This is a genomic window from Rhodoferax sp. (genome assembly GCF_028714215.1).
Classification (GTDB): Bacteria; Pseudomonadota; Gammaproteobacteria; order Burkholderiales; family Burkholderiaceae_C; genus Rhodoferax.
On the sequence record NZ_JAQTMS010000004.1, the window covers coordinates 1 to 112525 of the forward strand.

The 112525-nt window shown below is 63.4% G+C and carries 108 protein-coding genes, 2 tRNA genes and 1 riboswitch (1 of these 111 cut by a window edge); of the genes, 65 read left to right on the forward strand and 45 right to left on the reverse strand.

Annotated features, from left to right (window positions below; all coding sequences use genetic code 11):
- Together atpD and PHS32_RS02725 are read left to right on the forward strand one after the other, a co-directional pair.
- Positions 1 to 907 (forward strand): F0F1 ATP synthase subunit beta (gene atpD / locus PHS32_RS02720; RefSeq protein ID WP_301077260.1); only part of this gene is annotated, 907 nt, incomplete at its 5' end.
- 64 nt (positions 908 to 971) lie between these two features.
- Positions 972 to 1388, forward strand: a complete 417-nt coding sequence (locus PHS32_RS02725) for a F0F1 ATP synthase subunit epsilon (RefSeq protein ID WP_301077261.1) — start codon at positions 972 to 974, stop codon at positions 1386 to 1388.
- Between the two features lie 33 nt (positions 1389 to 1421).
- On the opposite strand, the gene PHS32_RS02730 is transcribed toward PHS32_RS02725, so the two are convergent.
- From PHS32_RS02730 to PHS32_RS02740, 3 genes are all read right to left on the reverse strand, one after another.
- Positions 1422 to 1943 carry a TPM domain-containing protein gene (locus PHS32_RS02730; RefSeq protein WP_301077262.1) on the reverse strand — a complete coding sequence of 174 codons (522 nt, stop codon included), beginning with the start codon at positions 1941 to 1943 and terminating at the stop codon, positions 1422 to 1424.
- Complete coding sequence (locus tag PHS32_RS02735; protein WP_301077420.1) at positions 1943 to 2815, reverse strand: TPM domain-containing protein; 873 nt, start codon at positions 2813 to 2815, stop codon at positions 1943 to 1945. Before PHS32_RS02735 ends, PHS32_RS02730 begins: the two co-directional genes overlap by 1 nt.
- Positions 2816 to 2889: 74 nt before the next feature.
- Positions 2890 to 3477, reverse strand: coding sequence for a LemA family protein (locus PHS32_RS02740; RefSeq protein WP_301077263.1), 588 nt, complete (start codon positions 3475 to 3477; stop codon positions 2890 to 2892).
- 218 nt (positions 3478 to 3695) lie between these two features.
- Between PHS32_RS02740 and PHS32_RS02745 the strand changes: the two genes are divergently transcribed.
- Positions 3696 to 4247 (forward strand): DUF2946 family protein, encoded by a 552-nt coding sequence (locus PHS32_RS02745; RefSeq protein WP_301077264.1) that lies wholly within the window; start codon positions 3696 to 3698, stop codon positions 4245 to 4247.
- 69 nt (positions 4248 to 4316) lie between these two features.
- Here the strand turns inward: PHS32_RS02745 and PHS32_RS02750 are convergent, their stop codons facing one another.
- The gene (locus PHS32_RS02750; protein ID WP_301077265.1) at positions 4317 to 4871 is read right to left on the reverse strand and encodes a c-type cytochrome; all 555 of its coding nucleotides are present in this window, start codon (positions 4869 to 4871) and stop codon (positions 4317 to 4319) included.
- Positions 4872 to 4956: 85 nt separating this feature from the next.
- On the opposite strand from PHS32_RS02750, the gene PHS32_RS02755 reads away from it, so the two are divergent.
- A tRNA-Arg gene (locus PHS32_RS02755) sits at positions 4957 to 5032 on the forward strand.
- A 274-nt stretch (positions 5033 to 5306) separates the two neighbouring features.
- Positions 5307 to 5729: a CBS domain-containing protein gene (locus tag PHS32_RS02760; RefSeq protein WP_301077266.1), complete on the forward strand. Its 423-nt coding sequence runs from the start codon at positions 5307 to 5309 to the stop codon at positions 5727 to 5729.
- Here the strand turns inward: PHS32_RS02760 and queA are convergent.
- Entirely contained in the window at positions 5726 to 6850 is a 1125-nt protein-coding gene (gene queA / locus PHS32_RS02765) for a tRNA preQ1(34) S-adenosylmethionine ribosyltransferase-isomerase QueA (RefSeq protein WP_301077267.1), read from the reverse strand. The two genes, PHS32_RS02760 and queA, sit on opposite strands and share 4 nt — an antisense overlap.
- Before the next feature lie 165 nt (positions 6851 to 7015).
- On the opposite strand from queA, the gene recG reads away from it, so the two are divergent.
- From recG to ubiA, 4 genes are read left to right on the forward strand one after another with little or no spacing between them, the layout of a single operon-like run.
- The gene (gene recG / locus PHS32_RS02770) at positions 7016 to 9130 is read left to right on the forward strand and encodes an ATP-dependent DNA helicase RecG (protein WP_301077268.1); all 2115 of its coding nucleotides are present in this window, start codon (positions 7016 to 7018) and stop codon (positions 9128 to 9130) included.
- Between the two features lie 35 nt (positions 9131 to 9165).
- Positions 9166 to 9468: a DUF2007 domain-containing protein gene (locus PHS32_RS02775; protein WP_301077269.1), complete on the forward strand. Its 303-nt coding sequence runs from the start codon at positions 9166 to 9168 to the stop codon at positions 9466 to 9468.
- A 31-nt stretch (positions 9469 to 9499) separates the two neighbouring features.
- A complete protein-coding gene (locus tag PHS32_RS02780) occupies positions 9500 to 10453 on the forward strand; it encodes a LysR substrate-binding domain-containing protein (protein ID WP_301077270.1) in 954 nt (317 codons plus the stop codon).
- A 19-nt stretch (positions 10454 to 10472) separates the two neighbouring features.
- Positions 10473 to 11330: a 4-hydroxybenzoate octaprenyltransferase gene (gene ubiA, locus PHS32_RS02785; protein WP_301077421.1), complete on the forward strand. Its 858-nt coding sequence runs from the start codon at positions 10473 to 10475 to the stop codon at positions 11328 to 11330.
- 73 nt (positions 11331 to 11403) lie between these two features.
- Here ubiA and PHS32_RS02790 read toward each other — a convergent pair whose 3' ends face one another.
- The 3 genes from PHS32_RS02790 to glpK all read right to left on the reverse strand — a co-directional run bounded on the left by PHS32_RS02790 (position 11404) and on the right by glpK (position 14060).
- Positions 11404 to 11595 (reverse strand): hypothetical protein, encoded by a 192-nt coding sequence (locus tag PHS32_RS02790; protein WP_301077271.1) that lies wholly within the window; start codon positions 11593 to 11595, stop codon positions 11404 to 11406.
- A 108-nt stretch (positions 11596 to 11703) separates the two neighbouring features.
- Positions 11704 to 12519, reverse strand: a complete 816-nt coding sequence (gene proC / locus PHS32_RS02795) for a pyrroline-5-carboxylate reductase (RefSeq protein ID WP_301077272.1) — start codon at positions 12517 to 12519, stop codon at positions 11704 to 11706.
- Between the two features lie 50 nt (positions 12520 to 12569).
- Positions 12570 to 14060, reverse strand: a complete 1491-nt coding sequence (gene glpK / locus PHS32_RS02800; protein WP_301077273.1) for a glycerol kinase GlpK — start codon at positions 14058 to 14060, stop codon at positions 12570 to 12572.
- Positions 14061 to 14177: 117 nt separating this feature from the next.
- Between glpK and PHS32_RS02805 the strand changes: the two genes are divergently transcribed.
- Positions 14178 to 15785, forward strand: coding sequence for a glycerol-3-phosphate dehydrogenase/oxidase (locus PHS32_RS02805; RefSeq protein ID WP_301077274.1), 1608 nt, complete (start codon positions 14178 to 14180; stop codon positions 15783 to 15785).
- A 50-nt stretch (positions 15786 to 15835) separates the two neighbouring features.
- Here the strand turns inward: PHS32_RS02805 and PHS32_RS02810 are convergent, their stop codons facing one another.
- The 5 genes from PHS32_RS02810 to PHS32_RS02830 are packed head-to-tail and all read right to left on the reverse strand — an operon-like array spanning position 15836 to position 21418.
- Entirely contained in the window at positions 15836 to 16465 is a 630-nt protein-coding gene (locus PHS32_RS02810; RefSeq protein ID WP_301077275.1) for a DUF47 family protein, read from the reverse strand.
- Entirely contained in the window at positions 16462 to 17466 is a 1005-nt protein-coding gene (locus tag PHS32_RS02815; RefSeq protein ID WP_301077276.1) for an inorganic phosphate transporter, read from the reverse strand. The genes PHS32_RS02810 and PHS32_RS02815 overlap by 4 nt, the downstream gene beginning before the upstream one ends.
- A gap of 25 nt (positions 17467 to 17491) precedes the next feature.
- The gene (locus tag PHS32_RS02820; protein WP_301077277.1) at positions 17492 to 19165 is read right to left on the reverse strand and encodes an iron ABC transporter permease; all 1674 of its coding nucleotides are present in this window, start codon (positions 19163 to 19165) and stop codon (positions 17492 to 17494) included.
- A 2-nt stretch (positions 19166 to 19167) separates the two neighbouring features.
- The gene (locus tag PHS32_RS02825; protein ID WP_301077278.1) at positions 19168 to 20250 is read right to left on the reverse strand and encodes an ABC transporter ATP-binding protein; all 1083 of its coding nucleotides are present in this window, start codon (positions 20248 to 20250) and stop codon (positions 19168 to 19170) included.
- 37 nt (positions 20251 to 20287) lie between these two features.
- Entirely contained in the window at positions 20288 to 21418 is a 1131-nt protein-coding gene (locus tag PHS32_RS02830; RefSeq protein ID WP_301077279.1) for an extracellular solute-binding protein, read from the reverse strand.
- Positions 21419 to 21562: 144 nt separating this feature from the next.
- Here PHS32_RS02830 and PHS32_RS02835 point away from each other — a divergent pair, with 144 nt between their 5' ends.
- From PHS32_RS02835 to PHS32_RS02950, 24 genes are all read left to right on the forward strand, one after another.
- On the forward strand, positions 21563 to 23014 hold the full coding sequence (locus tag PHS32_RS02835; protein ID WP_301077280.1) for an FGGY family carbohydrate kinase: 1452 nt from the start codon (positions 21563 to 21565) through the stop codon (positions 23012 to 23014).
- A 126-nt stretch (positions 23015 to 23140) separates the two neighbouring features.
- Positions 23141 to 24439, forward strand: a complete 1299-nt coding sequence (ugpB, locus tag PHS32_RS02840; protein WP_301077422.1) for a sn-glycerol-3-phosphate ABC transporter substrate-binding protein UgpB — start codon at positions 23141 to 23143, stop codon at positions 24437 to 24439.
- A gap of 10 nt (positions 24440 to 24449) precedes the next feature.
- Positions 24450 to 25340 (forward strand): sn-glycerol-3-phosphate ABC transporter permease UgpA, encoded by an 891-nt coding sequence (gene ugpA / locus PHS32_RS02845; RefSeq protein ID WP_301077281.1) that lies wholly within the window; start codon positions 24450 to 24452, stop codon positions 25338 to 25340.
- Positions 25340 to 26188: a sn-glycerol-3-phosphate ABC transporter permease UgpE gene (ugpE, locus tag PHS32_RS02850; protein ID WP_301077282.1), complete on the forward strand. Its 849-nt coding sequence runs from the start codon at positions 25340 to 25342 to the stop codon at positions 26186 to 26188. The genes ugpA and ugpE overlap by 1 nt, the downstream gene beginning before the upstream one ends.
- Positions 26189 to 27274, forward strand: coding sequence for a sn-glycerol-3-phosphate import ATP-binding protein UgpC (locus PHS32_RS02855; RefSeq protein ID WP_301077283.1), 1086 nt, complete (start codon positions 26189 to 26191; stop codon positions 27272 to 27274). It abuts the gene before it with no gap.
- A 410-nt stretch (positions 27275 to 27684) separates the two neighbouring features.
- Positions 27685 to 28053, forward strand: coding sequence for a 50S ribosomal protein L14 (gene rplN, locus PHS32_RS02860; RefSeq protein ID WP_114972526.1), 369 nt, complete (start codon positions 27685 to 27687; stop codon positions 28051 to 28053).
- 9 nt (positions 28054 to 28062) lie between these two features.
- Positions 28063 to 28383: a 50S ribosomal protein L24 gene (gene rplX, locus PHS32_RS02865; protein ID WP_301077284.1), complete on the forward strand. Its 321-nt coding sequence runs from the start codon at positions 28063 to 28065 to the stop codon at positions 28381 to 28383.
- 2 nt (positions 28384 to 28385) lie between these two features.
- Entirely contained in the window at positions 28386 to 28925 is a 540-nt protein-coding gene (gene rplE / locus PHS32_RS02870) for a 50S ribosomal protein L5 (protein ID WP_301077285.1), read from the forward strand.
- A gap of 8 nt (positions 28926 to 28933) precedes the next feature.
- Entirely contained in the window at positions 28934 to 29239 is a 306-nt protein-coding gene (rpsN, locus tag PHS32_RS02875; RefSeq protein ID WP_301077286.1) for a 30S ribosomal protein S14, read from the forward strand.
- 18 nt (positions 29240 to 29257) lie between these two features.
- The gene (rpsH, locus tag PHS32_RS02880; RefSeq protein WP_301077287.1) at positions 29258 to 29653 is read left to right on the forward strand and encodes a 30S ribosomal protein S8; all 396 of its coding nucleotides are present in this window, start codon (positions 29258 to 29260) and stop codon (positions 29651 to 29653) included.
- 26 nt (positions 29654 to 29679) lie between these two features.
- Positions 29680 to 30213: a 50S ribosomal protein L6 gene (gene rplF, locus PHS32_RS02885; RefSeq protein ID WP_301077288.1), complete on the forward strand. Its 534-nt coding sequence runs from the start codon at positions 29680 to 29682 to the stop codon at positions 30211 to 30213.
- Between the two features lie 11 nt (positions 30214 to 30224).
- Positions 30225 to 30590, forward strand: coding sequence for a 50S ribosomal protein L18 (gene rplR, locus PHS32_RS02890; RefSeq protein ID WP_301077289.1), 366 nt, complete (start codon positions 30225 to 30227; stop codon positions 30588 to 30590).
- 17 nt (positions 30591 to 30607) lie between these two features.
- Entirely contained in the window at positions 30608 to 31132 is a 525-nt protein-coding gene (gene rpsE, locus PHS32_RS02895) for a 30S ribosomal protein S5 (protein WP_301077290.1), read from the forward strand.
- Between the two features lie 15 nt (positions 31133 to 31147).
- Positions 31148 to 31330 (forward strand): 50S ribosomal protein L30, encoded by a 183-nt coding sequence (rpmD, locus tag PHS32_RS02900; RefSeq protein ID WP_301077291.1) that lies wholly within the window; start codon positions 31148 to 31150, stop codon positions 31328 to 31330.
- Positions 31331 to 31340: 10 nt separating this feature from the next.
- The gene (rplO, locus tag PHS32_RS02905) at positions 31341 to 31772 is read left to right on the forward strand and encodes a 50S ribosomal protein L15 (RefSeq protein WP_301077423.1); all 432 of its coding nucleotides are present in this window, start codon (positions 31341 to 31343) and stop codon (positions 31770 to 31772) included.
- Between the two features lie 26 nt (positions 31773 to 31798).
- Positions 31799 to 33121 carry a preprotein translocase subunit SecY gene (gene secY, locus PHS32_RS02910; RefSeq protein WP_301077292.1) on the forward strand — a complete coding sequence of 441 codons (1323 nt, stop codon included), beginning with the start codon at positions 31799 to 31801 and terminating at the stop codon, positions 33119 to 33121.
- Between the two features lie 14 nt (positions 33122 to 33135).
- Entirely contained in the window at positions 33136 to 33354 is a 219-nt protein-coding gene (gene infA, locus PHS32_RS02915; RefSeq protein ID WP_007869286.1) for a translation initiation factor IF-1, read from the forward strand.
- 61 nt (positions 33355 to 33415) lie between these two features.
- Complete coding sequence (gene rpmJ, locus PHS32_RS02920; protein WP_301077293.1) at positions 33416 to 33529, forward strand: 50S ribosomal protein L36; 114 nt, start codon at positions 33416 to 33418, stop codon at positions 33527 to 33529.
- Between the two features lie 24 nt (positions 33530 to 33553).
- Positions 33554 to 33919, forward strand: coding sequence for a 30S ribosomal protein S13 (gene rpsM / locus PHS32_RS02925; protein ID WP_301077294.1), 366 nt, complete (start codon positions 33554 to 33556; stop codon positions 33917 to 33919).
- Positions 33920 to 33938: 19 nt separating this feature from the next.
- Positions 33939 to 34343 (forward strand): 30S ribosomal protein S11, encoded by a 405-nt coding sequence (rpsK, locus tag PHS32_RS02930; RefSeq protein ID WP_301077295.1) that lies wholly within the window; start codon positions 33939 to 33941, stop codon positions 34341 to 34343.
- 94 nt (positions 34344 to 34437) lie between these two features.
- Positions 34438 to 35061 carry a 30S ribosomal protein S4 gene (gene rpsD, locus PHS32_RS02935; RefSeq protein ID WP_301077296.1) on the forward strand — a complete coding sequence of 208 codons (624 nt, stop codon included), beginning with the start codon at positions 34438 to 34440 and terminating at the stop codon, positions 35059 to 35061.
- 114 nt (positions 35062 to 35175) lie between these two features.
- A complete protein-coding gene (gene rpoA, locus PHS32_RS02940; RefSeq protein WP_301077297.1) occupies positions 35176 to 36165 on the forward strand; it encodes a DNA-directed RNA polymerase subunit alpha in 990 nt (329 codons plus the stop codon).
- An 83-nt stretch (positions 36166 to 36248) separates the two neighbouring features.
- On the forward strand, positions 36249 to 36647 hold the full coding sequence (rplQ, locus tag PHS32_RS02945; RefSeq protein ID WP_301077298.1) for a 50S ribosomal protein L17: 399 nt from the start codon (positions 36249 to 36251) through the stop codon (positions 36645 to 36647).
- Positions 36648 to 36668: 21 nt separating this feature from the next.
- Positions 36669 to 36745 (forward strand) — tRNA-Met (locus PHS32_RS02950).
- Between the two features lie 172 nt (positions 36746 to 36917).
- On the opposite strand, the gene PHS32_RS02955 is transcribed toward PHS32_RS02950, so the two are convergent.
- The 5 genes from PHS32_RS02955 to PHS32_RS02975 form a co-directional block, all read right to left on the reverse strand.
- A complete protein-coding gene (locus PHS32_RS02955) occupies positions 36918 to 37451 on the reverse strand; it encodes a chorismate lyase (protein ID WP_301077299.1) in 534 nt (177 codons plus the stop codon).
- Positions 37452 to 37617: 166 nt separating this feature from the next.
- Positions 37618 to 38595: a nitronate monooxygenase family protein gene (locus PHS32_RS02960; protein WP_301077300.1), complete on the reverse strand. Its 978-nt coding sequence runs from the start codon at positions 38593 to 38595 to the stop codon at positions 37618 to 37620.
- Between the two features lie 276 nt (positions 38596 to 38871).
- Positions 38872 to 39096, reverse strand: coding sequence for a YdcH family protein (locus PHS32_RS02965; protein ID WP_301077301.1), 225 nt, complete (start codon positions 39094 to 39096; stop codon positions 38872 to 38874).
- Positions 39097 to 39251: 155 nt separating this feature from the next.
- Positions 39252 to 40214, reverse strand: coding sequence for a cation diffusion facilitator family transporter (locus PHS32_RS02970; protein WP_301077302.1), 963 nt, complete (start codon positions 40212 to 40214; stop codon positions 39252 to 39254).
- 29 nt (positions 40215 to 40243) lie between these two features.
- Entirely contained in the window at positions 40244 to 40408 is a 165-nt protein-coding gene (locus tag PHS32_RS02975; protein ID WP_301077303.1) for a hypothetical protein, read from the reverse strand.
- An 87-nt stretch (positions 40409 to 40495) separates the two neighbouring features.
- Here PHS32_RS02975 and PHS32_RS02980 point away from each other — a divergent pair, with 87 nt between their 5' ends.
- Genes PHS32_RS02980 through PHS32_RS02990 form a run of 3 tightly spaced genes read left to right on the forward strand, consistent with a single transcriptional unit; the run spans position 40496 to position 46508 of the window.
- A complete protein-coding gene (locus tag PHS32_RS02980) occupies positions 40496 to 41485 on the forward strand; it encodes a 2-dehydropantoate 2-reductase (RefSeq protein WP_301077304.1) in 990 nt (329 codons plus the stop codon).
- Entirely contained in the window at positions 41482 to 43974 is a 2493-nt protein-coding gene (gene mgtA / locus PHS32_RS02985; protein ID WP_301077305.1) for a magnesium-translocating P-type ATPase, read from the forward strand. The genes PHS32_RS02980 and mgtA overlap by 4 nt, the downstream gene beginning before the upstream one ends.
- Positions 43944 to 46508, forward strand: coding sequence for a cation-translocating P-type ATPase (locus tag PHS32_RS02990; protein ID WP_301077306.1), 2565 nt, complete (start codon positions 43944 to 43946; stop codon positions 46506 to 46508). The genes mgtA and PHS32_RS02990 overlap by 31 nt, the downstream gene beginning before the upstream one ends.
- On the opposite strand, the gene alr is transcribed toward PHS32_RS02990, so the two are convergent.
- Complete coding sequence (alr, locus tag PHS32_RS02995) at positions 46486 to 47616, reverse strand: alanine racemase (protein WP_301077308.1); 1131 nt, start codon at positions 47614 to 47616, stop codon at positions 46486 to 46488. The genes PHS32_RS02990 and alr overlap by 23 nt on opposite strands.
- Before the next feature lie 124 nt (positions 47617 to 47740).
- On the opposite strand from alr, the gene lplT reads away from it, so the two are divergent.
- A complete protein-coding gene (gene lplT / locus PHS32_RS03000) occupies positions 47741 to 49024 on the forward strand; it encodes a lysophospholipid transporter LplT (protein ID WP_301077310.1) in 1284 nt (427 codons plus the stop codon).
- A gap of 42 nt (positions 49025 to 49066) precedes the next feature.
- Positions 49067 to 49951: a DMT family transporter gene (locus PHS32_RS03005; protein ID WP_301077311.1), complete on the forward strand. Its 885-nt coding sequence runs from the start codon at positions 49067 to 49069 to the stop codon at positions 49949 to 49951.
- Between the two features lie 81 nt (positions 49952 to 50032).
- Here the strand turns inward: PHS32_RS03005 and PHS32_RS03010 are convergent, their stop codons facing one another.
- The gene (locus tag PHS32_RS03010; RefSeq protein ID WP_301077313.1) at positions 50033 to 51376 is read right to left on the reverse strand and encodes a cytochrome c; all 1344 of its coding nucleotides are present in this window, start codon (positions 51374 to 51376) and stop codon (positions 50033 to 50035) included.
- A 226-nt stretch (positions 51377 to 51602) separates the two neighbouring features.
- Here PHS32_RS03010 and PHS32_RS03015 point away from each other — a divergent pair, with 226 nt between their 5' ends.
- The 3 genes from PHS32_RS03015 (at position 51603) to PHS32_RS03025 (ending at position 54651) form a co-directional block, all read left to right on the forward strand.
- Positions 51603 to 52535 (forward strand): DUF6502 family protein, encoded by a 933-nt coding sequence (locus PHS32_RS03015; RefSeq protein WP_301077314.1) that lies wholly within the window; start codon positions 51603 to 51605, stop codon positions 52533 to 52535.
- Positions 52532 to 53695, forward strand: coding sequence for a DUF5666 domain-containing protein (locus PHS32_RS03020; protein WP_301077315.1), 1164 nt, complete (start codon positions 52532 to 52534; stop codon positions 53693 to 53695). Before PHS32_RS03015 ends, PHS32_RS03020 begins: the two co-directional genes overlap by 4 nt.
- A 377-nt stretch (positions 53696 to 54072) precedes the next feature.
- Positions 54073 to 54651 carry a hypothetical protein gene (locus tag PHS32_RS03025; protein WP_301077316.1) on the forward strand — a complete coding sequence of 193 codons (579 nt, stop codon included), beginning with the start codon at positions 54073 to 54075 and terminating at the stop codon, positions 54649 to 54651.
- 279 nt (positions 54652 to 54930) lie between these two features.
- Here the strand turns inward: PHS32_RS03025 and PHS32_RS03030 are convergent, their stop codons facing one another.
- From PHS32_RS03030 to PHS32_RS03065, 8 genes are all read right to left on the reverse strand, one after another.
- A complete protein-coding gene (locus tag PHS32_RS03030) occupies positions 54931 to 55377 on the reverse strand; it encodes a hypothetical protein (RefSeq protein ID WP_301077317.1) in 447 nt (148 codons plus the stop codon).
- A 29-nt stretch (positions 55378 to 55406) separates the two neighbouring features.
- On the reverse strand, positions 55407 to 55733 hold the full coding sequence (locus PHS32_RS03035) for a hypothetical protein (protein ID WP_301077318.1): 327 nt from the start codon (positions 55731 to 55733) through the stop codon (positions 55407 to 55409).
- 471 nt (positions 55734 to 56204) lie between these two features.
- Positions 56205 to 57260 carry a 3-deoxy-7-phosphoheptulonate synthase gene (locus PHS32_RS03040; RefSeq protein ID WP_301077319.1) on the reverse strand — a complete coding sequence of 352 codons (1056 nt, stop codon included), beginning with the start codon at positions 57258 to 57260 and terminating at the stop codon, positions 56205 to 56207.
- 41 nt (positions 57261 to 57301) lie between these two features.
- Positions 57302 to 58540 carry a glycolate oxidase subunit GlcF gene (gene glcF, locus PHS32_RS03045; protein WP_301077320.1) on the reverse strand — a complete coding sequence of 413 codons (1239 nt, stop codon included), beginning with the start codon at positions 58538 to 58540 and terminating at the stop codon, positions 57302 to 57304.
- A gap of 91 nt (positions 58541 to 58631) precedes the next feature.
- Entirely contained in the window at positions 58632 to 59774 is a 1143-nt protein-coding gene (gene glcE / locus PHS32_RS03050) for a glycolate oxidase subunit GlcE (RefSeq protein ID WP_301077322.1), read from the reverse strand.
- Positions 59775 to 59789: 15 nt separating this feature from the next.
- Positions 59790 to 60767, reverse strand: coding sequence for an SMP-30/gluconolactonase/LRE family protein (locus tag PHS32_RS03055; protein ID WP_301077323.1), 978 nt, complete (start codon positions 60765 to 60767; stop codon positions 59790 to 59792).
- Positions 60768 to 60821: 54 nt separating this feature from the next.
- Positions 60822 to 61595, reverse strand: a complete 774-nt coding sequence (locus PHS32_RS03060; RefSeq protein WP_301077324.1) for a LytTR family DNA-binding domain-containing protein — start codon at positions 61593 to 61595, stop codon at positions 60822 to 60824.
- Position 61596: 1 nt separating this feature from the next.
- Positions 61597 to 62676, reverse strand: coding sequence for a histidine kinase (locus tag PHS32_RS03065; protein WP_301077325.1), 1080 nt, complete (start codon positions 62674 to 62676; stop codon positions 61597 to 61599).
- Positions 62677 to 62840: 164 nt separating this feature from the next.
- Between PHS32_RS03065 and PHS32_RS03070 the strand changes: the two genes are divergently transcribed.
- A complete protein-coding gene (locus PHS32_RS03070) occupies positions 62841 to 66239 on the forward strand; it encodes a DUF748 domain-containing protein (protein ID WP_301077326.1) in 3399 nt (1132 codons plus the stop codon).
- Between the two features lie 23 nt (positions 66240 to 66262).
- Here the strand turns inward: PHS32_RS03070 and PHS32_RS03075 are convergent, their stop codons facing one another.
- Positions 66263 to 66802, reverse strand: a complete 540-nt coding sequence (locus PHS32_RS03075) for a CBS domain-containing protein (RefSeq protein WP_301077327.1) — start codon at positions 66800 to 66802, stop codon at positions 66263 to 66265.
- Positions 66803 to 67017: 215 nt separating this feature from the next.
- Positions 67018 to 67120, forward strand: a riboswitch (TPP riboswitch).
- A 56-nt stretch (positions 67121 to 67176) separates the two neighbouring features.
- Here PHS32_RS03075 and PHS32_RS03080 point away from each other — a divergent pair.
- The 5 genes from PHS32_RS03080 (at position 67177) to PHS32_RS03100 (ending at position 73292) form a co-directional block, all read left to right on the forward strand.
- On the forward strand, positions 67177 to 69345 hold the full coding sequence (locus PHS32_RS03080) for a TonB-dependent siderophore receptor (RefSeq protein WP_301077328.1): 2169 nt from the start codon (positions 67177 to 67179) through the stop codon (positions 69343 to 69345).
- Between the two features lie 3 nt (positions 69346 to 69348).
- Positions 69349 to 69966 (forward strand): nicotinamide riboside transporter PnuC, encoded by a 618-nt coding sequence (gene pnuC, locus PHS32_RS03085; protein ID WP_301077329.1) that lies wholly within the window; start codon positions 69349 to 69351, stop codon positions 69964 to 69966.
- Positions 69963 to 70514 carry an ATP-binding protein gene (locus PHS32_RS03090; RefSeq protein ID WP_301077330.1) on the forward strand — a complete coding sequence of 184 codons (552 nt, stop codon included), beginning with the start codon at positions 69963 to 69965 and terminating at the stop codon, positions 70512 to 70514. Before pnuC ends, PHS32_RS03090 begins: the two co-directional genes overlap by 4 nt.
- A gap of 107 nt (positions 70515 to 70621) precedes the next feature.
- Positions 70622 to 71719: an NADH:flavin oxidoreductase gene (locus PHS32_RS03095; RefSeq protein ID WP_301077331.1), complete on the forward strand. Its 1098-nt coding sequence runs from the start codon at positions 70622 to 70624 to the stop codon at positions 71717 to 71719.
- Between the two features lie 25 nt (positions 71720 to 71744).
- A complete protein-coding gene (locus tag PHS32_RS03100) occupies positions 71745 to 73292 on the forward strand; it encodes a class I adenylate-forming enzyme family protein (protein WP_301077425.1) in 1548 nt (515 codons plus the stop codon).
- Here PHS32_RS03100 and ureG read toward each other — a convergent pair.
- From ureG to ureE, 3 genes are all read right to left on the reverse strand, one after another.
- Positions 73284 to 73961, reverse strand: coding sequence for an urease accessory protein UreG (gene ureG / locus PHS32_RS03105; protein WP_301077332.1), 678 nt, complete (start codon positions 73959 to 73961; stop codon positions 73284 to 73286). The two genes, PHS32_RS03100 and ureG, sit on opposite strands and share 9 nt — an antisense overlap.
- Positions 73958 to 74635 (reverse strand): urease accessory UreF family protein, encoded by a 678-nt coding sequence (locus PHS32_RS03110; RefSeq protein ID WP_301077333.1) that lies wholly within the window; start codon positions 74633 to 74635, stop codon positions 73958 to 73960. The genes ureG and PHS32_RS03110 overlap by 4 nt, the downstream gene beginning before the upstream one ends.
- A 100-nt stretch (positions 74636 to 74735) precedes the next feature.
- Positions 74736 to 75308, reverse strand: coding sequence for an urease accessory protein UreE (ureE, locus tag PHS32_RS03115; protein WP_301077335.1), 573 nt, complete (start codon positions 75306 to 75308; stop codon positions 74736 to 74738).
- A 157-nt stretch (positions 75309 to 75465) separates the two neighbouring features.
- Between ureE and PHS32_RS03120 the strand changes: the two genes are divergently transcribed.
- Both PHS32_RS03120 and PHS32_RS03125 read left to right on the forward strand, forming a co-directional pair.
- Positions 75466 to 75690, forward strand: coding sequence for an AbrB/MazE/SpoVT family DNA-binding domain-containing protein (locus tag PHS32_RS03120; RefSeq protein ID WP_301077336.1), 225 nt, complete (start codon positions 75466 to 75468; stop codon positions 75688 to 75690).
- Entirely contained in the window at positions 75687 to 76091 is a 405-nt protein-coding gene (locus PHS32_RS03125) for a type II toxin-antitoxin system death-on-curing family toxin (protein WP_301077338.1), read from the forward strand. The genes PHS32_RS03120 and PHS32_RS03125 overlap by 4 nt, the downstream gene beginning before the upstream one ends.
- A 396-nt stretch (positions 76092 to 76487) precedes the next feature.
- Here PHS32_RS03125 and PHS32_RS03130 read toward each other — a convergent pair whose 3' ends face one another.
- From PHS32_RS03130 to PHS32_RS03155, 6 genes are all read right to left on the reverse strand, one after another.
- On the reverse strand, positions 76488 to 76880 hold the full coding sequence (locus tag PHS32_RS03130) for a nuclear transport factor 2 family protein (protein WP_301077426.1): 393 nt from the start codon (positions 76878 to 76880) through the stop codon (positions 76488 to 76490).
- Positions 76881 to 77225: 345 nt separating this feature from the next.
- Positions 77226 to 77399, reverse strand: a complete 174-nt coding sequence (locus PHS32_RS03135; protein WP_301077339.1) for a hypothetical protein — start codon at positions 77397 to 77399, stop codon at positions 77226 to 77228.
- The gene (locus PHS32_RS03140; protein WP_301077340.1) at positions 77386 to 77580 is read right to left on the reverse strand and encodes a hypothetical protein; all 195 of its coding nucleotides are present in this window, start codon (positions 77578 to 77580) and stop codon (positions 77386 to 77388) included. The genes PHS32_RS03135 and PHS32_RS03140 overlap by 14 nt, the downstream gene beginning before the upstream one ends.
- A 51-nt stretch (positions 77581 to 77631) precedes the next feature.
- A complete protein-coding gene (gene ureC, locus PHS32_RS03145) occupies positions 77632 to 79350 on the reverse strand; it encodes an urease subunit alpha (RefSeq protein ID WP_301077341.1) in 1719 nt (572 codons plus the stop codon).
- The gene (locus PHS32_RS03150) at positions 79350 to 79679 is read right to left on the reverse strand and encodes an urease subunit beta (protein WP_301077342.1); all 330 of its coding nucleotides are present in this window, start codon (positions 79677 to 79679) and stop codon (positions 79350 to 79352) included. Before PHS32_RS03150 ends, ureC begins: the two co-directional genes overlap by 1 nt.
- Before the next feature lie 5 nt (positions 79680 to 79684).
- A complete protein-coding gene (locus PHS32_RS03155; protein WP_301077343.1) occupies positions 79685 to 79987 on the reverse strand; it encodes an urease subunit gamma in 303 nt (100 codons plus the stop codon).
- Between the two features lie 114 nt (positions 79988 to 80101).
- On the opposite strand from PHS32_RS03155, the gene PHS32_RS03160 reads away from it, so the two are divergent.
- The 9 genes from PHS32_RS03160 (at position 80102) to PHS32_RS03200 (ending at position 91672) form a co-directional block, all read left to right on the forward strand.
- Positions 80102 to 83680, forward strand: coding sequence for an ATP-binding protein (locus PHS32_RS03160; protein ID WP_301077344.1), 3579 nt, complete (start codon positions 80102 to 80104; stop codon positions 83678 to 83680).
- Positions 83670 to 84656: a response regulator transcription factor gene (locus tag PHS32_RS03165; protein ID WP_301077345.1), complete on the forward strand. Its 987-nt coding sequence runs from the start codon at positions 83670 to 83672 to the stop codon at positions 84654 to 84656. The genes PHS32_RS03160 and PHS32_RS03165 overlap by 11 nt, the downstream gene beginning before the upstream one ends.
- Positions 84657 to 84743: 87 nt before the next feature.
- A complete protein-coding gene (locus PHS32_RS03170) occupies positions 84744 to 85931 on the forward strand; it encodes a GGDEF domain-containing protein (protein ID WP_301077346.1) in 1188 nt (395 codons plus the stop codon).
- Between the two features lie 62 nt (positions 85932 to 85993).
- Positions 85994 to 86380: a MerR family transcriptional regulator gene (locus PHS32_RS03175; RefSeq protein WP_301077347.1), complete on the forward strand. Its 387-nt coding sequence runs from the start codon at positions 85994 to 85996 to the stop codon at positions 86378 to 86380.
- Complete coding sequence (locus PHS32_RS03180; RefSeq protein ID WP_301077348.1) at positions 86371 to 86835, forward strand: PaaI family thioesterase; 465 nt, start codon at positions 86371 to 86373, stop codon at positions 86833 to 86835. The genes PHS32_RS03175 and PHS32_RS03180 overlap by 10 nt, the downstream gene beginning before the upstream one ends.
- A gap of 223 nt (positions 86836 to 87058) precedes the next feature.
- Positions 87059 to 88981 (forward strand): 5'-nucleotidase C-terminal domain-containing protein, encoded by a 1923-nt coding sequence (locus tag PHS32_RS03185; protein ID WP_301077349.1) that lies wholly within the window; start codon positions 87059 to 87061, stop codon positions 88979 to 88981.
- Between the two features lie 168 nt (positions 88982 to 89149).
- The gene (locus PHS32_RS03190) at positions 89150 to 89755 is read left to right on the forward strand and encodes a pyridoxamine 5'-phosphate oxidase family protein (RefSeq protein ID WP_301077351.1); all 606 of its coding nucleotides are present in this window, start codon (positions 89150 to 89152) and stop codon (positions 89753 to 89755) included.
- 349 nt (positions 89756 to 90104) lie between these two features.
- Complete coding sequence (locus tag PHS32_RS03195) at positions 90105 to 90431, forward strand: helix-turn-helix transcriptional regulator (protein WP_301077353.1); 327 nt, start codon at positions 90105 to 90107, stop codon at positions 90429 to 90431.
- The gene (locus PHS32_RS03200) at positions 90428 to 91672 is read left to right on the forward strand and encodes a type II toxin-antitoxin system HipA family toxin (RefSeq protein WP_301077354.1); all 1245 of its coding nucleotides are present in this window, start codon (positions 90428 to 90430) and stop codon (positions 91670 to 91672) included. Before PHS32_RS03195 ends, PHS32_RS03200 begins: the two co-directional genes overlap by 4 nt.
- A gap of 141 nt (positions 91673 to 91813) precedes the next feature.
- Here PHS32_RS03200 and PHS32_RS03205 read toward each other — a convergent pair whose 3' ends face one another.
- A complete protein-coding gene (locus PHS32_RS03205) occupies positions 91814 to 92056 on the reverse strand; it encodes a hypothetical protein (protein ID WP_301077355.1) in 243 nt (80 codons plus the stop codon).
- On the opposite strand from PHS32_RS03205, the gene PHS32_RS03210 reads away from it, so the two are divergent.
- The gene (locus tag PHS32_RS03210) at positions 92055 to 92576 is read left to right on the forward strand and encodes a hypothetical protein (RefSeq protein ID WP_301077356.1); all 522 of its coding nucleotides are present in this window, start codon (positions 92055 to 92057) and stop codon (positions 92574 to 92576) included. The genes PHS32_RS03205 and PHS32_RS03210 overlap by 2 nt on opposite strands.
- Before the next feature lie 9 nt (positions 92577 to 92585).
- On the opposite strand, the gene PHS32_RS03215 is transcribed toward PHS32_RS03210, so the two are convergent.
- From PHS32_RS03215 to PHS32_RS03225, 3 genes are all read right to left on the reverse strand, one after another.
- Positions 92586 to 98084: a CHAT domain-containing protein gene (locus PHS32_RS03215; protein ID WP_301077357.1), complete on the reverse strand. Its 5499-nt coding sequence runs from the start codon at positions 98082 to 98084 to the stop codon at positions 92586 to 92588.
- A gap of 24 nt (positions 98085 to 98108) precedes the next feature.
- Positions 98109 to 99017 (reverse strand): caspase family protein, encoded by a 909-nt coding sequence (locus tag PHS32_RS03220; RefSeq protein ID WP_301077358.1) that lies wholly within the window; start codon positions 99015 to 99017, stop codon positions 98109 to 98111.
- Between the two features lie 139 nt (positions 99018 to 99156).
- Complete coding sequence (locus PHS32_RS03225; protein WP_301077359.1) at positions 99157 to 100041, reverse strand: LysR family transcriptional regulator; 885 nt, start codon at positions 100039 to 100041, stop codon at positions 99157 to 99159.
- 69 nt (positions 100042 to 100110) lie between these two features.
- On the opposite strand from PHS32_RS03225, the gene PHS32_RS03230 reads away from it, so the two are divergent.
- From PHS32_RS03230 to PHS32_RS03250, 5 genes are all read left to right on the forward strand, one after another.
- A complete protein-coding gene (locus PHS32_RS03230) occupies positions 100111 to 101457 on the forward strand; it encodes an acyclic terpene utilization AtuA family protein (protein ID WP_301077360.1) in 1347 nt (448 codons plus the stop codon).
- A gap of 2 nt (positions 101458 to 101459) precedes the next feature.
- Positions 101460 to 101828, forward strand: coding sequence for a hypothetical protein (locus tag PHS32_RS03235; RefSeq protein WP_301077361.1), 369 nt, complete (start codon positions 101460 to 101462; stop codon positions 101826 to 101828).
- A 24-nt stretch (positions 101829 to 101852) separates the two neighbouring features.
- Positions 101853 to 102824, forward strand: coding sequence for a tripartite tricarboxylate transporter substrate binding protein (locus PHS32_RS03240; protein ID WP_301077363.1), 972 nt, complete (start codon positions 101853 to 101855; stop codon positions 102822 to 102824).
- 120 nt (positions 102825 to 102944) lie between these two features.
- Entirely contained in the window at positions 102945 to 103664 is a 720-nt protein-coding gene (locus tag PHS32_RS03245; RefSeq protein ID WP_301077364.1) for a glutathione S-transferase family protein, read from the forward strand.
- A gap of 16 nt (positions 103665 to 103680) precedes the next feature.
- Entirely contained in the window at positions 103681 to 104580 is a 900-nt protein-coding gene (locus PHS32_RS03250) for an alpha/beta hydrolase-fold protein (protein WP_301077365.1), read from the forward strand.
- Positions 104581 to 104647: 67 nt separating this feature from the next.
- Here the strand turns inward: PHS32_RS03250 and PHS32_RS03255 are convergent, their stop codons facing one another.
- From PHS32_RS03255 to PHS32_RS03265, 3 genes are all read right to left on the reverse strand, one after another.
- Positions 104648 to 105028, reverse strand: a complete 381-nt coding sequence (locus tag PHS32_RS03255) for a VOC family protein (protein ID WP_301077366.1) — start codon at positions 105026 to 105028, stop codon at positions 104648 to 104650.
- Positions 105029 to 105348: 320 nt separating this feature from the next.
- Positions 105349 to 107121, reverse strand: coding sequence for a ShlB/FhaC/HecB family hemolysin secretion/activation protein (locus PHS32_RS03260; protein ID WP_301077367.1), 1773 nt, complete (start codon positions 107119 to 107121; stop codon positions 105349 to 105351).
- A 29-nt stretch (positions 107122 to 107150) separates the two neighbouring features.
- On the reverse strand, positions 107151 to 112525 hold the 3' portion of the coding sequence (locus PHS32_RS03265) for a YDG domain-containing protein (RefSeq protein WP_301077368.1). 1372 nt of this gene lie beyond the right edge of the window; 5375 of the gene's 6747 nt are visible here — the last part of the coding sequence; its start codon lies off the right edge, out of view; it ends in the stop codon at positions 107151 to 107153.

A 112525-nucleotide genomic window follows, 5' to 3' on the forward strand; every position in this document is an offset into this window, starting at 1 on the left:
CATCGCCAAGGCCCACTCCGGTCTGTCGGTCTTTGCCGGCGTTGGCGAACGTACCCGCGAAGGCAACGACTTCTATCACGAGATGATGGACTCCGGCGTTGTCAACAGCAAGAACCTGGGCGAGTCGAAAGTGTCCATGGTGTACGGCCAGATGAACGAGCCGCCGGGCAACCGTCTGCGCGTGGCGCTGACCGGTCTGACCATTGCCGAGTCGTTCCGCGACGAAGGCAAGGACGTGCTGTTCTTCGTCGACAACATTTACCGCTTCACCCTGGCCGGCACCGAGGTCTCCGCGCTGCTGGGCCGGATGCCGTCGGCCGTCGGTTACCAGCCGACGCTGGCCGAGGAAATGGGCCGCTTGCAAGAGCGTATTACCTCCACCAAGGTCGGTTCCATCACGTCGATCCAGGCGGTTTACGTGCCGGCCGATGACTTGACCGACCCGTCGCCTGCCACCACTTTTGCCCACCTGGATTCCACCGTGGTGCTGAGCCGCGATATTGCCTCGCTGGGTATCTACCCGGCGGTGGACCCGCTGGACTCGACCAGCCGCCAGCTCGATCCCCTGGTGGTGGGTGCCGACCATTATGAAACCGCGCGTGCCGTGCAAGGTACCTTGCAGCGTTACAAGGAACTGCGCGACATCATCGCGATTCTGGGCATGGACGAACTGGCTCCGGAAGACAAGCTGGCGGTGGCGCGGGCTCGCAAGATCCAGCGTTTCCTGTCGCAGCCGTTCCACGTGGCTGAAGTGTTCACCGGCACGCCGGGCAAATACGTCAGCCTGGCCGAGACCATTCGCGGCTTCAAGATGATTGTGGCCGGCGAGTGCGATCATCTGCCCGAGCAGGCGTTCTACATGGTTGGCACGATCGACGAAGCGTTCGAAAAGGCCAAGAAAATCTAAATACCTTGCGGGATTGTCCGAAGGCGCGTAGCGGCAGGCTGGTCCCCAACAGATTAGGAATCCCATGAACACCATCCACGTCGATGTGGTCAGCGCCGAAGAATCCATCTTCTCCGGCGAGGCGCGTTTTGTAGCTTTGCCCGGTGAAGTGGGCGAGCTTGGCATTTACCCGCGTCACACTCCCCTGATCACGCGCATCAAGGCGGGCTCGGTGCGTATTGAAAAAGCCGATGGCAGCGAGGAATTCATCTTCGTCGCCGGCGGCATCCTGGAAGTGCAGCCCCAGTGCGTCACGGTGTTGTCCGACACCGCCATTCGTGGCAAGGATCTGGACGACGAGAAAGCCAACGAAGCGAAAGCTGCCGCGGAAGAAGCGATCAAGAACGCCAAGACCGATCTGGATCTGGCCAAGGCGACGTCCGAATTGGCCGTGATGGCGGCGCAGATCGCCGCCCTGCGCAAGTACCGTCAGAAAAAATAAGGCCAATCACCGGCGCTGTCGCCGCAGGACGGCTCAATTCAATACCGGGGCATCCGGTAATTCATTCGGATTGGTCTCGCCCGGCTGGAGCGGAAAGTGTTGCACCAACAGGGCCGACACTTCTTCCAGTGCCGTTGTCAGGCCGTCCTCGAACTGTCCTTGCCGGAATGCGCCGCGCATGCGCAAAACCATGGCTTGCCAGACCTTCGGCTCGACCACGTTGTTCAGCCCCCGATCAGCCACCAGCTCAATCGATCGCTCCGCCAGCAGCAGGTAAATCAGAACGCCGTTGTTGTGGGCGGTATCCCAGACCCGCAGTTTGCCAAACATCGTCAATGCGCGTTGCCGGGTGATCTGCCGCGTTGTTGCCTTGCGCCAGAGGTAGCTCAAGGGCAGACCGGCTTCGACGTAAATGCGAACTTCGCCGGAGTGGCGCTGCTCGCTGGCGGCCACGCGTTGCCCCAGCCGGCGCACCATGTCCGGCGGGATGGCGCGTTGCGTAGTGGCCCGGTCCAGCCAGCGGTGTTTCAGAATTCGTTGAATACGGCTCAGCATCACCAGTCTCCCGAGGCGCCGCCGCCGCCAAAATCGCCACCGCCGCCGGAACTGAAGCCACCGCCACCGCCGCTGCCGGAACTAAAACCGCCACCACCAGTCCCCCAGCCACCACCGGAGTGGCCGGAGCCCCAGCCGCCGCCACGAGTGACGTTCGAGAACAGCGCAAATAAAAGCGCCGCCACGCCCGCCAGGCCAGCAATCAGAAGACTGGAAGTGATGAACAGCGCCAGCGCCCCAACGGTCCCGCCGGTCGCCAGGGCACCCAACTTGGGACCCAGGACGGCGCGCGTCAGTGCGCCAACGATGGGCACCGCAAAAAAAGCAAAAATGGCCAGATCCATCCAATCGAAACCGAAACCGCTTTTGTTGCGTCGGGATTCGGAAGGGGGCGCCGGCAAGGCCTCGCCAGAGACGAGTTTCATGATTTGTTCCACGCCGGCGTCCAGTCCGCCGGCAAAATCGTTCTGCTTGAAGCGCGGAGCGATGGCTTGGTCGATGATGCGTTTGGCCGCCAGGTCGGGGACGGCACCTTCCAGCGTCTTGGCAACTTCAATGCGTACCTTATGGTCGTCCTTGGCCACCAGCAACAGCAAACCATCGCCAATTTCCTTGCGCCCGATTTCCCAGACGTTGGTGACGCGGTTGGCGTAACTGGCAATGTCCTCGGGTTGCGTGGTGGGCACCAGCAGCAACACGATTTGCGCGCCAGCGCTTTGTTCAAAGGCGGCCAGCTTGCTTTCAAGTTGCCGCAACTGCTCTGCGCTCAGCGTGTGGGTGGTGTCCATGACACGTCCGGTGAGCGCCGGCACCGCTTGTTGCGCCAACGCTGGCGCGAGCGACAGCAGGAGTCCACAGCACAGACCCGTCAGCCAGCGGCCCAAAACGGACAAGTGGTTCGACCAGGGAAGCAGCGCGGGCACGGATGGCTCCGGACTTGAGCCAGCTATTTCTTGTTGAAATCGACCACTGGCGGGGTGCTGATGGCGGCCTCATTCTGGACGGTGAAGTTGGGTTTGGTCTGGTAGCCGAACACCATGGCAGTCAGGTTGCTGGGGAAACTGCGGCTCAGCACGTTATAGTCCTGCACCGCCTTGATGTACCTGTTACGGGCCACCGTGACCCGGTTCTCGGTACCTTCGAGCTGGACCCGCAGATCTCGAAATCCTTCATTGGCTTTCAGGCTGGGGTAGCGCTCCGACACCACCATCAGACGGCTCAAGGCCGATCCCAGTTCGCCTTGCGCGGCCTGGAACTTCTGGAACGCTTGCGGGTCGTTCAAGGTTTCCGGCGTGACCTGGATCGAAGTGGCCTTGGCGCGCGCCTCTATCACCTTGGTCAGCGTTTCCTGTTCGAACGCGGCCTCGCCTTTGACCGTGGCCACAATATTGGGTACCAGATCGGCGCGGCGCTGGTACTGATTGAGCACTTCGCTCCAAGCCGACTTGGTTTGCTCATCGAGGCGTTGAAAATCGTTATAGCCGCACCCTGCCAGGGTAAGTGCGCTCATCAGGATCAGAAGCCAGCGTGTCATAGGTAACTCCAACTTGTGAAACGTAACAGTAGCACAAACCAGGTACCCAATCGCGATTTCCATTGAACAAAGGTTTGCCTTGACAAAAGCCTGCGCCGATTTCGCGGCAAAATGAAAGCTCTTCATAACCCGCATCATGTCCAAAGCCCAAAAACAAGCGGCCAACAGCAGTCGGTTGGTCGACCCCATTGAAGCCACTTTTGACACCAGGTAGCGCCATGGACCAGATCGTCAAACAAGCCATGGTCAAATGGCCCAACGTACCTCTTTGCTACGGCTGGCTGGGTCTGGACGCGCGCGGTAACTGGTATCTGCGCGACGACAGCGTTCAGGCCCGCGGACCTTTTTCGGAGGGTGTGGCGCCGAGCAAGGGCGCACTGTTAAAGCACGAGAAATTGATCGACTTCATAGGACGCAACTACCAAGCTGATGCACAGGGGCAGTGGTTTTTCCAGAATGGTCCGCAACGCGTTTACGTGGAACTGGAAGCCACACCCTTGATCTGGCGTGTCAATGGTGATTTGTCGGTGCAGGACCACAACGGCAGAGTGGCTCGCGTGCAAAACTGTCTGCTGGACGAGCAGGGTCGCCTGTACCTGCAGACCGATGCCGGTTTCGGTCTGGTCCATAGCCTGGACATGGTGCATGCGGCAGACGCCGTCGAACAGGGTTTGTGGGCGCCGCAGGCAGTGCTTGGCGCCGATTTGCCGCGGCGTTTCGGCTATGTGACGAGCCCGCAAATGCGGCAAGGAATGATGTCTCCGGTGTAGCCCGAACCTGGGCGCAGGCCAAAAAAAAGCCGGTCCATGACCGGCTTTTGCGGTTGCATGCCAGCTGGCTTATTTGGCCGCTGAAGCCGCCGCAGACGCCGCCTCGGCCGGAGTCGCGGCTGCCTTGGGTTCTTCGAACTTGGCACCGGCGGCATTGGCCATGTAAACCACGGCGCGGCCGATTTCCAGCGTTTCAAAGTTACCGCCGCCCTGCGGGGCCATGGCATTCTTGCCTTTGACGGCGGAGTTCAACAGTGCCTCATAGCCGGTTTTGATGCGCGGTGCCCAGGCCGCGGCGTCACCAAACTTGGGTGCGCCGACAAGCCCGGCACTGTGACAGGTGGTGCACTGGGCCTTGAAGACTTCCTCGCCGGTCTTGAGCGGCCGGTTGGCATCGCGAATTTCGATGCTGCCGATTTTCTGGATGCGGGCCGTCACGGCTTGCTCAAGGTCGACTGCGCCAGCAGCCGGTTTGTCGGCTGAAGTCACGTAGTAGACGATGCCGATAATCACGAAAATGGGGAGTACAAAAGAGAAGAAAACGGTAAGCAGCAACTGCTTGGGGTTTTTGATGGGGCCGCTGTGGGCCTCATCGTCAACTGAGGCGAGGTGGTTGTCACTCATGGTGTTCTCGGGTGTGGGGGCGTGAAAGGAGCCGCGATTATAGCGGCCACCCCTGCGAAAGCACCTACAATGCGGGCTCGGGAAAGCGGCTGTAGCTCAGTGGATAGAGTATTGGCCTCCGAAGCCAAGGGTCGTGGGTTCGATCCCCGCCAGCCGCACCATTACAACGCGCCATCAAGCAAATTGGCAGCGCGCTCCTGATCGTCATTGACCTGGCGCTGATGCCTGCCACGGAGTGCCCAGCCATCCGATTGGCACTTTGGGTTTACCCGCGCAAAACTGAAAAATCCGAGCTGCCTGTCTTTCGAATTACCCTGCCGCGCGCTAGGGCTTTTGATGAAGCGCGATCAGCTTGATGAATTGCCGTACGCGACGGTTGACATAGGTCAAAGAAGTAATTCGAAAGGTAGTTAGCATTTACCTTTGGAGGCTGCTATGTTTGATCAACCCATCAAAAACATCATGGAGAAGAAGAAATTTCTTACTGCTCCACCAGAGACAACCGTTAGTAATGCCGCCAAGCTGATGGCACACAAAAATGTAGGCGCCGTCTTGGTCGTCGAAGGCGAACGCCTGGTCGGTATTTTTTCCGAGCGCGACGTCGTGTTCCGCGTCATCGCACAAGGGCTGGATGCCAAAATCACCAAGCTGACCGAGGTCATGACCAAGGAGCCCAAGACCTTGGAGCCTGGCAGATCCTACGGACACGCCCTGCTTCTGATGCAGGAGAACGGTTTTCGCCATGTCCCGGTGGTTGAAAATGGCCGCCCGATTGGCATCGTCTCGTCGCGCAATGCGATGGACCCAGATCTGGAAGAGTTTGTTTTTGAAGAACGGCGGCGCGAACACCATCGCTAGCGGTCTGAATTGCGGGGCGTGGCAAGGGTTAGCAGCATGGCGTCGCCATAGCTGAAAAAGCGGTAATTTTCGGCAATCGCGTACCGGTACAAGGCCATGATAGGGTCGTAGCCGGCAAACGCGCTCACCAGCATCATCAGGCTGGATTTGGGCAGGTGAAAGTTGGTTACCAGCAGGTCTACCAGTTTGAAGTCAAATCCCGGTGTGATGAAAATACGCGTGTCGCCTATGGTCTGGCCGCTGGCCGGATCCCCGTCTTTCATTGAACTTGCCCAGGATTCCAGCGCCCGCACGGTGGTGGTGCCAACCGCCACCACGCGGCCACCGCGGGCGCGGCAATCGGCAATCGCGCGCTGGGTGCTGGCGGGCACCTCATACCATTCGCTGTGCATCTGGTGCTCCGCCAGGTTTTCGGTTTTGACCGGTTGAAAGGTACCGGCGCCCACATGCAGCGTGACGTGGGCGCGCTCGATACCGGCGGCTTCAAAGGCGGCAAGCAGGGCGTCATCAAAATGCAGCGCGGCGGTGGGCGCGGCGACGGCCCCGGGGTTCTTGGCGAACACGGTCTGGTAACGCGCTGCATCCTCAACCGAATCGCCGTGCTTGATATAGGGCGGCAGCGGCACATGGCCATGACGCTCCATCAGCGTATAGGGGTCGTCGCCGGCGTCGTTGCTGAGCACGAATCGAAAAAGCGCCCCGTTGGCGTCCGGCCAGCGACCCAGCAGCGTGGCCTGCAACTTGTCGTGGCTGCCGGGCGCACCGGTCAGAGTCAGCGTGGTGCCGGCTTCCGGCTTTTTGCTGACCCGCATCTGGGCTGCCACCCGATTGCCGCCCAACACCCGCTCGATCAAAAGTTCGAGCTTGCCGCCACTGGGTTTCTCTCCAAAGAAGCGAGCCTTGATGACCTTGGTATCGTTGAAGACCAACAGATCGCCGCGGCGCAGTTGAGCTGGCAGATCCCGAAAGATCCGGTCCACCGGCGTCGCCCCGGTGCCGTCGAGCAGGCGCGAACCGCTGCGCTCGGCGGCAGGGCGCTGGGCGATCAGCGCTTCGGGTAACACGAAGTCGAAGTCGCTCAAGGTGAATTGGCGGGCGGCGCGGGGAACAGACGTTGACATGATGCTTGAGGGTCGGACAAACCCGTACCAAGTTGAAAGATCAGGGCCGAATTGTCCCATGTCTGAAGAGGCAATATTTCCATTGCCGTCGAACGGGAAAGCAGTTTTACCGGAGGCCGGGCTGGTGCAGGCCCCAACCTGTGAAGGAACAGGCAAAATCCAAGCATGAATCCGCCAGCTGCCAAATTGCCGACGCCAGCGCTGACCGGCCCGCAAAAGGCGTTGCGCAAGCTCGGTCTGCTGCGGCCGATTGACCTGGCCTTGCACTTGCCGCTGCGTTACGAGGATGAAACCCGCATCGTCAAACTGTGCGATGTGCGCGATGGCGATCTGGCCCAGATCGAGGGCGTGGTAACCGCCTGCGAGGTGCGTCCCATGGGTCGCCGCCAGTTGCTGGTGACGCTTGACGATGGTTCCGACACGTGCACGCTGCGCTTCTTCAGCTTTTACCCGTCACAGCAACAAGCCCTGGCAGTCGGCAAGCGGATCCGGGCACGCGGCGAAATCAGGGGTGGGTTCCTGGGGCGGCAGATGCTGCACCCGGCATTCAAGGCCGCTGATGGCGAGCTGGCGGTGGCGCTGACGCCGGTCTACCCGAGCGTGGCCGGTCTGCCGCAGGCGTATTTGCGGCGGGCGGTGCAAGGGGGACTGGCGCGTGCCGATCTGACAGAAACGCTGCCACCCCACAATCTGGAAAGCATCGGTCCGGGTTCCCGCTGGAGTCTGCGTGAGGCCTTGTTCTTTTTGCACAACCCGACGCCCGACGTGAAACTGGCGACGCTGGAGGACCACAGCCACCCGGCCTGGCAACGGCTCAAGCTGGAGGAGTTGCTGGCGCAACAGCTGTCGCAATTACAGGCCAAACGCGAGCGCGCCGGGCTGCGTGCGCCAGAGCTGAAGACGGTTCACCAGTCGGCCGATGGGGGCTTGCCGTTGCCGCAGCAATTGCTTTCGGCGCTGCCTTTTGTGCTGACGCCGGCGCAGCGCCGTGTCAGCGAGGAAATCAAACGCGACCTGGCGCGTTCGGTGCCCATGCACCGGCTGCTGCAAGGCGACGTCGGTTCCGGCAAAACCGTGGTGGCGGCGCTGGCTGGAGCCATTTGCGTGGACGCCGGCCGGCAGTGCGCTTTGATGGCGCCGACCGAAATTCTGGCTCAGCAGCACTTCTCCAAACTGATTGGCTGGCTTGAACCGCTGGGCGTCAAAACGGCCTGGCTGACCGGTAGCCAAAAAGCCAAGGAGCGGCGTCAGATGCTGGCACTGATTGCCAGTGGCGAGGCTTCCTTGGTGGTGGGCACGCATGCCATCATCCAGGACAAGGTTGTGTTCAAAAACCTGGCGCTGGCCATCATTGACGAGCAACACCGCTTTGGCGTGGCCCAGCGGCTGGCCTTGCGCAGCAAGCTCGACGAGGGCGATCAGGAGCCCCATCTGCTGATGATGACCGCGACCCCGATTCCCCGCACCTTGGCGATGAGCTACTACGCGGACCTGGACGTCTCCACCCTTGATGAGCTGCCGCCGGGGCGCACTCCTGTTGTTACCAAGCTGGTGAGCGACACGCGCCGCGACGAGGTGATTGCGCGCATCAGCGCCCAGTTGGCGCAGGGCAGACAGGTGTATTGGGTCTGTCCCTTGATTGAAGAGAGCGAAGCGCTCGATCTGGTCAACGCCACCGAGACGCACGCGCAACTGAGCGCGGCTTTGCAAGGCGCTCCGGCCTACCGGGGTGCGCCAGTACGGGTCGGCTTGCTGCATTCACGCATGCCGGTGGCTGAAAAGAAAGCAGTGATGGCCATGTTCACCGGTGGCCAACTGGGTGTGCTGGTCAGTACCACCGTGATCGAAGTCGGGGTCGATGTGCCCAATGCCTCCCTGATGGTGATCGAGCATGCGGAACGCTTTGGCCTGTCGCAGTTGCACCAGCTGCGCGGCCGGGTCGGGCGCGGCGCGGCGGCATCGGCCTGCGTGCTGTTGTATTCCACTGGCGACGCCTCCCGGCTCGGGGAAACGGCACGCGAGCGTCTCAAGGCGATGGTCGAGACCGACGATGGTTTCGAGATCGCCCGGCGCGATCTGGAAATTCGCGGCCCCGGCGAGTTTCTGGGCGCCCGCCAGTCGGGTGCGGCGCTGCTGCGCTTTGCCGACCTGGCCACCGACACGGCGTTGCTGGCGTCGGCGCGCCGCCTGGCCTCCCTGATGCTTGACCAGTATCCTGCGTTGGTCGACCAGCACATTGCGCGCTGGTTGGGCGGCAAGGCAGATTATTTGAAGGCCTGAGGCGGGCTTGCGCTACCCGTATAGGCTTAGGCACCATGCTTCGTTTGACCCAAGCCCCCAACCTGGCGATCGCCACGCTATGGGCCGACGCACTTGCCGCCGAGGGCATCGCCAGCAGCGTGCAACGCCAGTACCTGGCCGGTGTGGCCGGCGAACTGCCGCCGGACCAATGTCTGCCGGAGGTCTGGATCGCGCATCCGGCGCAGGAGCCCAGAGCGCGTGAACTGCTGTACCACTTGCAGCATGTGCCGCAGCATCGGTGGCACTGTCGCTGCGGCGAACTGGTGGAAGGCGGTTTCGAGCAGTGCTGGAATTGCGGCAGCTTGATGCCGCGCTGAGGCGTTTGCGCACTGGTAGGACAATAGCGCCATGACCCTGACCGAACTCAAATACATCGTGGCGGTGGCGCGCGAACGCCATTTTGGCAAGGCGGCGGACGCCTGCTTTGTGTCCCAGCCGACGCTGTCGGTGGCCGTCAAGAAACTCGAAGAGGAACTCGACATCAAACTGTTCGAGCGCAGTGCCAACGAGGTTTCGGTGACCCCCCTGGGGGAAGAAATCGTGCGCCAGGCGCAAAGCGTGCTGGAGCAGGCGGCCAGTATCAAGGAGATTGCGAAGCGCGGCAAGGACCCGCTGGCCGGGTCGCTCACGCTGGGCTTGATCTACACCATAGGCCCCTACCTGCTGCCCGATCTGGTGCGCCAGATAATTGCCCACACGCCACAAATGCCACTGATCCTGCAAGAAAATTTCACTTTCAAGCTGCTTGAGATGTTGCGTACCGGGGAGCTCGACTGCGCCATTTTGGCCGAGCCTTTCCCGGATGCCGGCCTGGCCATCGCCCCCCTTTATGACGAGCCCTTCTTGGCGGCGTTTCCCAGCCACCACCCGTTGGCCGCGCATCACGAAGTCAGCACCGAGGAACTGAAACGCGAGACCATGCTGCTGTTGGGCAGCGGTCATTGTTTTCGCGACCATGTGCTGGAAGTTTGCCCGGAGTTTGCCCGCTTTTCCAGCCAGACGGAGGGCCTTCGCAGGAACTTCGAAGGCTCATCCCTGGAGACCATCAAGCACATGGTGGCGGCCGGCATGGGTGTCACCCTGGTGCCGCGCCTGAGCGTGCCGAAAGAAGCGCTGACGTCCAAGCCGCGGCGCAAGCGCGATGAAGATCCCTATATCAAATACCTTCCTTTTGCCGGCGATCCACCAACCCGGCGCGTGGTCCTGGCCTGGCGTCGCAGCTTTACCCGCTACGAGGCCATTGCGGCCTTGCGCAATGCAATTTACGCCTGCGAGTTGCCGGGCGTGAAGCGTTTATCTTGAGAGTCATGGCGTGAAATCTATTTATCCCCGTCTTGTCCTGTACCTCGATCTGGTTCGCTGGAACCGGCCGGCCGGCTGGCTACTGCTGCTGTGGCCGACCTTGAGCGCACTGTGGATTGCCGCCAACGGCTTCCCGGGCTGGCATCTGCTGTCGGTATTTACATTGGGTACCATTTTGATGCGCAGTGCCGGCTGCTGCTTCAACGACGTCGCCGACCGCGAATTCGACCGGCATGTCAAACGCACGCAAGCGCGCCCGGTAACCACCGGTGCCGTGTCGGTCAAAGAGGCGCTGCTACTGGGTGCCGTGCTGGCGCTGCTGGCCTTCGCGCTGGTGCTCAGCACCAACGCCGCAACCATTGGCTGGTCGTTCGCGGCGCTCGCCATCGCCTTGATCTACCCTTACGCCAAACGATTTTTTGCAATGCCGCAAGCGGTGTTGGGCGTGGCCTTCAGCTTTGGCATTCCGATGGCTTTTTCCGCGGTACAGGCCACGGTTCCGCTGCTGGCCTGGGTCTTGTTGCTGGGCAATCTGTTCTGGGTCCTGGCCTACGACACCGAGTACGCCATGGTGGACCGGGATGACGACCTGGCCATTGGCATGAAAACATCGGCCATCACCTTGGGCCAATGGGACGTTCCGGCGGTGATGCTCAGCTACCTTGTCTATTTGGTGGTTTGGGATGTGGCGCTCATGCCGTATGCGCAAGGCACCTGGTCTTACCTGGCATTTACGCTGGCCTTTGGGCAGGTGGCCTGGCATTACACACTGATTCGCGACCGCTCGCGCGCCGGTTGTTTCAGGGCATTTCGCCTGAACCACTGGCTCGGCTTCACCCTGTTTGCCGGTATCGCGGCGAGTTACGCCTTGAAGTGAAAATACCGCCCGGGTCGGCGGCTTGGGTAGGCAAGGGCAGCCGTTTTTCAACGCTGCGCCGGCACCGCGAGGATCACTGCGTTGGCGCGCTGCTGGATTTTTTGGTTTTGGCCTTTTTCTTGGCTTTCGACTTGGCTTTGGCTTTACTGCCTTTCTTGGCATGTTTGACCTGGGTCGTTGTTGCAGCCGATGCCGGAGTGGAGATGACAGCCAGCGGCATGGCGATCAGGGCGGCGCTGATGAGCGCGGTAAGCAGTTTTTTCATGAATCGGTCCTGTCGGTAAAGAAGAGGTGGGTCGCCGTCGCGTACTCGCGGTCGGATGACTGTGGGCACGAGCCCTTGTAACGTTTGGCAGCCACTGCCGGTTTACTCTCAGGCAGCGCCAAACTCATCGCCCAGTTCCTTGGCGCGTTGGCGCGCGGCGTAAATCGCGTTGATCAACTGGGCTTGAACGTCGTCGTCTTCCAGCGACGAGAGGGCGGCATAAGTGGTGCCGCCTTTGGAGGTGACGCGCTGGCGCAAGACTTTGGGCGGCTCGCTGGCGCTGCGTGCCAGCTCACCGGCGCCAATGAAGGTGGCCACGGTCAAGCGGTGGGCTTGCTCGCGCGTGAGGCCCATTTCGGTGCCGGCGGTGGTCATGGCCTCCATGAAATAGAACATGTAAGCCGGGCCGGACCCGGACAAGGCGGTCACCGCGTCGAGTTTCTCCTCGGCGTCCAGCCACAGAAACTCGCCGGTCGTCTGCATCACCTGGCCGACCCAGTCCTTGTCTTCGCTGCTCACCGCCGGCCGCGCGAACAGGGCGCTGATGCCTTTGCCGATCAGGGCCGGTGTATTGGGCATGGCGCGCACCACGCGCTCGGTGCCCAGCCAGCGTGCGATGCTGTCGCTGCGAATACCGGCCGCCACGCTCAGGTGCAAGGCGTTTGAGGTGTGCGGGCAAGCCAGCAGCGCGGCCTCCTTGAAGGTTTGCGGCTTGACGGCCCAGATGACCATGTCGGCCTGATCCAAAAACTTGCCGGGTTGCGCTCGGGCGTTCAGACCGTAGCTGCTTTTCAATTTCTCCCGGGCCTCGGCGAACGGTTCCACCACGTCAATCTGGCTCGCTGCAAAGCCCTGGCCGATCAAGCCGCCGATGATGGCGCGGGCCATGTTGCCGCCGCCGATGAATGCAATACGTTTGCTCATGAATCTCCTTGGGGATCGCCACAGGCTGTGGCGTTAAGGCGTGAGTCTAATCAAAGTACCGTTTGTCTGACGGCATGCTCCCAGCGCTGCATCAATTCCCTGGCGCGCTCGGTCTCCAGTGTTGGTAAAAAGCGCCGTTCCGATCGCCACAGGGTAGCCAGTTCGTCGGTGCTCTGGTAGACGCCGGTGGCCAGGCCCGCCAGGTAGGCGGCACCCAGCGCGGTGGTTTCGGTGACTGCCGGACGCACCACTGGAATGCCCAGCAAATCGGCCTGAAACTGCATCAGCAGATCATTGACGCAGGCGCCGCCGTCAACCCGGAGTTCGGCCACCGTGGCTTCGCCCGCCGCCACGGTGTCCCGGCTCATGGCTTGCAGCAGGGCGGCACTTTGATAGGCAATGCTTTCCAGCGCCGCGCGCGCAATGTGCGCCAGGGTGGTGCCGCGCGTCAGGCCGGTAATGGTGCCGCGGGCATCCGGCTTCCAGTACGGTGCGCCCAGTCCGGTGAAGGCGGGCACCACCATCACGCCGCCGGCGTCCGGCACACTTTCAGCCAGCGCCTGCACTTCGCTGCTGCTGGGGATGGCGCGCAAGCCGTCGCGCAGCCACTGCACCACGGCACCGCCCACAAACACGCTGCCTTCAAGGGCGAACGCGGGCTGCGCGGAAGGTTGCGCCGCGCTGGTCGTGATCAAGCCGTTGTCAGAGGTTCGGGACTGGTCCCCGGTGTGCATCAGCATGAAGCAACCCGTGCCATAAGTGTTTTTCACCATCCCGGCCTTGAAGCAGGCCTGGCCGAACAAGGCGCTTTGCTGGTCGCCCGCGACACCGCCAATGGGAATGGCATGACCCAGCAGCGTGGGGCTGACCTCGCCGTACAGGGCGCTCGATGGTTTGACGCTGGGCAGCATGTTGGACGGAATGTCCAGCGCCTGCAGCAACGCCGGGTCCCACTGGTTGTTGTGGATATTGAACAGCATGGTGCGCGACGCATTGCTCACATCGGTGGCGTGAACGGTGCCGCCGGTGAGGCGCCAGATCAGCCAGCTATCGACCGTGCCGAACAGCAGTTCGCCATCGGCCGCCTGCTGGCGGGCCCCTGGCACATGGTCCAGCAGCCATTTCAGCTTGGTGCCGGAAAAATAAGCATCCACCCGCAATCCTGTTTTGGCCTGGATCATGTCGGCCAGGCCGCGCTGGCGCAGGGCAACGCAAGTGGGTTCGGCGCGCCGGTCCTGCCAGACGATGGCATGGTGAATCGGCAAACCTGTATGGCGGTTCCAGACCAGCGTGGTTTCACGCTGGTTGGTGATGCCCAGCGCGCGCACATCGCGGGCCTGAATGCCGGCCTTGGCCAGCGCCTGGCGCGCGGTGGCAAGCTGGGTACGCCAGATCTCCTGCGGGTCGTGCTCCACCCAGCCTGGTTGCGGGTAGATTTGCGCCAGTTCCTGCTGTGCCTGCGCCACGACATGCCCCTTGGCGTTGAACACAATGCTGCGGGAACTGGAGGTGCCCTGGTCCAGGGCAAGCAGATAAGTCATGAGCGCACCATTGAAAAGAGAAAAGGGAGACCGGCATTTTTAACCCAAAGTGAACACAGAACAGCCTTAAAGCGAACAATAATTGCACCCTTCAGATTTATGTTCAAAGTGCCACCGATGACTACCGAAGTGCCGCCCCTGCCAACCCGCCGTGAGGATTTGATCGCTCGTCTGGCCGAGCCGCGTCAATACGATATCGCCATTGTCGGGGGTGGCGCTACCGGTCTGGGGGTTGCGCTGGATGCGGCGGCACGCGGCTTGAGCGTCGCGCTGGTGGAGTCGCACGATTTTGCCAAAGGCACATCGTCACGTGCCACCAAACTGGTGCACGGCGGCGTGCGCTATCTGGCGCAGGGCAATATTTCCCTGGTGCGCGAAGCGCTGCGCGAGCGCAGCACGCTACTGGACAATGCGCCCTATCTGGCGCAGCCGCTGGCCTTCGTCATGCCGTCCTACAAATGGTGGGAGACTCCTTTTTATGGCATTGGCCTCACCCTGTACGACGCCCTGGCGGGTCGGGCCGGCTTGGGGCATACCGAGTTTTTGAGCCGCGCGCAAACCCTGGCGCTGTTGCCAGCCGCGCAGCCGCAAGGCCTCCAAGGTGGCGTCAAGTACTGGGACGGCCAGTTCAACGATGCGCGCCTGGCGTTGGCGTTGGCGCGCACGGCGGCGGTGCGTGGCGCCCTGCTGGTGAACTATTGCCGCGCGACCGATTTGTTCTATGAAGGCGGCAAGGTCGCCGGCCTGCTGTGCGAAGACAGTCTCACCGGCCAGTCCTACCGTATCCGGTCGCGCTGCGTCGTCAACGCCACTGGGGTCTGGGTCGATGAACTGCGTCAGAAGGACGGCGCCGCCAACAGCACGGATGGCCGGCGCCCGACCAAGCCCATGGTGGCACCCAGCCAGGGTGTCCACATTGTGGTGGATCGCGAATTTCTGGGTGGCGAAAGCGCTCTGATGGTGCCCAAGACCGCCGACGGCCGGGTCCTGTTTGCGGTGCCGTGGCTGGGCAAGGTGATTCTCGGCACCACCGATACGCCGCGCCATGACCTGGCGCGCGAACCGCTGCCGTTCAAGGAAGAGATCGATTTCATCCTGACCGAGTCGGCGCGTTATCTGCGGCGTGCGCCGCGGCGCTGCGACGTCAAGAGCGTCTGGGTCGGCTTGCGTCCGCTGGTCAAACCGCAGGACGACGACGGCGATAACACCAAGGGCTTGAGTCGTGAGCACACCGTGCTGGTCAGCCGCAGCGGGCTGGTGACGGTGACCGGCGGCAAGTGGACCACTTACCGCGCCATGGCGGAGGATGTGTTGCGCCAATGTGCCGCCAAGTCGCTGATCGAGAACAGAAGTGCTGGTGTGACCGTTCATTTGAAGTTGATCGGGGCCGATGCGGCGGGCGCGCAACCACACTCCATCAGCCAGCCGCCCGGCATTCATTCGTATGGCAACGAACAGTCAAGGGTGATGAGTCTGCCGGGCGCGCAGACCGAGTTGTGTCCCGGCTTGACGGAAGCCATGGTCCGTTTTGCTGCCCGCCATGAGTACGCGGTTCACGTCGAGGATGTGCTGGCGCGCCGCTCCCGCTTGTTGTTCCTGGATGCCCGCCTGGCAAGTTCCCTGGCGGCGCGGGTGGGTGAAATCCTGTTTCAGGAAACCGGGCTGGACCCGCAAGTTGCGCCTTTTACGGAACTGGCACAACACTATTTGCGCTTGCCGGAATAAGAGGCGCCGAGCGGCGCCGATGGGCCGGCCCGCTGCGGGGTGTCTGGCGTTTACGAGAGCTTCATCACCACCATGCCAAACACGTTGGCCGCGGCGTCGGCGCGATGCGACATGTTGGAGATGTGCCGATAAACCTCGCGCCGGTAAAACAGCGCCGGCAGGTCCTGTAGCGCCAGCGGGGGCGCAAACAAGTCCTTGATCGCGGCCCGGTACAAGCGCTCGACCTGCCGCTCTTTCTTCCCCACTTCATGCGCGTGGTCGGTCGCCACACGCGGATTCTTGGCCAGCCGCGCAATCGCCAGCTGCAACTCTTGCGCCTGGCCGTAGACCAGCGCCACCATGCGCCGGATGTAGTCGTCGGCGGCAACGTTGAGAATGTTCATTTCCTCGAGGGTGGTCAGCGCGTAAGTCACCATGCCCTGGTATTCGTGCGACAGGTTGAAGATATCCTCCCGGTCCAGCGGCGTGATAAAGGTCCGGTGCAGCTCGTCGACCAGCACCCGGCGCAGTTCGCCCGAATCATCCGCCAGTGCGTGCAGTTGCTGCACCGCGGCGTCATTGACCTGGTCCAGCGAGGCTTCCAGAAAGCCAATGCCCTTGACGGTATTGGCCGATTGCGCCATCAGCATCGAGACAAAGCGGTTCCCGTCCTTCACACCCAAGTCGAAAATACCCATCATCCACCTCCGGTCCGCAATAGCGCCCTGGTCACCAGGTAAACGGGCAGCGCCAGCAGGGCACACACCGGCAGCGTCAACAGCCAAGCCAGCGCAATCTCGCCCAGCACGGCCCAGCGCACTTTGGAACGTCGCTCGGCCGCACCGGCGCCGGCGATCGCCATGCTCGTGACCTGGGTCGAACTGACCGGCCCGCCGACCACCGAGGCCGCCAGGATGACCATGCCGGAGGCCAGTTGCGCGCTGAAACCGTGGATCGGACGCACGCGGTACAGGCCTAGGCCCAGCGTGCGTATCAGGCGCGAGCCCCCCAGCGCCGTGCCCAGGGCCATGGCGCCGGCGCACAGCGTAATGAGCCACCAAGGGACTGTGAAGCTGGGTGTATAGCCGAGCACCAGCAGGCCCAGGGCCAGCACCCCCATGGTTTTTTGCGCGTCGTTGGCACCGTGGCTCAGGGCCAGTGCGGTGGCGGTAACGATTTGCGCGCGCGACAGCAGCAGATTTGCTTTCGGGCTGGCCGCGCGCAGCAGCCAGCGGGTGGTCAGCATGACCAGCAGCCCGGCCGCCAGGCCCAGCAGGGGTGCCAGCAGCAGCGCCGCTCCGATCTTCCACAGTCCGGCCGACTGGATCGCCCCGGGGCCTGCCTCCATCAGCGCCGCGCCCAGCATGCCGCCCAGCAAGGCATGCGAGGAACTGACGGGAATGCCCAAATACCAGGTGGCAAAGTCCCACAGGCAGGCGCTGAGCAGCGCTGTCAGCAGCACCGCGATGCCGATCGCCTGCGGACGCACCACCTCCGTGCCAATGGTGTGCGCCACCGCGACGCCCAGCAGAAAGGGTCCGGCCAGGTTGGCCAGAGCGGTCAGGGCGAGCGCGCCGCGCCCACTCATGGCGCGCGAAGCAATGATGGTGGCGACGACGTTGGCGCCGTCGTGAAAACCGTTGAGAAAGTCGAACAGCAAGGCCAGCACGAACAGGGTCACCAGCAGAACAAAGGGCGACATGGTCAGGAGCTACGCACTGCTGGCGTCAGCCGAACAAGCCGCCAACCCGGGTGCCGGCAATCCGGTTCACCACGTACAGGCTGGCCGCGCAAACAGCGATCAGGATCACGCCCAGGGCCGCCGCCTGGCTCTGCGAGCCGGCGATGTAAAAGGTGAAGATGCCGAACGGAATCATCTCCCAGCCGCCCAGTGTCAGGAAGATGGTGGCCGAGGCCTCCTGAATCGACATGATGAAGGAGAACAGCGCACCGACCAGAATGCCTTTCCAGACCAGCGGTACCGTGATGTCGCGGAAGGTGCGCAGCTTGGAGGCGCCAACGTTGGCCGCCGCCTCCTCCATTGCCGGATGCACCAGCTGCAAAGAGGAGAAGCTGCCACGCACGGTGTAGGGCAAACGCCGCACTGCCAGCACCAGCGGCAGGATGATCCACATGCCGGTCAGCGGGATGCCGATCAAAGGCAGCGGAATATTGAAGGCGCGGATGTAGGCGATGCCGATGGCCGTGCCGGGAATGGCCAGAATCAGTGTCGTCAACGCGTCCATGGTCTTGCGCCCCGGGGCTCGGGTGCGCGCCATGATCCAGGCCATAGGCACGCCCACGATCAGGCACAGCAGCAAGGCCAGCCCGGCGTACAGGAAGGAATTGACGATGAACTTGGGCGTATCGATGCTGACCGCCTTGAAGAACTCCAGCGTGTAGTTGACCGGGAACGGCGTCAGCGCCCAGCCGCGCCCGACCGCGGCCAACATGACGCCCGCTTGCGGAATGACACAGACCAGCATTAGCAGCGACAGTACGCCCACCGCCAGCCAGCGCTGGAACGGCCCCAGGCGGCGCCGTTCGACCTTGGAATAGGCCAGCGAGCTGTAATCCTTGATTGCCACATACTGGCGTGCCGCCAGCACGAAGACGATGGCCAGCAGCACCAGCAGGGCCGAAATCACGATCCCCATGCGGAAGATCTTGCGATCGACAAACTGCATGATGTTGAGGTAGGCCTGCGGCGCCAGCAAGTCCTGCACGCCCAGCACCAGCGGCGTGATGAAGTCGGCAAAGGTCCAGATGAACACCAGCAGCGCGCCGGAGACGTAGCCCGGCGTCGTCAGCGGCAAGGTGATGCTCCAGAAGCGTTTCCAGCCGTTTGCGCCCATGCCTTGCGCCGCTTCCTCCAGCGTCGGGTCGACCTTGGCCAGCGCGTCCAGAATGCTCAGTGTCATCATGGGGAACAGGTGCACCGTCTCCACCAGCAGGATGCCGTGCATGCCGTACATGAAATTGATCGGTTGTTGCATGCCGAACCAGTCCATCAGCAGGATGTTGACGGTGCCGGCGCGTCCCAGGATAAAGACAAAACCCAGCACTCCCACCAGCGGCGGCAGGATCATCGGTGTCATGGTCAGGTAGGAGAACAGCGTGCGGTAGGGGAAGTCGTAGCGCACGATCAGAAAAGCCACCGCGATGCCGATCACCGAAGTCGTGACAACCGCCGCCAGGCCCAACGCCATGGAGCGCCAGAACGCGCGCAAATAGAAGGAGTCGGTGAAAAAGTCCTGAAAATTGCGCAGCGTGAACTGCCCCATTTCATTGGTGACAGCGTCATAAAAAATGCGGGTCAGCGGAAACAGCACGAACAACAGCAGGAAGGCCCAGATCAGGCCGAACCCGAATACCGACAAAGGTGCCCGCGGCAGCTTCATGATCAAGCCGCAATCGCCACCGTGCTGGCCGCCTCGAAGCTGAGCGCCACCGGCGTGCCGGTGGGCCGCGGGTCGTGGTGCCAGGGATCGCGGATGTCCACCTTGAACAGGATGCCCTGCCCCAGATCGACGTCATAGCGCACGGTGTGACCCAGATAGGCGGCAAAGGCGATGTGGCCCTGGACCTGGTTATGCCCGGGGGCGCTGGCGCCGTCGAGGGCGGCGTTTTCCGGACGAATCGAAAGCACGCACGGATCGCCCGGCTGCAAGTGATGATTCATCAGCGTGCTGAATTCGCCCAGCGCGGTTTTCACGCGTAAGTAGCGTTGCGGTGAATCCGCTGCAGGCACCGCTTCCACGCTGCCCTCGATCAGGTTGTTGATGCCGATGAAATCCGCCACGAAGCGGTTTTCCGGTCGTTCGTACAAGGCCTTGGGTGGGCCGATCTGCAACACCTTGCCCTGGTTGAAGACCACGATGCGGTCGGACAGCGTCAGCGCCTCTTCCTGGTCGTGCGTCACATAGACGGTGGTAATGCCCAGCTCTCTTTGCAGCTTGCGGATCTCGGCGCGCACCTGGATGCGGACTTTCGCGTCCAGATTCGACAGGGGCTCATCCAGCAGCAGGATCCTGGGATTCAGGACCAGCGCCCGCGCCAGCGCCACGCGCTGTTGCTGGCCGCCGGAGAGTTGCCCGGGATAGCGGTCGGCCAAGCCGGACAGCCTGACCTTCTCCAGCACCGCGCCAATGCGCTGGGCAATCTTGTCCTGGGGCTGCTGGCGCAGCTTGAGTCCGTAGGCCGCATTTTCGAACACCGTCATGTGCGGCCACAGCGCGTAGTTCTGGAACACCATGCCGATGCCGCGCTCATGCGGCGGCAAATCGTTGACCAGCCGGTCGTCAAACAGCACCTGACCGCCGTCCGGCGCATTGAATCCGGCAATCAGGCGCAACAGTGTCGTCTTGCCGCAGCCCGAGGGGCCCAGGAGTGTGAACAACTCACCCTCCTCGATCGAGAAGCTGACGTGGCTCACGACCTCCTGCTTGCCAAAACTCTTGCACAGATCCTGCACCGTGATGCGCATGCCTTACTCCCGTGCCTCCTTGCTGGCGCCGCGGACACTAACGCTTGAGTTGATCCCAGACCGACTCGATGTCCTTGCGGAACTGTTCGTTCACCTGCTCGTAGCGGCCCTGGGCCTTGTCATCTTCGTAGATGTTGGTCACGTCGATGTCAAAGTAGGAGCGGATGCCGCCGGTGAATTCGACCGCCATTTCGGCGCGCGAACCGGCTGCACCCTGCACGCGGAACTTGGGCGTGATGGGAAACACACCCCGTTCCATGGCCACCCGCTGGCCGCGCTCGGACAGCAGGTACTCGATGAAGGCCCGCGCCGCCTTGGGATGTTTGGCGCCGGCCAGCACCGCTATCGGTTCGGGCGTGATCCAAGCCGTCTTCGGTGCCACGAACTTGATGTCGAAACCGGCCAGCCGGTCTTCAAAGGCCATGTAGCTGGGCACCGCAAAGCCGGCGGCGAACTCACCCCGCGCCACCACCGAAGGCACGTCGCGGCTGCGGGCCGTGAACATGCCGGTGTTGGCGCCCAGGCGCTTGAGCCAAGCCCAGCCTTTTTCATCGCCGTCGCGCTGCAGGATCACCTCATAAGTGGCGTGGCTGCTGCTGGAGCGGCTGGGGGCGCACTGCGCCACCTGGCCTTTGAGTTTGGGGTGCAGCAAGTCGTCCCAGTCCTTGGGCTCGGGCACCCCCAGGCGCTTGAGCACCGTCGGTTGGTACACCAGGCCATAGGGCTCCAGCACGGTGCCGGTCCAGAAGCCTTTCGGGTCCTTCAGGTAGATCGGCTTGGGCTTGCCGATGGTGGCCGGAATGGCGTCCATGACGGCCTTCGGCAGGTCCAGCCGGACCAGCAGCTTTTGCTCGGCCAGCTTGTCATACAGCGCACTCTCGCCGCCCCAGACAATATCCACCTCCGGGCGTCCCTTCCATTCCAGGATGCGTCCGTAGGCGACCGGCGTTCCGGCCGCCAGGGCGCTGGTTTTGAGGTTGATATTCCAGGTTTCCTTGGCGTACTTGGCAAAGTCCGCCAAGGCTGGGTCGGTCAAGGTCTTGGCGACCGGCGTGATGAGGACCAGTTCGTCCTCGATCACCGGCGCTGCCTGCTGCGCCGAAACCAGGCCCGTGGCAAGCGAGGTGGCGGCAATAGCAAGAGTGAATTTTTTCAGGTAGTGAAGCATGGCATCCCCCAACTTTTCATGAACAAGAAGCGTCAACACAAAAACACACTCTACGCACCATGCCAGTCGCTCCCTTGATTATTCTCAAGCCCGGAGCAACTCGCAGCCCTAGAGTGAAAGAGTCATGTTTTCCAAAGAGTTGCCGTGAACCAGACCGCCTCCGCGCCGGCGGATCCGCTCTACCTGGCGATTGACCAGGGCACCCATGCCAGCCGTGCGCTGGTGTTCGATCGGCGCGGGCAGGCGCTCTCCAGCGGCACGGTGGCAGTGTCCCTCAGCCAGCCGCGGGACGATTGGGCCGAGCAGGACGGCGACGAGCTGGTGGCCTCGGTGCAGACGGCAGTCCGGCAGGCCTTGCTGGCATTGGGCGAGCGCGCTCAGGACGTGGTGGCGGCCGGTCTGGCCAGTCAGCGCGCCAGTGCCATCTGTTGGGATCGGCTCAGCGGTCAGCCGCTGTCTCCCGTTTTCAGCTGGCAAGACAGACGCGCCCACGCCTGGATCGACCAGTTGCAGGCGCACGGCGAGACGGTGCATCGCAAGACCGGTTTGTTCCTTTCGCCCCACTACGGCGCCAGCAAGCTGCGCTGGGCGCTGGACCACCTGCCGGCCGTGCGTCAGGGGCTGGCGGCGCAGACCTTGTGCTGGAGCCCGCTGGCCAGCTTTCTGGTGTTTCGCCTGTGCCGCGAGCGGCCGTTGCTGGCCGACCCGCAATGCGCCGCGCGCACGCAACTGTGGAACTTGCAGACACATGACTGGGACCCCGAACTGCTGGCGCTGTTCGGTCTGCCGGCCGGGTTCTTGCCGCGCAGCGTGCCGACCTGCCATGCCTGGGGCACGCTGGAAGCGGTGGGGGCCGATATTGCCCTCACGGCGGTCAATGGCGATCAGTCGGCCGCCGTCTTTGCCTTTGGCTGGCCCGAGGCCGATTCGGCCTACATCAACATTGGCAGCAGCGCTTTCGTGCAGCGCGCGCTGCTGGCTTTTCCCGGCTACGTGCCGCGCCAGCTCACCGGCATCATCCTGGACGATGGCGCAACCCGCGTCTACATGGTGGAGGGCAATGTGAACGGTGCCGGCACCGCGCTGGCCTGGATCAGTGGCGAACTGGGCATTGACCACTTGACGCAGAAGTTGCCGCAGTGGTTCGAGCGCCCCGAGGAGCCGCCACTGTTTTTGAACGGCATCGCCGGCCTGGGCGGGCCCTTCTGGCAAGCCGAGTTTCCCTCGCGTTTTGTCGGCGAGGGCGAGCCCTGGCAGAAAGCCGTGGCGGTGGTCGAGAGCATCGTGTTCCTGCTGCAAGCCAATATCGAGCACATGGCGCGCTACGTTGCGCCGGCGCGGCGTATCCGTGTCAGCGGCGGCGTATCGCAGCTCGACGGTTTGTGCCGGCGCCTGGCCTCGGTCAGCGGCCTGCCGGTGCACCGGCGCGACGATCCGGAAGCCAGCGCGCGCGGCATCGCCTACCTGGCAGCTCAGCGCCCAGCCGAATGGAACAACGCGGCCCATGAAGAGGTCTTCCCGGTGACGGGCGACCCGCCACTCGCCGAGCGCTACCGGCGCTGGCGCTCGCTGATGGCGCAGGCCACCGGAACCTGACGCCTTGTTGATTTTTCTCAATCCGGCACCGGGGGGCGGGGCTATGGTTTGTTCATGGGGTGGCGCTGTGCCGCTCATAGATAAAGGAGAGAGTTCATGCGCACTCGCAAATTGATAGCACTTACGATGGCCTCCGCCTTGCTTTCACCGGCGCTGGTTCACGCCGAGACCGAGATCCAGTGGTGGCACTCGATGACCGGCGCCCTGAGCGATCAGCTCAACGACATTGCCAGCCAGTTCAATGCCTCGCAATCCGAGTTCAAGGTGGTGCCGGTGTACAAGGGCGGCTACGCCGAATCGATGTCCGCCGCCATCGCCGCCTACCGGGCCAAGAGTCCACCGCACATTGCGCAGGTGTTCGAGGTCGGCACCGCCACCATGATGGCGGCGCGCCAGGCCATCAAACCGGTGTACCAGGTGATGGCCGAATCGGGCGAGACCTTCGATCCCAAGAGCTACATGCCGGCGGTCACCAGCTATTACACCGACACCGCGGGGCGCATGCTGTCGATGCCTTTCAACAGCTCCACCACCGTCTTCTATTACAACAAGGATGCGTTCCGCAAAGCCGGGCTGAACCCGGACCAGCCACCCAAGACCTGGGCCGAAGTGGGCGAGGCTGCGAAGAGAATCAAGGATACCAACACACTGCCCTGCGGCTACACCACCGCCTGGCAGTCCTGGGTGCAGCTGGAAAACGCCAGTGCCTGGCACAACGTGGCCTTCGCCACCAAGGACAACGGCTTTGGCGGCATGGACGCGCGCCTGGTGTTCAACAACCCGCTGCTGGTGCGCCACATCGGCATGCTGGGTGACTGGGCCAAGGACGGGCGCTTCACCTACGCCGGACGCACCACCCAGCCGGAGGCCAAGTTCTACAGCGGCGAGTGCGCCATGATCACCACCTCGTCGGCGGCTTACGGCAACATCAAACGCAGTTCCAAATTCGAGTTCGCCATCTCCGCCCTGCCTTATCACGCAGATGTCAAGGGCGCACCGCAGAACTCCATCATCGGCGGCGCCAGCCTGTGGGTGTACGCCGGCCGCCCCAAGGACGAATACCGTGGCGTTGCCAAGTTCTTCACCTTCATGTCCTCGGCCAAAATCCAGGCCGCCTGGCACCAGGCCACCGGCTATGTGCCGATCACCACCGCGGCCTACGACTTGAGCAAAGCGCAGGGCTTCTACGACAAGAACCCCGGTACCAACGTGGCCATCGAGCAGTTGCTGCTGAAGAACCCGACCAAGATGTCCAAGGGCGTACGTCTGGGCAACCTGGTGCAGATCCGCGACATCATCGACGAGGAACTGGAAGCCGTCTGGTCCGGCAAGAAGACCGCCAAGGCAGCGCTGGACGAAGCGGTAAAGCGCGGTGATGAGGAATTGCGCAAGTTCGAGCGCGCCAACAAGGGGGCTGCCAAGTAAGACCTTGCCCATGGCTGCTGAAAAGCGCGCTTACTTCCCGGCCGGTTGGTTGCCCTACGCACTGGTGGCGCCGCAGCTGGCCATCACGCTGGTGTTCTTCATGTGGCCGGCGTCGCAGGCCATGTGGCAATCCCTGCTGGTGGAGGATTCGTTCGGCCTGAACGTGCAGTTCGTGGGCTTGCTCAATTTCCGTGAGCTGCTGGCCGACCCGTACTACCTGAACTCATTCAAGGTCACGGCCGTGTTCAGCGTGCTGATGACGCTGGGCGCGCTGCTGATCTCGCTGCTGCTGGCGGGCAGTTGCGACTACCTGGTGCGCGGCGCGCAGGTGTACCAGACGCTGCTGATCTGGCCTTACGCGGTGGCGCCGGTGGTGGCGGCGGTGCTGTGGTCATTCATCTTCAACCCGTCGGTGGGCATTCTCACTTACGTGCTGCACAGCTGGTTCGGCGTCGAGTGGAACCACATGCTCAACGGCAACCAGGCCATGACGCTGATCATCATCGCCTCCGGCTGGAAGCAGATTTCCTATAACTTCCTGTTCTTCCTGGCCGGCATGCAGGCGATTCCAAAGTCGCTGATCGAGGCCGCCGCGATCGATGGCGCCGGACCCCTGAAACGCTTTCTCACGGTAGTGCTGCCGCTGATTTCGCCCACCACCTTCTTCCTGCTGGTGGTCAACATCGTCTATGCCTTCTTCGACACCTTCGGCGTGATTGACGCCACGACCCAAGGCGGCCCGGTGCAGGCCACGCAGGTGCTGGTCTACAAGGTGTACCACGACGGTTTCAAGGGCGGCGACCTGGGTGGCTCGGCGGCGCAGTCGGTGGTGCTGATGGTGATCGTGATGGTGCTGACGGTGGTGCAATTCCGCTACATCGAACGAAAGGTGCAGTACTGATGATCGAGAACCGTCCCGGCTTGCGGTTGTTCTGCCACGCGATGCTGCTGCTGAGCGTGCTGACGCTGGCGTTTCCGGTGTGGATTGCCTTCGTCGCCTCCACCCACACCGCCGAACGCATGCTCACGGTGCCCATTCCACTGTGGCCGGGCACTGAACTGCTGGACAACTACCGCACCGTGCTGCTCAAGGGCGTGGCCGGTGCCAGCGCGGCGCCGGTGAGCCGCATGATGTTCAACAGCTTGGTGATGGCGCTGTCGATTTCCGTCGGCAAGATCATCATCTCGTTGCTCTCGGCGTTTGCCATCGTGTACTTCCGCTTCCCCTTGCGCATGGTGTTCTTCTGGATGATCTTCATCACCCTGATGCTGCCGGTGGAGGTGCGCATCTTCCCGACCTACAAGGTGGTGTCGGACCTGCATTTGATCAACACCTACGGCGGGCTGACGCTGCCCTTGATTGCCTCCGCCACGGCGACCTTTTTGTTTCGCCAGTTCTTCATGACCATTCCGGACGAGATGATGGAGGCCGCGCGCATGGACGGTGCCAGTGCCATGCGCTTTTTCTGGGACGTGGTGCTGCCGCTGTCGCGCACCAACATGGCGGCGCTGTTCGTGATCCTGTTCATCTACGGCTGGAACCAGTACCTCTGGCCGCTGCTCGTCACCACCGACGAGTCGATGTATACGGCAGTCATCGGCATCAAGCGCATGATCCCCGGCGGTGATGCCTCGGTCGACTGGAACCTGGTGATGTCGGCCGCCATGCTGGCCATGCTGCCGCCGGCCCTGGTGGTGATCGTGATGCAGAAATGGTTCGTCAAGGGCCTGGTCGAGCAGGAGAAATAAATGGCCGCCGTTTCGATTCGCAATGTCTACAAATCCTTCGGCCCGGTGAAGGTGATTCAGGGCATTTCAATGGAGGTCGCGGATGGCGAGTTCGTGGTCATGGTGGGGCCGTCGGGCTGCGGCAAGTCCACGCTGCTGCGCATGATTGCCGGCCTGGAGAGCATCAGTTCCGGCGACATTGCGATTGGTGGGCGGGTGGTGAACCGGGTCGAGCCGAAGGACCGGGACATCGCCATGGTGTTTCAGAACTACGCCCTGTACCCGCATAAAAGCGTCTACGACAACATGGCCTACGGGCTGAAGATTCGGGGTCTGCCGAAAGACAAAATCGAGGAGTTGGTGCAGCGCGCCGCCGCAACGCTGGAGCTGTCGGCCTTGCTCCAACGCGCGCCGCGCGAGCTCTCCGGCGGCCAGCGCCAGCGCGTGGCCATGGGGCGCGCCATCGTGCGCCAGCCGGCGGTGTTTTTGTTCGACGAGCCGCTGTCCAACCTGGACGCCAAGTTGCGGGTGCAAATGCGGGCCGAACTGCAGGCATTGCACCGGCGTCTGGGGACCACGACCTTGTACGTCACACACGACCAGGTGGAGGCGATGACGCTGGCGCAACGCATGCTGGTCATGAACCAGGGCCGCGCCGAGCAGATCGGCGCGCCGCTGGAGGTGTACACGCGCCCGGCCACGACTTTCGTCGCCGGCTTCATCGGTTCGCCGCCGATGAATCTGATTCCCGGACGGATCGAGGCCGACGGCACCGCGCTGGTCACCGAGGAGCAGGCCCAGGTGCGCCTGCCACGCAGCATCGCTTCCCTGGTTGGCCGCGATGTCCTGCTGGGGGTACGCCCGGAGCACCTGGAGGCTTGCGACGAGGCTTCCGCGCTGCTCACGCCGATGATCAATTTTGTCGAGCTGCTGGGCTCGGACTCCCTGGTGTATGGTTACCTGGGCGGGGACAAGCGCGGCGTGCGTCTGGCGGCACGCCTGCATGCGACATCGGCGCAGGCCCATGATGGCGCGCTACCGCTGCGCTTTGAGGAGCAGCATATGCACTTGTTCGACCCGGCCAGCGGCCTACGCTTGGAGGCATGAGGAAAAAAACGATGGCGTCCATGGCGCCATCGGCGACGGGGTCTTTGGCACCGCCCGGGCCTGCATCACGCGCAGGCCGGGTCATGGCGCGCTGGAAAAATGCAAGGAGGTCACCGAGGGCGTATTTGTTTCGCGCCGGGCGAGGTGCGTTTCCCGGCTATCCGTTGGGGTCGTAAGCAGGGCTTGCGCAGCACTATTTGAGCGGGCCGGGAAAATTGCGCTTGACGGGCCTGCGAAAGGTGTGCATAATTAAGGGCTTCGCTTGAAAAAGCATGAAGTGTCTGCCCAACGGCTGTGATGTAAGTGGTTTATATCGCAAACGACGGGCCCAAGACTGACTGGCAAACGGTCGGTCGCCAACCGGAAAGTTGGCGGTCTGATGGTTGCTGGTGCAAGTTGGGAATAATGAAATGATCCAAGCTGAATCTCGATTAGAAGTTGCCGACAATACCGGCGCAAAGTCCGTTCTGTGCATCAAGGTACTGGGTGGATCGAAGCGCCGTTATGCAAGTGTTGGCGACGTCATCAAAGTGAGTATTAAGGAAGCTGCTCCGCGCGGTCGCGTCAAAAAAGGCGAGATTTACAGTGCGGTGGTGGTTCGTACGGCCAAGGGTATTCGTCGCAGTGACGGCTCGCTGGTCAAATTCGATGGCAATGCGGCAGTGTTGCTGAACGCCAAATTGGAGCCAATCGGCACCCGTATCTTCGGCCCGGTGACGCGTGAGTTGCGCACCGAGAAGTTCATGAAGATCGTGTCCCTGGCTCCTGAAGTTTTGTAAGGACGCGCCATGAACAAGATTCGCAAAGGCGACGAAATCATCGTGCTGACAGGGCGCGACAAGGGTAAGCGCGGCAAAGTTGCAGCGCGTAAAGACGACTCGCATGTTCTGGTCGAGGGTGTCAATTTGGTGAAAAAGCACACCAAGCCCAATCCCCTCAAGGGCACGGTTGGCGGTATCGTCGAGAAGGCCATGCCCATTCACCAGTCCAATGTGGCGATTTTTAACACCGCTGCCGGCAAGGCAGATCGTGTCGGCATCAAGCTGCTGGCTGACGGTAAGCGCGTTCGCGTTTACAAGTCCAGCGGTGAAGAAATCAAGGTGGCATAAACATGGCTCGTTTGCAAAAACACTATCGTGAAAAAGTGGCGCCGGAGCTGATGGCCAAGTTTGGCTACACCTCGGCAATGCAGGTTCCGCGTCTGACCAAAATTACCCTGAACATGGGCGTCAGTGAGGCGGTGGCTGACAAGAAGGTGATGGACCATGCGGTTGCCGACCTGAGCAAGATTGCGGGCCAGAAGCCTGTGGTCACCATGTCCAAGAAAGCCATTGCCGGCTTCAAAATTCGCGAGAATCAAGCGGTTGGCTGCATGGTCACGCTGCGCGGTGTCCGGATGTTCGAGTTTCTTGACCGCTTCGTGACCGTTGCTTTGCCTCGAGTGCGTGACTTCCGGGGTATTTCCGGTCGTGCCTTCGACGGCCGTGGCAACTACAACATCGGTGTCAAAGAGCAGATCATTTTCCCTGAAATTGAATACGATAAGGTGGATGCCTTGCGCGGTCTCAATATCAGTATTACCACAACGGCCAAGACCGATGAAGAGTGCAAGGCACTGCTCGCGGGCTTCCGTTTCCCCTTCAAGAATTGAGGTGACCCGTGGCTAAAAAGGCTTTAATCGAGCGCGAGCTCAAACGCGACAAACTGGTTGCCAAGTACGCGAAAAAACACGCCGAGTTGAAGGCGATCGCGAGCGACCTGCAACGCAGTGACGAAGAGCGTGCCGCAGCGCGACTGGGTTTGGAAAAACTTCCGCGCAATGCGAACCCGACGCGCCAGCGCAACCGTTGTGCGATCACCGGTCGCCCCCGTGGCACCTTCCAGCATTTCGGTCTGGCGCGTGCAAAGATTCGTGAAATGGCTTTTGCCGGGGAAATCCCCGGCATCATCAAGGCCAGCTGGTAAGCGGTAGGAGACATAGATATGAGCATGAGTGATCCCATCGCCGACCTGTTGACACGCATTCGCAATGCGCAAATGGTGGCGAAAACTACTGTCAGCGTACCCTCTTCCAAAGTCAAGGTGGCGATTGCCCAAGTATTGAAGGACGAAGGCTATATTGACGGCTTCAAGGTTAATACCGAAGACGGCAAGCCTGAACTTGAAATCGCCTTGAAATATTACGCTGGCCGGCCGGTGATCGAGCGCATCGAGCGCGTCAGTCGCCCAGGTCTGCGGGTTTACCGTGGCAGCGATGCCATTCCCCAAGTTCAGAACGGCCTGGGTGTGGCGATCGTCACAACCCCCAAGGGCGTCATGACTGATCGCAAAGCGCGCGCTACCGGTGTCGGTGGTGAAGTGCTTTGCTACGTCGCCTAAAGCGTGACATTGAGGAGAAACAGAAAATGTCTCGTATAGGAAAAATGCCCGTCGCCGTCCCGGCTGGCGTGGATGTGTCCATTGGAGCCGACCAGATCAGTGTCAAGGGTTCTGGTGGCAGTTTGAATTTGGCTCAGAACGCCTTGGTCAAGGTGAGCAGTGAAGCTGGAAAGCTGAGTTTTCTGCCCGCTAACGATTCGCGCGAAGCCAATGCCATGAGCGGCACCATGCGGCAACTGGTGAACAACATGGTGCTTGGTGTGACCAAGGGCTTTGAGAAGAAGCTGACGCTTGTTGGTGTCGGCTACAAGGCCCAGGCACAAGGTGCAAAACTCAATCTGACGGTTGGCTACTCCCATCCGGTTAACAAGGATATGCCGGCCGGTATCAGCGTTGCGACGCCTCTTCCCACGGAAATCGTGGTCAAGGGTGCTGACCGTCAGCGCGTCGGCCAGGTGGCTGCCGAGATTCGTGCAATTCGTCCTCCCGAACCTTACAAGGGCAAGGGTATCCGCTATGCGGACGAAAAGATCACGATCAAAGAAACCAAGAAGAAATAAGGAGCTGCAACATGTTGACCAAAAAAGAGCAGCGTCTGCGCAGAGCCCGTCAAACCCGTATCCGGATCGCCACTCAGGGCGTCGTTCGTTTGACCGTGAACCGTACCAACTTGCACATTTATGCCAGCGTGGTTTCCGGCGATGGCGACAAGATTTTGGCAAGCGCATCGACTGCGGAGGCCGAAGTGCGCAAAGCGTTAGGTGGTTCGGGCAAGGGCGGCAATGTTGCCGCTGCCCAAGTTGTTGGCAAGCGCCTGGCTGAAAAAGCCAAAGCGGTTGGTGTCGAGAAAGTCGCCTTTGATCGTGCAGGTTTTGCGTACCATGGCCGCGTCAAGGCGCTGGCCGATGCGGCACGTGAAGCAGGCTTGCAGTTCTAAGCAGATCGGAAATTAAGATGGCTAAAGTTCAAGCGAAAATGCAGGGTAAGGCTGAAGGGCCTGAAGACGGTCTGCGTGAAAAGATGATCGCGATCAATCGCGTTACCAAGGTGGTCAAGGGTGGCCGTATTCTTGGTTTCGCCGCCTTGACCGTGGTCGGTGACGGTGATGGCCGTGTCGGCATGGGCAAGGGCAAGTCCAAAGAAGTGCCGGCGGCAGTGCAGAAGGCGATGGAAGAAGCGCGCCGTAACCTGACCAAGGTCTCGCTCAAAAACGGCTCCATTCACCACAAGGTGATGGGTCAACACGGCGCCGCGGCAGTCATGATGGCGCCGGCCCCCAAGGGCACCGGTATTATCGCCGGTGGTCCGATGCGCGCCGTGTTCGAAGTGGTCGGTATCACCGACATCGTGGCCAAAAGCCATGGCTCGACCAACCCGTACAACATGGTTCGCGCCACATTGGATGCGCTTTCTCATGCCACCACGCCCGCCAACGTGGCGGCCAAGCGTGGCAAGACCGTTGAAGAACTCTTCGCTTAACCGGGAGTCCTAAAAATGACAACACAACAAACAGTCAAAGTGCAGTTGGTTCGCAGCCCTATCGGCTGCCAGGAATCGCACCGTGCCACCGTTCGTGGCCTTGGTCTCCGCAAGATTCGCAGCGTCAGCGAGTTGGTGGATACGCCCGAGGTCCGCGGCATGATTAACAAGATCAGTTACCTGGTCAAAGTGCTTTAAGAGGTTGATGATGGAACTCAATGGCATCAAGCCCGCTGACGGTGCAAAGCACTACAAGCGTCGTGTCGGTCGTGGTATCGGCTCTGGTCTGGGCAAGACCGCCGGGCGCGGCCACAAGGGTCAGAAGTCGCGCGCCGGTGGCTATCACAAAGTAGGTTTTGAAGGCGGTCAGATGCCTATGCAACGGCGCTTACCCAAGCGCGGTTTCAAATCCCATCTGCTGAAGTTCAATGCTGAGGTCACGTTGACGTCGCTGGAACTGCTGGGCGCTGCTGAAGTCGATTTGGTGACTCTCAAGCAGGCTGGTCTGGTGGGTGAACTCGCCAGGGTCGTCAAGGTCATTAAAACCGGTGAAATCACCAAAGCCGTGAAGCTCACTGGCATTGGTGCGACGGCAGCTGCCAAAGTTGCGATTGAAGCGGCTGGCGGCAGCATCGCTTAAGAGCGTAATCGAGAAAGACTCCACACGTGGCAACTAACGCAGCTCAACTGGCAAAAACTGGCAAATTCGGCGACCTGCGTCGTCGGCTTGTTTTCTTGCTGCTCGCGCTGGTGGTGTACCGCGTTGGCGCGCATATCCCGGTTCCTGGCATAGATCCTGCGCAATTGGCGCAGTTCTTTAAAGGCCAGCAAGGCGGCATATTGGGTATGTTCAATATGTTCTCCGGCGGCGCGCTGTCACGGTTTACTGTTTTTGCGTTGGGGATCATGCCGTACATTTCGGCGTCGATCATCATGCAGTTGCTCACCTATGTGCTGCCGACCTTCGAGCAATTGAAGAAAGAGGGCGAAGCCGGGCGCCGCAAAATTACCCAGTACACCCGTTACGGGACCCTTGGGTTGGCCTTGTTCCAGTCGATGGGTATTGCGCTGGCGCTGGAAAGCTCGCCGGGTCTGGTGTTGGCTCCTGGATTTGGATTTCGCATGACGGCGGTCGTCACCTTGACGTCTGGAACCTTGTTCCTGATGTGGCTGGGCGAGCAGATCACCGAGCGCGGACTCGGCAATGGTATTTCGATCCTGATTTTCGGCGGTATTGCGGCCGGTTTGCCCAACGCCATTGGCGGTTTACTTGAATTGGTTCGTACCGGTGCGATGAGCATCATCATTGCCTTGTTCATTGTTGTTTTGGTGGCTCTGGTCACTTACTTTGTCGTATTTGTCGAACGTGGGCAACGCAAGATTCTGGTGAACTATGCGCGGCGTCAGGTCGGCAACAAGGTTTATGGTGGACAGTCGTCTCATTTGCCTTTGAAGCTGAACATGGCGGGTGTGATTCCTCCGATTTTCGCCTCCTCCATTATTTTGTTGCCGGCAACGGTAGTCGGTTGGTTCACCGCTGGCGAGTCGAAGAATTGGCTCATGGAGAGACTGAAGGATATGGCAGGCTCATTGACTCCGGGGCAACCGATTTATGTGATCCTCTATGCTGCCGCGATTGTGTTTTTCTGCTTTTTTTATACGGCGCTGGTGTTCAACAGCCGTGAGACGGCAGACAACCTGAAAAAGAGCGGCGCATTTATCCCCGGCATTCGGCCGGGTGACCAAACGGCCAGGTACATCGACAAGATTTTGCTGCGCCTGACGTTTGCCGGTGCCATTTACATCACCCTGGTGTGCTTGCTGCCCGAATTTTTGATCCTGAAGTACAACGTGCCGTTTTACTTCGGTGGAACATCGCTTTTGATTATTGTTGTTGTGACCATGGATTTCATGGCGCAGGTGCAGAACTACATGATGTCGCAGCAGTATGAGTCGCTGTTGAAGAAGGCTAATTTCAAGTCTTCATAAGGCGATTGGTAAATATGTCAAAAGACGATGTTATTCAGATGCAGGGAGAGGTGGTTGAAAACCTGCCCAACGCGACATTTCGTGTCAAGCTGGAAAACGGACACGTCGTCCTTGGGCATATTTCCGGAAAAATGCGTATGCACTACATCCGTATTCTTCCTGGGGACAAGGTCACCGTTGAATTGACGCCCTACGATTTGAGTCGGGCACGGATTGTATTCAGAGCTAAGTAGTAATGGCATGTGTTTCGGCGATCTGCTGCGGAAACACTGAGAATGGTTTTAGGAGAATGAAATGAAGGTTTCGGCTTCGGTCAAAAAAATTTGCCGTAACTGCAAGGTAATTCGGCGCAAGGGCGTTGTGCGTGTGATCTGTAGTGATCCGCGTCACAAGCAGCGCCAGGGTTAATTGCAATAGTTTTAGAGGACGAAAATGGCACGTATCGCTGGCATCAATATTCCGCCGCAACAACATTCCGAGATTGGCCTGACGGCTATCTTCGGGATCGGTCGCAACCGCGCACGAAAAATCTGCGAGGCTTGTGGCATTCCCTATTCCAAGAAGGTCAAGGATTTGACCGACCTGGAGCTGGAGAAAATTCGCGACCATATTGCCCAATTCACCATCGAAGGTGATCTGCGTCGTGAGACGACGATGAACATCAAGCGTTTGATGGACATTGGCTGCTACCGTGGCTTCCGTCATCGGCGTGGCCTCCCCATGCGCGGACAGCGTACGCGCACCAACGCCCGCACCCGCAAAGGCCCCCGCAAGGCTGCTGCTTCATTGAAGAAATAACAGGGATTGAAAGACCAACATGGCAAAAGCTCCCGCCAATAACGCGGCCCAACGGGTCCGCAAAAAGGTTCGTAAAAATGTCGCTGACGGCATAGCGCACGTTCACGCGTCATTCAACAACACCATCATCACGATCGCCGATCGTCAAGGCAATGCCCTGTCCTGGGCTTCGTCCGGTGGTCAGGGTTTCAAAGGTTCCCGCAAATCGACGCCGTTTGCAGCTCAGGTTGCCTCCGAGGTGGCCGGTCGCGCTGCGATCGAGCAGGGTATCAAGAATCTCGACGTTGAAATCAAGGGCCCTGGTCCCGGCCGTGAATCTTCGGTTCGGGCTCTGGCTGCTCTTGGCATTCGCATCAACATGATTGCGGACGTGACCCCGGTGCCGCACAACGGATGCCGCCCACAGAAGCGTCGCCGGATCTGATTCGACATCCAGTTTTTAACCAAGCCCACCGCCACTGGCCCCGCGCCGGTGGCTCCCGTACCAATGTACGGCAGATGACATAAAGGAAGATCAAGTGGCACGCTATCTAGGCCCCAAGGCCAAATTATCCCGCCGTGAAGGCACCGACCTGTTCCTCAAGAGTGCCCGTCGCTCGATTGGAGACAAGGCGAAATTCGATACCAAACCGGGTCAGCACGGGCGCACCTCGGGTGCTCGCACCTCTGACTATGGCTTGCAACTTCGCGAAAAGCAGAAGGTCAAGCGCATGTACGGTGTGCTTGAGAAGCAATTCCGCCGCTATTTCGAGGAAGCCGATAGCCGCAAGGGCAACACCGGTGCGAACCTGTTGTCTCTGTTGGAATCGCGTCTTGACAATGTGGTGTATCGCATGGGCTTCGGCTCGACGCGCGCCGAAGCGCGCCAGCTGGTTTCGCACAAGGCCATGACCGTGAATGGGAAATGCGTCAACATTCCGTCCTATCTGGTCAAAGCCGGTGACGTGATTGCCGTGCGTGACAAGTCGAAGAAGCAAAATCGGGTTGTAGAGGCGCTTCAGTTGGCGCAACAAGTTGGCATGCCGACCTGGGTTGAAGTGAATCTTGAAAAGGCCGAGGGCATTTTCAAGTCGGTTCCTGATCGGGATCAGTTTGCCGCTGACGTCAATGAGTCGTTGATTGTTGAATTGTATTCACGTTAATAGAATTAAACGTATTTTTTCGTTCAAAATCGTTCCTGAGGCGAAGTACTGCGTCTCAGGTGCTTCGTCAGCCTTACCGGTGTAACGAACCGGGGGTATTGAGAGGAAGTCTGCATGCAAAATAGTCTACTGAAACCAAAAGCCATCAACGTCGAGCATCTTGCTGCGAATCGCGCCAAAGTTGCGCTCGAACCCTTTGAGCGCGGCTACGGGCACACCCTTGGCAACGCCTTGCGCCGGGTTTTACTGTCCTCCATGCCGGGCTTTGCCGCGACCGAAGTCACGATTGCCGGCGTCTTGCACGAGTACTCGTCGATCGACGGGGTGCAGGAAGATGTGGTCAATATTTTATTGAACCTCAAAGGCGTGGTGTTCAAGCTTCACAACCGCGAAGAAGTCACGCTCAGCTTACGAAAAGACGGCGAGGGAGCTGTCACGGCCAGCGATATCCAGACCCCTCATGATGTCGAAATCGTCAATCCGGAGCATGTGATTGCTCATTTGTCGCAGGGCGGCAAGCTGGACATGCAAATCAAGGTTGAAAAAGGCCGCGGCTACGTCCCGGGCACGATGCGCCGCCATGGCGATGAGCCGACCAAGTCAATTGGCCGTATCGTGCTGGATGCCTCTTTTTCTCCCGTCAAGCGCGTCAGCTACACCGTCGAGAGCGCGCGTGTCGAGCAGCGTACCGACCTTGACAAGTTGGTCGTTGACATCGAGACCAACGGCGCCATTTCGGCCGAGGAAGCAGTCCGTGCGTCGGCCAGAATTCTGGTCGAGCAGTTGGCTGTCTTCGCGCAACTCGAAGGCACGGAACTGGCGGCGTTTGATGCACCTGCACCACGGGGCAGCGCCCAGTTCGATCCGATCCTGCTGCGTCCGGTGGATGAGCTGGAACTGACGGTTCGCTCGGCCAACTGCTTGAAGGCGGAAAATATTTATTACATTGGTGACCTGATTCAACGCACCGAAAACGAGTTGTTGAAAACTCCGAATCTGGGTCGCAAGTCACTTAACGAAATCAAGGAAGTGCTGGCTTCGCGCGGTCTGACTTTGGGCATGAAGCTTGAAAGTTGGCCCCCAGCCGCTCTTGAAAAGCGTTGATTTTTTTGAGCCCTGAAGAGGGGCTCAGTGCCACGGGCAGTACCTGATACGGCTGCCTTGTTATAAAACCAAAGGAAAGCACCATGCGTCACGGACACGGACTACGTAAACTCAATCGCACCAGCGAGCACCGCTTGGCGATGCTGCGCAACATGATGAACTCGCTCATCGAGCACGAGGTCATTAAAACCACCGTTCCAAAAGCCAAGGAGCTGCGGCGCGTCATTGAACCCATGATTACCCTGGCCAAGGAAGCGACCGTGGCCAACCGCCGTCTGGCCTTCGACCGTCTGCGGGACCGCGATAGCGTGGTCAAGTTGTTCAACGACCTAGGCCCGCGTTTCAAGACGCGTCCCGGCGGCTATACGCGAATTCTGAAAATGGGTTTTCGTGTTGGCGACAATGCGCCCATGGCCCTGGTTGAATTGCTGGATCGCCCTGAGCCGACGGAAGTGCCTGCGGCTGAGACAGACAAGCCCTGATAGGTTACAATACAAAGCTACCGCGCGATGGAGCAGTCTGGTAGCTCGTTGGGCTCATAACCCAAAGGTCGCAGGTTCAAATCCTGCTCGCGCAACCAACAAACTAGCGGTCCACGCTAGAAGCAAACGCCAACTTTATGTTGGCGTTTGCTTTTGTGACGAGGCCTGTGTCGCCACGGAATTGCCTCGGCTGAAATAGGGCACATTGGAAATGTGCCGGGTGTTTCAGTGCGCGCGCGAAGCTGGCCGGCGCTACCCGTCGTTGGCGAGTCAGCCCACTTTCAAGCGAACAATCCACGGCGCGAAAGCCTCCAGCACACGCAATGGCTGACCTTGGTGCCAGAACACCGAACTGCGCGCCCATCGAGGCAATAAACCTGCCGGCATCCCCGCATGGAGTTCGGTCCACGAATTTCGAAGCCGGCATTCCATCAGTCCGTGGCGCGGAAAGTGATGGGGTTTAAGCCGGTTGCGTTCTATGCTCTTGTCCCGGAACAACAATTCTGCCAAGGGACGGTTTCCCAGGTTGGCCAGCGCTTTCCACGGGCCTTGCAGTGCGTGATGGGATACCGCGCTGCGTGCCCATACAACGGGAGCGCCGTCAAGCAGCAAGGCAACCTCCCGCACATGGCCGCTCAGGCAATTCAGATCGTCCTGCTCAGCGGGCCACAAGCGCTGAGCGCCCTGGCGCAGGACCCGCACTTCAACGGCGCCATGGTCACGCAGCCGTGCCGTGAGAGAACCCTCGGCGTGCAACCATGCACGCAGGGTCGGGTTGAATGGATTGGAATGAACTCGTGACATGGCCGGTGATGATAACCAGGCGCCATCCGCAGCATCTTCCACGATTTATGCAACATGAATCGTGGTGCGCCACCTCGCGTGGCGACGCCAAAAATCAGAAATCGGCGAGCGGCACAGGTGACCATCCGGCACCGGGATGATGCCAGGGAATATTCAACACCAGCGTTCAGGCACCTATCATGCCGATCAGGCGCTGCCGGATGATGCTTTCGGCTTCCAGCATGATGCGCTCTACCAGCTCCTTGACGCTCGGAATGTCATGGATCAGCCCGGCCACCATGCCGCACGACCAGGCGCCGGCTTCCATGTCGCCCTGCTGCATGATGCGCGGGTAGACCCCGGCCACCTCCTCGATGATGTCGTCGAACTTGAGGTTCGCGCCCAGGGCCGCCTCCTTGGCCAGCAGGCGATCGACCGCGGCGTTGTGCAGCACGCGTTCGGTGTTGCGCAGGGGGCGCATCACCAGGCGGGTATCGAGTTCGCTGGCGGCCACGATGGCCTGCTTGACCTTCTCGTGCACCGGCGCTTCTTTCGTGGCGATGAAGCGCGTGCCCATGTTCATGCCATCCGCGCCGAGCGCCAGCGCCGCCACCAGCGAGCGGCCGTCGGCCATGCCGCCCGAGGCGACGAAGGGGATCTTCAGCGACTCGGCGGCACGCGGCAGCAGGATGAAGTTGGGCACATCGTCCTCGCCCGGATGGCCGCCGCACTCGAACCCATCCACGCTGACCGCATCGCAGCCGATGGCCTCGGCTTTGAGCGCATGGCGCACCGAGGTGCATTTGTGGATCACCTTGATGCCCGCCTCATGCAGCATCGGCATCCATTTCTGCGGGTTGTTGCCCGCCGTCTCCACCGCCTTGACGCCGCCGTCGATGATGGCGCGGATGTAGCCCGGGTAGTCGGGCGAGTTGACGATCGGCAGGAAGGTCAGGTTCACGCCGAACGGTTTGTCGGTCATTTCCCGGCAGCGGCGGATCTCATTGGCCAGCAACTCCGGCGTGCGCTGCGTCAAACCGGTGATGAGGCCCAGCCCACCGGCGTTCGACACGGCAGCGGCCAGTTCGGCGAAGCCGACAAAGTGCATGCCACCCTGGATGATGGGGTGCTGGATACCGAATAGCTCAGTGATCTTGGTCTTCATGGCAAGGTGATCCTTTTTAACAAGTTGAGGAGGGTATTGAAATCAGTGACCTTGCAGTCAAGAGGCTGTCTTTGGCGCCAGCAGTTGCGGGGTCGCGTGGGAGATGTGTCGCAGTTTGCCGTGCAGGCATTGACACGAGTGGGCGCCAGGGTAAGGTGCGGACTCTCCCGCCGGCAACGCCGGCGTGGCCGGATTTGCTTTCTTGAACCCAGTCTTACAGGGCGCTACAAGCTGGCGCCAGCGCACTTCAAACGTCCTGGTGCTGCCTGCCAGGCATCAAGCCTTGGCGGCCAGGTGTTTCTTCAGGATGACGTAGAGATGGTCCTTGATCAGGAGCTTTTCCTTCTTCAGGTTTTCAATTTGCTCATGGGTGGCGGGTTCTATGCGCGTCTCCATGTTCTTGACTCTCTGGTCCAACGCGTGGTGCTGTTCGAATAAGCGCATGAACTCTTGATTGGAGGCATTCAAACGGGCGATCAGATCGCTGTATTCAGGAAACATTGGTACTCCTCAAAATAACCGGTGCTTCGTGCGTGCAGGCGCTATGTTAAACGGGCGTCTGCGGTGCCTAGTATTACATGGCGGCCTGGCCGCCTTGTCCCCGGCACTCGTTCGGTCAAATCAGGGTGAACGGGCCCTGGGTGAGTTGGTTCAATTCAATGGGCCTGCGGTGACGCAGTCCGTGCCGGGTGGTCCAGATCGGGGCGGCGCCAGGGGTCCACGTGCGTCATCAGGTTGAGCACGCGATGGCGCTGCAGCACGCGCTGCCTGGCGGCAACCGCAATGTCGTGACCGGCTTCCACCGTGATGGTGGCATCGACCTCGATGTGCGCGTCCACCACGATCATGTCGCCCATCTTGCGCGTGTGCACATCGTGCACATCACTGACACCGGGTGTTTCCAGAAGCGTCTGGCGAATGGCCTGCACCTCCTGCTCGTCGACCGCCCGGTCCATCAGGTCGTGCAACGCGTCCCAACTGAAACCCCAGCCCATTTTGGTCACCATGAAGCCGACGATGAGGGCCGCGATCGGGTCCAGGATCGGGTAGCCCGCCAGGTTGCCGATGATGCCGATACCCACCACCAGGGACGACGCCGCGTCCGAGCGCGCATGCCAGGCATTGGCCACCAGCATGCTGGACTTGACGCGTTTCGCCACCGACAGCATGTAGCGAAACAGGAGTTCCTTGGCAATCAGCGCGCCAGCGGCGACCCAGAGGGCAAGGATATGGACGGTTTGCACCGTCTCGGGCGCTTCCAGCTTGCGCGCCGCCGACCACAGCATGCCGATGCCTACCGCCAGCAACAGGGTGCCCAGTACCAGCGAGGCAGCGGTCTCGAAGCGCTGGTGGCCGTAGGGGTGATCGGCATCGGCGTCTTTTTTGCTGTGGTAACTGGCGAACAAGACGACAAAGTCGGCGACCAGATCAGACAGCGAGTGAATGCCGTCGGCGATCAAACCTTGCGACTTGGCGACGACACCGACCACGATCTGGGTGATGGTCAGGACCAGGTTGACGCCGACGCTGACCCAGGTGCTGCGGGAGGCCGCCGCGATACGTTCGGCTGGGCTATGCTCGGAGTCTTCGCCGTCGTCTGCAAGTTCGGTAAATTTCATAATCAGCAGAGTGTAAGACGGCGCAACAATTAAGTCATGTGCTGGGCCGCGGTGCTGGCGGCCAGACGCACATCGCCGGGGTGTCCGCCCAGGCTGAACGGGATGGACAAAAATGCCATCAGGATGACCGGCGCCAATGTCGCGGCGACGACGCCAAGGTATTGGCTGACGAACAAGCGTAAGGATGAATTCATGGACCAGCTCCCGGGTAAAGTGAATCGATGCCGCTATCTTCGGGGTACAGCCTTAAGGCAGTCTTAGGGCGCAAAATGAGCCCCGATATGACTTTCAAGAACTTCAACAAGGTTTGCATTTACGGCGTTGGCGCCATTGGCGGCTGGATCGGTGCCCGGCTGGCCGGCGCCGGTTGTCAGGTCAGCACGGTGGCGCGCGGCGCGACGCTCGATGCCCTGTCGCAGCATGGCTTGCGCCTGCGCGAAGCCGGCCGGGATGGCGTGTGGCCGGTACTGGCCAGTGCCGAGCCTGCCCAACTGGGTGTGCAGGACCTGGTCGTGATAGCCGTCAAGGCGCCCGCGCTGCTGGCGGTGGCGCGCTGCATGAGCCCCCTGATCGGCCCCGGCACCGTCGTGCTGACGGCCATGAACGGCGTGCCCTGGTGGTTTTTTCAGGGCTTTGGCGGCCCATTTGAAAACAGCCGGCTCAGCGCCGTCGATGCCACCGGTGAGATCGGCGCCGCCATTCCCGCGGCCTGTGTCGTTGGCTGCGTGGTGCATGCCAGTTGCGCCTCGGAACCGGGCTGCGTACGGCATCACTTCGGCAACAAGTTGATCATCGGTGAGCCCTCAGGTCGGCAGACCGAGCGGGTGGCGCAACTGGCCGCGCTTTTTCAAGACGCCGGGTTCGAGGCGAGCGTCTCGGAGCAGATTCAGAAAGACATCTGGTACAAGCTGTGGGGCAATATGACCATGAACCCGATCAGCGCCCTCACCGGCGCCACCACCGATCTGATTCTGGGCGACGAACTGGTGCGCGGCTTTGTCTCCAGGGTGATGCTGGAAGCCAGGGAGATCGGTGCGCGCATCGGTATCCCGATCCAGCAACAGCCCGAAGATCGCCACGCCGTTACCCTCAAGCTTGGCGCTTTCAAGACTTCCATGCTGCAGGATGTGGAGGCGGGCAAGGCCGTCGAACTCGATGCGCTGGTGACGGTGGTGCGGGAACTTGGCGTTTTGACCGAAGTTGCCACGCCATTTACCGATGCCTTGCTGGGTTTGTCGCGATTGCAGGCGCGGGTGCGGGGCTTGTATTGAACGGTCTGACCAGCGCCGAGGCAGCCGGCCGGCTCAAGCAATACGGCCCGAATCGGCTCAGGCCCGCTTTACAACGTGCGGTGCTGCTGCAGTTTCTGGCCCAATTCCGTAATCCCCTGGTACTCATCCTGTTGGTGGCCAGCGGCATTTCCGCAGTGACCGGCGATCTTCCGGGCGCTCTCATCATCGGCCTCATCGTGATCATGAGTGTCACGCTGGATTTCGTGCAGGCTTACCGGGCTGGCCGTGCGGCGGAACGCCTGGCCCTGCAAGTGGCGGTAACGGCTACGGTGTTGCGTGACGGCAAACCGTGTCAACTGCCGGTGACCGAGCTGGCGCCCGGTGACGTCGTGCTGTTGTCGGCCGGCAATCTGATACCGGCCGACGCCCGACTGCTGGAAGCCGACGACTTCTTCGTCAACCAGGCGCAACTGACGGGCGAGCCTTTTCCGGTGGAAAAGAAAGTCCTGCCGACGGCACCCGCCGGCACCGCAGCGGCCCCGGCCGAGGCCGAGGCCTGGGCGCTGGACGCGCTTGACACCGTCTTCATGGGCAGTTCCGTGGTCAGCGGCTCGGCCCGCGTGCTGATCGGCCGTACCGGCAGCGCCAGCGCCCTGGGTCAAATTGCGGTCAGCCTGAACGAGTCGGCGCCGCCCACCGCTTTCGAGATCGGCACCCGGCGCTTCGGCCTGCTCATCATGCGCTTGACCCTGCTGCTGGTGCTGTTCACCTTGCTGGTCAATGTCGCCTTCCACCGGCCGCTGCTGGAGTCCTTCCTGTTTGCGGTGGCGTTGGCGGTGGGGCTGACGCCCGAGTTGCTGCCTATGGTGGTGTCGGTCACGCTGACGCGCGGTGCCCTGCGCATGGCCGCCTTGAAAGTCATTGTCAAGCGTCCCTCGGCGATCCAGGACATGGGCGCGATGGACGTCTTGTGCACCGACAAGACCGGCACCCTGACCGAGGCCCGCATCCGGCTTGAGCGTCACGTTGACGCGGCCGGGCAGGACAGCCCGCAGGTGCTGGCGCTGGCCTACCTCAATAGCTATTTCGAGAGCGGCCTGAAAAGTCCGCTCGACGACGCCATCCTGCAGCACTCGGAAATCGATGTTTCAGGCTGGGCCAAGATCGACGAGGTGCCGTTCGATTTCGAGCGCCGCCGCGTCTCGGTGCTGGTGCAGCGTTCCGGCGCGCGTCGGCTGGTGGTGAAGGGCGCACCGGAAGATATTTTGCGGCTCTGCACCCACTACCAGGACGGCACCGGTGCCGCCGTGGCCCTGGATGCCACGGCGCGCAGCCGCATCGATGCCTTGTTCGACAGTCTGGGCCGGGAGGGCTTCCGGGTGCTGGGCATCGCCTGGCGCGACGTGCCCATGGATCACCCGCATGCCGTGGTCTCCGATGAGAGTGAACTCATGTTTGCCGGTTTTGCTGCTTTTCTGGACCCGCCCAAGGCGAGTGCCGGCGAGGCACTCAAGGCGCTGGCGGACAGCGGCGTGGCGGTCAAAATCGTCACCGGCGACAACGAATTGGTGACGCGCCATGTCTGCGCCCAGCTGGGCGTGCCCATTGCAGGCGTGCTGACCGGTACCGAGCTGGCCGCCATGAACGATGACGCGCTGCGGGCGCGGGTGGAAAGCGTCAACCTGTTTTGCCGCGTCAATCCGGCGCAGAAGAACCGCATCATCCTGGCCCTCAAGGCACGTGGCCACGTGGTCGGTTATCTGGGCGACGGCATCAACGACGCGCCCTCCCTGCACACCGCCGACGTGGGCCTCTCGGTCGAGGGCGCGGTGGACGTGGCCAAACAAGCGGCCGCCATGATCCTGCTGGAAAAGGACTTGATGGTGCTGCACCAAGGCATTCTGGAGGGGCGGCGCACCTTCGGCAACGTGATGAAGTACATCATGATGGCCACCAGCTCCAACTTCGGCAACATGTTCAGCATGGCGGCGGCGACTTTGTTCCTGCCGTTTCTGCCGATGCTGCCGTTGCAGATTCTGCTCAACAACCTGCTCTACGACGTATCGGAAGTCACGCTGCCACTGGACCATGTGGACGCCGAAGACTTGGCGCAACCGAAACGCTGGGACATGGCATTCATCCGCAATTTCATGCTGACCATCGGTCCGGTCAGCTCGCTGTTTGACTTCCTGACCTTCTACCTGCTGATCCACTTGTTCGATGCGCATGAGTCGCTGTTTCGCACCGGCTGGTTCGTCGAATCGATCGCCACCCAGGTGTTGGTGATATTTGTCATCCGCACGCGACGCAACCCCTTGCGCAGCAGTCCCAACCGGTGGCTGATTTTGACCTCCCTGGCGGTGGTCGCCGTGGCCATGATCCTGCCATTCACGCCGCTGGCGTCCTACCTGGGCTTCACGGCGCTGCCGGCGTCATTTTTTGGCCTGCTGGCGGTGCTCTTGATTTCGTACCTGCTGATGGTTGAAGGAGCCAAGCAATGGTTTTACAAACATCTGACGAAGGCTTGAGCACGGCGCAAGCCGCACAGCGTCTGCTGGAAGACGGTCCCAATGCGCTGCCGGGCGATCAGCGGCGCACCCTGCGCGCCATTGCCCACGAGACCCTGGCTGAACCCATGTTCATGCTGCTGCTGGCGGCGGGCTCGCTCTACCTGCTGTTGGGTGACTTGCAGGAGGGGCTGATCCTGTTCGGCCTGGTGCTGGTGGTGTTGGCGCTGACGCTGTACCAGGAGGGCAAGACCGAGCGCGCGATGGCCGCCTTGCGCGACCTCTCCAGCCCACGGGCGCTGGTGCTGCGCGACGGTCAGCCGCAGCGCATTGCCGGCAGCGAGGTAGTGTGCGGCGACGTTTTGCTGCTGGCCGAGGGCGACCGCGTTGCGGCCGATGCGGTGCTGATTGGCGGCAGCGATGTGCAGGTCGATGAATCCCTGTTGACGGGCGAGGCGGTGCCAGTGAGCAAGGTGCCCGAGGCAGGGCCAGCGGCCCCGCAGGCCTCAGCGCCGCCGCGCCCCGGTGGTGATGGTCAGGCCGCATTGTTCTCCGGCACACTGCTGGTTAAGGGCCACGGCTCGGCGCGTGTCAGCGCTACCGGTTCACGCAGCGAAATTGGGCGCATTGGAAGGGCGCTGGAGACGCTCAGCAGCGAACGCTCACCGCTTAAAAAACAGACTGCCAAGCTGGTGCAAATACTGGCCGTGATTGCCTTCGGTGCCAGCCTCTTTCTGGTCGTGGCCTACGGCTTGATTCGTGGCGACTGGCTGGGCGCTTTGTTGGCCGGTATTGCGTTGGCGATGGCCTTGTTGCCGCAGGAATTCACAGTGGTGCTGACGGTGCTGCCGGCACTAGGCGCATGGCGCCTGTCCCGGGAAAAAGTGTTGACCCGGCGCATCGCTGCCATCGAGACGCTGGGCGCGACCTCGGTGCTGTGCGTGGACAAGACCGGCACGCTGACCGAAAACCGCATGACCGTGGTGCAGCTTTATGCGCAGGCAGACAGCCAGGCAGCGGGCCAGAGTCTGGAGGTCGACTATGCGGTGACCCGGGAATTGCCCGAGTCATTCCATACCCTGGTGGAATTTTCCATCCTGGCCAGCGTGGCCGATCCCTTCGATCCGATGGAGAAGGCCTTTCACCGGCTGGGCCAGCATTTTCTTGAAAATACCGAGCACCTGCACCGCGACTGGACCTTGATGCAGGAATACGGGCTGACGCCCCAGTTGCGCGCCATGTCCCACGTCTGGAAGGCGGTGGACGGGGATGCGCATGTGGTGGCCGCCAAAGGCGCGCCCGAGGCCATCTTCGATCTGTGCCACCTGGACGGCGCCGCGCAGGCCCGCCTGGCCAGCGCCGTGGAGGCCATGGCGGAGCGGGGCTTGCGCGTGCTGGGCGTGGCGCAGGCGCGCTTCCATGGCCAGCGATGGCCGGCCCAGGAGCATGAATTCGATTTCGAGTTCGTCGGCCTGCTGGGGCTGGCCGATCCCCTGCGCGCCGAGATCAGGGAAGCGGTAGCCCAGTGTCGCAGTGCCGGCATCCGGATCGTGATGATCACCGGCGACTACCCGGCAACGGCCCACGCCATCGCCGCGCAGGCGCAACTGGACGCGGGCCAGGTTCTGACCGGCGACGCGATGGCGCTCCTGAGCGATGCGGAGCTGCAGGCGTGCATGAAAAGCGTCAGCGTCTGCGCCCGCATTGCACCGGAACAAAAGTTGCGCATCGTGCAGGCGCTCAAGGCCGAAGGTCAGATTGTGGCCATGACCGGCGATGGCGTGAACGACGCACCGGCGCTGAAAGCGGCGCATGTCGGTGTGGCGATGGGCGGACGCGGCACCGATGTGGCGCGCGAGGCGGCCTCGCTGGTGCTGCTGGACGACAACTTCGCCTCCATCGTGCGGGCGGTGCGGCTGGGGCGGCGCATTTTTGACAACCTGCGCAAGTCCATGTCCTACATCCTGGCGGTGCACGTGCCGATCGCCGGCATGGCCTTGCTGCCGGTGCTGCTGGGCTGGCCGACCGCGCTGTTCCCCTTGCACATCGCTTTTCTGGAGCTGGTCATCGACCCGGCCTGCTCCATGGTGTTCGAGAACGAACCTTCCGAGTCGGATGTGATGCAGCGCGCGCCGCGTGATGTGAACACGCCCCTGTTTGGTGGCATGACGCTGCTGCTGGCGCTGCTGCAAGGCTTGGGCGTCCTGCTGGTGGTGATGGCGGCCTACGCCTGGGGCGTGGGCGCGATGACGGAGGCGGCGGCGCGTGCTTTTGCCTTCACGACACTGGTCATCGGCAATCTGGCGCTGATATTTTCCAACCGTTCGCACTCTGGCTCGTTGTGGGCAACGTTGCGCGTGCCGAACCGCACCTTGTGGCTGGTGACCGGTGTCACGCTGGGACTCCTGGGTCTGGTGCTTTACCTGCCCTGGCTGGCGCGCTTGTTCCTGTTCGCGCCATTGAGCCTTCCCCACCTGCTGACGGCCGTCGCCCTGGGCTTGCTCAGCGTGTTGTGGTTTGAAGCGATCAAGTTCAGTCGGCGTCGGCCACGCTGACCGGCACCCGCGGCGCCAGCGCGCACATCAGTTCGTAGCCCACGGTACCGGCGCACTGCGCCACCTCGTCGATGCCCAGTACGACGCCATTGGCGGCGCGGCCCCACAAGGTGACCTCGCTGCCAAAACCGGCATCGGCCAGGGGCGTCAGGTCGACGCTCAGCATGTCCATGCTGACGCGTCCCACGGTGCGCGTGCGAACACCGTTCACCAGCACCGGCGTGCCGCTGGGGCAGATCCGCGGGTAGCCGTCGGCGTAACCGCAGGCCACAACGCCGATGCGCATCGGTTGTTCGGCGATAAAGGTGGAGCTGTAGCCGACACTGTCGCCTGGCAACAGATTCTGGGTTGCTATTATTTTTGACGCCAACGTCATGCCCGGTGCCAGGCCCCAGTCGGCGGCCGTGTGCTCAGGAAAATCGGGTGCGCTGCCGTAGATCGCAATGCCGGGGCGGATCCAGTCCGAGGCCACATAGCCGGCCGGATCGGCACTGGCATCCCGGGCTCCCGGCGGGTAGCGCAAGGTGGCGGCACTGTTGCTCAGGGAGCGCTCGCCCGGCAGGTCGCGCGTGACCGCGGCAAAGACCGCCATCTGGGCAGCGATGCCGCGCTGGCCATCGGCGTCGCTGAAATGGGTCATCAGCGAGATTTCATCGACTTGCGGCAAGGCGTTCAGGCGGGTCCAGGCCGCGCGGTAACGCTGCGGTGTAAAGCCGAGCCGGTTCATGCCGGAATTCATTTTCAGAAACACCCGGTGCGGCACATTGGTCTTGTGCGTGGCCAGCATGTCGATCTGCTCGTCGCAGTGCACCGTGTGCCACAGGTCCAGGCGCGAACACAGCTCCAGATCGCGCAACTCGAACACGCCCTCCAGCAACAGGATCGGACCACGCCAACCTAAGCGCCGCACGCGCTGGGCTTCTTCCAGGTCCAGCAGCGCAAAGCCATCGGCGCCGCGCAAACCCTCGAACACCCGCTCGATGCCATGCCCGTAGGCATTTGCCTTGACGATGGCCCAGACCCGTGCATCGGGTGCGGCGGCGCGGGCCCGCGCCAGGTTCTGGCGCAGTGCTTGGCTATGGATGGTGGCGAGTATCGGGCGTGGCATGGTGTTTCGGGAGTGACGACGGGAGACCGGATTTTGACACCCGGGGACGTGCTATAACCCTGCAACGTTTGGAAACACATCACAAAAACACCATGCCAGAGTCACTTATGCGCGCTCGTAGACAATGAAACGCGGTTTTTTTACCATCATGTCGGCGCAGTTTTTCAGTTCACTGGCCGACAATGCGTTGTTTGTGGCAGCCGTTCAATTACTCAGAAGCAGCAAGGGACCCGAATGGCAACAAGCTGCCTTGGTGCCCATGTTTGCGCTGTTCTACGTGATTCTGGCGCCTTTTGTCGGGGCTTTTGCCGACTCCCTGCCCAAAGGCCGGGTGATGTTGATCAGCAACTTCATCAAGGTCGGCGGTTGCGTGTTGATGTTGTTCGGCACCCATCCCCTGATGTCCTACGCCATTGTGGGCCTGGGCGCGGCCGCCTACTCACCGGCCAAATATGGCATCCTGACCGAATTGCTGCCGGCCTCGCAGCTGGTCAAAGCCAACGGCTGGATCGAAGGCTTGACCATCGCCTCCATTATTTTGGGCGTCTTGCTGGGTGGCCAGCTGGTGGGACCGACGGTGTCGCACTGGCTGCTGGCATTTGACCTGCCGCTGATCGACACCGGCGTCGAAACGGCGCCGGAGGCCGCCATCAGCGTGCTGATACTGGTCTACCTGCTGGCGGCCTGGTTCAATACCCATATTCCCCTGAGCGGGGTCGAAATGCGGGCCATGCCAAAGCGGCTGAGCTCTTTGCTGCCCGATTTCTGGACCTGCAACGTCCGTTTGTGGCGTGACAAGCTGGGCCAGATTTCACTCGCTGCGACCACCCTCATCTGGGGCGTGGCGGGCAATTTGCGCTTCATTGTGCTGGCCTGGGCTGCCGTGGCCCTGGGCTATTCGGTGACGCAGGCCTCGGCCTTGCAGGGGGTGGTGGCGATTGGCATGGCCGTTGGCGCGGTGGTGGCCTCGCTGCGCATGCGGCTGGAAGACGGTCCCAGTGTCATCACACTGGGCATTGGCATGGGTCTGTTGATCATCCTGCTGATCTTTATCGGCAATGTTTGGGTCGCTGTGCCGTTCCTGATCTTGCTCGGCGCCCTGGGCGGTTTTCTGGTGGTGCCCATGAATGCCTTGTTGCAGCACCGGGGCCACAACCTGATGGGCGCCGGACGCAGCATCGCGGTGCAGAACTTCAACGAGCAGGCCTGTATCCTGGCGCTGGGCGCGGTCTACAGCCTGTCCACCGGTCTGGGCCTGCCGACCTTTGCCGCGATCACCATGTTTGGTTTGGTGATTGCCGGCTTCATGTGGCTGATCCGGCGCTGGCATGCCAGCAATTGCGTCCTGCACCGCGCCGAGGTCGATCACTTGCTGAGCATCGCCCGCAACGACAATTTTCATGGTTGATCTCCTGATACTTTGCGGGACGAACCAGGAATTGCGCGGCAATTGAATAGCGCGGCCCTGGCAGCGGCGGCACTGCTACTTAACGCCTTTGTCTTCGGGCTCTCCTGGTGGCCGTTTCGAGAGCTGCAAAAACATGGCTTGCATCCTTTGTGGGCCACCGCCGCCATCTTGGGTTTTGCCCTGGTTTGTTTGCTGCTGCTGCGGCCCGCTGCCTGGCGCGGCCTGCTGAAGCACCCTGCGCTGTGGTGGCTGGTGCTGGCCTCCGGCACCGCCAATGTGGGGTTCAATTGGGCGGTGACGGTGGGCGACGTGGTGCGGGTGGTCCTGCTGTTCTATTTGATGCCGGCCTGGGTGGTGCTGTTGGCGTGGCCGCTGCTGGGCGAAAAGCCGAGCGCCGGTTCGCTCTTTCGTCTGGCGCTGGCGCTCACCGGTGTCGTGATCGTGCTCAAGACGCCGGCTTCGCCGTGGCCTGTCCCCGAGGTGCTGGCCGACTGGCTGGCCTTGATGGGCGGCTTCTGTTTTGCGCTGACCAACATCCTGCTGCGCAAACTCAACCAGACACCGGGTCCGTCGCGCATGCTGGCGATGTTTGCCGGCGGTACCCTGATGGCCACCTGCACCGCGCTACTGGGCCTTGGCCTGGGTGTGGTGGCGCCGCCGCCGGCACCCGACATGAGCTGGGCTGCCCTGGCCTTGTTCACCGGTCTGGCGCTACTGGCCGCCAATCTGGCCCTGCAATACGGTGCCGCCCATCTGAACGCCGGCACCACCTCACTCATCATGCTGTCGGAAGTGGTGTTCGCCAGTGTCTCTTCGGTGCTGGCCGGTGCCGGTGAGTTGTCGACGCGCACCTTGCTGGGCGGCGGCCTGATTCTGTTGGCCTCGCTGCTGGCCGTACTGTCATTTAGCCGGCGCAGATTCTCCTGAATTGAGGCTGCGCTGGCGGCTTGAACATCAAGCGCCGGGTCCGGACCCGGCGCAGGCTTGGCTAGCGGCGTACTGGACCTATCAGATTGTTGGGGTGGCCAGATAGGCCGCCACGTCACTCAACTGCGTGCCAGTTAATTTTCCAATGTATTTCCCCATGCCGCCCCGATTGCCATTGATGGCCGCGAGGATGATGCCGGGCGAGTTGGCGCCATTGAGGACCAGGTTGGTGCTGGGCGGTGTGCCGTGGCAAGCTTGGCAGCCGTTGGCCGAGTAAAGCGCTTTGCCATTGAGTGCTGACGCCGTGGTTGGAGTCGGTGTGGGAGTGGGCGTGGGTGTAGGAGTAGGTGTTGGAGTTGGAGTTGGAGTTGGAGTTGGAGTGGGTGTAGGTGTAGGTGTAGGTGTAGGTGTAGGTGTAGGTGTAGGCGCGGGAGCGGCGGTATTGGGGGCGGCCAGATAGGCCGCCATGTCGGTCAGTTGCGCGCTGCTGAACAAGCCCTTGTAGGAAGTCATCCCGGCGACGTCATTGATGGCATTGCCAATGGCGGTGGGCCGGTTGGCGCCATTCAGGACATCTTTGCTGTGGGGCGGCGTGCCGTGGCAACTGCCGCAGCCATTGGCCGCATAAAGCGCCGCGCCGTTGCTGGCGGAGGCCCCCAGCATGGCGTTGGGGCCGGTCACGGCGCTGACATGGTCTTCTATTTCGGTTTCGCAGTCATGCGCCACATTCTCGCTGCCACTGGCGCAGGACAGAGTTTCGATGTCGTCGGCAACTCTACCGATGGCACCCAGTTTGTCGAGCAGATCGGATTCGTTTTGGCTGGCCGAAGCTTGGGCGCCGACCACCAGTAAATGCGCCCGCTCGCCGGCTTTCTTGTGCTGGGCGCTGTTGCCGCGCTTGGCCACGAAGTTGTCGAAGGCGGAAACTTGGCTCGGGTCCAGGCCCAGTTGGCGCATCACATAGGAGTCGGCGGCTGCCACGCTGGTGCTGCTACCGGCCGCCTTGTCGGCGTTGATCTTGGCTTGCACCATGCTGGTCAGGGGGCTGATGACGTCGAGCTTGCCGGCCGGGGCTTGCAGCGTGTAGCTGCTGGTGACGGCACCGGTATCGGCATCCGTGGCCAGGCCGGCCGTGACGTTGGCGACCAGTTTCGCGCTGGCCAGATCGGCGGTCGGGATGTCCAAGGTAACCTGGCCCATGCGGTCCGTGTGACCCTGGACTTCCGTCGGGTCGCAGACGCCGTTCTGGTTGCTGTCGACGCAGACCAGGGCGTTGGCTATCAGTCCGTCCATCACGGTGATCGATTTGGCAGTGCTGGGGACCGGCGTGCCTGCGCCGCTGCCGCCACCGCCGCCGCAGGCGGTGAGTGCGACAACGGCGGCGGTCAGCAAGCTGAGCGTGAATGGGGAGGTGGCAAATTTCATGGTGAAACTCCTTCAGGGTGAAAAGGGATGAGAAAGTTTTCAATCTCACAATTTAGGGAAAGTTTCCCACTAAATTGGCTTGATTGATACTGAAAATGTGTAAGGCTTTGTTCCACGCCGGCGTCCTTGGGGGCTTTGTGGTTTAATAAATTCGGGAAAAAAGCCCTAAATTTATGAGTGGCAATGTGTTCGTGCACAATTCGCTCCTCGAAAGACGCACTGCTCCATGACGACTCCGATACCCGCCACCGATCCAGCGCCAGCGCTTGACGCCGGCCTGCCGGAGCCGGCGTTGGCGGCGCAAGCCATCGCACTGGTGCTGCAACCGCTGGCACGTTTGATGATCGATCACGGGCTGCAACTGCCCTCGCTGGTGGAGTTGCTGAAGAAGGCACTGGTGCAGGAAGCGATGACAGCTTATGGGCTGGCTGACAAAGGCAGCTCGGACACCCGCATTGCCTTGCTCACCGGGGTGCACCGCAAGGACGTGAGACGGCTGCGTGAGGCGCCGGTCAGCGCCGATCCGGCCAGCCCCATGGTGCCGGTGGCGGCCATGGTGGTGGCGCGCTGGATCAGTGAACCGCGCTATTTGAACGCCGACCAAACGGCCCGCGCCCTGGCCCGCACGCCCGGCCGCGGCAGTGCCGGCGAGCCCGACTTCACGACACTGGTGGCCGAGGTCAGCCGCGACGTCGGAGCCCGCGCGGTGTTCGACGAACTGGCGCGTTTGGGCGTGGTGGAACTGCAGGCCGACGGCTACGTCGCGCTCAAGTCAAGCGCTTTTGTGCCGCATGAGGGCTTGCGCGAATCGTTCCACTTTCTGGCCGCCAACGTCAGCGATCACCTGGCTACCGCGGTGCACAATCTGGCACCGCAGCGGCGCAGCCCGCTGATGCTGGACCAAAGCGCTTTTTCGCAGAATTTGTCAGCCGAGCAGGCGCAGCAGTTGCAGCAGCAGGCGCGTCGTCTGTGGGCCACCGTGCTGCAGCACTTCTTGCGCACGGCCACGGTCGCCGAGCAACGCAGCGAAACCGCCGCCGGGCCCAAGCATCGGGTTTGCTTTGGCGTCTACTTTCATGACGCCGTGCAGGCCGAGGCGCCACTGGCGGCGCCCGCCGGCCCGAAGGCGCGCAAGAGCAAAAGGAAAAAAGTTTTATGAGTCAACCTGAAAACCTGGATACGCCGCTGACGCGGCGCAGTTGGCTGGTGTTGGCGGCGTCTGCCGTGACCGGCTGCGGTGGCGGCAGCGTGAGTATGGCGAGCCTGCCCGGCACGGGCGGCACGGGTCTGTTTGCGCAAGGCCCCATTTCGGGCTTTGGCAGCGTCATCCTCAACGGCATTCGCTTTGACGACACGGCAGCGACGGTGCAGCTTGACGGTCTGGCCGCCGGCTCCTCGGACCTGCGTCTGGGCATGGTGGCCAGCGTGCAGGGCCAGCGCGGCGCCGACGTCACGCTAGGCACGGCCAGCAGCATCGAGGTCTGGTCGATCGCGCAGGGGCAGGTGACCCAGGGCCAGGCGACGCCTGGCGCCAGCGGCCGGTTCAGCGTGGCCGGCATGACCGTGCTGACCGACCCGAACACAGTATTCGACGGCTTCAGCGCGACGGCGCCGCTGTCGGTGGGCCAGCGCGTTGCGGTGTGGGGCTTGCAGGCCGGTGCCGATGGCCGCAGCTGGAGTGCCACGCGGGTGGCGCTGGTGGCGGACAGCGCCGTGGTCAGCAGCGGCATGCTCAGCGTCGAAGATTCGCAGCGCACGCTCAACGGACTGCTGCTCACGGGGGCGCTGGCCGGCACTCTGGCGCAGGGCGCCCTGGTGCGGGTTCAGGGCACTTTATCCGCCAACGGCAGCAGCCTCGAGGTGCTGAGTGCCAAGCCGCTGAGCGGCTCTGGCGGCGCGTCACCCCAAGGCGATGCGGAAATTGAAGGCGTGATAACGACCGCGCCCTCAGCCAGCGGTTTTAGCCTGGGCACTATCGTGGTCGATGCCAGCCAGGCTGTTTACAGCCCGGCCAACGCACAGCTTTTCATCGGTGCGCGGGTCGAGGTGAACGGCACCTGGCGCTCCGGCGTGCTGCAAGCCACCAGCGTGGCACTGCAGGATGAGCAGGCCCAGCAAACGCTGGAGATCTCCGGTTCTGTGGAAACCTTCAGCAGTCTGAGCAACTTCACGGTCCGCGGACAGCGCTGCGACGCCTCTGGCCTGACCTCCTTTGGCCACGGCACAGCGGCTGACCTGAAGGTGGGCGCCAAGGTCAAACTCAAGGGCAGCATGGCCGGTGAAGTGCTGCGGGTGACCGAGCTGGAATTTTCGGTCTGATTTTCGGGGGCTGCCACTGTCCACTGTGCCTGGGCGGCGGGGGCGGGGCGGATGCCGGGGGCTCATGCGCTTCGCTTTTTAAAATCGCCCCCAACATCCGCCCCGCCTCCGCCTTGCGCTGTTGCTCGTCCAAGCCGATTGCTCCACGCACACCTCATTGAAAAATATCTGGAAATGACGTAGATCAATTAGATGTGGTATTGTCCCGGCGCCTGAAAGTTAAACGGCGTCCGGGCTCCGCCGTGCTGGAAATCGCCTTAAACAGCGACCTTCCGAATATTTTCGTTTCGAAACATTCAATCATTTAAACACCCGCGACGAGCGGACTGGCGGCCGACGTGTCGCCAGGTAAAAAGGAAAGCTTTAAAGGATCCACGATGAAGAATACAAACATCAAATGGGGCGCTGGCGTTGCCGCGGCTATTTCGACGGCACTGCTGGTGGTGGCCTGCGGCGGTACGGTCGCGCCCCCTGTCGTAGCCAATGATGTAACGGCGCCGGTCACCAGCGCCACGGTTGCGGCACTATCGACAAATGCTACGCCGATGGCGTTCCCGACTGGGGTGCCGGAATTCGGCACCACTGCGCCCACGACGCTGGTGCTCTCGGGCACTTCCGCAACACCCGATTTCAGCATTGCATCCGGCGGCAATACGGCAACCGGCGTCACCACCTTCGGCTCCTGTCACTTCACCATCCGGACCTCCTCCTTCCCGGCCGGGTCGCCGCTGGCGGTGGGTCAGGTCATTGTGATCGACCCGTGCAACTTGGTGGTCAACACCAGCGGTGCACCGGCCAGCGGCTCTGCGAGTACGCGCAGCGTGACGCTCAGACTAGGCAATATCGCCTCCACTGGCTCGCCGGTTCCGGTCACCATCAACAGCAACGGCGTGGTTCAGATCTACGGCGTGCCGGTCGGTACCGGCACCTTGACCGAGGTGACCGGAGCCCGGTAATGAACCGGTCCCATTGTGGCTGAGCTTGTGTGAGGCGCCGTACCGGCGTCTCGCCACAACCTGGGCGGCGGGGGCGGGGCGGATGCCGGGGGCTCATACGCTTCGCTTTTTAAAATCGCCCCCAACATCCGCCCCACCCCCGCCTTGCGCTGTTGGTCGTCCACGCCGACGGGAGTCAGAGCAGAACAACGCCGGCGGTGGCGGTCATGACCTGGAGTTGAGGCGACCTGAGCGGCTTTTCGAGCAGGTCGCCTCGAACGCAGGGTAGGCTGCACTCGACTACTTTCGACGACGGAAGTGCGAAGCCGCGCCGTAGGACAATAGCGCCAAAAGGGCTGATAAAGCCGCACCCTGAGCGCTTGCGAAGTCCTGTTTTGCGATGGCAACTGCAATGAAGGCCAGCGTGAGAACTCCGAAAAACACGAAGCACGTTAGCCAAACAGTGGGGCTTGCTATTGAACCGACGGCGTTGGGCCTGGAGCGCAGCAGGCGATACCCAACGGACGCAAAGAAGTAGAACAGAACCGCAGAGACAGGAAGTAGGACCCACAGGCCCAGCAGATTAGCCTTCCCGCGAACGATGGGCGCAAAGAAGATGAACAAGCCAAAAGCACCAAGGGAGGTTGCGACAAGTACCGAAACCCCGCCGATGGCCTTCTCCATATAGCGCGGCACCGTGGCCAGCAAGGTGTCTTGAAGTTGGGTTGGATTGTTGCGGTGAGCCACTGTGTGTCCTGTGCGGCTTAACGAATGAGTTAGAGCTCATTGCGTTGAGTCCTCTTTGTTTCGTAGTCGTTGACTTCCTCATTGAATCGACCTACTTCCACAACCTGCTTGTAGAGTAAGTCAGTCTCCAATTCCAACGAGAGTAGATGTTGTTCGATTTCGAAAAGTTCTTGGAGTGACCGATCTTTCGAAAGCACAAGGCTTGGAATGCTTTCTTCGGCGAAAGCATTCACCTTGGCTAAGAACTCAGCACAATCGTCGACGCGAACCTTGTGGAGAATACGGTACTGATAAATGCTAAACGCAAAGCTTCCAAGCGAAATAATCAGGGCAACAATGGCGATGACGGTGGTCATGGAGTGAGCTCTAACGTAATGGAGCCGAGCGTCTATCTTGGCATTCCCAAGCCAGACGACGGGACATCCTGGAATGCCGTCTGCGGACGGCGTTGACCAGCAACGCGGCAAGGCGCACGGGAGCCCGGGTTGCGTCAATTGCACTGGATATTGAAGTCATTTCCGTCCCCTTGAACCGTGTCGCCTATCCTGGCGAAATTCTGTCAACGCCGGGCTCGCTGTTCCCGACGCTTCATGTTGCCGGACTATAGCCCATCAGACCGCGCCCTTGATGTGGCTCCCGCTGCAAAGCTGACGCTGTGCGAGTCCGGATGAATCGCTTTTGTGGCGCTACAACTTGCTCCGGGGTGCGGGCGGGGCGGATGTTGGGGGCGATTTTAAAAAGCGAAGCGTATGAGCCCCCGGCGTCCGCCCCGCCCGCACCCCGGAGCGGCTGGTTCACGACAAGACCCGCCGTGCGCAATCAAGGGCTCAAGGGCGCGAACGCAGGCGGGCCGCCGCTTCGCGCAGGCAGGCGGCCGTGGTATCCCAGCCCAGGCAGGCATCGGTGATGGAGACGCCATAACGCAAGTCCTGCGGGCGGCCCAGTTTCTGATTGCCTTCGAACAGGTTGGACTCCAGCATCACGCCCTTGATCGATTGGTTGCCATCGGCAATTTGATGCACCACGTCTTTGAGCACCAGCGTTTGCAGGGCGTGATTCTTGCGTGAATTGGCGTGGCTGCAATCGACCACGATGTTGACCGGCAGTTGGGCCGCGCTGAGTGCCGCCTCGGCCTCGGCGACCGCTACCGAGTCGTAATTGGGCACCGTGCCGCCGCGCAGAATCAGATGCCCGAAGGCATTGCCCCGGGTTTGCGTGACGGCCACCTGGCCGTCGCCGTTGATGCCCAGAAACGCATGCGGCTGGGCCGCCGAGAGCATGGCGTTCATGGCCACTTCCAGATTGCCGTCGGTGCTGTTCTTGAAGCCGACCGGGCTCGACAAGCCGCTGGCCAGTTCCCGGTGCGTCTGGCTTTCGGTGGTGCGCGCGCCAATCGCGCTCCAGGCAATCAGGTCGCCCAGGTACTGCGGCGTGATCGGGTCCAGCGCCTCGGTGCCGCAGGGCAGCCCCAGGTCGTTCAGGTCCACCAGCAGACGGCGCGCCACATGCAGGCCTTCGTCGATGCGGAACGAATCGTCCATGCGCGGGTCATTGATCAAGCCCTTCCAGCCGACGGTGGTGCGCGGCTTTTCAAAATAGACCCGCATCACGATGAAAAGCTGGTCCGCCACTTCGTCCGCCAGCGCCTTCAAATGCTGGGCGTATTCGAGCGCCGCCGTGGTGTCGTGGATGGAGCAGGGCCCGACCACCACAAACAGGCGCCGGTCGCGCCCGCTCAGGATCTCGGCCAGCGCGCGGCGTGCCGCGCCCACCGTCCGGGTCGCCCGCGCACTGGCCGGGATGTCTTCGTGCAACTGGCTCGGTGGCAACAGTGTGTGTTGCGAAACGATGTTCAGGTTTTCAAGGGCGGTCGGGAAAGTCATGGCGGTGGCAAGTCTGGAAATGGGCGGACGCAGAGCGCGCCTCAAGGTGATTTTAGGAGTGCTTCATCCAGCACCTCGATCCAGTGCCGCACCGGCGTGCTGGTGCCGCTTTGCAGATGGGTGATGCAACCCATGTTGGCGGAGACTATCAGGGCTGGTTTTTCCGCGCCAAAAGTGCTGTTCAGGTGGCCCAGCTTGCGGTCGCGCAGTTGGTAAGCCAGCTCCGGGTTGAGCACCGAGTAAGTGCCGGCCGAGCCGCAGCACAGGTGCGACTCGGCACCCGTCACCTTGATCTGGAAGCCCAGCTCGCCCAGGTGCTGCTCGACCGCGCCGCGCAATTGCTGGCCGTGTTGCAGCGAGCAGGGCGGGTGAAACACAATCGGCCCGGCGGGCGGGCGGACCTTGCCGCGCAGTGCGGCACCGAGTTGGGGCAGCCATTGACTCAGGTCTTGCGTCAGTTCGCTGACGCGCCGGGCCTTCGCCGCATACAGCGGGTCGTCCTGCAGCAGGTGGCCGTATTCCTTGACGGTGACGCCGCAGCCGGAGGCGTTCATGATGATCGCCTCCACGCCTGGCAGCAGCGGCCACCAGGCATCGATGTTGGCGCGCATCTGGGCCTTGCCGCCCTCCTGGTCGTTCAGATGGAACTTGACCGCGCCGCAGCAACCGGCATCCGGTGCGATCAGGGTCTGGACGCCCATCGCATCCAGCACGCGGGCGGTTGCGCGGTTGATGTTGGGGCTCATGGCCGGCTGCACGCAACCGGCCAGCAGCAACACTTTGCGCGCGTGCTGGGCGGTCGGCCAGGCGCCGGCGGCTTGCGGCGCCGGCACCTTGTTTTTCAGGGCCTGCGGCAGCAGCGGGCGCACCCGTTGGCCCAGTTTCATGGCCGGGCCGAACAGGGGCGAAGTCAGGCCTTCCTTGAGGACCCAGCGCAGGGCGCGCTCGGCCGGCGGGCGCGCCACCTTGGCCTCCACCAGCTTGCGCCCGATGTCCAGCAGATGCCCGTAGGCGACGCCCGACGGGCAGGTGCTTTCGCAACTGCGGCAGGTCAGGCAGCGGTCCAGGTGGGCCTGCGTCTTGCGGGTCGGGGCGTTGCCCTCCAGCACCTGCTTGATCAGGTAAATGCGGCCGCGCGGTCCATCCAGTTCATCCCCCAGCAATTGGTAAGTGGGGCAGGTCGCGGTGCAAAAACCGCAGTGCACGCACTTGCGCAGAATGGCCGCCGCCGCGCTGGCGTCGGCGTTGTCCTGGTATTCAGGGGCGAGATGGGTATGCATATCAATATTGTCATTCCGGCCTTGAGCCGGAATCCAGGTGGTTCACAGGTCGTGGTGGATCCCGGCTCAGGGCCGGGATGACAAACTTCCTTTAAAAATCGGGGTACATACGCCCGCGGTTGAGGATGCCGGCCGGATCGAACTCGTTCTTCAGCCGCTGGTGAATCTGGCTCAGCGCCGGCGCCAGGGGGCTGAACCGGGCCACGGACTGGGCCGGCGCGGTTTGCGGCGAGCGGAACAGGGTGGCCGTCCCGCCCACCTCGGCGGCCGCCTGGCGCAGCGGCGAGCAGGCCTCCACCGGCGCCCACAGCCAGCGCTGGGCGCCGTGCCATTCGATCAGTTGCGGGTAGGGCAGGGGCAGCGCCGGCGCGGTCTGCGGCAAGGAGAGCCGCCACAGGCCCAGCTCGGGCGCCGGCGCCTTGAAGAAGGGCAGGGTCTGATCGCCGCAGGCCTGCCAGTCGGGAGCAGCCTGCGCGTTGTCGATTTGAGTAACCTCACCCCCCAGTGCCTGCATATCGGCCAGCATGCGCGGGCCGGCCGCCTGCACCGCGGCGACGGCACCCCGCAAGCGCACAAACAGGCAGTCGCAGGGCGGGCTGGCGGTGTCGTCGAACAGCCAGCAACTGGCGTTCAAAGGCAGCGGCTGGCCGCCCCAGCGATTCAGCAGATCGAGCGCCTGCTGCTGCTTCAGACCGCGGCACAGCAGGGTCGCCTCGGCCGGCGCACGGGGCAAGACCTTGAGCGAAATCTCGGTCAGCAGGCCTAGCGTTCCCAGTGCCCCCACCATCAGGCGCGAGACGTCGTAGCCGGCCACGTTCTTGATCACCTGGCCGCCAAACGTCAGCAACTCGGCGCGCCCGTTGAGCAGGGTCACGCCCAGCACGAAGTCGCGCACGGCACCGGCGCTGGCGCGGGCCGGGCCGCTCAGGCCGGCCGCCACCATGCCGCCGCAGGTGGCGCCGGCGCCGAAGGCGGGCGGCTCGAACGCCAGTTGCTGGCCTTTCTCGGCCAGCGCGGCTTGCAGTTCCAGCAGCGGCGTGCCGGCGCGCACCGTGACCACCAGTTCGGTCGGCTCGTAGCTGACGATGCCGCTCAAGGCGCTGACGTCCAGCACTTCGCCTTGTAGCGACTGGCCGTAAAAGTCTTTCGAGCCGCCACCCCGAATGCGCAGCGGCGTGCGGTCGGCCAGCGCGGCGCGCAATCGGTCGGTAATCTGGCTCAGTGCTGGGTTCATGGCGGGCGGGTCTTGTCAGTCAACAAAGAAGTTTACCGGCAAGCCCGGTACCGTCACGCGCATTGAAAAAACACAGCCCGACAGGGGCAGCGCCGCCAGCTCATCGGCGCTGCGCTTTTGCCGCGCCGTGCTGAGGTACAGGGTCTGCAAGTCCTCGCCGCCAAAGCAGGGCATGGTGGGGCATTGCGCCGGTGTCGCCCATTGCTCCAGCAAGCTGCCGTCGGGCGCCAATTTGCAGACCCGGCGGCCCTCGTACATGGCCACAAAGTAGTTGCCCTGCCGGTCCACCGCCGCGCCATCGGGGCGTCCACCGTAGCCGCCGGCGCCGGGCAACTCGCGCCGGTCGAACTGCCAGTCGGCCGGCTTGGGCGCGAACTGGTGAAAGATTCGGTGCGCCGTCATGGCCTTGCTGCGCGGCTCGAAGTCCCAGGCGTGCACCCGGTGGCTGGAGGTGTCGGCCCAGTACAGGGTGCGCCCGTCCGGACTCCAGGCCAGACCGTTGCCGGTGCTGGCGGGCAAGACGGCCGGATCGGTCATGCGCTCCAGCACGGGAGTGCCGCCGGCGCGGCAGTCCAGACAGTACAGGGCGGCGTTGCGCTTGACCCGGGTCTCGTCGATGGTGCCGATCCAGAAGCGCCCCAGGGCGTCGCATTTGCCGTCGTTGGCGCGCATCTGCGACGGGTCGTAGTCCAGCGTGGCGATGCGCTCCAGCGGCCCCTGCCAGTGGTGCGCCCGAAAGACGCCGTGGCGCAGCGCCAGCACCCAGCCGCCGCGCGCCGCCGGCGCAATGCAGCCGGGCTCCGACGGCAAGTCCCAGTGCTCCACCGTGCCCATGTAGACGTTGGCGCGCAGCACTTGCCGGCCCGCAATATCGACCCAGTACAGCATCTGCTCCTGCGGCTGCCAGAACGGCGATTCGCCCAGGCTGCAGGGCTGGCTGGTAACGCTGTGCCAGGGTGTGATGTCGGATGCGAGTTCGGTGCTGGATGCCATGATTTCTCCTGGCCGCATTGTGCACTGCCGACGCCGGCCGGAGCGCCGGCAACCCTACATCTGGCGAAACAGATGAACGTAGCTGCGGCTCACCGGCAAACGCTCCTGGCGGCCCTTGAGCTGGATCTCGCCGGCGTCCCCCGGTCCGTGCGAGAACTGGCCCACCTGGCTCAGGTTGACGATGGCAGCGCGGTGAATCTGCGCGAACTGCTGGGGATCGAGTTGCTCGGCCAGCTCCCGAATCGTCTTGCGAATCAGGGCTTCGCCGCCGCTCCAGACCACCAGGGTGTATTTGGTGTCGGACTTCAGATAGATCACCTGCTCCACCGGGATCAGCCGCACCACGCCGCCGACCGCGGCCTTGATCCATTTCAGACTGGGCCGCGGCTCCAGCCGCTGGCGCAATTGCCCGGCCACGCGCTCCAGCAGCGCGTCAAGGTCTGGCGCCGCCGGCGGCGTCGGGCGCGCCAGCCGTTCACGCAGGCGCTGCACGGTATCGCGCAGACGCTCTTCCTCTATCGGTTTGACGACGTAGTCGATGGCCCCTTGCCGAAAGGCCTCGACCGCAAAATTGTCGAAAGCGGTGACGAAAACCAGCGCCGCGCGGCGGCCGATGCAGCGCCCCACTTCGACTCCGTTCAGACCCGGCATTTGCACGTCCAGGAAGGCCACTTGCGGTTCAAACTGGTCGAACAATTCAACCGCCTCTGGACCATTGCGGGCTTGCGCCACCACCCGCAGCTCGGGCCACAGGCGCGCCAGCAGCGAGATCAGCCGCTCGCGCAGCAGCGGCTCGTCGTCGGCAATCAGGGCGGTGACTGCGCTCATGTCAGGCCGGCGGCGCGACGAAGCGCAGTTCGGCGCGCAAGCCGTGCGGACTTTGTTCGCTGAGGTCAAGCCGGGCGTCCGGTCCGAAGAAGGCCTGCAAGCGATGCTGCAAGTTGCTCAGTCCGGTGCCCAGGCCGGCCGTTTCGCTCATCCCGACGCCGGTGTCGGCGACCCAGACCTGGACCGTGTTGTCGGCCAGCCGGCGGGCGCCGATGTCGATGGCGCCGCCAGCGCAGGCCGGATCGATGCCATGTCGGATCGCGTTCTCCACCAGGGTCAGCAAGGCCATGGGCGGAAAGCGCAGGCACCGCAATTCGGGCGCCATGTCGATCTGAAACGTCAGCCGGTCGGGCATGCGCATCAGCATCAGTTCCAGGTAGCTGCGCAGCAGCCGCTCCTCGTCGCCCAGCGTCGCCGTCTCCTGCTGTAGTTGCGGCAGGGCCGCGCGCAGGTAGGCGATCAGGCTGCGAAACACCGGCACCGCCCGCGGCGAGCCGCTTTCCACCAACTCCTGCACGTTGGCCAGGGTGTTGAGAAGAAAGTGCGGCTCGATCTGCGCCGTCAGCAGGTGCAGCCGGGCGTCCGCCGCCTGGCGCAGCAAGGTCTCCCGCTCCAGTGCAAATTGCAGTGCCTGCGCCCTGGCCTGGGCGTCGCGCTCGCGGTACAGCGCACCCAGCGCGAACAAGGTGCCGATGATGGCGGCATTGGTGAAGACCATCCAATAGCCGGCCAGCCGTGGACGGGAATGCAGGAAGGCCGAAAAATCGCCGCCCAGCGAGAGCAGCTGAACCGCCAGCGGCGCCAGCGCCGCACCCAGCCCGATGGCCAGCAACTGCGCCACCCAGGCCGGCAACCAGCGCTGGCGCCAGCTGCCGGCGGCGTTGAAGGCGAACAGCAGCACGACGCCGACAAAAAGTGTCTCGCCGGCGACCTCAAGGTAGGAGTTGTGGGTCCAGGGCTTCAGCAGCAGCGCCGTCAGCAGGGCCAGGCAGATCACCAGCGCCAGTTGGCGCGGTCCCGCGGTCAGGCCCGGCAGCCGGCGGCGCCAGGCCGCGGCGTTGGAGTGTGCTTGCAGGCTCATGCGGCGAAGATAAGCGCGCGCTGATCCGGGGTCAAGACGGAATTGCGATGAAACGCGGTATTTCGGGTTTGGGCGGCGGTTCCGGACGGTGTTGCCACGGCGAAGAGGCATACTTGCAGGCGCGGCGCTGATTGGCGCATCTTGGATTGGCACAGGTACAGGCGATGAAGATTCGTTGGAAGTGGTGGGTGACAGGGTTGGTCGGCGTGTTGGGCCTCTACACGCTGGCCGGTTTTGTGTTGCTGCCGCTGCTGGTCAGGCAGCAGTTGCCGGGGCTGGCGCAGACCCAACTGGCGCGCCAGGCCAGCATCGGCCAGCTCAGTTTCAATCCCTATACCCTGCGCCTGCAAGCACGGGACCTGCGCTTGTCCGAGGCCGATGGCGCGCCGCTGTTGGCGCTTGAGCAACTGGCGCTGCAACTGCAGTGGCAGTCGCTGCTGCGGCGGGCCTGGTGTTTTACCGAAATCCGCATCATCGCGCCCAGCGCCAGCCTGACCGTCGCGCCGGACGGCAGCTTCAATCTGGCTCAACTGCTGGCCACGCTGCAGCGTGGTCCCCCAGACTCCGCCACTGACAAGCGTCTGCCGCGCCTGAGCGTCGGGCAACTGCTGCTGGAAGGCGGCAAGCTGGCGCTCAGCGATCGCCGCGCCGGCTACGCGGAAAGCTGGCTGCCGATCAACTTCACCCTGAACAATTTCAGCACCCTGGCGGGCCAGAACAACAGCTACACCTTCAGTGCCACCTCGGCGCGCGGCGCCAGCCTTCGCGCCAGCGGCGAACTGTCGCTGGCTCCGCTGGGCGGCAGCGGCCAGCTGACGCTGGAAAACGCCTCCCTGCCGGAGCTGGCGGTCTATCTCAAGTCGTATACCCGCGCCACGCTGGCCGCCGGCAAACTCGCCGCCACCCTGCCTTACCGCTTCTCCCTGGCCGACGGCAAATTGGAGGCCCGTCTGGCCGGTGCCAAGCTGGCGCTGCGCGACTTGGCGCTGGCGCACGAGGGCAACCGCGATTCCTTCGCCACCTTGACGCGGCTGGAGCTCAGCGGCATAGCCGCCGATCTGGCGCGCCGCGAGGCGACGCTGGGCGAAGTGCGGGCTCAGGGCGGCCGGCTGGCGCTCCGGCGCAATGCCAAGGGCGAACTCGATCTGGCCGGTCTCATGAAGGCGGCGCTGGCGCCGGCCGCGGTGGCGGTCCAGCCGGTGCCGGTCAACAACTGGAAGCTGGCCGTCAAGCAACTGGTTTTCGATCAGCTGGCGGTCAGCGCGCTCGATGAAAGCGTCAGCCCGGCGCTCAGGGTGAATGCGGACAAAGTGCAATTGCGTCTGCAACTGGTGGCCCGGCAGGCCGCCGCCGACTTCCAGTGGAAGATCAGCGACGCCGGCTTTTCACTGGCGGACCTGGTGCTCACCAGCGGCACCCAAGCACCGGTCAAACTGGCCCGGCTGGGCTTTAGCGATGGGGTGGTCGACTCCGCCGCGCGGCAGGCCCGTTTCGGGCGCATCTTTGCCACCGGCGGGCAGTTGCGGCTGACGCGCGATCGGCAAGGGCAGCTGGACCTGTTGCGCCTGTTGCCCAAGTTCGGCGCCGCCGGCGCCAAACCGGCCGGCGCGCCAGCGAAGCCTGTTGTTGCACCCTGGAGCGCCGTCGCCGGCAGCGTGGTATTGAGCCAATTTGGCGCCGACCTGGAAGACCAGGGCAGCGGCGTCAAGGTCCGGCTGCAAGACTTTGGCGCCAAGCTTGAGGGCGTCAGCAGCGATCTGCGGCGACCGGTCAAGTTCAAGGCCGGTCTGAGCCTGCGTGAAGGCGGCCGGTTGTCGGCGCAGGGCAGCCTGCTGCCCGGCAGCGGCGCCGTGCGGGCCGATGTCCGGGTCAAACAACTGGCGCTGCGCCCCTTGCAGCCCCTGCTGGACCATTATCTGAAGCTGAAAATTGCCGGCGGCAGCGTCTCCGCGCAAGGACTCCTGACGACGGGCAGCGGGACGGCCAAGAGCGCGGCCCTGCGCTACGTCGGCGGCCTGGATGTGGCCGGCCTGGTGCTCAACGAGGAAGACGGCGATCTGTTCGCCTCCTGGAACAATGTGGGCGCCCAGCAGCTCACTTTCAGCCTGCAACCCAATCTGCTGGCGATCTCGGAACTGCGCGTGCTGGAGCCCAACGCCAAGCTGATCATCGAGAACGACCGCACGTTCAATGCGGCGCGTCTGCTGGTGCCGGCTGCCCCCGCGGCGGCCGGCGTCGAGGCGCCGGCCCCGGCGGCGGCGTCGGCCGAACCGTTTCCGGTACGCATCCCGCGTCTGCGCTTGCAGAACGGCAAGCTCGACTTCACCGACCTCAGCTTGCGGCCGCAGTTCGCGGCCAAGATCGTTGAGCTGAACGGCGTGGTCACCGGCCTGTCGTCGAACCGCGATTCACGCAGCCAGATCGAACTTGACGGCCGGGTCGATGAGTTCGGTCTGGCGCGCATTCGCGGCGAACTCAACCCGTTCGCGCCACGCAACAGCACCGACCTCAACGTGGTGTTCAAGAACGTCGACATGGTGCCGGCCTCGCCCTACAGCATGAAGTTCGCCGGCTACCGGATCGCCGAAGGCCGGATCTCGCTCGATCTGCAATACAAGGTGCGCAACAGCCAGCTCGAAGGCGCCAACCAGATCGTCATCGACCGGCTGACCCTGGGCGAGCGGGTCGACAGCCCCGATGCGCTCAAGCTACCGCTGGAACTGGCGATTGCGGTCCTGAAGGACAGCGACGGGCGCATCGATCTGGGGCTGCCGGTTTCCGGCGACCTGAGCGATCCGCAGTTCAGCTATGGGGCCGTCGTCTGGAAAGCGATCGGCAATGTGCTGGGCAAGATCGTGACGGCGCCGTTTCGCGCCCTGGGCAGTCTGCTGGGCTTCAGTAGCGACAAACTGGAGGCCATCGATTTCGATCCGGGCAGCGCCACGCTGTTGCCGCCCGAGCGCGAGAAACTCAAGCAGATGGCGCAGATTCTGGCCAAGCGCAGCCAACTGAAACTTTCGGTGCCGGGCCACTACAGCGAGGCGGCCGACGGTGCCGCGCTGAGGACGCGTGCCATGCGGCTGGAAGTTGCCCAACGGGCCGGCATCAAGCTGGAAGCCGGCGAGCAAGTCGGGCCGCTGGCCCTGGGCGAGCGCAGTGTTCGCGTGGCCTTGCGCGACGCGTACGCCCAGCGTTTTGGCACCGCGGCGCTGGACCGGCAGAAGCAGGCGGCGGCCAGCGCGCCGGCGGCGCCGGGCGGCCAGACCGACCTTGCGACTGAGAAATTGCCGCTGTGGCAGCGCGCCAGCAAGCTGCTTCAGGGTGAGCCGCAAGTCGCCGATGCCAGTGCCTTCTACCGCCAATTGCAGGACCAGCTGGCGCAGCAACAGACGCTGCCAGCTGCTGCCCTGACCGATCTGGGCGCGCAACGCGCCAGCGCCATTCTGGCGGCTCTGCAAGAAGACGGCGTAGCCCCGGCCAGTCTGGCTGCCGCCGCGCCCGAAAGCGTGGACGGCGCAGCCGGCAAGGCGGTGGCGCTGAAGCTGGGACTGACGGCCAAATAGGGCGGCCGCCGGATGGGGATCAGCTACAGAATGGCGTGGCCCAGTTGACGCTCGATCTGGGTCAGTGAAATGACGCCGCGAATGCGCGCCGGACCTTGTCCGGTGGCGGCCTGAATCACCAGCAGATGGGTGCGTCCGGTTTTCTTGAAGGTGGCGATGACGCGGCCCACGCTGGCCGATTTCAGTTCGTCGTAGTCCAGGGAGTCCAGTTGCGACAGCTCGGTCATCAAATCGCTGGCGCACAAATCCTGGCGCCGGATGTAGCGCTCGTTGACCAGCCGGGTCGGCTTTTCGCCGATCAAGTCGGCGGCCGTCAGCAGCCCCTCGACGCAGGGGAAATCGCGCACCACAAAGAGCGAGCGAACGCCTTGCTGGATCATCGCCTTCTCGGCCTTGTCGAGCGGCGTTTGCGGCTCGATGGTGGCGGCTTTCACCTGCGCCAGATCGGTCATCACATCCAGGCCCGGCGAGCTCAGGGTGACGGCGCCCTTGGCTTTCGGCTGGGCTTGCGGAATGCAGGTGTTTTCCGGAAAACGGAAGGTTGACAGAGGGGTTTCATTCATGGATCTGACTCCTGAGAAAAATGCTGCAAACAATAAAGTGAATACCCGTGAAGGTGTCAGCGCCAGCTTGGCGCGGGCTGCTGGATTCGAAGGCCCCACTATAGGTGCCATGTCTTAAGGCTGCCTGAAGAAGGGCCATGCCCTCTTGACCAGCGACAAAGTCCGCGGCGGCGCCGGCAGCTACAATGCGCGCTCCGGCAGGCCCCAGGCATGCCGGTAAACGCTAGGGGTGCTGGGTGTCGCAAGACGCCCGGCTGAGATGACACCCTGGAACTTGATCAAGATAATACTTGCGCAGGGAAGCGTCGCTGAATTCAGTCTGGCCGTCAACCCGACTCATTCCGCAACCCCCTGCCGTCGATAAAGGATTTTCGATGGCATTCGATTTAAGACTTACCCCGCTGCTTGCCGCACTTGCCGCAACCACCACTTTCCCCGTACTCGCACAGACCACGCCGCCGCGCCTCGAGCCGATCACGGTGACGGCCAAGGCGGCGCCGACGCTGGACGCCAGCAGCGCGGAGGTCGGCGGCTTCGGCGCGCCGCTGGCCAAGACGCCGCAAAGCGTGACGGTATTCACCGCCGATCTGCTGGCCGACACGGCCGCGCAATCGCTGTCCCAGCTGCTCAAGCTCGATGCCTCCCTGGCTGACAGCTACAACACCACCGGCTATATCGAGAGCCTTTCGATTCGCGGCTTTTTGCTGGACCAGGGCGGCAACTTCAGCCGCAATGGTCTGGCGGCCTCCAACTACGTCCCCATTGCCCTGGAGAACAAGGAGCGGATCGAAATTCTGAAGGGCGTGGCGGGCCTGCAATCGGGCGTCTCGGCGCCCGGCGGCAGGGTCAATTACGTCACCAAGACGCCGCAGAAGGAAGCGTTCACCACCGTCACCGTGGGTCTGGACGGCAACGGCGGCAGCAAGGTTCATCTGGACGCCAACAGCAGCGTGGGCGCCCTCGGCTTGCGCCTCAATCTGGTGGATGAACAACTGCATTCCCACTTCGATCACGCCAACGGCACGCGCCAGTTGCTCAGCCTGGCCCTGGGCTGGGCCTTGAGCGCGGACACCTCGGTCTCGGCCGATCTGGAATACCAGTACAAGAGCCAGCCCTCGGTGCCGGGCTTGGGGCTGCTCGACAGCAATGGCGATGGTGTAGCCGACACGCTGCCGGCGCTCATCAATCCGCGCCTGAACCTGAACAATCAATCCTGGTCGCTGCCGTTTCAGGTCAGCAGCACGACCGCCCAGATCGCCGTCAAGCACCGCCTCAATGCCGACTGGCAGGCCAGCTTCGCGGCCCATCGGCAGAGCAGCAGCATCAACGACCGGATCGCCTTCCCGGACGGCTGCGCTGCAAACAAGGTCTATCCGGGCTTGTGCGGCAATGGCGATGTCGATGTCTACGACTACCGCAGCGAGGGCGAGCAACGTACCTTGTCGAGCTGGGACGCCCACCTGGACGGCAAATTCGACGCGCTGGGCGTCAGCCACGCAACCCGCTTGGGCCTCAGCGGCCGCAGCGCCCACGCCGACCTGGCGCCCATGCAGGCCTACAACTATGTGGGCACCAGCAACATCTATACGCCTATTACGTTGCCGGCCGATCCCTCGCTCACCGTGCTCAACACCAACCGCCGAGAGCGCGCCGTCGAAGCCTATGCCACGCTGAACTCTAACTTGAGCGCCAGCCTGCAATCGTTCGTCGGCGTGCGCAGCTCGCGCCTGAGCCGCGGCAGCGAACTCAGCGACGGCACCGAGGCGGTGTCGTACCAGCAGACGGTGAACACGCCGTGGGCCGGACTGGCCTGGTCGCCCAGCGCCGCCAGCATGCTCTATGCCTCCTGGGGCCAGGGCGTCGAACTGGCAGTGGTGCCGAATCGCCCGGCGCAGTTTTCCAACTACGGCCAGGCGCTGCCGGCGCTCAAGAGCGAGCAGACCGAGATCGGCATGAAATGGCAAGCCAATTCACGCCTGCTGCTGAGCGCCGCCGCGTTCAGCATAGACAAACCCTATGCCGACGATCTGCCGGCCACCGGCGCGGGCGCCTTGCCGGTGCGCGTGGCGGGGGCCAAGACGGCACGCCATCGCGGGCTTGAACTCTCGGCCAGCGGCCGCGTCAGCGAAGCGCTCTCTATCCAGGCCAGCCTGATGGCGCTGGATGCCCGCTACACGCAGGCGGTCGATCCGGCCTTGCTGGACCAGCGCGTCACCAATGTGCCGCGCTTCAAGAGTTCCCTGTTTGCCGACTACAAGGTCGCCGCCGTGCCCGGTCTGGCGCTCAATGCCACGGCCAGCTTCGAGAGCCCCAAAACCGCCACCGCCGATGGCAGCGTCGAACTGCCGGCAGCCTGGCAACTCGATGCCGGGCTGAGCTACCAGCAGCGCATCGCGGGGCGCTCCACCCTGTGGCGCTTGAATGTGGAGAACCTGAGCAACCGCACTTACTGGCGCGAGGCGCCGACCACCGATTGGGGCGGCATCTATCTGTTCCCATCGACGCCGCGCACCCTGCGCCTGAGCGCCACCATCGAGCTCTAACGAATGTTGGCCACCGCCTTCACGCTGCTTGGCACGGCCGTCAGCTGGCTGGAGCTGGTGGCGTTTGTGCTGGCACTGGCCAACATCGCGTGCAATGTTTTCGAGATCCATTGGGGCTGGCCCCTGACCATCGTCGCCAGTGCGCTGTATGCATGGCTGTTTTACGCCAGCAAGCTCTATGGCGAAGCGGGTGTCAACCTGTTCTTCGCCGTCACCGCGCTGTGGGGTTGGTGGCAGTGGCTGCACGGTCACCGGGCTGGCTCCGGCGCGCCCTTGCGCATCGAACGGCTGGACCGGCGTGGCCTCCAGTGGTGCCTGCTTGGCTACGCTTTGCTGTGGCTGCTGTGCGCACTCCTGCTGCGCAGCGTCACCGACTCCGAGGTGCCCTGGGCCGATGGCTTTGTGACAGCCGGCAGCGTCGTCGGCACGGTCCTGCTGGCGCGCAAGTTCATCGACAACTGGCCCCTGTGGCTGCTGGTCAATGCCGCCAGCGTGGCCTTGTTCGCCTACAAGGGACTGCAACTGACGGTGCTGCTTTACGTCATCTTCTTCCTGCTGGCGATCTGGGGTTGGCTGGGCTGGAAAATACGCATGGCCAGTGCCACCGGCCCGACGCCATGAAGACACTGCGGCTGATCTGCATCATGGGTGCCGAAAGCACCGGCAAGACCACGCTGGCGCAGTCCCTGGCGGCGCATTTTGCTTGCCCCTGGGTGCCGGAGTATCTGCGCCACTTCTGCCAGCAGCACGCCAGAACGCCGACCCGTGAAGAGCAGCAGGACGTGCTTGAGATGCAGCACCAGGCCCAACTGGCGGCGCAGGCGCAAGCCGGGCAGATGGCATCGCCGTTCGTCTTCTGCGACACCGCGCCGCTGCTGACCGCCATCTACAGCGACTACATCTTCGGCGATCGCTCGCTCTATGCGCGCGCCCGCGCCCTGCATGCCGGCTATGCCTTGACGCTGCTGCTGGCGCCCGATATCGCCTGGGTCGCCGACGGCCTGCAGCGCGACGGCGAGCAGGTGCGCCAGCCGGTGACGCAGATGATCAGCCGCGAGCTGGGCGCCCTGGCGCTGCCTGTGGCCAGCATCGCCGGGCAGGGCGACGGACGCTTTGCCGCCGCCCTGCAGGCGGTCCAGGCGATCCAGGCCGGCGCGACCTGCCAGTAGTTTGTCGGGTTGCCAGGGGTCGCCAAGGTGATCGCGTTGAGGCTGCGCCCTGGCGGTGCAACCCTACAATCGAAACGCTGACCCTGGTACAACGCAAAGGACGAATGATGTCGCTGGATTCCCTGTATTCCCCCTTTCAATTCAAGTCGCTGAAACTGCCCAACCGGGTCGTGATGGCGCCCATGACACGCTCGTTCTCGCCCCATGGCGTACCCACGGCCGAAGTGGCACAGTACTACCGGCGCCGCGCCGAAGCGGCGGTCGGACTGATCATCTCCGAAGGGACCGTGGTGAATCGCCCAGCCGCTGCCAACGATCCCAATGTGCCGCGCTTCTGGGGCGACGCCTTGCCGGCTTGGCAGCAGGTGATCGACAGCGTGCATGCCGGCGGCGGCGTCATGGCGCCGCAGCTGTGGCACGTCGGGGCGGTTCGCAACCGCCGTACCGATTGGGTCCCGCCGGGACCGGTGGACGGTCCCTCGGGCTTGTCTTCACCCGGCAAACTGTATGGCGAGGCGATGACCGATGCGGCCATTGCCGACACCATCGCCGCTTTTGCGCGCGCCGCCGCGGACGCCAAGGCGCTGGGTTTCGATGCCATCGAATTGCACGGCGCCCACGGCTACCTGATCGACCAGTTCTTCTGGGACGGCACCAATCAGCGCAGCGACCGCTACGGCGGCGCCACGCTGGCGCAACGCGGCCAGTTCGCGGCCGAGATCCTGCGCGCGGTGCGTGCCGCGGTCGGTCCCGACTACCCGGTGATCATCCGCTTGTCGCAGTGGAAGCAGCAGGATTACGCGGTGCGGATGGCCAAAACGCCGCAGGAGATGGAAGCCTGGCTGCGCCCGCTGGCCGATGCCGGGGCCGACATCTTCCATTGCTCGCAAAGGCGTTTCTGGGAGCCCGAATTCGAGGGCTCGGATCTGAACTTTGCCGGCTGGGCCAAGAAGTTGATCGGCAAACCGACCATCACGGTCGGTTCGGTGGGACTGTCGGGTGAGTTCATCGCCGCCTTCGGCGGCGAATCGTCCAAGCCGGCCTCGCTCGATGAGCTGCTGCGCCGGCTCGATCGCGGCGACTTCGATCTGGTGGCGGTGGGCCGCGCCTTGATCAACGACCCGCAGTGGGTGCTCAAGGTGCGCGATGGCCGCAACGCCGAGTTGCTGGACTTCTCGCCCGCTTCTTTGGGCACCTTGTTCTGAATTGCGTGCACGCGGGGGCTCCATGATGCAGGCCGCCGTCCTGCTGCAACAGGACTTCGGGCTGATCAGCGACCTGATCCGCCAGCACGCGGTCGAAGCACCGCGGCGCAGCGCCTTGATCGAAGGCCGGCAGCGGCTTGACTATGCTTCGCTGGACCTGCTGCTGGACCGCATCGCCGCCGCCTTGCAGCGCGACGGCCTCAAGGCGGGCGACGCGATTGCCATTTGCGCCGGCATGTCGATCGAATATGCCGCCGTCTTTCTGGGCGCGCTGCGCGCCGGCGTGGTGGTGGCGCCACTGGCGCCCGGTGCCACGCCCGCCAGCCTGGCCGGCATGCTGGCCGACGCGCAGGCCAGCATCGTGTTCACCGACGCCGACAACGCCAGCGCGCTGGCCTCGCCCGACAACGCTGCCATCCCGCGCGTCGCGCTGGATGGCGCCGCCGTGGGGCGCGCCCTGCATGACTGGCTGGCCCCCATGGGCACGCCCGCGGTGCGCGTGCCGGTAACGCCGCACTCACCCTTCAACATCATCTATTCGTCCGGTACCACCGGCGAGCCCAAAGGTATCGTGCAGTCGCACGGCATGCGCTGGTCGCACGTGCGGCGCGGCCAGGCCTACCACTACGGGCCGCAGACCGTCACCCTGCTGGCTACGCCGCTGTACTCCAACACCACCCTGGTGGTGTTGTTCCCGACCCTGGGCTATGGCGGCACGGTGCTGCTGAGCCCCAAGTTCCAGGCGCTGGAATACCTGCAACTGGCGCAGCGGCAGCGTGTCACCCACACCATGCTGGTACCGGTGCAATACCAGCGCCTGCTGGCGCGCACCGATTTTGCCGACTTTGACCTGTCCAGCTTTCAGGTCAAGTTTTCCACCAGCGCCCCTTTTGCCGCCAGCCTGAAGGCGGACGTGCTCCAGCGTTGGCCCGGCGCCCTGGTGGAGTTTTATGGCATGACCGAAGGCGGCGGGACCTGCATTCTGGAAGCGCAGCGCTACCCCGAGAAGCTGCATACGGTGGGCCGGCCGGCCGAGGGTCACGACATCCGCTTGATTGACGACGCGGGTGTCGAACTGCCGGCCGGCATGGCCGGTGAGGTGGTAGGCCATTCGCCCGGCATGATGATCGGCTACCACCGCCAGCCCGCCAAAACACGTGAAGTGGAGTGGTTCGATGGCAGCGGCAAACGCTTTATCCGCAGCGGTGACATCGGACGCTTCGATGACGACGGTTTTCTGGTGCTGCTGGACCGCAAGAAAGACATGATCATCTCCGGCGGCTTCAACATCTACCCCAGCGATCTGGAGGCGGTGCTGCGCGCGCACCCCGAGGTGGGGGAGGCGGCGGTGGTTGGCGTGCCCTCGGCGCAGTGGGGTGAAACGCCGGTCGCTTTTGTGGTGCTCCGGCCCGGCAGCGGGATCGAGGCCCAGTCACTGCTGCAATGGGTTAATGCGCGGGTCGGCAAGACGCAGCGGCTGGCCAGGCTTGAGTTGCTGGATGCGCTGCCGCGCAACGCCATTGGCAAAGTGCTCAAACGCGAGCTGCGCGAGCGTGGGCCGACACTACCCTGAGACGAGCTTCGAGTCGCCGGCCAGCAGCATGCCCTTGGTCTCGATGAAGGACACCACGTCGGCCAGCCCGGCCCGTGTTTTCAGATTGGTCATGACAAAAGGCTTGAGGCCTTTGGCGCCGGTTCTCATGCGGCGCGTGTCGGCTTCCATCACGGCCAGATCGGCTCCCACGTAAGGCGCCAGATCGGTCTTGTTGATGACCAGCAGATCGCTCTTGGTGATGCCGGGGCCGCCTTTGCGCGGGATCTTCTCGCCGGCCGCGACGTCGATCACGTAAATCGTCAGGTCCGACAGCTCGGGGCTGAAGGTGGCGGCCAGGTTGTCGCCGCCGCTCTCTATGAAGACGATGTCGGCGTCCGGAAAATCGACCAGCATGCGGTCGATCGCCTCCAGGTTGATGGAAGCGTCCTCGCGGATCGCGGTGTGCGGGCAACCGCCGGTCTCGACGCCCATGATGCGCTCGGCCGGCAGCGCGCCGCTGACGGTCAGCAGGCGTTGGTCTTCCTTGGTGTAGATGTCGTTGGTGATGGCCACCAGGTCGTACTTGTCGCGCATGGCCTTGCACAGCATTTCCAGCAAGGTGGTTTTGCCGGAGCCGACCGGGCCGCCGATGCCGACGCGCAGGGGAGGTAGCTTCTTGCTGCGATTCTTGATGTGGTGCAGGGTCATGATCGGAACAGTCTGGAGTATTGAATTTCATGCTGGGCACTGAGGATCGCCAGCATGGGGGAAAAGGCTTGCCGCTCGCCATCCGGCAGCGCCAAGGCGAGGTCAATGGCGGCCGGTATCTGGGCCGTGAGCGCCGACAAGATGCGTTGCCCGGCGCTCTGGCCCAGCGGCACCGACTTGATGGCCGCCTGCACCATGTTCTCGGCCCAGCCGAAGGCGTAGCTCAGCAGGCAATCGCGCACATTGGCTTGCGTGCTGCTGGCGGCCAGCGCGAAGGCCAGTGGGTAGGTCGGGCCCAGCTCGGCCAGCCTTTCGATTTGTTCGGCCCGCGCCGTGGTGTGGTTGCGCAGCCATTCCAGTAGCGAGCGGCCCATCTGCTCGGTCTGCGCGCGCAGCTCGCTGCTCTCGCGGGTCTGCAACACCCAGGCATTGAGCTGGCCAATGCGCTCATGGTCAGCGCGCTGCCAGGCCGGTACCGCTTGCGCAATCACCGCCAGGTCGGCGCGGGCCAGTTGCAGGTGCAGTTGGTCCAGCAGCCACTGGGCAGCTTCCGCTTCCGTGCTGACGCGCGCCGTATCGACCGCCGCTTCCAGGCCCTCCGAGTAGGAAAAGCCGCCGATCGGCAGCGCCGGCGAAGCCAGCCACATCAGCTGCATCAAACTGGAATCGCGCATGTTGCCCCCACGCTCACTCACTGCGTGTAGTTCGCTGCCCCCCGCGGGGGCGCGAGCTTGCTTGGGGCGGCCCGGCGCGGCGCTCATGTCTCTGCGTGCCTCAGTGGCTGTGCCCGTGACCGTGCTCGTGCTTGCAGCCCGGCCCGTGCACATGGGGTGCCGCGGTGGTGATCGGAATATTGATCGGCTTGGGCGCGGCATGCGCATGGTCGTGGCCTCTGCTGGAGTAGGCGCCAGCCTCCGGCTCGAAGGCAGCGCTTTCCTCACGCAGCGTCAAATGCATGGCGCGCAGCATGTCGGCCAGCACATGGTCGGGTTCGATTTTCAGATGGTCGGGCTTGAGTTCAATCGGTACGTGGCGATTGCCCAGGTGGTAGGCGGCGCGCGTCAGGTCGAAGGCGCTGCCGTGCTCGGCGCAGGCGCTGATCCGCAGCACCGGTTGCGCCGCGGCCTGCACCTTGATCAGTGAGCCGTCCTCGGCCACCAACACGTCGCCGCCGCGCACCACCGTGCCGCGCGGCAGGAAGACGCCCAGTTGCCGGCCGCCTGAGTCGGTGGCGTCGAAACGGCTCTTCTGGCGCACGTCCCAGTCCAGTTCGACCGTGGTGGCACGTCTGATCAGAGCGGCTGCCAGACCCTGGCCTTGGGCAACGAGTTTGGATACTTGAAGCATGAGAATGATTCGCGGGTTGAGAGAATGAAAAAGTCGGGCCAGCACAAGGCTGACCGCCAGTGTCGCGTGGGCTTGAAGGTGCTAAGCATGCTGGATCAGCTTGATGGCGTCGGGGTTTTCAGTTAGTATAACAATTGTTATAACTTGAAGAGCCGTCATGTCAGCCCTCAAACTCACGCAAATTGGTAATTCTGTAGGTCTCATTTTGCCCAAGGAGTTGCTCGCTCGCTTGAAGGTGACCAAGGGCGACACGGTATTTTGGACCGAAGCGGCCAATGGCGTGAACCTGAGCGCCTACGACCCTGAATTTGAGGCTCAAATGACGGAGGCGCGGCGCATCATGAAAAAGCGCCGTGCAGTCTTGCATGAGTTGGCCAAATGAGCACCGCGCCCAAGCCATGGAGATGGCTTGAAGCGGCATTGGTCCATGCGGTTCACGAGGAGCAATTGGCCGAACACGGTGGTGGTGCCGGTGTGCGTGATGCCAACCTGCTGGCATCGGCCTTGGCCCGACCAGAGCAACTGGCGCACTACGGCAAGCCCGACGCTGCTGAACTGGCTGCCAGTTACGGTTTCGGCATTTCACGCAACCATCCCTTCGTCGACGGGAACAAGCGCACGGCGTTTGTGGCGCTTGAATTATTCCTGGCGCTCAACAGCTTTGAGCTGGTGACGTCGGATGCTGATTGCGTTGTCAACATGCTGGACCTGGCCGCCGGCAAGTTGCCGGAAGCTGACCTCGCGAACTGGATTCGAAAAAATCTCCAACCCTACAAGGCATGAGCGCAGGGACCGCTTGGGCAGACCGGCCAGACGAACGGCAAAATACCAGTGCGGGCCTGACTGCTCGGCAAATCGTCCTCTGTTCCGCAACGGGCTGAGGCGCTTTTCACGGGGTAGGGGGGGTGTCGTGGGTTCCACCCGCTGCGGCGGTGTTTGCGGTCTTCACATACGTCTACATCACGTGGCGAAGCGTATCGCTGAGGCACGCCATGGCAGCAGCACTTGTCCCGCATGTTCCGAACAACGCTGTGGTCTACTTCTTGACGCCGAATACATGGCCCAGTTAGCTTAGTCTTCTGCGTGTAAAGGCTCATCCGAGCACATTGATACCATGCATGGAAGGAAAGTCCCGACCAACCATCAACCTTCAGCGCTCCAACAAGCAGACGCGAGTACTCACTGAATTCTCTCAACGAGGTGCTTCCGATTTCCAGGCGCGGGATAGGGCTCTGGCCAGAATTCGACTTGCCTGGCAATCTTGCCGTCAACGACGGTGAAGAATGAGATAGCGTTCGCACTCTGTACTCCGTCGGTTACGCTGACGTCCGAGACCACTTCCGAATCGCTGCCGATGATGCGGTTGACGGTGAAGGTCCAAAAGCCGCTACTGGGGTACTCGGCGTTCACCGTGGCAAACCGTTCCTTACCTCGAATCCGCTCATTGCTTTGTGGCCAGTCAAGGGTGTAGTCATCGGCGAGAACTGCACCAACGGAATGAAAGTCGTTTGAGGCCATGAGTCGCCAAAACTCTCTGACGACTTCGATGGCAGTAAGCGGAATTGTGTGCATAGGGCAATGGGAGAACGTAAAGAAATCACTAACGTGTAAACCAAGACAATCAGTCAAATTCACAGGCATTTTGCCATTTGACAAGTTCGTTGTAATCGACTGAAAACGCTGCTCGGCAGTGGTCTATGAAACCAGCGTTGACCGGTCCGCAATACTTTGAAATTCAACTTCCAGAAAGCTGCCAGTGGTGAGCAGTTGCGTCGCTGCCGACCAACTTTTCAGAAACCAATCCTTGAAAAGTGCGCCAACTGATTGGCGATACCGTTCGGCACTGGCCGGCCAAGCGTCGATGGTCACGCACCATAAGAGTCGCCATCCTGAACTCCTGGGACAAATGACCGTAAGCTAAAGTTTTTTCGCCCCGGTCAACTTTGCAAGTGCCTTGTCAAAGGTGGCAAGCGGCAGATGGCCGGCCTTGCGGGCAATCTCAAGCACCAGGCAGTCCGAAAAACCCAGAGCTGGCTTGGCGCGGAATTGCGCCAGCGCGGCACTTACCACGTCGGCGTCAATCCCGAGCATGTAGCCTTTGCATGCGCTGGCGAATCCCCTGCTTGAGTTCGACCAGCGTCTTTGCGCGCTGAGTACCCGGTGGTACATCCGAAAAAAGGGTTTGATGCACTTCGTCCGTGCTGTGGCGCTTGGAGTGGTCCAGCACGATCCGCTCGCCCTTGGACGCAATCTTTGATTGAGCTGTTTGCATGGCACCACATTATCACTTTACCCTGGTAATGTGGAAATTCCTGATCTGACCTCAAAACAGAAAGTAGCGCTGCGTCAGCGGCAAACTCGTAGCCGCCTCGCAAGTCAGCAACTGACCGTCGGCGCGCACGGTGTAGGTTTGTGCGTCGATCTCCATCTTGGGCAGGTAGCTGTTATGCAGCATGTGCTGCTTGCGCACGCCGCGAATGTTTTTCACGGCGCTCAAGGTTTTGGCCAGGCCGAAGCGTTCCTTGATGCCGGCATTCAAACCGGCTTGCGAAACGAAGGTCAGCGAGCCGCGCGCCAGGGCGCCGCCATAGGCGCCGAACATGGCTCGGTAGTGCACCGGCTGCGGCGTCGGGATGGAAGCATTGGGGTCGCCCATGGCGGCCATGGCGATGAAGCCGCCCTTCAAAATCAGGGCCGGTTTGACGCCAAAGAAGGCCGGCTTCCAGACCACCAGGTCGGCCCATTTGCCGACTTCTATGCTGCCGACCTCGTGGCTGATGCCGTGCGCGATGGCCGGGTTGATGGTGTACTTGGCGACATAGCGCTTGGCGCGGAAATTGTCGTTGCGCTGGCTGTCCTGCGCCAACTTGCCGCGCTGCCCCTTCATCTTGTGCGCCGTCTGCCAGGTGCGGATGATGACCTCACCGACGCGGCCCATCGCCTGACTGTCGCTGGACATCATGCTGATGGCGCCCAGGTCGTGCAACACGTCTTCGGCGGCAATGGTTTCCCGGCGGATGCGGCTCTCGGCAAAGGCCAGGTCTTCGGCTATGCCGGCATCGAGGTGATGGCACACCATCAGCATGTCCACATGCTCGTCCAGCGTGTTCACCGTGTAAGGCATGGTGGGGTTGGTGGAGGAGGGCAAAAAGTTGGCCTCACCCACCACGCGCAAGATGTCGGGCGCGTGGCCGCCGCCGGCACCCTCGGTGTGGAAGGCGCACAGCGTTCGCCCCTTGGTGGCGGCGATGGTGTTCTCGACAAAGCCGGATTCATTCAGCGTGTCGGAGTGGATCGCCACCTGCACGTCGCTCTCTTCGGCCACGTCCAGGCAGTTGCTGATGGCGGCCGGTGTGGTGCCCCAGTCCTCGTGCAGCTTCAAGCCGATAACACCGGCGTCGACCTGCTCGTGCAGCGCGGCGGGCAGGGACGCATTGCCCTTGCCCAGAAAACCCAGGTTCATCGGGAAGGCGTCGGCCACCTGCAGCATGCGCTCGATGTTCCACGGGCCAGGTGTGCAGGTGGTGGCAAAAGTGCCGGTGGCCGGACCGGTGCCGCCGCCCAGCATGGTGGTGACGCCGCTGGCCAGCGCCTCTTCAATTTGTTGCGGGCAGATAAAGTGGATGTGCGAGTCGATGCCGCCAGCGGTGACGATATTGCCCTCGCAACTGATGACCTCGGTGCCGGGGCCGATGATGATGTCGACGCCGCTCTGCACGTCCGGGTTGCCGGCCTTGCCGATGGCCACGATGCGCCCGCCCTTCAGGCCGATGTCGGCTTTCACGATGCCCCAGTGGTCCAGGATCAAGGCGTTGGTCATGACGCAGTCCACCGCGCCTTCGGACCTCGTTCTCTGCGACTGTGCCATGCCGTCGCGTATCGTCTTGCCGCCGCCGAACTTGACTTCTTCTCCGTAGCCGCCAGCGCGCAGCGTGTAGTCCTGCTCCACCTCGATCAACAGATCAGTGTCGGCCAGCCGCACCCGGTCGCCCACCGTGGGGCCGAAGATCTCGGCGTAAGCGCGTCGTCCCATCGTTGCCATCAGAGAGCTCCCTTGATGCTGGCGTCAACGGGTCCCTGGGTTAGCCCGCGAAAACCAAACACCACGCGCTCGCCGGCGTAGTCCACCAGCTCCACCGTGCGCTGCTGCCCGGGCTCGAAGCGCACCGCCGAGCCCGATGCAATGTTGAGGCGCATGCCCTGGGCGGCGGCGCGGTCGAAGCCCAGCGCGCCATTGGTTTCGGCAAAGTGGTAGTGCGAGCCGACCTGGATCGGGCGGTCTGCCGTGTTTTGCACCACCAGCGTCAAGGTGCGGCGCCCCGGGTTGAGCACATGGTCGGGGCCGTCGGTGATGATTTCGCCAGGGATCATATTGTTCAGACTATCGGTTGATGCACGGTCACCAGCTTGGTGCCGTCGGGGAAGGTGGCTTCGACCTGGATGTCGGGGATCATCTCGGCGATGCCGTCGATCACTTCGTTGCGCGTCAGCACGGTGCGGCCCAGGCTCATCAGTTGCGCCACGCTCTTGCCGTCGCGTGCGCCTTCCATCACGGCCGCGCTGATCAGGGCCAGCGCCTCGGGGTAGTTGAGTTTCAGGCCGCGCGCCTGGCGGCGCTCGGCCAGCAGGGCGGCGGTAAAAATCAGCAGCTTGTCTTTTTCACGAGGGGTAAGTTCCATTTCGTTTCACTCAATGCTTTGATTAGCTGGCTCGTGCGGCCGCAAATGCCGGCCGAACACGAGGGGTCAGTTCCATGACTCCCTCCATGCAAATCCCGTGCCGTGGCATGAAACGTGCACCACAGAGGTGTGACTTCCACCGCCCCTCCATTCCCCGCGCCCGAAGCGCTGCAACGCATCACCTTGGTGCGGCGCGACTACAACGCCTGGGTCGCCAGCGAGACCATGGAAGACTACGCGCTGCGCTTCACGCCGCAGCGTTTTCGCAAGTGGTCCGAGTGGCGCGTCGCCAACACCGCTTTCGGCGCCGCCTCCTTCCTGGTGCTGGAGGCGGTCGGCGCCACGCTGCTGGTGCAATACGGTTTTGCCAATGCCTTCTGGGCCATCCTGGCCACCGGGCTCATCATTTTCCTGGCCGGTCTGCCGATCAGCATCTACGCCGCCCGCTATGGCGTGGACATGGACTTGCTGACCCGGGGCGCCGGCTTCGGCTACATCGGCTCGACCCTGACCTCGCTGATCTACGCCTCGTTCACCTTCATCTTCTTTGCGCTGGAAGCGGCCGTCATGGCCTATGCGCTGGAGCTGGCGCTGGGCATCCCGCCCAGTTGGGGCTATCTGATTTGTGCGCTGGTGGTGATTCCGCTGGTGACGCATGGCGTCTCCACCATCAGCCGCCTGCAAGTCTGGACCCAGCCCCTGTGGCTGCTGTTGCTGGTGCTGCCCTTCTGCTATGTGTTTGCGCTTGATCCTGGTGCTTTCGCCGGGGTGCTGCACTACAAAGGGGAGCAGGGCGCGGCGCCGGGTTTCAGCTTGCCCTTGTTTGGTGCGGCGCTGACGGTGGGCATTGCCTTGATCACGCAAATGGGCGAGCAGGCCGACTACCTGCGCTTCATGCCCCAGCAGACCGGGCGCAATCGCCGTCGCTGGTGGCTGGCGGTGATGGTGGGCGGTCCCGGCTGGGTCGGTCTGGGTGTGCTCAAGATGCTGGGCGGTGCGCTGCTGGCCTGGCTGGCCATCAGTCACGCGGTGCCGCCGGACCGGGCTGTCGACCCGAACCAGATGTACCTGGCGGCCTACGAATATGTGTTCCCGAATTACGGCTGGGCGGTGGCCGCCACCGCTCTCTTCGTGGTGATCTCGCAGCTCAAGATCAACGTCACCAACGCCTATGCCGGGTCGCTGGCCTGGTCCAACTTCTTCTCGCGTCTGACGCACAGTCACCCGGGGCGTGTCGTGTGGGTGGTGTTCAACACCTTGATCGCCTTCATGCTGATGGAGATGAACGTGTTCCAGGCGCTGGGCGATGTGCTGGGCCTGTACGCCAACATCGCCATCGCCTGGATGATGGCGGTGGTGGCGGACCTGGTCGTCAACAAGCCGCTGGGCCTGTCGCCGCCGGGCATAGAGTTCAAGCGTGCCCACCTGTACGACATCAACCCGGTGGGTGTCGGCGCCATGGCGCTGGCCTCCGTCCTGTCGGTGGCGGCGCACCTGGGGCTGTTCGGCCCCATGGCGCAGGCGTTCTCGGCCCTGATCGCGTTGGGCACCGCTTTCATCGCCGCGCCGCTGATTGCTTGGGCCACCAAAGGCAGGTACTACATTGCACGCACTTCCGCCTTTGGCTGTCATCCCGGCGTAGGCCGGGATCCATTTAACGCTTGCCTGGATCCCGGCGTGCGCCGGGATGACAAGGTTTCATCAGGCTCGTTACCGAACGTCGAGCTCAAGCGCTGCGTCATCTGCGAGCGCGAGTATGAGGGTCCGGACATGGCGCATTGCCCGGCCTACCAGGGGCCCATCTGCTCGCTGTGCTGCACGCTGGACGCGCGCTGTGGCGACCTGTGCAAGCCGCACGCCAGCCTGTCGGCGCAATGGGCCGCCACCTTGCACCGGCTGCTGCCGCGGCGCAGTTGGCCGTACCTGGACACCGGGCTCGGCAACTTCCTGCTGCTGATGGCGGTGATCGTTCCGCTGCTGGCCAGCGTCTTCGGTCTGCTCTATCACCAGGAGCTGCGGGCGCTGGCGCTGGCAGTGAGCGACAGCGATTTGTTGTTGGCGCCGCACGAGGCCTTGCGCTCGGGCTTTCTGAAGGCCTATATGGCGCTGCTGGTGATCGCCGGGCTGGTGGTCTGGTGGGTGGTGCTGGCGCACAAGAGCCGCCAGGTGGCGCAGGAAGAGTCGAACCGGCAAACCCATTTGCTGATGCTGGAGATCGAGTCGCACCGGCAAACCGACCAGGCCCTGCAAACCGCCAGACTGGTGGCGGAGCAGGCGAAGCTGGCGGCCGATCTGGCGAACCAGGCCAAGAGCCGCTACATCAGCGCCATCAGCCACGAGCTGCGCACACCGCTCAACAGCATCCTGGGTTATGCGCAGTTGATGGGGGAGGACGCGTCCATTCCGGCGCATCGCAAGCAGGCGGTGAGCGTCATCAAGCGCGGTGGCGAGCATTTGCTCTCACTGATCGAGGGCACGCTGGACATTGCGCAGATCGAGAGCGGCAAGCTGACCCTGATGCAGAAGCCCATGTATTTCGCCAACTTCGTGCAGGAGCTGGCCAGCATGTTCGAACTGGAAGCGCAGGCCAAGGGACTGGCGTTCCACTTCGAGACCGAAGGCGCGCTGCCGGCACTGGTGCGGGCCGACGAAAAGCGGGTGCGCCAGATTCTGATCAACCTGCTGGGCAACGCCATCAAGTTCACGGCCAAGGGCCAGGTGCGGTTTCGCATTCGCTACGCCCGCGAGATGGCGGCGATCGCCATCGAAGACACCGGGCCGGGCTTCTCCGCGCAGGAACACGAACGGATTTTTGAGCCGTTCACGCGCGCCAACACCCCGGGGTTGACGGCACCCGGCGCCGGCCTGGGCCTGACCATTGCCAAGATGCTGACCGACTTGATGGGTGGTGAGCTGAGCGTGACCAGCAGGCCGGGCGTCGGCTCGGTCTTTCGCGTCAAGCTGTTCTTGCCGGAAGTGCATGTGACCCTTGCGTCCGGCGCCGCTGCCCCGGCGGGTTGGCCTGGGTCGCTTGCCAGCAGGGCGCGCCTGGGCTACGCCGGGCCGCGCCGGCGCGTGCTGGTGGTGGACAACGAGGAGGCTGACCGCGAGCTGCTGGTCAATTTGCTGCAGCCGCTGGGCTTCGAGCTGCGCAGCGCCGCCAGCGGCCACGATTGCCTGGACCTGCTGGCGGCCGGCTACCAACCGGAGGTCATCTTGATGGACCTGGCGATGCCCGGCATCGACGGCTGGGAGACCATCCGGCGCCTGCGCGCGCTGGGGCACGCCGGCATCTGGATTGCCATCGTGTCGGCCAATGCTTTTGACAAGGGGCTGGAGCACGACGTGGGCATCCGCGCCGAAGACTTCATCGTCAAGCCGGTGCGCCACTCCGAGCTGCTGGACTGGCTGGAACGCCGCCTGTCCCTGACGTGGCTGGAGACGGCCGCGCCGGAGTCGCTCGCCGCCGGTGCTCCACCACCGGCGCTGATTTATCCCGAGCCGAAGTCGCTGGCCGCCTTGCGCGAGGTGGTGAGCCTGGGTTACTACCGCGGCATCATGAACCAGCTCAATGAGATCGAGCTGAGCCAGGCGCTGTGCGCGCCCTTTGTCCTGGAGATGCGGGCGCTGGTCAAGCAGTTCCAGTTCGAGGCCATGAGCCAGCAGTTGATGCAGGTGTGCGATGACAGTTAGCCGGCCCCAATCAGCCCTGGATCAGACGCTGGACCGCGCCAACAGCGATGTGGTGCTGATCGTCGACGACGTGCCCGACAACCTGTCGCTGCTGCACGATGCGCTGGATGAATCCGGCTACACCGTGCTGCTGGCGACGCACGGCGAGGCGGCCCTGGCGCGCGCCGCGCAAGTGCTGCCCGACATCGTGCTGCTGGACGCCATGATGCCTGGCATGGACGGCTTCGAAGTTGCGCGCCGGCTCAAGGCGGCGCCGCTGACGACGCACATTCCGATCATCTTCATGACCGGCCTGACCGAGACCGAATACCTGGTGGCGGCGCTGGAGGCCGGTGGCGTCGACTACGTCACCAAGCCGATCAAGCCGAAGGAAGTGCTGGCCCGCATCGGCGTGCACTTGCAGGGCGCACGCGAGAAACGCCAAGCCAGATCCGCGCTGGACGCCTTCGGTTATGCCAGCATCACGGTGCGCGCCAGCGACGGCAAGCTGATGTGGCAAACGCCCCTGGCGCGCGAGCTGCTGCTGCGCTACTACGGCACCGAGGCGCCGCGCACGCCCGAGCCGGTCTGCCAGTGGCTGCGTCGCCATGTGGCCGGCGCCGAAGTGCTGATCGAGCCGCCGCGCCTGAGCGTCGAGCTGGGCCCCAAGCGCCTGACCTTTCGCCTGCACCAGCAAATCGGCGACTCCGAGGGCGGAGGCGACTGGCTCATCATCATGCAGGAGGTGTCGGACGAGTCCGTCATCGAGGCCATGTCCTTAAGCTTTAAGCTGACGCCGCGCGAAGCCGAGGTGTTGTACTGGGTCGTCAAGGGCAAGATCAACCGCGACATCGGCGACATCCTGGGCAGCAGTCCGATGACCGTGAAGAAACACCTGGAGCGCGTGTTTGCCAAGCTGGGCGTGGAAACCCGCACCGCCGCCGCCGGCATGGCGATGAGCCGCATCCGGCAACTGCATCCGCAGTTTGAGGGTTAGACCACAAAACATCCTCCGCATGCTGGGCTGCCAGAGGGTCCGGTGTGGCGATTCGTGGGATCGGCCAAGTGCGATACTCGAAGCGCCATGTCAAAATTTTCGGTCCGCTCTGTGATGCTCCGGCTGACGGATCTGACCCGCACCCTCCAGCGCTGGCAGGCCGAGCACGCCAGCGTGGTTGACGCGGCCAACAGCATCAATCTGCAACGCTTGGGCTGGCTGGCGCCGCTGGTGGCACTGGTCAATGCCGTGCACGTGCTGGTGCTGGGCGGGCAACTGTGGATGGGGCAGCACGCGGGGCTGGCGCTGGCCTGGCGAGCAGGCCTGTTGCTGGCCCATCTGGCCATGGGGCTGGCGATGCTGGGCTGCGCCGTGGCGCTGCGCTACGCCGGTTCCTCAGCCTGGCGCGTCTGGCTGCCGGCCGGCACGGCCGGCATCGGCATGCTGTTTGCGGTCGTGATTGTGACCATCGATCAATGGGTCACGCCCAACGTCACGCCGTTTCTCATCAGTTGCCTGCTGATCGGCGTGGTTTTTTACAGTCGGCCGCTGCGCTCGGCGCTGCTGTATCTGTTGGCTTTTGTCAGCTATTTTTATGCTTTGAGCCTGACCCAGGGCAACCCGGAGCAACTGTTCTCGAACCGGCTCAACGGCATCACCGCCTGCTTGCTGGGCTGGGCCTTGACGGTGCTCATGTGGCGCCACTTCACCACCATCACGCGTCAGCAATGGCAACTGGCCGAAGTCAATGCCGCGCTGCAAGACCGGCAAACCGAACTGGAGCACCTGAGCAGCCGTGACGGCTTGACCGGCTTGTTCAACCGCCACACTTTTGTGGCGTTGACCGAACAGGAACTGGCGCGGGCGCGGCGCCACGCCAGCGCCACCACCCTGCTGTTGCTGGACCTGGACTATTTCAAGCGCATCAACGACAGCCATGGCCACCCGGCCGGCGACGCCGTGCTGCGCCATGTGGCGGCGCTGCTGAGGGATACGGTGCGCGGCACCGACCTGGTGGGGCGCCTGGGCGGCGAGGAATTCATCGTCTTGCTGCCCGACACGAGCGCCGAGGCGGCACGCGTGCTGGCCGAAAAACTGCGCCAGCGCGTCGCCGCTCAGCCGCTGGTCTGGCAGGAGTTGACGATCCCGACCAGCGTCAGCATTGGTTTGTCCGCCGCCACGCCGGAGCACCCCGCCAGTTTCGAGGGGCTGTACAGCGACGCCGACAGCGCCTTGTACGAAGCCAAGAAACGCGGGCGCAACCAGGTGGTTTAGGCGTCGCTCAGGCGACAGAGCGGCAACCTTTGCGCAAGGCGAAGCTTGCTAATCTTGGTCGCATGCAGATTTCTGAACTGGCCCAACGCACCGGCGTCTCGGTGCATGCCTTGCGGCACTACGAACGCCTCGGCATGCTCCAGCCGGCGCGCCGCGCCAGCGGCTACCGCGAGTACACCGAGGCGCAGCGGCGCGAGGTCATCTTCATCGCCATGTCGCGCAAAGTCGGGCTTTCACTCAAGGCGATTGCGGAGCAACTTCCCGCCTACCGTGCCGGGCGCCTCAGCGTCGATCAGATGGTGGCGTCGCTGCGGGCGCGGGTGGCCGAAATCGACTTGCAGACCCAAGCCCTGAAAGCCCAGCGCAGCCAGGTGATATCGCATATCGCGTGGTTGAAAAAACAGCAGCGCGGACACACAGCACGAAGGAAAACCAAACCATGGCCATAGCCAGCAACCCATCAAACCCGCAGTTTCAGCAACTTCAACAACTGGTGCTGGCCATGCCCATGGCACGCACGCTGGGCCTGGTATTTAGCCGCATCGCGGCCGGTGAAGTGGAGCTCGAAATTCCGGTACTGGAAGCCTTCACCTTCCGCCCCGGGCAACTGCAAGCCACAGCGGTGTTTGCCATCGCCGACTTCGCCGCCGTGGCGGCCGCCGGAACCCTGCTGCCACCGGGCTGGATCAATGCCACCATCGATGCCACCCTCAAGTTGGTGGCGCCCGCCAGCGGCGAACGGCTGCGGGCCCGAGGACGGGTAGTAAACGCCAGCAAGCTGCTGACGGTCTGCGCGTCGGATGTCTACGCCGTGAGCGACAGCGGCGCGGAGACGCTGTGCGCCACCTTGCTGGGCACGGCGCGCAATATCGATACTGGCAGCGGCAAGCCGGCGCCCGCGTGAGCGAGATTGCCACGGCCCGCGCCCATCCTGTCATCGAAACGTCACAGGCTTGCGACATCATGCACGCTTTCCCGGCGTTCCCGCTGGCGTGCCACTGGTGCCACACCTGATGCCTGAAACAGGCCTGAAATTCATGAAATCCTTCACTTGCGCAGCGCCACGCGTTTTGCCACAGTCTGGCCGGCCGAGCCCCAGGCCGCTTGTTTCATGGCTTGCTGCCGTCGTGCTGGCGCTGACCGCTTTGAGCAGCGTCGGCAGCCATGCCGAAGAGTCGGGACCACAGCTATCGGTGTCGGCCGCGAGTCCGGCGCCCAGCAGCGCCTTCGAGCGAATCTACCGGGTCGACGGCAACCCGGCGACGACTGCTTACCAGTCGCTGAAAGCGGCACCGGGCACGCGCCTGCCGGCGTCATCCCTCAAGAACGGCGACAAGGTCACCTTGCGGATTTTCCATTTCAATGATTTTCATCATCACCACATGGAGGTCCATCAGAAGAAGGGCGAGACCCGGAAGTTTGCCCAGATGGTCAGGATGGTCGGTGACGCGCGCCGCGCGGCCGCACCCAGGGAGGGCGTGCTGTTCTTCTCCGCCGGGGACGACCACATCGGGACGGTGCTGGACGAACTGATGGGCTCCGACGAGCAGAGCTTTGTCATGAGCCCGGCCTACCGCGCCTACTCAGCCGCCGGCTTGGACGTGGCCACGCTGGGCAATCATGAATTCGACAAGGGTTCGCGCCTGCTGGCCAAAATGATTGCCTCGGATGCAACGTTTCCGGTCCTCTCGGCCAATGTGCAGGACTCCAAGGTGCTTACCGCCGCGCTGGTTCACCCGGCCATCATCGGCGTCAGCAAAGGGGTTCGCGTCGGCGTGATCGGGATCACCACGCCGGAGGAGACCAAGACCGGATTTGCCGAAGACCCGGCGCTGAAATTCGCCGGCGTGATCGCCACGCTGAAAAATCTGGCGCCGGCGCTGGCGCGGCAAGTCGACCTGATCGTCGTCCTCTCGCACACCGGCTTCAACGGCGTCGATGCCGCCGGCGCGCGCCATGTGATTCCCGAGGGCGACATCGAGATTGCGCAGTACCTGTCGGGCCTGGGCCGGCCCGCCATGGTGATCGGCGGCCACACGCATTCGGTCCTGAACGAGCAGTCGCTCAGCGCCGCCAACGTCGTCATCGGCGTGCCCATCTTCCAGGCCGGCAGCTGGGGCTCGCACCTGGGAGAGATCGAGCTCGACGTCAGCAAGGCCGCCGGCAAGGTGTCGGTGCTGACGCGCTCCGCCAAGCTGCACAAGCTCAAGGAGCGCGATATCCGCGTTCCGGCAAGCGACCCGGCCCATGCCAATTACGAGCAGGACGCGGATGTCGATCTGGCCTTCCAGCAAACGGTGATGGCGCCCATGATGGAGCGGCTGCAGGTGCGCTTGTCCGAGCCCTTGGGCACGACCGGAAGCAGTGCCGAGATCGGGACGCCGGGCACAGTGGCGGATCGCTACGTGGGCGAGTCGGCCATCGCCAATTTCATGAACGACGCGATTGTCGCCAGCAGCGCCAGCTTCCCCGGCGGGCGCGTCGACTTTGCCGCCTTCAATGCGTCCGGCATCTCGGCCGGCGTTCCGCTGGACGCGGCACTCACCTTCAGCGACTGGTTTGCCGTGATGCCCTACGCCGACGTGATACGCATCGTTGAAATGAGCGGCCGGCAGATCAAGGACATGCTGCAGAGCAACGCCCAGCGCCTGGTGCGCCCCGGCGAGCAGGTCAAGCTGGCTGGCTTTGTCTCACGCGGCTTGCTGCATTTCTCCGGCGGCATCCGCTACACGGTCAGCCTGGGCGGCGACGCGACGCAGGCCCAGGCGCTCAACATCACGCTGGCCGGACAGCCGGTCGATGCGGTGCTGGAGCGCAAGTACCGCGTGGTTTTCAGCGACTACATTTCCAACGGCAACGAAGGCTGGAAGGGCGCTCCCGTTCTGGCCGGCCTGCCAAGCAGCATTGTCGGCTTCGACATCAAATCATTGGGTGCCAAGGACACCGGCCTGATCTACCGCAACGAGATCGCCGCTTACATCAAGGCCAAGGGTGTGGTCGGCACTGCGACCGGGGCCAGCAAAGATGGGCGTCTGAGCGTCGCTCCATAAGCCGGATCCGGTAGTTGCATCCGCAAATCGATTCAAGCCCCCAGCCCCGCCAGGGGTTGAGTCGCTGCAGAAGATCTCGCGTTACGATTGCGATCTCGGCCGGGGTCAATGCACTCCGCGAATCGCTTCGGCCCGCGTTCCCCGTGCAACACCGTCACCGCATCCACCATGAACATAGACACCCTGGAAAAACTCCGCGCTCTGTACGCCGCACCGAAGGAGCGGGCGGTCAGGAAACAGCTTTCGGCACTGGATTCGCATTGCCGGCGTTTCATCGAACTTTCGCCTTTTGTCGTCGTCGCCAGCGGCAACGTGACGCAGGCCATGGACGCATCCCCACGCGGCGGAGCGCCTGGCTTCGTCAAGGCACTGGACGAACGTACGCTGCTGATCCCCGATGCGCCGGGCAACAACCGGCTCGACACGCTGGAAAACATCCTTGGCACTGGCAAAGTCGGCTTGCTGTTCATGATTCCCGGCATCGACGAGACCTTGCGCGTCAACGGCGCGGCGCGCCTGTCGTGCGATGAGGAGCAACTCCAGCTTTTCGCCGGCGAGAAGCACAGGCCCAAACTGGTGATAGAGGTATCGGTCGCCGAGGCCTACCTGCACTGCGCCAAGGCCCTGATGCGCTCCGGTCTGTGGCAGGCGTCCTCCCAAGTAAAGCGCTCGCTGCTGCCGACCATGGGGCAGATGATCAACAGCCAAACGGGCATTGAGGCGCCGGCCGAAACGCAGGAAGAAATGCTGGGGCGCTACGCCGCTGATCTGTAGCCGCCCTGTGGCGGGAATGGCGGATTTTCTGCTTCAACTCACACCAGTCGAGACGGCCGAGGTGGTCACAAACTGTGACCACCTCCAGAAGCTCAAATTCTCGAAGGTCGCTGTGCGTGAACTCACAACACCAGCTCAGCCACCGAAGCGACCCATCGGGTTCCTGCCGTTGGAGGACGAGAAGGACAAACCCAGGGGTGCCGCTGCAGGGCGCGCGAAGAAGTCGACCTAGCCAAACCAGGATAGCCGCCGCTGATCTGTAGGCCCGCGAATTCGAGGGCTTTCAGCGTCATTTATCAAATGATCTATAAAGAGCTTTTAATGTGCGTTATTGATTACAATAGCTCCTATGGGAACATTTGCACTTCTGACGCACACAGAAATCTGCCGTGAACTCGGTCAGCGCTGCAAGCACTTGCGGCTGCAGGCCAACCTCAGCCAGCTTGAGCTGGCGCAGCGCGGCGGCGCTTCGCTGTCGTCGATCCGCCGTCTGGAAGCCAGCGGGCAGGCCACGCTGGAACTGCTGGTGCGCGTGACGCAAGCGCTGCACCTGGTCAGCCATCTGGAAAACCTGCTGGTGGTGCCGGCGCTTAGCATTGCCGATGCCGAGCGCGCGCTAGCGGCCAAGCAACGCCAGCGTGCCGCTGCGCCACGGCGGGCGAAGAAACAGGCATGAAGAAACTGCAAGTCATCTACGCCGGCTGGGGCGAACGCTGGCCACTGGGCACGCTGGCCGATACCGGGCAGCAGATCCTTTTTGAATACTCGGCGCAAGCGCGTGCGCAAGGCCTGGAACTCTCGCCCCTGCGGGCCCCGCTTGCGGCAGTGGGCGCCATTGCGGGTGAGCCCTTCTTCATGGGTTTGCCGGGGCTGTTGGCCGATTCGCTGCCGGATGGCTGGGGCTTGCTGTTGATGGACCGCGCTTATCAAAGGGCCGGGCGGCCACCCGCGCGCTTGTCGCCGCTGGAGCGCCTGGCCTTCATCGGCACGCGCGCCATGGGGGCGCTGATGTTCGAGCCGGCCGACGCTGTGGCGCTGGCGCCGGGTGATCTGACACTCAAGCAACTAGCCCTTGAGACCGCGCTGGTACTGGCCGATGAAGATGCCAATGAAGCACTGGCGCATTTGCTGGTGCTGGGCGGCTCACCGCAGGGTGCGCGGCCCAAGGTGCTGGTCGACTACAACCCGGCCAGCGGGCGCATCAGCAGCCCGGGTGACGAAGGCAACGCAAGCGACGCTGAGCCGTGGCTGATCAAATTCCCCGCCAGCCAGGAGCATCGCGATGTCTGCGCGGTGGAGGCTTTGTACGCCCGGCTGGCCGTGCACTGCGCTCTGGACATGCCACCAGCAAAATTCTTTGGCTTGGACGGTCGCTACAGTGCGTTTGGCGTGCGCCGCTTTGACCGTGAGGCGGGGCTGCGCGTGCCCATGCAAAGCTTGTCCGCCGCGCTGCACGCCGACTACCGGCAGCCGACGCTGGATTACGAAATGCTGCTGCGCCTGACGCGGCGCCTGACCGGCGACGAGCGCGAAGTCGGCAAAGCCTTCGAGCGCTGCGTGTTCAATGTGCTGACCCACAACCGCGACGACCACAGCCGCAATTTTGCTTTTTGCCTGGACCGCCAGCGGCACTGGAAACTGGCCCCGGCCTTCGACCTGACCTACAGCGAAGGCCCGCGCGGCGAGCACTTCACCAGCATCGCCGGTGAAGGCTTGGCGCCGGCGCGCCAGCACCTGCTGGAACTCGCCCGCCGCGCCGCCATCCCAGCCCGGAAAGCCCAGGCCAGCATGGACCGCCTCTGCGAAGGCATGAGCGCTTTGCCGGAATTGGCCAAGGATCTGCCGATCCGCAAAACCCGCCTGGCAGCGCTGCGCAAAGTGCTGGAGGAAGACCGGCGCAGAGTGGCCAAGCCCTGACGGACCGGCACCCATTACCGGGATTCGACACGCAGGGCGCGGCTATTTGCTTCGCCTGCCCTTTGGCCTATCATCCGGCACGAACCCTTGCGGGTCCGGGCAACATTGCAGCGGGTAGCTCCGGAGGATGCCAATGAGTACTCAAACCAGCGTGTCAAAGCAAGTTTCAACCTTGGTCATGGCACTGGCCATTGGCGCGGCACTGCTGGCGGCGTGCGGCGGCGGCAACAGAGCGGAAGCCCCGGCGCCGGCACCAGTACCGGTAGCAGCAACAGTCCCAAGCGTAACCCCAGACTCGGCGCCAATTGAAAAATCGATGCCACCGGTGTCGCCGTCGCCCCCGGCCAGTCCACTGAGCAGCGTGGATCGGATTCTGGCGTCCATGGACTGGGCCAACATTGCATTCAATTCGCCGCCGAGGCTGAACCTGAAAGAAACAGCGCAAGTCCAGCTCCTGCTCAGCTTGCGCAAGACGATAGATGAATTGCGCACGGAAATAACCGCCGCGGGAGAACGGGAAGGCGCAAAAGTAAAAGTCTCGAATCGAATGCAAGCCCGCTTGTCAGGAGTCGATTTTCAAATTATTGCGGTTACGGACGAAGAGCAGGCCGTTGGCGCGACCGACACGGTTGAATGGAAGTGGGAGATCAAGCCCCTGGCTGCCGGTCGCCACAGTCTGCACTTGACCCTTACCGCTCTTTTCAGCGTTGACGGCGCAGCCACTCGCCGGGCGGTAAGGACTTTTGACAAGACGATTCAAGTCGAGGTGTCCGCCGGGCAGTTGGCTTCGGACTTCTTTGGGAAGAACTGGCAATGGCTGTGGGCCGCCATTCTGCTTCCCATTGCAGGCTGGCTGTGGAAGCGCTGGAAGGGCCGGCGCGGTGCCGCTGAGAAAAGTGAATGAATCCGGGCCTCACGCCGCCGCCATCGCCTTCAACCCGTCCAGCAGACTTTGCGCCGCTTCCCGTTCCGCCCCGCGCGCCATCGCCAAGTAGGGGGGCAGGGTGAACTCCGCTTCCGTATAGACGAAGCCCCATTGCCCGGGTGCCGGTACGCGCCCTTTGAGGTCCTGCAAGGCCGTGATCAAAGCCGGCGCGGCGCTGGCGAGTTGACCCCTGGCAAGTGCATCGAGGATTCTCAGCTCGGTCTGCCCGACCAGCGTCCGGAAATCCGGCTGGTCGATGGCCGCCTGGTTCAGTGAAGCGCCTACCGCCTTGAAGCGGGCAGCGTCGATCCGGGGCAGGCGCTTTTTCAGGAAGGCCGCGCGCAGCTCCGCGCTGAGGCAGTTCTTCGCTGGGTCATGGAAGTTGTCCGCGCCTGCCTTGCGCGCCAGCGCCTCGGCCGCGCGGTAGTGGACGATCGTTTCGTCAAGCGCGGCCTGCGCGGCCGGCTTGCGGCCGGCGCGCCACTCCAGTAGCGTCAGCCGCTTGTAGGCCGCGCCCAGCAAGCTCTCGCGTTCCACCGTCGATTGCAGCGCGACCAGGCGCTCCAGTTGGGCAATGCCCATGGCAATGCCTTGGCGCGCCGCAGCCGTGTCGTCGAGTTTTTCGGCGCGGCGCACCAGCAGCTTGCCGAGCTGCTCGGCGGCGCGAAACGAGGCACTGCCGTCTTCGGCGTCGACCGCCGCACGGTACCAGTGGATGGCCTGATCGATGGCCAGCGCGCCGGCGTAGGCGACGCCAAACGCCTCGGCGACGGCGCCCATGCCGCCCCACAGCGGCGCGAACTGCGCTTCCAGGTAACGCAGCTTGTCGAGCTGGTGTTCGGGTTGGGCTCCGCCGAACTGGCTTTGCAGCGCGATGTTCTCCAGCGCCAGCGCCAGCAACACCGGCGAGGCCACGCCGGCGAATTCATCGGCCGGCGGCGGCGCTGTCCTTGGCGCGTCAACGCCGTCACGCTGCCAGCGCCATTCGGGATCACCGTAGCACTGGTAGGCGGCCCAGGTGTTGCCCTGGCGGTTCGCGTTCCAGGCGGCGCTACGTGCCGCGCCGACGGCTTCGATGAAGGGGGCGCCACCCAGCAGCGCGGCGTAGAAGCCGGTGGCAAACTGCTCGGCCGCGTCGTCCTCGACGGCCCAACCGGCGGCGATCACGCAGCGCACGCCGACTCGGATCAGTTCTTCCGCGATGTTGGCCGCGAAGGCGGCGCGGTCGTAACTGTGTTTCAGGGTGCTCGCGGCATCGCGGCCGGCCAGGTGGCAGCAGTTCAGGAACACCAGCTCGGGCACCGTGCGCATGGCCCGCACTTCGTTGGCGCCCAGATAAGTCTTGGCGCCCGACAGCACCACGCCGCCATTCGTTCCGGGCTCGCCGTGGCCGGCAATGTGCACCACCCGGTAGGGTCGCTGCAAGAGGGCGTTGATGATGGTCTGCGCATCGTTCTGTTCCACCAGCGATTTCACCTTGTCGGCGGCGATGCCGCTGCCCGGCGCGGTCAGCCGCGCCGCCACCGCGATGGCCTCGCGCCGCGCACCTTCGAGCGGCGGGTAGAGTGCCGGATCGCACTGCGGCTGGCCGATCACCAGCACGCTGTCGTCCGGGCTGGCGTCGACCACCTGGCTGCGGAAATCCTTTAGTTGCAGCTTGCGGATCAGCTTGCTGCGGATGGCCCAGGGCCGCGCGTCGACCGCCTGCGGGTCGGGGTTGCTGTCCAGCAGTTCCCACGGGATGCCGGCGGTCTCGGCTTCCAGCTCGATCACCATGTCGCTGCTGCCGCCCAGGAAGGGCTCCAGCTCGACCGGCACCAGCAGGTCGAACAGCGTGCGGCCGATCTGCGGGTCGGTGTTGGCGTCGTTCGAGGCCTTGGCCACCAGCTGGCGCAGCAAGGTGCCCTGGGCCCGCTGGGCCCGTACCTCGGTGCGGGCGCGCCGGGTGTTGAGCGTGTAGGCGATGCAGGGGTTGGCCGGATCGCCGCCGGCAAGCTGCAAGACGCTGATGAAGTCGTAAGCCGCGCCGCGGTAGCCCGAATCGAGCGCGCAGCGCATGGCGCCGGGGCCGAACTGCACCCTGCCGACCAGCTTGAGCCGGTTCGGCGCCGCGGTCTCCTGCACCTGCAAGGCGTGCCAGGCCTCGCTGGCGCGGTCCAGATAAAGCTCCACCAGCGTCAACTGGCCCAGCTGCGGCCAGCCGTTGCCCTGCAACTTGAGGTTGGCATCCATGGCCCCTTGCGCGATGGCTTGCGCGGCGGCGCCCGCCGTGAAGCCGCTGCCGCCACTGCCCAGCAGCGTGGCCGCCAGCTCGAACTGCGCCGCCGCGCCGCCGGCCTGTTCGGACAGGCGCTGCGCGTAGGCCAGCACCGCCTGGCGCACGGTGAATGCCAGGCTGACGGCGCTCAACTTGCCCTCTTCGCCCAGCCCCACCACCAGCGCCGCCTGCGGCCGCGCCATCTGCAGCGGGTTGTCCGGGTCCTGGCGCAGGTTGCCGAAGATCTGGTGCGAACCGATGGCATCGGGATACAGACCGGCAGCCAGCGCCTGGCGCATGCCGTTGCCGACCAATCGGTCCAGCACCGCCTCGGCGCCGCTCAAGGTCAGGGCGTGGTAGTGGCCGATCAGCAGCGCCTGGCGGATGAACTTCAGGTCGGCATTGAGCACCGTCACGCTCAGCGCCGCGGACTTGGCGCGGGCGCGCCTGACCTTGGTGCGGTCGTCGCCGGCCAACCCCAGCACCTCGGCCTGGCTGGACGGCGGTTGCGAAACCAGCAGCCCGCGCGAGGGCCGGCTGCGCACGCGTGCCGCGGGCCTAGCCGCTGCGGTCGGCGCGCCGCGTGCCACCGGCTCGCAGGCCTCCAGCTTGTCGGTCTGGCCCTGGCTCAGCAGTTCGACATAGGCCGGGAAGGCGGACGCCACATCCGGCAGCTTGCCATGTGCGGCGTCCAGCTTCCAGCTGCGCACGCCGGGCAGCAGTGCGTTGGACAGCGTGACGCGGCCATCGCCGTCGTCGGGCGTGTTCAGGTATTCAAGGCCGTCCGGGCCGCTGACGATGCCGTCCGGCGTGAACGATGCGTGCCCGACCACCAGCAGGATCTTCTGGGCGTCGCCGCTCAGTGTGTTCAGTTGCGCGTCGAGTCGGCGTCGCAGCGCCACGGCCTGGTCCAGCACCGCTTGCGGCGGTGCGCCCCATTCGTAGATCGTGCGCTGCGCCGCCGCGTCGTGCCAGATGCTTTGTTGCCGCAACTGGGCCATGTCGTCGTCCGCCAATTTCTGCCAGGTGCTGGCCTGGTCCAGGCGCTGTGCCGGGTCCAGCAGCGCCGCCTGCAACTGGATGAAGCCGGGCATGGCTGCCATCATCTTGCGCGCGCCGCCGTTGTCGAACAGCGAGCCGAAGGCGACCAGCGTGTTGCCGAAGGTGTCGTCACCCGAGAGCGTCTGCATCGGCGCCCAGGAGCCGCCGTTGGGTGTGCCCAGCATCAGCAGGCGGGCGCCGTCGCGTGCCATCATGCGCTGCCAGGTATCGGGCTGTTCCAGCTGCATGGTGCGCGCCACCAGTCCGCCCATGGAGTGCGCCAGCAGCCGCACCGGCTGCCCGCTGTCGGCGCGCGCGGCGAGGTGGGCGTCGACGGCGCTGGCCAGGCGGCGTGCCTCGTCTTCGATCGGGCGCCGCCAGTCGTAGGCGAACGGGATCACCTCGTGCGTGTCGGCCAGGTAGTCGATCAAGTCGTCGTAGCTGCCGCCGATCGGGCCATCGGGCTCTATGCGGGCGGCGGTGGCCGGGTCCCAGGCCAGTTTCATCAAGCCGTTGACGAAGCGAAAACCGAGCCAGATGCGCTGGCCGTCGAGCTTGAGGTTGGAGCCCAGAATGCCCGGCAGCACAAACACCGCCGGCTTGTCGGCGCGGCTGACGCCTGGCCCGCCGCGCGAGCGTGCCACGGCCAGCGCCGCACGCGTGCCGCTGGCATCTTCGCCGGCCCAGGACAGCGGGCCGATGGCCGCAAAGCCGGCCGGCGCGCTGTCGGTCAAGGCGCTGGCGATGGCATTGACAGTGCGCTGATTGGCAAAGTAGTTGAAGTGCGTGACATTGGCGCCGCGGTCCAGCAGAAAGCTGGCGCTCGGGCTGGCTGAATTTGCGGCGCGCGGCGTGCCGCCGTACATGGAGCGCGTCTGCACCACCAGGTCGTTGTCGGTCCAGTAGAAAGCGTCCGCCAGCAGCGTCTTGACCCAGGAGCCGACCGAGTCGCCCTGCAGGTCGCCGGCCACCACGCGCAGCTCGCCCGGGATGGTGTCGTCGCGGCCGTTCAGCCAGGCCACCACCGGACTTTCGGGCATCATGGCTTCGATGCCCGGCAGCACGCTGGGGTCGGTGCGCCGGCGCGCTACTTCGTGCAAGAAATCGACCAGCTGCGGCGCCACCGGCACGCCGGCCAGTTGCAGACCCCACTGCAGCACCGACAGGTAGGCGTCGAAACGCCTGGAGGCCAGCAAGGTGCCGCGTGCCGGACAGGCGACGCGCACCATGCGCTCGACCTGCAGACCCTTGGCCTGCGCCATGTTCACCAGCGCCTGCAAATCGGTGCGATGCGTCGCGTATTTTTCATCCGCGAACAAGGCCATTTCTTCGGCGTTTAGAGGCCCGCCGCCGCAGGCCCGTGCCAGCACCTCGGCCACCAGCCCGCCGCGCGAGTGCGTGACCAGGTGCAGCCGTGCGCCCATCGGCAGCGCGCGCACCAGCGCCAGCGCGTTGGCGATCGGGCTCTCGCCCATGGTCGGATGGTCCAGCGCGTAGACCCGGCTGCGGTAATGCTGGAACAGATCGCGCACCACCTGCGGGTGCAGGGTCCAGAGCTTGCCGAAGGTGCTGATGGTGTCGACGAAGGTGCCGTGGATCAGCACCAGCAGCGGGCCACCGTCCGCGGCTGCGGCGACGCTGGAGAGCTTCAGACCGCTGCCTTTGAGCGACGCCGGCAGCGGCTCGGGCTTTAGCTGGTAGACGCCTTCGTCGACCGCGCCGTCGACCTGGTGGGTGATCGCCGCTGCTGCCAGATCGGCCGCCGGGTCCTTCAGCAAGCCGGTGATCACATCGACCGCGCTCAGCACCGCCTGGCCCAGCCAGCCGCGCGCCGCACCGCGCGTGGCGTTGGCTTCCAGGCCCGGCCAGCCGAGTTGCGCTGACACCGTCACTTCATTGGCATTGCCGGCCGCTACCGCGCCGCGCGTGGCGCCAGCAGCCTGCGCGTGCAACAGGTCGCGCGCGTCCTCGGGGTGCAGCACCAGCGTCGGGCCATTGGCAATCGTCAGCACCACCACGTCTTCGCCGGGCCTGGCCGTGACGCGCACCGGCGCGCCGCCGCCGCGTTGCGCGCCGACGCGCACCGAATGTTTCACCGTGCCGCCAGCGCGGCCGCGGCTGGCAGCTAACCCGGCCGGCTGCGTCTGGCCGGGGATGATGAACGTGATGTCGTGTGTGTCGCTGTTCATGTGCTCTCTCCCGCTTTGCCCACCTCACACCGTAAACGGCCCCTGCGCCAGAAACGCCCCCGCCGTGCCCAGCGTGAACAGATTGGGCGACTGGCTCTCTGGCATCGCGGCTTTGATGCGGGCGTGGAAGCTGCCGTAGTTGCCTGCGAAGGTGCCGTGGTTCCAGACCTTCAGCAGTTGCTCGGTGAAGGCGCCGTTGTGCTGGCCGTCCATCGAGGTCTGGTTATCCTGGCAGCCGGAGATCAGTATCACTGCGGGCTTGAAGTTCTTCACGATGGCGCTCAGGCGCGCACTGACGGCGACCTGGGCCAGCGCCGTGTCGGGGTCCACTTCGGCCTGGCCCGCAGACTGGGCGATCGCAAGTTGCAGCTTGTCGTAGAACACCTGATGTTCACGGTAAGTGCGCATCGCCATTGCGGCCGGCATCAGCTTGGGGCGCTGCTGGGGGCTGGCCGGCACCGGCGGCGCGGCGCGTGTCACGGTGCCGCTGTGGCAACTGTCGGACAGCACCAGGATGCGCACGCCGGCGGCGAATTGGCCCAGCTCGAAATACAGCTCGTCGTCTATCAGTTGGCCATCGAACAGGCACCAGGTTTCGTCCTGCTTGTCAGCCTCGTCGCCGCTGACGTCGGGCACTTGCCCGCCGTGGCCGGAGTAGCTCAGGAAGAACAGGTCGCCCGTCTTCAATGCTTTGGCGGCACGGCGCAGGCCCGCCAGCACCTTGGCACGCGTCGCCTTGCGGGTCAGCAGCAGGCTGCTGTTCATGCCCCTGGATTGGGCGATGGCTGCCATGTCATTGGCATCGAACTCGCAGGCCGCCAGCGGGCCGTCCCAGCCGGCGTAGGCGGCGGCGCTGACGGCGTTCAGGCCGATGTGCAGTGAGATCGCCTTGGCCTTGCTGGCGGCCGTGGCGTTGGTGGTCTTGCTTGCCATGTTGCCCTCCCCTGTGTGGCGGCAGGAACAGAAATTCAATCGCCACCGGCGAAGTGTCACCGGACCCGATACCCGCTGTCAAATTCAGCTCCAGGCGACAAGGTTATTGCGGCGCGTGGGTGTGCTACCTGATCGAGGCTCAGCGCGCAAAGCTGGCGCGCACCAGCTTGAGCAAACCACCGGCGGCGACCGAGGGCGTGCGGCCTTCCGGAAGAACGATGTGAATGTGGCGCACCAGTCCCGGCAGCTTGAACGGTTTGACCACGATGCCGGGCAGCTTGAACTGGAATAGCGCCAGCGACGAAATGACGCTGATGCCCAGGCCTTGCGCCACCAGCGCGGCGGCGGTGGCCAGATGCTCCACCTCCATCATGCTGTTCAGGCGCAGCGGGTGCAGGGCGTGCTCCAGATGCTGGCGGATGCTGGTGCTGCGCGCCAAATGGATGAAGGGGTAGGGCAGCAGATCGGGCGGCCGCACCGAGCGCGCCTTGGCCAGCGGGTGCGCGGCGTGGCACACCACGTGAAAAGTGTCGGAGCACAACAGTTCGGTTTGCAGGCCCGCCACCGGGCTGCTGGCCGGGGCCAGGGCAAAGTCGACGCGGCCACTTTGCACCAGCGCAATGCAGGTGTCGGACAGGCCGTCGAACAACTCGATGGCGATGCCCGGATAACGGCCGTGAAACGCCGCCAGCACCTTGGGCAGGGTGCCGGCCGCCAGCGAGGGCAAGGCCGCCACCGCGACCCGGCCCTTGCGCAAATCGACATGGTCTTTCAGCTCGGTATAGGCCGACTCGAAGTCCGCCAGCAGGCGGGCGGCGGACAGCTCGAACAGGCGGCCTTCGGCGGTCAGCTCGACGCGGCGCGTGTTGCGGTCGAAGAAACGCGCGCCGGCATCTTCTTCCAGCCCCTGGATCAGGGCACTGAAGGCCGACTGCGACAGGTGGCAAGCCTCGGCCGCGCGGGTGAAGTTGCGCAGCCGCGCCAGGGCCAGGAAGGCGCGCAAATGCTTGACCGACAGATTCACCTGTTTTTCCGATCAGCTAATTCAAATAATCCATTTCTCCTTTGTATCACGAATGCCCAGAATCGCGCCATGACAGACACTCTTCACATCGGCTCGGCCGCCGGCTTCTCGGGCGACCGCACCGACGCCGCCTTGCCGGTGGTGCGCAGCCTGATCGCCCACGCCGGCCCGTCAGCGCTGATCTTCGAGACGCTGGCCGAGCGCACGCTGGCGCTGGCGCAACTGGCACGGCGCGCCGATCCGACGCGTGGCTACGAGCCGTTGCTGGACGAACTGCTGAGCCCGATTCTGGGCTTGTGTCTGCGCCACGGCATTCCCATCGTCAGCAACTTTGGCGCTGCCAATCCGCCCGCCGCGGCGCTGCGTATCCGGGCCTTGGCGCGCGAGCTGGGTTTGCCCGTGCCGCGCATCGCGGTGCTGGCGGGCGACGATTTATCGGGCCCGCAGCACCGCGCCCTGTTGCGCCAGCGCCTCGGTGCCGTCTGCGATGAGCAGGACATCGTTTGCGCCAACGCCTACCAGGGGGCCGAACAGATTGCCATGGCTTTGCGCGAGGGCGCCCAGATCGTCGTCGCCGGGCGCGTCGCCGATCCGTCACTGACGCTGGGCCTGGCCATGGCGCACTACGGCTGGCGCGCCGACGACTGGCCGCGCCTGGGCCGTGCCACCATGGTGGGCCACTTGCTGGAATGCGGCGCCCAGGTCACTGGCGGTTACTTTGCCGATCCCGGCTACAAGGACGTGCCGGATTTGTACAACGTCGGCTTTCCGATTGCCGAGATCGATGCCCAGGGCGATTGCATTATCGGCAAGGCCGCTGATACCGGCGGGCTGGTCAGTGTGCAGACGGTCAAGGAACAACTGCTGTACGAGCTGCACGACCCCAGCGCTTACCTGACGCCGGACGTGGTGGCCGACATCAGCCAGGCCACGGTCCAGCAAGTGGGACCGGACCGGGTACAGCTCCGGGGCGTGCGCGGGCACGCGCGCCCCGACGAGCTCAAGGTCAACGTGTTTTACCAGGGTGGCTGGTTTGCCGAAGGCGAGATTTCGTATGCCGGCCCACGCGCTGAAGCGCGCGCCCGGCTGGCGGCCGAGGTGTTGCAGCGCCGCTTGGGCGATAGTCTGCAGTTGCGTGTCGATCTGATCGGTGCCCTCAGCATCTTCGGCGACGACGCCGGCCGCCTGCTGGCCGCTACGCCCGCCGGCCTGGGGCAAGACATCCGTCTGCGCGTCGCCGCCACGCACGCGGATCGCGCCATGGCCGAGCGATTGGCGCGCGAGGTCAATGCGCTCTACACCTGCGGCCCGGCCGGCGGCGGCGGTGTCCGCACCGGCTTGCGCACGCGCCTGAACACCCTGTCCTGCCTGGTGCCGCGCGAAGCGGCGCCGGCCAGTTACTCGATGCTGGACTGATCATGACCGACACCACCACCGTACCGCTGTACCGCGCCGCCCATGGCCGCACCGGCGACAAGGGCAACCGCTCCAACATCAGCGTCATTGCCTACTGCCCGGAGCTGTATCCGTTGCTGGTGGCGCAGCTGACCGAAGAGCGTGTGGCACAGCGCTTCGCAACGCGCCGGCCCAGTGCCGTCAAGCGCTACCTGCTGCCGACCCTGCAGGCTATGAACTTTGTGCTGGACCAGGCGCTGGACGGTGGCGTCAACGACGCGCTGAACCTCGATAGTCATGGCAAGGCGCTGTCCTTCTTCCTGCTCGATCTGAGCATTGAAGTGCCCGCCACGCTGACCCAATACCTCGCCGCCGAAGAGAACGGCTTTTGAATTCATAACAACCGGAGACTTACCATGACCTTGATCCCCCGCCGACCCCTGCTGGCACTCAGCGCCTTGCTGCTGGCCTTGCCGGCGCTGCCAAGCAGCGCGCAAACCTACCCGGCCAAGCCGATCACGTTTCTGGTGCCGTTCGCGGCCGGCAGCGCCACCGACCAGTTGGCGCGGGCGCTGGGCCAGAGTGTGGCCAGCGACAGCAAGCAGGCGGTGCTGATAGACAACAAGCCCGGAGCCTTCGGCTTCATTGCCGCCCAGCAAGCGGCCAAGGCGGCGCCCGACGGCTACACCGTGCTCATCACCACCAACACCACGCACGCCGCCAATGAGCACCTGTACAAGAAACTGCCCTACGACCCGGTGAAGGATTTCGCCCCGGTCACCGCCCTGGGCAAGGGCGGCCAGATCATGGTGGTCAATCCCAGCCTGCCGGTCAAAACGGTGGCTGAATTCATTGCCCTGGCGAAGAAGGAGCCGGGCAAATTGAGCTTCGGCAGCGGCAGCTCGTCGAGCCGCATTGCCGGCGAGTTGCTGATGCAGATGGCCGACATCAAGCTGCTGCACATACCTTACAAAAGCAACCCGCTGGCGGTGACCGACCTGCTGGGTGGCCAGATCAACATGATGATCACCGACAACGCCACCGGCCTGCCGCAGGTCAAGGCCGGCAAGCTGCGCCCGTTGGGCTATTCGGGTGCCACGCGCACGCCGCTGGCGCCCGATGTGCCGACCATCGGCGAAACCGTGAAAGGCTACGAGATGGGCTACTGGTTTGCCGCCTATGTGCCGGCCGGTACGCCGGCGCCGGTGGTGGCCGAGCTCAACAAACTGCTGCTCCAGGCCACCCGATCGGCCGGCGCCACCGCCTTCTACCAGAGCACCGGCACCGAGGTCTACACCACGACGCCGGCCGAACTGGGCAAGTTCCAGCAGGCCGAGTCGCAGAAGTGGGGCCGCATCATCAAGGCGGCGGGCATAACGCCCGAGTAAGGGCGCCGCAAGTCGCGCCGGCCAAAAGTTTGTCGCCACAAAACGCAGTGGCCCGCTAAACTGGCGCCCGGCAAGCCGGCTGCATACCGCACGCCGGGCCTGACCGCTGGAGGGAATGGGATGCTCAAGCTTTACCAATTCGACCCCGCGTTGGGCCTGCCCAACGCCAGCCCTTTTTGCATGAAGCTGGAAACCTATCTGCGCATGGCCGAGCTGCCATTCCAGATTCAGCCAGCCAGCCTGCGCGCCTTCAGGACGGCGCCCAAGGGCAAGATGCCTTACATCGAGGACCAGGGGAAAACGCTGGCCGACACGACTTTCATCATCGACTATCTGAAGGCCAGCTACGGCGACCCGCTGGACGGCTGGCTGGATACCCAGCAGCGTGCTGTTGCACTGGCGTTTCAGCGCTTGATGGAAGAGAACCTCTATTGGGCGCTGCTCTACACGCGCTGGGTCGAGCCGGCGGCCTGGCCGCAAACCAGGAGCGCATTTTTCGGGGACCTACCGCTGCCCTTGAAATGGATCGTGCCACCCATGGCGCGGCGCGGACTGATCAAGCAAATGCTGGGCCACGGCATGGGCCGCCACAGCCGGGAGGAAATCTTCGGCATCGGCAAGCGCGACATCACGGCGCTGGCCGATTTTCTGGGCGACAAGCGCTACTTCATGGGCAGCCAGCCCTGCTCACTGGATGCCACCGCCCATGCGTTTCTGGCCAACCTGATCTGGCCGCCGGTGGAGTCCGAACTGAAGCAGCACTCCTTGCAGTACCCGCAACTTGCGGCCTACTGTGATCGCATGCGCAGCCGCTACTACCCCATGCCCGACCCGAACTGAGAAAAAAAGGAAAATCATGAGGAAGACCACATTGCCCGGGCTGAGCGTTCGTACGCTATGGAACTGCTTGTTCTTGTTGCTCATCGCCGTCTCGGCTTCGCTGGCTCACGCCAGCGAAGTGACCCTGAGGTCATTCAGTTCCAGGGCCATGGGCGCCGACTACCGCTACACCATCTATCTACCCGATGGCTATGACAGTGGCCGGCTGCGTTACCCGGTTCTCTTTCTGCTGCACGGCAACGGGGGCAACGAAAATAATTGGCTGGTCGACGGCCATGTGCAGGCCACCATGGATGCGCTGATCAGGCAGGCCAAGGTGCAGCCGGCCATCATCGTGATGCCGGGCGGCGGCGCAACCTGGTGGGTGGACGGCAACAAGGACCAGGCCGAGACCGCGCTCATCAAGGAACTGATTCCGCATATCGACGCCACTTTCAGAACCATAGTTGCGCGCGAAGGCCGCATGATCGCGGGCCTCTCGGCCGGCGGTTTCGGCACCGTGAGCGCGGTCTTCAGATACCCCGAGCTGTTTGTCGCCGGCGCGGCCATGAGCCCCGCCATCTACAGCCCGACACCGCCCAAGCATTCGTCGGCCATGCGCGTCGCGCCTTTTCAGAAAGACGGCAAGTTCGACCAGGCCTCCTGGGACCGGCTCAATTACACGGCCAACTGGGAGTCGTACAAGAGCCGGAAAATCATTGTGCCCCTGTACCTCAACAGCGGCGACCACGACACTTTTTCCATCGCCTACCACTCGGCCCTGCTGTTCCAGAAACTGTTTGAGTACCAGCCGAAGTATGTTCAATACCGGGTTGTCGACGGCGACCACGAATGGTCGGTCTGGCGCGAAACGATTGGCGATGCCATCAAGTACATGAGCGGATTCGCCAGTCAGCCGCAGGAGGTCAAGCCCTGACGCACAAACAGCTTGACTTGTCTCCGCTCCGCTCGGCTTGCCACGGGAGGTCGATTCGAGCGACCGGTCAGCCCGCTGGTAGGTTGATAACCGCCTCGATTCTGTGACCGTCAGGATCCACCAGGAACGCAGCGTAGTAGTTCTGCCCGTAGTCCGGCCGCAAGCCTGGCGCGCCATTGTCTTTTCCAGCAATCCGTAGCGCTGAGTCATGGAAGGCATGCACCGCAAACCTCGACGGCGCCGCGAAAGCCAAGTGAAAGCCGGGGCCAGGTGGTGAGGCATCGGGACGTAGCTTCAAGCAGAGCAAATCCTTGCCATCGACCAATCCATAGCCAATTGCAGTTGGGTCTTCAAACACGCGGCGAAAACCGAGCGCGCCGAGAGCAGCGTCATAGAACGCACCCGACAGCGCCAAGTCACGAACGCCAATGGAAATGTGGTGGAGCATGGAAGCAGGTTAACCGTTGATTACTGAATAGCGAGATTGTGGCTCGCGTAAAAGCAGCGCCAAACCCGGTCGCTTGACCGCCTTGCTATCTGACATTCTTCCCCCCTCTTTTTTCGAACGCTTGCCACCGTACCGCATCGCTTGATCGAATGGCAGGTTTGCCGCACCGGGCTGAGAGCGCGTTGCTGGCAGACACCGGCCTCGAGTTCGCCCCCAACAGCATGACACCGCCATCGCTGCTCATGCTGCCGCCGTCAAAGCGACCCTCCACAACGCGCCTTCGGGCGGGACCGCCGACTCAGCCGTATGAAATATTCAGACTAAAACGCCGCCGCGATTTGCACCCAGAACTGCCAGCGGTCAGTGCGGCCCTCGGTGTTCTGATCCGTTGTGGCCGACCAGCCCGGGTTGTCACCCAGCGTTCTGGCCAGGGTGGTGCGCAGCGACAAGCCAGCGCGAGTGCTCATGTTCACGCCAAAGCCAGCCCCCGATAGCCCGTAGCTGTTCGCGTTGCCCGCGTTGGTCACTGAGCCAACCCAGGGGTTGCGATGCAGCGTCACCTGCCCGGTATCGGCAAATCCGACGAGTTGCAGGCTGCCCGCCGAACCAGACCAGCCTGGCAGGTCGTAGCGCAACTCCAGGCTCGACACCCAGCCAGTATCACCACTGCCTTCACCACCCGGATAGGCACGCACCCCGCTGGGGCCGCCAAGGATGAACTTCTCGGAAGAGTCCAGGTTTCTCCCTGCGAATTGGGCACTCACCGTGGCATGCAAACTCAGCCGCTCGGTGATGCGCTGCAGCCGGGCCAGGTTCAGACTGGCCTTGGTATAGCGGCCATCCGTGTGAGCACTTTGCCGGTCTGCGCCCAGGTCTTCGGCAACCCCCGACAGATCGAGCTTGCCCAGCACCAGTGTCATGCCAAGACTGCTCACGCCCGCACCCCCCAGCGCATCCTGGAGATTGGCGTTCACGCCCAGGTTCAAAGCATCCACGCGCTTGTCATGAACCGGCACACCCAGCGTCTCATCTTGCAGCCGCTTGTGCTCATAGGCCAAACTCGCCCACAGACTGCGCTCGCGCGTGCGCACCAGCGCCTGGCTGGCGCTCAAGCGGGCGCTGGTGATCGTGCCCCGCGCGTCAAGCGAGACCAACTCCTGACCAATGCGGTAGTTCATCAAGTTGACAAGCGCCCCCAATTGCCTACCGTCACTGCCCACAGGTAACTGATAGGCCAGGCTGACCTGATTGAGACCGCTGGCATGCGCAAGACTCAGGCTGGCCTGGTCACCGATGTGAAGCGGATCGTTCAGATAGAACTGGGCGTTGCCACGCCACTTGCCCGAATAGCGGTTGCCCTGGTTATCGACCGACACGCTCGCACCCAACAGCGGCCCCTCCTCGGCCCGAACCAGCACTCGACTCGTACCCGCTGCCGTGCCCGGCTCCAGCGCCGCTCTGGCCACGATGCCGGGCAAGTCGTTGACCAGCAACAGGCCGCGCTCCAGGGCTCCCGTGTGCAGTGGCAAACCCTCGCCAGCGCGCAGCACCGCAGTGGCCACCATGTCGCGAATGATCTCTGGTTTGATTCGCGCGCCTTCTGCGTGCACGACGATGCCGCCGCCATCGGCCTTGCCATCCATGCGCCCGGGCTGAATCGCAATTTCCAGCACGCCGCCATCAAGCGACTGCGCTGGCAAGTAGGCATAGGCCAGCGCATAACCCCGCGCCCTGAGATAGCCGGTGATGCGCTGGGCAATCAACTGCAAGCCGTCGTAGTCAAACTCCTGACCAATGGCATCAGCCACCTGTGCCTGGAGTTCGGCCTGCGTTGCCAGCGCCGGATCGGTGCGGATGTGAATGGCACGGATCAGGACTTTGACTGCACCGGGGGCGGGCCGCTGGAGTTGTTCGGGTGTCGCTTCCTTCTGCGGCAGGCGCTCAACGGGGCGGGGCTGCGCACGCTGCTGTTGGTTGAGGATTTGTCCCGCATCGGGCTGGGCCAAGGCCGGGTTGAGCAGGCCAGCAGACAGGAGTGCCAGGGCCATGCAACGCAAAGCAGGCCGGGCACGTTTGCCACGCTTGCCACGCATGTTCTCTGCGGGGTTTTGTTCAAGAAAAATCACAAGTTGCCTTTCGTACCGGATGGCAAATGCCCATCGGTTGAAGTGTTGTTGGAGATCAAATCCTTGGTCTTGAGCGCATCGCCACCAGACGCCTCCTCCGGGCTGCAAGCACCGGCTGCTGTGTTGTCACCTGCACTTGCGCCGATGCAAGCCACAGTTGCATCGATGGGCTTGCCCGTCTGCAGGCCTGTACCCCGTTGCTGCTGGTTCAGACTGGAAACCGTGGCATCCAATGCCTCGGGACGGGTGATCTTCAGCGAGCCGTTGGCATAGCCGATCGCGTAGTTTGGCGACAAAAGCCCCGAGGGCTGGATGACATAGTCACCCACCATCGTCGCGCCCTGGCTGCTGCCGCCATAAATCAGCGTTCCAGCCAAGTCCACAGAGGTTTCGCCACTGACCAGTCCGTTGTAGCTGACACCATTGCCGCCAGAGTAGGCACTGCCGGTGTAGGCCTTGTTGTCATCGCGGGCCGTCACGATCAGGTGTTGGGGCGTGATGTCGGCAACGATTCCCGCTGACTGCACCAACTGGTAATTGCCGGCATCGTTGCCTGTCAGCGTCAAGCCACTCACCAGCACACGTTTGCCAGTGCCCGCCTGCTTGTCGGCAAACGCCGCACTCGCGGTGCCAGCGAGCGTGAGCACATCGCTGCCCAGTGCGGCAACGGTTGCTGTGCCCATCAGCGTGGCGGTGATGCTGGCATCGTAGGTTTTGTTGGCTGCGGCCAGGCCAGAGACAGTGATGTTGGCCCGTGCGATATCAGCCGTCAGACCACTTTGCTGGATCAGGTTGTAGTTGCCTGCATCCGTGCCGTTTAAGGTGTTTCCGGTCACGGCGATGGCTTTGCTTGTACCCACGTTCTTGTCTGTAAAAGCGCCCACCGCCGTTCCGCCAACACTGACGCTGTCTGTGCCCAAAGTGGCAACGGTTGCTGTGCCCGTCAGGGTGGCAGCGGTGCTGGCATCGTAGGTTTTGTTGCTGGCGGCCAAACCGGTCACCGCCAGATTGGCTCTTGCGATGTCGGCAGCAATGCCGATTTGCTGCCCCACGTTGTAGTTGCCTGCATCGGCCCCACTTAAGCTCAGGCCGGTCACGGTGATGGCTTTGCCTGTGCCTGCGTTCTTGTCCGTAAACGTACCTACGGCTGTGCCGCTGACAGATACGCTGTCCGAGCCCAAGGCAGTGACCGCAGCTGTGCCGGTCAGGGTTGCGCTGGTTGTGGCATCGTAGGTTTTGCTGGCAGCAGCAAGACCAGTCACTGCCAGATTGGCTCGTGTGATGTCAGCCGTCAAACCCGTTTGCTGAACGATGTTGTAGTTGCCTGCGTCAAGGCCAGAGAGCGTGTTGCCGGTGACGGTGACAGCTTTGGCCGTGCCGGCGTTCTTGTTGGCAAACGTCCCGGTAGCCGTGCCGCCAACGCTCAGGTTGTCACCGCTCAGGGCAGTGACGCTGGCTGCGCCTCCCAAAGTGGCAACCGTGCCCGCGTCATAGGTCTTGTTGCTGGCAGTCAGGCCGCTGACCGAGATGTCTTTCTTGGTGATGTCAGCCGTCAGACCCGTTTGCTGCACCAGGTTGTAGTTGCCTGCATCCGTGCCGCCAAGGGTGTTGCCGGTGACGGTGACAGCTTTGGCCGTGCCGGCGTTCTTGTTGGCAAACGCCCCGGTAGCCGTGCCGCCAACGCTCAGGTTGTCACCGCTCAGGGCAGTGACGCTGGCTGTGCCTCCCAAAGTGGCAACCGTGCCCGCATCATAGGTCTTGTTGCTGGCAGTCAGGCCGCTGACCGAGATGTCTTTCTTGGTGATGTCAGCCGTCAGACCCGTTTGCTGCACCAGGTTGTAGTTGCCTGCATCCGTGCCGCCAAGGGTGTTGCCGGTGACGGTGACAGCTTTGGCCGTGCCGGCGTTCTTGTTGGCAAACGCCCCGGTAGCCGTGCCGCCAACGCTCAGGTTGTCACCGCTCAGGGCAGTGACGCTGGCTGCGCCTCCCAAAGTAGCAACCGTGCCCGCGTCATAGGTCTTGTTGCTGGCAGTCAGGCCGCTGACCGAGATGTCTTTCTTGGTGATGTCAGCCGTCAGACCCGTTTGCTGCACGATGTTGTAGTTGCCTGCATCAGTACCGCCAAGGGTGTTGCCGGTGACGGTGACAGCTTTGGCCGCACCGACGTTCTTGTTGGCAAAAGCGCCAGTAGCCGTGCCGCCAACGCTCAGGTTGTCACCGCTCAGGGCGGTCACGCTGGCTGCGCCTCCCAAAGTAGCAACAGTGCCCGCGTCATAGGTCTTGTTGCTGGCAGTCAGGCCGGTGACCGAGATGTCTTTCTTGGTGATGTCAGCCGTCAAACTGGTCTGCTGCACGATGTTGTAGTTGCCTGCATCCGTGCCCGAGAGCGTGTTGCCGGTGACGGTCACTGCCTTGCCCGTGCCGACACCCTTGGTGGCAAATGCGCCCACTGCTGTGCCGCTGACGCTGACGTTGTCTGAGCCCAACGCGGTGACGGCAGCTGTGCCGGTCAAGGTGGCGGTGGTTGTGGCATCGTAGGTTTTATTTGCCGCAGTAAGTCCAGTCACTGCCAGATTGGCTCGTGCGATGTCGGCTGTTAAACCGGTCTGCTGCACGATGTTGTAGTTGCCTGCATCCGTACCGCCAAGCGTGTTGCCGGTCACGGTGACAGCTTTGGCCGTGCCGACGTTCTTGTCTGCAAAAGCGCCAGCAGCCGTGCCGCCAACGCTCAGGTTGTCACCGCTCAGGGCAGTGACGCTGGCCGTGCCTCCCAAAGTGGCAACCGTGCGTGCGTCGTAGGTCTTGTTGCTGGCAGTCAGGCCGCTGACCGAGATGTCTTTCTTGGTGATGTCAGCCGTCAGACCCGTTTGCTGCACGATGTTGTAGTTGTCTGCATCCGCACCGGCAAGCGTGTTGCCGGTCACGGTCACCGCCTTGGCTGTGCCGACACCCTTGGTGGCGAAAGTGCCCACTGCTGTGCCACCCAAGGTGACGCTGTCGCCAGCCAAGGCAGTGACGCTGGCTGCGCCAGTCAGCGTGGCTGCGGTGCTGGCATCGTAGGTCTTGTTGGCTGCGCCAAGGCCACTCACGGCCAGGTTGGCGCGTGTGATGCTCAAACCGCCATTCACCATGGCGATGTCGTAGCCCCGCTGATTGGAATACAAGCCACCAAGGGTGATGACATAGCTGCCCACGTTTTTCGCCCCTTGCGACGTGCCGCCGTAACTGGCCGCGCCCAGCAGGTTGGCGTTGGGCGGGGTGGAATACGCGACGCCGTTGCCGCCGCTGTAGGCCGCCCCGTCGTAGGTTTTGGCTGCGGCGTTGGCGGTGACGGTGAGCGGCGTGAGGAAGCTCTTCAGCAGCGGGGTGGTATGGCCTTCGTAGATGCGCCAGACGGGAGTAACGGTGAAGTCGAAACCGGTGAAGCTCGCCTGGGCCAGTTTGCTGGTGGTGTCGGTGTTGCTGGTACCGATGCGCGTGCCGGAAGCGCTGGTTGCTTGGCCGGTAGAGGCCCAGTCCCAGTAGCTGTTGGTGATCGTACCGGCCATCTGGTTGCCGATCAAGCCGCCGCCGGAGATTCTCGCGGTGACGGTGCCGCTCGCGTAACTGGTGTCGATGTTGGCGTAGTTCTGTCCCACCAGGCCGCCGACATAGGTGCCGCCGTTGACGCTGCCGGTGGCGTAACTGTTGCTGATGCTGCCGCCTAACGTTTTACCGACCAGTCCGCCGATGGAGGTGGAAGAGACACCGCCGCCGCAGCAGGCGTAGTCCGTGCCGGTCACGCTGACGTTGGCGTAGCTGTTGCCGATGGAACCGCCGCCGCCCATCTGCCCCAATAGGCCGCCGGCCCCATGAACCGAAGCGGTCACGCTGCCGCCGTTGGCGTAGACGTTGCTGATCGCGCCGTCGCTGCGTCCCGCCAACGTACCGATGACATTTGCGCCGCTGATGCTGCTGTTGAGCAGGCCGACGTTGCGCAACGTGGAGCCGACGCCGGCATAGCCGAACAGCCCCCGGTAATCGTTGGTACCGTTGTTCCAGCCCGGACTGTTGATGGTCAGCCCGGTGACGGTGTGGCCGAGGCCGTCGAAGCTGCCGGTGAATTTGGCGGCGGAGGTGCCCACCGCAGTGAAGCCGACATTCGCGTTCCAGGTGCTGGTACCCGAGGCGTCGATGTTCGCGCCCAGCACGTATTTGCCGGCCAGGTTGTTGTTCATCGCCTGCAACTGGTTGAGGTTGATAATGGCGCCGTAGGCCGTGGGCGTGGGCGAGGTATCGCTGCCCAGATACACCGGGCCGGCGGTGTTGAAGGCGGCATGGGAGAGCAGGTACGGCGTGGTCTGGTTGCCGCCGTTGCCCCACACCGTGGCGGAAAAGCCGGCGGGCAGCGCGGCGGCGAGTTGCGCCGTGGTCTTGCCCGTGACGCTGGCCGCGGTGTCGGCGCTGTTGCCGATGCCGGCACCCGTGCCCGAGGTGGTGGTGTTCCAGTAGGCCCCGGTGACGCTGTACACCGGGCTCATCGAGTCGGGCGTGATGCGGCCGATCAAGCCGCCGACGCTGGTGGTGCCGCTCACCGTGCCGGTGGCGTAGCTGTTGCTGAGATTGAAGTGGTGACCTCCCCCGTCGCTGCCAAGGATGCCCACCAGTCCGCCCACCTTGGCGACGCCGCTGACGGCGCCGGTGGCGTAACTGTCGGCAATCCGGGCTGGAAACCCGGCCGATCCATCGATAAAGCCCACCAGACCGCCGACGCCCTCCACACCGCTGCCGCTGACCGCGCCGGTGGCGTAGCTGGCTGTGATCTCGCCGCCAGAGTTCCCCACCAGTCCGCCGATGTAGTTGCCCGTGCCAGTGACGGTGGCGCTGCTGAAGCTGGCATCGATTTTCGCGGTTCCAGAATTTCCGACCAGCCCCCCCACATAATGCCTGCCGCTGACGCTGCCCGTGGCGTAGCTATACGTGATCGTGCCGCCCGAGGGGTATCCTGCCAGTGCGCCGACATAATCCTGGCCGGTAACGGTAATGTTGACAGCGGTCAGGCCGACGTTGCGTAGCGTGGCGTTGTTGGCAAAGCCGAACAGGCCGACATAGGCGATGGCCGGGAGGTTGATGTAAAGGCCGCTGATGGTGTGGCCGAGGCCGTCGAAGCTGCCGGCGAATCTGCCCGGGCCTGACGTACCCACCGGCGTGAAGCCGCCCGCCGCCGCCCATGCACCCAGGCCGGTTGGCGTGGCGTCGATGTTGGCGCCCAGCACATAGTTGCCGTTCTTGTTGCCGTTCATGCCCTGCAAGTCGGTGGCGGTGACGCTGCCCGCCGCGCCCAGGCTGGTGAGGATGGTCCAGGTCGTTGCGACGGCGTCATTGCCCAGTT

What these genes read in the sequence shown, in the direction of transcription:
- ureG (WP_301077332.1), bottom strand. Translation starts at nt 73,961, where the DNA reads ATGACCCTGCACCACATCAAGAATCGCAGCAAGAAGCTACCTCCCCTG.
- PHS32_RS03135 (WP_301077339.1), bottom strand. Translation starts at nt 77,399, where the DNA reads ATGCTCGGGATTGACGCCGACGTGGTAAGTGCCGCGCTGGCGCAATTC.
- PHS32_RS03235 (WP_301077361.1), top strand. Translation starts at nt 101,460, where the DNA reads ATGACCGACACCACCACCGTACCGCTGTACCGCGCCGCCCATGGCCGC.
- PHS32_RS02965 (WP_301077301.1), bottom strand. Translation starts at nt 39,096, where the DNA reads ATGTTTCCTGAATACAGCGATCTGATCGCCCGTTTGAATGCCTCCAAT.
- PHS32_RS02740 (WP_301077263.1), bottom strand. Translation starts at nt 3,477, where the DNA reads ATGACACGCTGGCTTCTGATCCTGATGAGCGCACTTACCCTGGCAGGG.
- rpmJ (WP_301077293.1), top strand. Translation starts at nt 33,416, where the DNA reads ATGAAGGTTTCGGCTTCGGTCAAAAAAATTTGCCGTAACTGCAAGGTA.
- PHS32_RS02815 (WP_301077276.1), bottom strand. Translation starts at nt 17,466, where the DNA reads ATGTCGCCCTTTGTTCTGCTGGTGACCCTGTTCGTGCTGGCCTTGCTG.
- queA (WP_301077267.1), bottom strand. Translation starts at nt 6,850, where the DNA reads ATGTCAACGTCTGTTCCCCGCGCCGCCCGCCAATTCACCTTGAGCGAC.
- PHS32_RS03255 (WP_301077366.1), bottom strand. Translation starts at nt 105,028, where the DNA reads ATGCTCCACCACATTTCCATTGGCGTTCGTGACTTGGCGCTGTCGGGT.
- PHS32_RS03010 (WP_301077313.1), bottom strand. Translation starts at nt 51,376, where the DNA reads ATGAAATTTGCCACCTCCCCATTCACGCTCAGCTTGCTGACCGCCGCC.
- PHS32_RS02805 (WP_301077274.1), top strand. Translation starts at nt 14,178, where the DNA reads ATGACTACCGAAGTGCCGCCCCTGCCAACCCGCCGTGAGGATTTGATC.
- PHS32_RS03210 (WP_301077356.1), top strand. Translation starts at nt 92,055, where the DNA reads ATGGACTGGGCCAACATTGCATTCAATTCGCCGCCGAGGCTGAACCTG.
- PHS32_RS03090 (WP_301077330.1), top strand. Translation starts at nt 69,963, where the DNA reads ATGAAGACACTGCGGCTGATCTGCATCATGGGTGCCGAAAGCACCGGC.
- ugpA (WP_301077281.1), top strand. Translation starts at nt 24,450, where the DNA reads ATGGCTGCTGAAAAGCGCGCTTACTTCCCGGCCGGTTGGTTGCCCTAC.
- PHS32_RS03120 (WP_301077336.1), top strand. Translation starts at nt 75,466, where the DNA reads ATGTCAGCCCTCAAACTCACGCAAATTGGTAATTCTGTAGGTCTCATT.
- recG (WP_301077268.1), top strand. Translation starts at nt 7,016, where the DNA reads ATGAATCCGCCAGCTGCCAAATTGCCGACGCCAGCGCTGACCGGCCCG.
- rplF (WP_301077288.1), top strand. Translation starts at nt 29,680, where the DNA reads ATGTCTCGTATAGGAAAAATGCCCGTCGCCGTCCCGGCTGGCGTGGAT.
- rpmD (WP_301077291.1), top strand. Translation starts at nt 31,148, where the DNA reads ATGACAACACAACAAACAGTCAAAGTGCAGTTGGTTCGCAGCCCTATC.
- PHS32_RS02980 (WP_301077304.1), top strand. Translation starts at nt 40,496, where the DNA reads ATGACTTTCAAGAACTTCAACAAGGTTTGCATTTACGGCGTTGGCGCC.
- PHS32_RS03140 (WP_301077340.1), bottom strand. Translation starts at nt 77,580, where the DNA reads ATGCAAACAGCTCAATCAAAGATTGCGTCCAAGGGCGAGCGGATCGTG.
- proC (WP_301077272.1), bottom strand. Translation starts at nt 12,519, where the DNA reads ATGAGCAAACGTATTGCATTCATCGGCGGCGGCAACATGGCCCGCGCC.
- PHS32_RS02760 (WP_301077266.1), top strand. Translation starts at nt 5,307, where the DNA reads ATGTTTGATCAACCCATCAAAAACATCATGGAGAAGAAGAAATTTCTT.
- rplR (WP_301077289.1), top strand. Translation starts at nt 30,225, where the DNA reads ATGTTGACCAAAAAAGAGCAGCGTCTGCGCAGAGCCCGTCAAACCCGT.
- PHS32_RS03245 (WP_301077364.1), top strand. Translation starts at nt 102,945, where the DNA reads ATGCTCAAGCTTTACCAATTCGACCCCGCGTTGGGCCTGCCCAACGCC.
- PHS32_RS03065 (WP_301077325.1), bottom strand. Translation starts at nt 62,676, where the DNA reads ATGAGCCTGCAAGCACACTCCAACGCCGCGGCCTGGCGCCGCCGGCTG.
- PHS32_RS03180 (WP_301077348.1), top strand. Translation starts at nt 86,371, where the DNA reads ATGGCCATAGCCAGCAACCCATCAAACCCGCAGTTTCAGCAACTTCAA.
- PHS32_RS02810 (WP_301077275.1), bottom strand. Translation starts at nt 16,465, where the DNA reads ATGATGGGTATTTTCGACTTGGGTGTGAAGGACGGGAACCGCTTTGTC.
- PHS32_RS03215 (WP_301077357.1), bottom strand. Translation starts at nt 98,084, where the DNA reads ATGAACAGCGACACACACGACATCACGTTCATCATCCCCGGCCAGACG.
- PHS32_RS03095 (WP_301077331.1), top strand. Translation starts at nt 70,622, where the DNA reads ATGTCGCTGGATTCCCTGTATTCCCCCTTTCAATTCAAGTCGCTGAAA.
- PHS32_RS03015 (WP_301077314.1), top strand. Translation starts at nt 51,603, where the DNA reads ATGACGACTCCGATACCCGCCACCGATCCAGCGCCAGCGCTTGACGCC.
- infA (WP_007869286.1), top strand. Translation starts at nt 33,136, where the DNA reads ATGTCAAAAGACGATGTTATTCAGATGCAGGGAGAGGTGGTTGAAAAC.
- rplE (WP_301077285.1), top strand. Translation starts at nt 28,386, where the DNA reads ATGGCTCGTTTGCAAAAACACTATCGTGAAAAAGTGGCGCCGGAGCTG.
- rplQ (WP_301077298.1), top strand. Translation starts at nt 36,249, where the DNA reads ATGCGTCACGGACACGGACTACGTAAACTCAATCGCACCAGCGAGCAC.
- glpK (WP_301077273.1), bottom strand. Translation starts at nt 14,060, where the DNA reads ATGACTTATCTGCTTGCCCTGGACCAGGGCACCTCCAGTTCCCGCAGC.
- PHS32_RS03035 (WP_301077318.1), bottom strand. Translation starts at nt 55,733, where the DNA reads ATGACCACCGTCATCGCCATTGTTGCCCTGATTATTTCGCTTGGAAGC.
- PHS32_RS03150 (WP_301077342.1), bottom strand. Translation starts at nt 79,679, where the DNA reads ATGATCCCTGGCGAAATCATCACCGACGGCCCCGACCATGTGCTCAAC.
- rpoA (WP_301077297.1), top strand. Translation starts at nt 35,176, where the DNA reads ATGCAAAATAGTCTACTGAAACCAAAAGCCATCAACGTCGAGCATCTT.
- PHS32_RS03155 (WP_301077343.1), bottom strand. Translation starts at nt 79,987, where the DNA reads ATGGAACTTACCCCTCGTGAAAAAGACAAGCTGCTGATTTTTACCGCC.
- PHS32_RS02960 (WP_301077300.1), bottom strand. Translation starts at nt 38,595, where the DNA reads ATGAAGACCAAGATCACTGAGCTATTCGGTATCCAGCACCCCATCATC.
- ureE (WP_301077335.1), bottom strand. Translation starts at nt 75,308, where the DNA reads ATGCTTCAAGTATCCAAACTCGTTGCCCAAGGCCAGGGTCTGGCAGCC.
- rplX (WP_301077284.1), top strand. Translation starts at nt 28,063, where the DNA reads ATGAACAAGATTCGCAAAGGCGACGAAATCATCGTGCTGACAGGGCGC.
- PHS32_RS02775 (WP_301077269.1), top strand. Translation starts at nt 9,166, where the DNA reads ATGCTTCGTTTGACCCAAGCCCCCAACCTGGCGATCGCCACGCTATGG.
- rplO (WP_301077423.1), top strand. Translation starts at nt 31,341, where the DNA reads ATGGAACTCAATGGCATCAAGCCCGCTGACGGTGCAAAGCACTACAAG.
- PHS32_RS02825 (WP_301077278.1), bottom strand. Translation starts at nt 20,250, where the DNA reads ATGCGCATCACGGTGCAGGATCTGTGCAAGAGTTTTGGCAAGCAGGAG.
- lplT (WP_301077310.1), top strand. Translation starts at nt 47,741, where the DNA reads ATGAAACGCGGTTTTTTTACCATCATGTCGGCGCAGTTTTTCAGTTCA.
- PHS32_RS03165 (WP_301077345.1), top strand. Translation starts at nt 83,670, where the DNA reads ATGACAGTTAGCCGGCCCCAATCAGCCCTGGATCAGACGCTGGACCGC.
- PHS32_RS02990 (WP_301077306.1), top strand. Translation starts at nt 43,944, where the DNA reads ATGGTTTTACAAACATCTGACGAAGGCTTGAGCACGGCGCAAGCCGCA.
- PHS32_RS02970 (WP_301077302.1), bottom strand. Translation starts at nt 40,214, where the DNA reads ATGAAATTTACCGAACTTGCAGACGACGGCGAAGACTCCGAGCATAGC.
- rpsH (WP_301077287.1), top strand. Translation starts at nt 29,258, where the DNA reads ATGAGCATGAGTGATCCCATCGCCGACCTGTTGACACGCATTCGCAAT.
- PHS32_RS03220 (WP_301077358.1), bottom strand. Translation starts at nt 99,017, where the DNA reads ATGGCAAGCAAGACCACCAACGCCACGGCCGCCAGCAAGGCCAAGGCG.
- PHS32_RS03130 (WP_301077426.1), bottom strand. Translation starts at nt 76,880, where the DNA reads ATGCACACAATTCCGCTTACTGCCATCGAAGTCGTCAGAGAGTTTTGG.
- PHS32_RS03250 (WP_301077365.1), top strand. Translation starts at nt 103,681, where the DNA reads ATGAGGAAGACCACATTGCCCGGGCTGAGCGTTCGTACGCTATGGAAC.
- PHS32_RS03060 (WP_301077324.1), bottom strand. Translation starts at nt 61,595, where the DNA reads ATGAGCGCAGTCACCGCCCTGATTGCCGACGACGAGCCGCTGCTGCGC.
- PHS32_RS03240 (WP_301077363.1), top strand. Translation starts at nt 101,853, where the DNA reads ATGACCTTGATCCCCCGCCGACCCCTGCTGGCACTCAGCGCCTTGCTG.
- PHS32_RS03205 (WP_301077355.1), bottom strand. Translation starts at nt 92,056, where the DNA reads ATGGACGCCAGAATCCGATCCACGCTGCTCAGTGGACTGGCCGGGGGC.
- rplN (WP_114972526.1), top strand. Translation starts at nt 27,685, where the DNA reads ATGATCCAAGCTGAATCTCGATTAGAAGTTGCCGACAATACCGGCGCA.
- PHS32_RS03230 (WP_301077360.1), top strand. Translation starts at nt 100,111, where the DNA reads ATGACAGACACTCTTCACATCGGCTCGGCCGCCGGCTTCTCGGGCGAC.
- PHS32_RS03125 (WP_301077338.1), top strand. Translation starts at nt 75,687, where the DNA reads ATGAGCACCGCGCCCAAGCCATGGAGATGGCTTGAAGCGGCATTGGTC.
- PHS32_RS03170 (WP_301077346.1), top strand. Translation starts at nt 84,744, where the DNA reads ATGTCAAAATTTTCGGTCCGCTCTGTGATGCTCCGGCTGACGGATCTG.
- PHS32_RS02830 (WP_301077279.1), bottom strand. Translation starts at nt 21,418, where the DNA reads ATGCTTCACTACCTGAAAAAATTCACTCTTGCTATTGCCGCCACCTCG.
- ureC (WP_301077341.1), bottom strand. Translation starts at nt 79,350, where the DNA reads ATGGCAACGATGGGACGACGCGCTTACGCCGAGATCTTCGGCCCCACG.
- PHS32_RS03055 (WP_301077323.1), bottom strand. Translation starts at nt 60,767, where the DNA reads ATGGCATCCAGCACCGAACTCGCATCCGACATCACACCCTGGCACAGC.
- PHS32_RS03190 (WP_301077351.1), top strand. Translation starts at nt 89,150, where the DNA reads ATGAACATAGACACCCTGGAAAAACTCCGCGCTCTGTACGCCGCACCG.
- PHS32_RS02750 (WP_301077265.1), bottom strand. Translation starts at nt 4,871, where the DNA reads ATGAGTGACAACCACCTCGCCTCAGTTGACGATGAGGCCCACAGCGGC.
- PHS32_RS03080 (WP_301077328.1), top strand. Translation starts at nt 67,177, where the DNA reads ATGGCATTCGATTTAAGACTTACCCCGCTGCTTGCCGCACTTGCCGCA.
- pnuC (WP_301077329.1), top strand. Translation starts at nt 69,349, where the DNA reads ATGTTGGCCACCGCCTTCACGCTGCTTGGCACGGCCGTCAGCTGGCTG.
- PHS32_RS03260 (WP_301077367.1), bottom strand. Translation starts at nt 107,121, where the DNA reads ATGCGTGGCAAGCGTGGCAAACGTGCCCGGCCTGCTTTGCGTTGCATG.
- rpsE (WP_301077290.1), top strand. Translation starts at nt 30,608, where the DNA reads ATGGCTAAAGTTCAAGCGAAAATGCAGGGTAAGGCTGAAGGGCCTGAA.
- ugpB (WP_301077422.1), top strand. Translation starts at nt 23,141, where the DNA reads ATGGCCTCCGCCTTGCTTTCACCGGCGCTGGTTCACGCCGAGACCGAG.
- ugpE (WP_301077282.1), top strand. Translation starts at nt 25,340, where the DNA reads ATGATCGAGAACCGTCCCGGCTTGCGGTTGTTCTGCCACGCGATGCTG.
- PHS32_RS02725 (WP_301077261.1), top strand. Translation starts at nt 972, where the DNA reads ATGAACACCATCCACGTCGATGTGGTCAGCGCCGAAGAATCCATCTTC.
- PHS32_RS03195 (WP_301077353.1), top strand. Translation starts at nt 90,105, where the DNA reads ATGGGAACATTTGCACTTCTGACGCACACAGAAATCTGCCGTGAACTC.
- PHS32_RS02975 (WP_301077303.1), bottom strand. Translation starts at nt 40,408, where the DNA reads ATGAATTCATCCTTACGCTTGTTCGTCAGCCAATACCTTGGCGTCGTC.
- PHS32_RS02780 (WP_301077270.1), top strand. Translation starts at nt 9,500, where the DNA reads ATGACCCTGACCGAACTCAAATACATCGTGGCGGTGGCGCGCGAACGC.
- PHS32_RS03110 (WP_301077333.1), bottom strand. Translation starts at nt 74,635, where the DNA reads ATGCGCGATTCCAGTTTGATGCAGCTGATGTGGCTGGCTTCGCCGGCG.
- PHS32_RS02955 (WP_301077299.1), bottom strand. Translation starts at nt 37,451, where the DNA reads ATGTCACGAGTTCATTCCAATCCATTCAACCCGACCCTGCGTGCATGG.
- PHS32_RS02855 (WP_301077283.1), top strand. Translation starts at nt 26,189, where the DNA reads ATGGCCGCCGTTTCGATTCGCAATGTCTACAAATCCTTCGGCCCGGTG.
- PHS32_RS02820 (WP_301077277.1), bottom strand. Translation starts at nt 19,165, where the DNA reads ATGAAGCTGCCGCGGGCACCTTTGTCGGTATTCGGGTTCGGCCTGATC.
- PHS32_RS03020 (WP_301077315.1), top strand. Translation starts at nt 52,532, where the DNA reads ATGAGTCAACCTGAAAACCTGGATACGCCGCTGACGCGGCGCAGTTGG.
- PHS32_RS02745 (WP_301077264.1), top strand. Translation starts at nt 3,696, where the DNA reads ATGGACCAGATCGTCAAACAAGCCATGGTCAAATGGCCCAACGTACCT.
- PHS32_RS03100 (WP_301077425.1), top strand. Translation starts at nt 71,745, where the DNA reads ATGCAGGCCGCCGTCCTGCTGCAACAGGACTTCGGGCTGATCAGCGAC.
- PHS32_RS03025 (WP_301077316.1), top strand. Translation starts at nt 54,073, where the DNA reads ATGAAGAATACAAACATCAAATGGGGCGCTGGCGTTGCCGCGGCTATT.
- rpsK (WP_301077295.1), top strand. Translation starts at nt 33,939, where the DNA reads ATGGCAAAAGCTCCCGCCAATAACGCGGCCCAACGGGTCCGCAAAAAG.
- PHS32_RS03040 (WP_301077319.1), bottom strand. Translation starts at nt 57,260, where the DNA reads ATGACTTTCCCGACCGCCCTTGAAAACCTGAACATCGTTTCGCAACAC.
- PHS32_RS02730 (WP_301077262.1), bottom strand. Translation starts at nt 1,943, where the DNA reads ATGCTGAGCCGTATTCAACGAATTCTGAAACACCGCTGGCTGGACCGG.
- glcE (WP_301077322.1), bottom strand. Translation starts at nt 59,774, where the DNA reads ATGAACCCAGCACTGAGCCAGATTACCGACCGATTGCGCGCCGCGCTG.
- glcF (WP_301077320.1), bottom strand. Translation starts at nt 58,540, where the DNA reads ATGCATACCCATCTCGCCCCTGAATACCAGGACAACGCCGACGCCAGC.
- PHS32_RS03070 (WP_301077326.1), top strand. Translation starts at nt 62,841, where the DNA reads ATGAAGATTCGTTGGAAGTGGTGGGTGACAGGGTTGGTCGGCGTGTTG.
- rpsM (WP_301077294.1), top strand. Translation starts at nt 33,554, where the DNA reads ATGGCACGTATCGCTGGCATCAATATTCCGCCGCAACAACATTCCGAG.
- PHS32_RS03200 (WP_301077354.1), top strand. Translation starts at nt 90,428, where the DNA reads ATGAAGAAACTGCAAGTCATCTACGCCGGCTGGGGCGAACGCTGGCCA.
- PHS32_RS03075 (WP_301077327.1), bottom strand. Translation starts at nt 66,802, where the DNA reads ATGAATGAAACCCCTCTGTCAACCTTCCGTTTTCCGGAAAACACCTGC.
- PHS32_RS03175 (WP_301077347.1), top strand. Translation starts at nt 85,994, where the DNA reads ATGCAGATTTCTGAACTGGCCCAACGCACCGGCGTCTCGGTGCATGCC.
- alr (WP_301077308.1), bottom strand. Translation starts at nt 47,616, where the DNA reads ATGCCACGCCCGATACTCGCCACCATCCATAGCCAAGCACTGCGCCAG.
- PHS32_RS02790 (WP_301077271.1), bottom strand. Translation starts at nt 11,595, where the DNA reads ATGAAAAAACTGCTTACCGCGCTCATCAGCGCCGCCCTGATCGCCATG.